A 115,343-nucleotide genomic window follows, 5' to 3' on the forward strand; every position below is an offset into this window, starting at 1 on the left:
AGATTTTGTTGAATTTAATGGGATTAAAATTCCAGCTAAAACAAATAATAAAAATAAGTTTAGGTGCTTCATGGATGACGGTAAAATGCTGTATTTTTTAGTAATGGGTAGAATTAAATCCGCCCTTATATCTTTATTGACCCACAATACAGGTTTTACGCAATTCTTATATTTTTTTATTAAACTGCAATCGCCACACCCAAACCCCCGCTCCCACCAACCCAAATAACGCCGGAACCACAGGAACCCAAATCGCCACCAAAAACAACCCCCAACACACCGCGTATAAGACAGTGGCCGTGGTTGCGAAGGTAATCAGGATTCTGGTGCGATGGCGGGTCAACAGAGCCGAAACCCCCCCTAACAGCGTCCAAAACCCAATCCAGAGTGCATCTGTCCATTTTGACCCCACTTGTAACAACGGACGATTATCTAAAACCGCAGATAGAAGATGACTAACCATTTGTGCCTGAATGATTAATCCTCGCACTTCTTGATCTGGGCTGTAGGGGGTACGATGACCTTCATCTTGAACGCTGATGCTATTAACACCGACTAAAACTAATTTATCTTTAATTAAATTGGGATCAACTTCGCCATTAAGAATTTGTGTAAACGTTACTTCTGGGGCAATGGGTTCTGATAATCTATAGTTTAGCATAATTTGATATCCTTTTCCATCCGATTTTGGATAAAATCCGATATCAGATTTCATCGGTTTTAAAATCAGATTACCCAATTTAATTTGATCTTGTGGCAAGGTTTGGGGTTGAATTCCTTGTTGTTTTAAATAATGAAAAGCGAGTTTAATGGCTAAAGAAAGTTGGGTTTTACATCCCTGGGAATTATTGATAAATAAAAGTTGACGGCGTAAAATGTGATCAGAATCGCGCATCACATCATTAAATCCAACTTGCAAAAGGGGAGCATCGGGCGGAGCAGCAAGACCGGAATCATTTTTATACGGTTTTTTACAAATTAAAAATAGATTATTTTGGGTTCTAAATTGATTAATTAAGTTTTGATATCCCGGTTCAACGGGTAGATCTCGATAAAGATTTAATCCAATGGTTCGGGGTTGGTATTGGGCAAGTTTTTGTAAAAATTCCGTGAGAATTTGATCGGTAACAGTCCCGTTTTTGAATGCTTTAATTTCTGCTTCTGTGATGGCGACTAACAATAAACGATTATCCTGTTTTTCCATAGGGCGCGATCGCATCATACTATCATAGGCTTTTAATTCCCAAAATTGTAAGCCTCCTCCCTGACGAATTAAACAGACTAAAAGAGTAATAGTTAAACTGATTAATCCGATTTTCTTAATTTTAGTTAACTCAAAACTTGGTAAACGATGTAGATTTTTACGACGTTTTAAATCTTGCCAACTGACAGAAACAATAGCCGGATTTTGACAAATAACAGGCAACCAACTACCACAGGGAAAGCGATTTTCTAAGATGTATAACCGTTCTCTTGCTTGTCGCACTGCTAAATATAAAGATTGACCTTGAGAAAATGCCTGTAAAAAATGTTTTAAAAAAGTTTGCGCTACAATATCCGGTACAGGTTCGCGCATAACAATAGTTTGAGGAATATTTAATTGGGCGAGTTCCGTAGCTAAACCTAAACCATCACAGGAATTAAAAATAGCAATTTGTAACCCGTTTTCAATCGCTTTTTTAAACGCAGGTAATAGCATTTTAATAGAGACTTTATCTTGATGATTGATTTTAAAAGTTCCCGATCTTTCCTGGTCTTGACTGTCACTATGTCCGGCAAAAAACAGAATATCCCAACCTTTACTATCCCATAAAGCCTGATCCAGTTGTTGTGCATTAGGTTCAATTAAAAAAATTGTTTCTGTCTGGGGTAAAGCGGTTAAAATCTTTTGATCTTCTGCAATATTAATTCCCGTTTTATTCCCTAAAATCGCTAAAATTCTAATTTTTGAACCTGGGACAGATACGGAGGTTTTGCGAGTGTATTGGGGCTGACTGAGAGCTAATTCAGCGCGAGGATAATCGTGGAAAAAATGCCATAATTGCCAGGGTAAATGTCGGACTTGGAAATCCGAGGTTTCTAAAATAATTTGAATTTCATCAGTGGGTTGTAACGCTGAACGTAACTGTTGATCAATGGTGCGAAATTCAGCAAAATTAAGCCATTGATTAAACTGATAAATATATTGGTTACAGATTTCCTGAAGTTCGACTTCAGAAACATGGGTAATATCTTCTTGTTCTAATTCAATTCGAGATGGAATGCCTAAAGTGTGATAGAGTTCTTGATAAATAAACCGCCAACGTTGATAAAATCTGATCAATTCTGGTGCCGCCGGTAAACAACCCGTTATTTTAATCGGACGGGGATTTTCTAAATCCGATAGTCGGGCAGTTACTAAAGGAAATCCGGCCGTTAATGACCCTTTTCCCAAATCAATGATTACAATTTTTTCTGTCATGTTTTATTAAGTATAGATGCGCCATGTAGAGACGTTGCATGCAACGTCTCTACATGGGAATATGTAGCAAAAATTAAGGGATTTCATATTAAAAAATAAATGTTTCTGTAACAGATGCTTCAGCCAAACAGACGGTAATCCTAAATTGTTCTTCTGGCATTCCTCGAAATCGAGGCAGTTGTATATAATTATCCTGTAAACGGGATTGAACTTCCGATAAAATTTCACCTGTTTCTGATAATAAAATAAGTTGCACATTAGGAGGTAAATAACGGTCTTGGGGGACAGGATATAGCCGCACCCTAACGGCAATTTGTCCTTCTATTTCTGGGGTTAATGCTACCCATAATACAACAGATTGACTCCCTAATTGCATTTTTAAATCAATTAATTTTGCCCCCTGAATAAAGTCTTCATCACCGCGAGATGAACTTCTTAATCCTAAAGCGGGTTGTTGAGAAACCGACTGCCAAAGTCCTGTCCATTCATCTATTAACCACAAACTTAATCGCACAGGAGTTTTAAATTCTGTGCCTTGAGGTGAATTTAAGTGAACTAATAATTCTTCGATGGGTTGTAACTGCTCCAGGGGTAATATTTCCTGATTAATAGTTGGGATAAAGCCTAAAATTTCTGCGGTTTTCAAAGTATCAAAAATCCGCACCACCACATATCCAATACGGTCAATTTGTACTTCTGGGGGAATGCTCACCATTTGTTGTCCTTCGCGCACTGGACGACATTCTAAACGTCCGACCCCTGTTATCTGCAAATCTGCTACATTTGCACAGAGTTGGATAATAGGATTCCAACTATCACTGGTCTGTAATTCCGTGGCAATTTGCATCCATTCTAAATAACAATTAACTCCCCAAACGGCTAAGGTATTGAGATAAACCTGTTCTCGCTTGCCTCCTTTTTGATGTCGTAAGGCAAATTGTGTGGCAATATCCCTGGCTTCTTGGGATATAATAATCGGTAAACTGTAATCTTCTAAATTAAAACGTTGATTAATCATTTTTCCCCTTTTTCTAACTTCTAATCCTTCATCTTTTTTGAGAAGTGTTAACTATTCAAGATATCCCTGTGACCGAGCAAAATTACGCAAAAATTTACGACAATTTCGTTCATAAAAGCTACTTAGGGTACTGACGGCAACTCCCAACTCATGAGCCAGTTTTTCCCAGTTAGTTTCGGGCGGGAGGCGACTTAAAATTAATAATTGACAGGTGATGTCTGGACGCCCGCGAACGTGAGTATTGCGCAACTCTCCTGTCACATCAGTTTGCACCCAGTGACGAACTTCTTCTAACATCGGCGGAATATCGGGAGGTGCTTCCAATGTATCGATCAAATTAATATTTTCACACAGGGGAATATCGATAGAAATATAACGATATTGCCGTTGTTTCTGTTTTCGATAACAGTCTTTTAACCGTCCTTTTAGATAAACATTTAGCCAGGTGATTATACTCGCTCGGGCTGGGTCATACTGCGCCGCCGTCGTCGCTTCACAAAGATTTAGATATAAAAAAGTCATGGTATGTTGCCATGCGTCTTCGTAGTCAAGGGTGGACTCGTGCCACAATTTACCGGATTTTTGGATGAGGCGAATAATCTGGGTAAAACCCTTGCGACGTTCTACACTTGTGGGAGAATGTTTGCAAGTTTCAGTAGTTAATTGACGCAGTTGTTCATCAAGTCCAGTCATTTCGATTTTAGTTTAGATTTAGGATTAACTTTGTTTTGATGAAATAGTAGGGGAGTCCCAATATAAGTTAAAATTCTATCAAATAAAGTGGATATTTTTTGATTATAAAGGTTATGGGACTAAAGACTTGCTCTTGGGGAATGGGTGCGGTTACATTATTGCTGCAATTACAATGGGGTTTGATTATGCCTTTAGCATTCGCTCAGTCCCATGCTGAATTAGATCAGATGTATAATAGGGCATACGAACAGATTGATCAAGGAAATTTTACCCAAGCTATTGTTATATTAGAGAAATTATTGGCGATCGCAAAACAACAAAACAATCAATTTTTAGAAGCTGCAACTCTCAATGATTTAGCCCTAGTTTATCGGAATCAAGGTGATAATAATTTAGCATTAGAAACCTCTACAAAAGCCCTCAAAATTCATCAACAATTAAACGATGAGGCGGGTATTAGTGTAGCTTTAAATAATCAAGCCACTGCTTATCTAAGTTTAAGTCAATATCCCCAAGCTATTCAAGGATTTGAACAGGCTTTAAAATTAGTTCAGAAACTGGGCGAAAAGTCGGGCGAAGTTAATATTTTATCTAATTTAGGGGCGATTTATCAAGCTTTAGGACAACATCGAAACTCATTATCCTACTTTCAACAAGCCTTAATAGTAATTAAAACCCTAGATGATACCCGGACGGAAGGAATTATTCTTAATAATATCGCTACAGCCTATATTTCTTTAGGGGAATATGAACAAGCTAAACTTGCCTTTGAGCAATCTTTAAAATTAGCCAAAACAGAAAAGGATGCTCAAGGAATTGGTCAATCTATAATTAATTTAGGGGCAGTTTATGAACGGCTTAAAGACTATAATCAAGCATTAAAATTATATCAAGAAGGATTACTGATAATAGAAAAAGTCGGAGATTTAGAAGCAGTTGGTCAAGCGTTGAATAATATCGGTTATATTTATCGAATTCAGAATCAATATCCCCAAGCTTTCGAGTTTTATAAAAAAGCCTTAGAAGTTCGCCGAAAAATCCCAGATAAACGGGGAGAAGCGGTAACATTAATTAATTTAGGTGTAGCTGAGTTTGAAGTGGGAAAATTGAATGAAGCCACTCAAACCCTCTATTCTGCCCTGGCAATTATTGAGTCTTTGCGTCCCGGGTTAAGTGATGGGAATAAAGTCTCTTTCCTTGAAACTTTTTCAAAAAGTTATGGGGTTTTACAACAGGTTTTAATTGAGCAAAAACAAATTGAGAAAGCCTTAGAAGTTGCCGAACGCGGCAGAGCTAGAGCGTTTGTTGAGTTGGTAGCTAAAAATAATGTATCACCGGAAAAATTAACTGCAATTTCTGTTAAACCTCCTAATTTTTCAGATATTCAAAAAGTTGCTCAAATACAAAATGCCACGTTAGTTGAATATTCGGTTATTGTTGATCAATTTAAGCAAAATTCCACCTTATTAATTTGGGTGATTAAACCCGATGGTAGCGTGCAGTTTCGGTCTGTTGATTTAACAAGTTTAAATACAGATAACCTCGTGCCTATGTTAAGTCGCGAAGAACTCCCACCGTTGCCTCCCCTAAATGAGCTCATTCGGGGAACTCGTATTAGCCTAGATTCAGGGACTTCAGGGCTAATAGCAAATGATGTGACTAATAAACAACTCAATAAATTGTATCAGCTTTTAATCGCTCCGATTGCGGATTTATTACCGGAAAATCCCCAGGATCGGATTATTTTTATTCCCCATCAAGACTTATTATTAGTGCCTTTTGCGGCTTTAGTGGATGAACAGGGAAACTATTTAATTCAAAATCATACTATTTTAACTGCTCCATCAATTCAACTATTACAATTAACCGCAGAGCAACAAAAACAACAGCCCAGAAATGGGGAAAAAACCGCGTTAGTGGTGGGCAATCCTAATATGCCGAAAGTAGCTTTATTACCTGGAGAAGAACCTCGATTTTTACAACCCCTTCCGGCTAGTGAAAAAGAAGCGATCGCCATTGCTAAACTACTTGAAACCGAACCGTTGTTAGGGGAAAATGCCACGGAATCTAACGTGATTCAACAAATAGAAAAAGCCCGTTATATTCATCTGGCAACTCACGGAATTTTGAGTGACTTAACCGAGTCTGGAATTCCCGGGGCGATCGCCTTTTCCCCCTCAGTATCCGATGATGGGTTACTCACCTCTGAAGAAATTCTCCGATTAAATTTAACGGCTGATTTAGTTGTTTTAAGTGCTTGTAATACGGGAGCAGGAACGATTACCAGCGATGGGATTTTAGGGTTATCTCGTTCTTTAATCGCTGCTGGAGTTCCCCGTTTAATTGTCTCTTTCTGGAAAGTTGACGATACTCCCACCTTTGAATTGATGCAAACATTTTATCAGCAACTCCAACAAACCAATGATCAAGCCCAAGCCTTGCGCCAAGCAATGTTAATTACGATGAAAAACTATCCCCAACCCAAACATTGGGCAGGTTTTATGATCATCGGTCAAGCTGATTGACAGTCTTGATTTCCCTCAAAAACCCTAATTTTATAGCATGGATTAAAACTATAGCAATCCGCGTCTAGGTTGTCACATTTTATCGTAGGGGTTGGGTCTCCCAACCCAGGTTCCAAGAGGGTTGGGAGACCCAACCCCTACAGGTTTTGAACACAAATCCTACACGGGTTGCTATATAATAAAGCAATACGCATTAGCGTTTGATTATCCCTTATTCTTGAGCTTGATTGTACTCGATGCTGAATTTTTACTTTGATCCAGAAACCAATACTCACAAATCCTTTGAGTTACCTGGCGCTCGTCCCCACTATAACCCTGACCGTCCGGGTCAAGTAGAACATATTTTTCTGGACTTAGTTCTCGATATTCCTAATCAAAGTTTTCAAGGAACTTGTACCATACATTTGAATCCGATTAAAAATGGCATAGAAACCTTAACTTTAGATGCCGTTAACTTAGAAATAAAAGACATAAAAATAGAGCAAAATCAGCAGGAATTTGACTATGATGGGGAACAACTACAGATTTATCTACAGCAACCTACAACCGTCAATCAATTAATTAAAATTGTCATTAATTATTCCGTTACCAATCCCCAACGCGGACTTTATTTTATTAGTCCCAATAAAGATTATCCCGATAAACCGATTCAAGTTTGGACACAGGGAGAGGATGAAGATTCTCGCTTTTGGTTCCCTTGCTTTGACTACCCCGGACAACTAGCAACCTCAGAAATTCGGGTACAAGTTCCTAAACAATATTTAGCCATTTCTAATGGGGAATTAATTAATACCGAAACCAAAGGCAAAACTAAAATTTATCATTGGTCACAAAAACAAGTGCATCCCACTTATTTAATGACCTTAGCGGTGGGAGATTTTGCCGAAATTAAAGACGAATGGAATGGCATACCCGTCCTATATTATGTTGAGAAAAATCGCCAAGAAGATGCTCTAAGAAGTATGGGAAAAACTCCAAAAATGATTGGATTTTTCTCTGAATATTTTGGCTATTCCTACCCCTATCCTAAATATGCTCAAGTTTGTGTAGATGATTTCATTTTTGGCGGGATGGAAAATACCTCTACAACCCTATTAACCGATCGCTGTTTATTAGATGAACGAGCCACCCTAGATAATCGTAACACAGAAAGTTTAGTTGCCCATGAATTAGCCCATCAATGGTTCGGGGATTTAGTCGTCATTAAACATTGGTCACACGCTTGGATTAAAGAAGGCATGGCGACCTATACTGAGGTATTATGGACGGAACAGGAATATGGCAAAGACGACGCAGCTTATTATCGTTTAAATCAAGCCAGAAACTATTTTTCCGAGGATAGTTCTCGCTATCGTCGCCCCATTGTTACCCATATTTATCGAGAAGCCATTGAACTTTACGATCGCCATTTATATGAAAAAGGCGCTTGTGTTTATCATTTAATTAGAACAGAATTAGGAGATGAACTTTTTAAAAAAGCGATTCAAACTTTTGTTCAAGATAATGCCCATCAAACCGTAGAAACCGTTGATTTATTACGCGCACTGGAAAAATCAACCGGAGCTAATTTACTTCCCCTATTTGATCAATATGTATTCCGAGGCGGACATCCTGATTATAAAGTCTCCTATAGTTGGGATAATCATAATAAATTAGCCAAAATTACGATTAAACAAAACCAAGCCACCGATAGCGATAAACTCAGCGAGACTAACCTGTTTGATTTGAAAATTCCCATTGGTTTTGGCTATAAACCCGAGAAAAAATCCCCCGACACCGAGGTCAAACTCAAAACTTTTACGGTGCAGGTTCATGAAAAGGAACAAACCTTCTATTTTCCCTTAGAAGAAAAACCCGCTTTTATTAGTTTTGATGTGAATAATAATATCCTCAAAACCGTAACTTTGGATTATGCGGTGGCGGAATTAAAAGCCCAATTACACCATGATCCTGATCCAATTTCTCGAATTTATGCTGCTAAAGCCTTAGCTAAAAAAGGCGGATTAGAAGCCGTTAAAGCCCTATCCAACGCTTTAAAAAATGATGGCTTTTGGGGAGTACGGGTAGAAGTTGCTAAACAATTAGTGCGGGTGAAATTAGATCAAGTTTTCCCGGGATTAGTTGAAGGATTAAATGACAGTGATGCCCGGGTCAGACGGGCGGTGATTCATAGTTTAGCTAAACTGAAAACCACCGAAAGTTATCAAGTCTTAAAACCCCTTTTAGAAAAAGGAGATCCGAGTTATTTAGTGGAAGCCTCAACCGCCGCCGCCCTGGGAGAAATTGCCGCAACCCATCTGGAGGATAAACATTTAGTTGAACAAACAGTTAAACTGTTAAAATCTATTCTGAAAGAACGGGAAGGCTGGAATGAGGTGGTGCGTTCCGGGGCAATTTCAGGACTGAGTAAACTCAAAACCTCAGAAGATGCCTTAAACCTGATTTTAAAATATACCGCCCCCGGTATTCCCCAGGCATTGCGGTTAACTTCAATTCGGGCTTTAGGGAGTATTTCCACGGGTCAAACCCCCACTAATATCGAACGCATTGTCCAACGGTTGGAAGAACTATCGAATGAGGCTTTTTTCCTGACTCAAGTGGCGGTGGTTGCCTCCCTAGAACAGATGGAAACCCCGAAAGCCATGGATGTGTTGCAATCTTTAGCCGACCAAACCCTAGATGGACGGGTTCGCCGTCGGGCGGAAGAAGCCATTCAAACGGTTCAAGGAAAAATCGGTTCAGAACCGGCGTTGAAAAAACTGCGGGAGGAACTCGACAAAATCAAAAAGGAAAATCAAGACCTTCGCAGTCGTCTGGAAACCTTAGAGGCAAAAAGTAAATCCAGCAAGTCATAAAACCGGATACCAGGCGCGAGACATTTCTCGATCTTGAAGGGTAAAAACCTTGTATAGAACTTATCTCCCCCGTATTGAATAATAATTCAACCTAACGACGTCAAAAACTTAACGTGATTTAACGTTTGATTGAGTCCCAAACGGGGAGATTTAAGTTAACTTACAAGTAAAGAACAATCAAACAGGTTAGATAGTTGTACTCGACCCCCTACTTGATCAATTCTCCGTCGGTGAATGAACGATGATCAGATTTCTTTTTTGACAAACCGTGCAATTTTTGTCAAAAAGGCTACAATCGAAAAGGTCTTGGCGTCATCCAATGATCACCTTTGAATATTTGCCTTCACTATGCTAGGACTGAAGTGGGTTGCAATCACTCACTCGGTAACTCAGTGGGTAAATATTTAAACCTGGATTCAGTTGTCACTGGTTCAGGGGTCTATGAATAGACATCTTTATTCTGTAATTAATTTTTACTAATTGAGGAGCATGAGGAACGCGGCATGACCCACAGTAACAACGGACTCGCAACCACAACAATTTCGTCGCCCAAGATAGAAACATTACCGTTAAACCTTGCCAGCAAAATCCCTCCGGACTTAGATGATATGGAACCGGATGAAGAAGATTTAATCGATGAAGAAGAAATCTTAGGGGATGTGATTGGGGAGGAAGATGACGAGAGCAAGGCTCCTAAAGGGGCGAAATCTCGGCGTCGAACTCAGACCAAGAAAAAACACTATACGGAAGATTCGATTCGTCTCTATCTGCAAGAAATCGGTCGGATTCGATTATTGCGCGCGGATGAAGAAATTGAACTCGCTCGTAAAATTGCCGACTTACTCGAACTAGAGCGAATTCGAGAGAAACTGATGGAACATTACGACCGCGAACCCAATGAGCAGGAATGGGCGAGTGCCGTTGAAATGAGGTTGCCAGAATTCCGCCGCCGTCTATATATTGGCCGCCGGGCAAAAGATAAGATGGTACAGTCTAATTTACGACTGGTGGTTTCGATTGCCAAAAAATACATGAATCGGGGTCTTTCTTTCCAAGACTTGATTCAAGAAGGCAGTTTAGGATTAATTCGCGCCGCCGAGAAATTTGATCACGAAAAAGGTTACAAATTTTCCACCTATGCGACCTGGTGGATTCGTCAAGCGATTACCCGGGCAATTGCCGATCAATCTCGGACAATTAGACTACCAGTTCACCTGTATGAAACCATTTCTCGGATTAAAAAAACTACCAAGTTACTGTCCCAAGAAATGGGCCGCAAACCCACGGAAGAAGAAATCGCGACTCGCATGGAAATGACCATCGAGAAGTTACGGTTTATTGCTAAATCGGCTCAACTTCCGATTTCTTTAGAAACACCGATTGGGAAAGAGGAGGATTCTCGTTTAGGAGATTTTATTGAATCCGATGGCGAAACTCCTGAAGATCAAGTGTCTAAGAATCTATTACGAGAAGACTTAGAAAATGTATTAGACACTCTTAGTCCCAGAGAACGAGATGTACTGCGTCTGCGTTATGGGCTAGATGATGGTCGGATGAAGACATTAGAAGAAATTGGTCAGATTTTTAATGTCACCCGGGAACGTATTCGTCAAATAGAGGCGAAAGCGTTAAGAAAGTTACGTCATCCTAACCGCAATAGCATTTTGAAAGAGTATATCCGTTAATTGCGGTTATTTCTGTTCGGGTTGAAACAATTTGATCCTGAGAAATAAATTTTTTGATTATCCTCTTTTGAGGATAGCTCGGGCTGCAATTTATCAACCCTTTTATTGAAAGATTAGGGTTAAAGATTAACCTGCCGAAACAGACTTTTAAAAAATCTAAAGTTTCGGCAGATTTTTGTTATTTGTATAAGATAAGCACTTTTTTCTTAATCAGCGATATAGCAGTCGCCATAACGCTTAGGACATGGATTACCGCTTTCGCGGTAATGACAGCCGATAAGTAGTCCTAATAGCTAGGCGCGGTTGCTATACAATCAAATCAAAGCAAGTTTAATAACTTATGAATGCCATTTATAAACTGCCCTTAATTTTAGAACCTCAACCCGAAGGAGGTTATACAATTACTTGTCCTCTTTTGCCCAATTTAATTACTGAAGCTGATACTTTAGAAGAAGTTATTCCTAATGTATCCGATGCTTTACAAGCTTTAATTGAAGCCTATCAAGATTTAAACCAACCCTTACCTGCTGTTTTAATGCCGATCTAATTTAGAGGTAATCACCTCAATCGGACGCAATACTTTATCATTGACTCGAAATCCTTGGCGAACAACTTTTGTAATGGTTTGAGGTGAAAGATCCGGTTTAATTTCTCGATCAACAACTTTACATACTTCAAAATCGGGCTGATCTCCCTCTAATTCAATCGGTGTTACTTGTCGTTTTCCGAGAATATTTAATAGTTTTTTCTGAATACTTCCGACTGATTTAGGTAAACGTTGAATAAACTGGGGACTAGGATCGGGATTATTAGCCATATATTCCATTAAAAAGTCTAAAGCATCGACTACTTCTAATAATTCTAAAAATAATTCTTCATTAGCAGATTGATTTTGAGAGTCTTGTTCGCGTAAAGTTTGTTTTAGTGAAACTTCTTGTCTGAGGAGAGTCCCGATTTTATTAACGATGCGATCGAGGATTTCACTACTTAATTTAATTTGACTCATTTGATTATTGTCGGTTGGGTGATTCATAGTTATTCTATCCTAATTATTAATTGAAAAATTTTCAGTCCCCCCAGAAATCCGGTTTCTGGCGGTTTATATTTTAAAATAAAGTCGCTCCTAGCTTTTGATCGACTTTTGAAATTTGATTAATTTGCTGAATTATTGTGTCTAAATTATCAAATTCTGATAAAAACTCAACTTGAAGTTCTGGATTTTCTAACTCAGACAAGTCAGTGCGTTTAAATCTTTGAATCGGGGGTAAAATCGGGCGAAGATAATCGGCTAAAATTCGTTCTTCCTGATTCATTAAGGTTTTTCTAGCCTTAGCAATGATATCAGGAGAATAGCTGCGTTTTTTCATTGCTAAAGTAAACGCTTTGGTAATTTCAGCATTGGAAGCACCCGGAGATACTTCTAATACATCATAGGGATTCGGATTAGATAATTGATTATCCATGATTAAACTTTCCTAATAATAAATAATTCCTAACTGAGAGAAAATCGGTTTAAATGCAGGTTCATTGGGACAAAGTTGATAAGCAAATCGTGCCAGTTGCATAATTAGCTCGTGGGGTAATTGGCGACTTTCTGCACCCTTCATTAAAGCGATAATGAAATGTTCAGCCAGATAGCGACGAACAGGGTCATATTGACAAGATTTTGCCCGTCTAACAGCATCTTCATATCGATTTTTTTTCATCAACTTATGAATTTCATTTAATTCTTGACCGATCTGATAAATTTCTTTAATGTCTGATTCTTGGGGAAGTAGTTCATAGGCCCATCGGCTAAAATTATATAAATCTTCAAAACTTAAATTATGTTGATTAAATCCCTCAGCAAAAACTTCTAAGCAGATTTTACCAATTTGGAATTTAAGCTCGTTATTGTTTGAGTTTTTAGCCCGACTAACAGCCTGTTCAAATTTACCATTTTTCCAAAGTTGATCGATTTCTTCTGCTACTGTTGTATATTCTATTCTATTGATTAAATCAATAATAATGGGATGATGAGCATCAATTTTTTGGAGTTCTTTGAGTTGTTGTAATGCTTGAGTAGAATTAATGGTTTTATTGACTAAGTTTTGACGAATTTTTTCCGTTTTATGTTCAATTAAATAACTCCGAGATTCTGGGCTGTTTAAAAGTTCATACCAAAATTCAGCAAAACTCAACTGTTCATCTATATTTGATATAATGTTCCTTTGGTTTTTACATAATCTGTCAATTTCATTAAACCATTCAGAATTAGCTGGAAATTCATATTTAACTGATTTTAACACAGAAACAGCCTGTTTCCAACGGTTTTGTTGGAGATAATAATAGCCTTCTGAATAGGATAAAAACCCCTGAGCAAAACGTTCTGCTTCTGTTTTAGGAGATACCCCAGAGGGTTTAATTTTGATAGCTCGTTCTAAATCTCCTTCAAAAGCTGCCGCCACCGCCATTCCAAAAGAACTATAAAGAGCTACCAAAATTTTAACTTCTAAAACCGATGAATTTGTAATGGTTGGAAGTTGCAATGTTTTTAAAGAACGTTGATGATGTTCATAACATTCTGGTAAAATTAAAAGATGATTAATTTTAGCACTAAAGTTAGGAAACTTTTTAATTAATTGTAAAGCTAGGGTATCTCGACGGAAGCGATCGCGCAACTGTAAATACTCTTGAGGATGATCATCTTTAAGGGTATCAATAGAAGTTGATAGTAAAGACTGTAAACGGGTAGAAACCTCTGAATAATTGACGGATTTACCTTGTAACCAAGAAAGATTTTTTGGGTTTAGGGATGGGTCAAGATTAAAGTTTGCTAAAGCTGTTGCACCTGCTATTAACCAATCTCCGCGTTTATTAGGATAGATTTGAGCTTGATAGTAACAAGCAATAACCCAATTATGCAAGGATTTAATATCGCAATTTTGAATCCATTGACTTTCTGTATTTTCAGCAATTTTTAACCAATCTTTTTCTTGCCAAATTTCTGACTCTAAACGAGGTTGTATGTGATCTTCTAGGTTGGATTTCACAATAGAATCAACACCAAACTTTTTGATAAAATTACTGCTACTAGACAAAGCTAATTTCAGTTTATTATTATTAACATATTCTTCAATTTCTCTAATTGCTAACAAACGTTGACGTTGAGTAATATTTTGAATAATTAGACGTTGCTTTTTAACGTTATGATCAGTCAAAGATTGCCATTCCCGATCAGCTTGTGGCAAATTGTTCTGCTTAAAATAGGCAAAACCTCGCAAGTAATTTGCCTGTTGTCCCGGTACTTTTTCTAAATAATGGATCACCTGATTCCAGTTCTCTGTTTTGACTGATAAAAGGCTTAACCGCATCCGAGCTTCTGTTAACTCCGGTAATAGCATTAAAGCTTCTTGGTAGTGAGTATCTGCTTTTTTAAAATCTCCCGATTTCTCAGCTAATAGTCCTTGATTAAATAATTTTTTACTGTGAATAACCCGACTTAATTGTATGACTAACTCTTGTCCATCTGAACGATTAAATTGAGCTTGAGCCGGGTCTAATACAGCCAAAGCGTCCTTAAATTGACCTGCTTTTGCCATCGATCTAACTTTTTTTAAGGTTACTTCATATTGTTCTTCTTGTTTAACTTGAACAGAACTATTTTGAATTGCTGTTTGTAACTCATCAGTCACAAATAATTCCTGGGCTTGTGCAAAATAAGCTAAGGCTTGCTTAAACTGTTTCCGTTTAGCTTGCTCTTGACCTGTGGCAAAAAAACTTTGAAATTGATGGCGACATTTAATTTCTTTTTGACAACGCTCAATGGATTTAATTAACTTCGGATCATCAATCAGATTTGTACATTTTTGATACAGTTGTACAACCTGTGATAAGACCGTAATATCCATGGGATTCTTTTGATCAGAATCTTCAAGTTTTCTTGCAGAAGCTAAGGTTTTTTGAACCATTTTAACTTGACTATGCCATGTTTTAACCTGGGGTTTAAATTTTTCTAGTAAATCTCCCATCGCCATATATCTAAATCTTTGTTCAAAAAAAGCTGGCGATGATGGCCATTGAGCGATGACTTTTTTCCCAATTTGAACGGCTTTTAGGAGTTGCTTCCGTTGCGCTAATGTTCGGGCTTGTTGAATATCTTTTTTAGATTGGGCTGCTTTTAGAAAAACATCAAAAACACCCACTCTAAAAATAATTAGGCTTAAATAATTAATCCCATTTAAAATTGATTTCATGGACAATTTTCCTCTAAATTAGGAACAAAAAACACTTCTCCAATTTCAATCGAGCTTTCTCTGCCTTTCAGGGTGGGGTTAACTGCAACAATTTTTGAAAATAACTGACTGCGGCCATAAAATTGAGCAGCAATTCTATTCAGAGAATCTCCCCGTTTAACAGTGTAATAAAAACCCCCACAGGATGATTGAGATCGAGTAGATTTTGGAGTAGATTTGATAGCAGGGGGCTTTAATTCGGGTAAAAGGGTAGTAGTTGCTGTTGAGACTGGAGGAGATGGTTGAGTAGCAAATAGAGAGGTTCCCATTGCTCCTAAACCGAACCCTAAAATCAGAATTAAAATTGCTAAAATCACCAATTTTATTGAGATATTGGGTTGAGTAGTTAACAAATTTTCTGCGGGAATTACTATTGATTTTTCGTCACCTACAGGAAGTTCTTGTAGTTGGCGAATTAGAGATAAATCCGTTTCGCAATTAGGGCAAATATTGTCTTCTATTTCCGGGCGATCGCAAACTGGACAAATTAATTTAATCATTAGCGTGTTAATCCTGTAGCAATAGTTCCGGCGGGTAAATCCTGATCTAAATATTTCATAATATCAGGACGAAGTTCATCAAAAATACGATTAATTTCATATTCATTCCCCTGTTTTAATGCTCCAATTAGTTGGGAAAATTTACCTTCCATGACTCTAGCATGACTAGGATTAATCCGATAAGCTTGTGCAATTCCTTCACGAGTTAGACAGATTAATTTAACTGGATCTGGCAGGTTTTCATACTCTCGTCTTGCATCTTCTGCTAGTTTTTGCAGGGCTGATTTATTATTGTGTTCTAGGGCTTGATTTAAGTCTTGAACTAAGGTTTGTAATCGCTGTTTTTGGGCGGGATGAATTAAGGAATCACAAACCTCTAGGACAAACTCAAACATAGTTTGATAGAATTGAGCAGTATCTCGTTCTTCTGAGGCAAAATTCTCTAATTCTTTGAGTTTATTCTGAGCAGCTTCTAAGCGATCTGATTGAATCTTATCATTCTGATAAATTTGATTCGCTGATTTAATTACCTCTCCAGCAATTTCATTGGCATTTTGCACACCCGTTTCTGTTAAATTAGCAGCCGCATTCAGTTCTTTAATTCGTTGTTCAACCTGTCGAGAGATTTCTTCATTTATTCCTCCCCGAGAGAAAGAACAACTCACTTTAACCTCTGGTTTATTTTTGAGTGCAGCCATCATTTGTAAGGAGTTATTTTGTTCATCTAATTCGACCGTTACTAACACTTCTGTTCCCCGTGGATAGGGTTGATCTAAGGCTAACCACATATCGCCAATGCGTTCATCTCGGTCAGTGTTATCTAAATCTTTTCTCACCAAATCAGGACTAAAAAATTTAAAATGAATTAAGCGTTGTCCGTCTGCTTCTGTTTTGAAGTTATGGAATTTTTTAACGGGAAGAATCTCTCCTTGCGGAATAATTATAAATCGAGGATCATTGACTAATTCAATACAATAATCACGGGAAACTGTTGTAACTTTTTCGGTTAATCCGGCTGCTACAATTGCCGCCCCTTCTGCAACTGCATACATGGGATTAGGATGTACTAAAACTTGATTGATTGGGAAAGCTTCTCGAATTTTTTGTTGTACTATAGGAACCTGTGAGGAACCTCCGACTAACAAAATTACATCAATTTGATCTAATGGATAATCAGAATATTTGATCACATCATAGCAAATTTTAACTGAACGCTCAATTAAAGGTGTAATTAATTGTTCAAATTTTTGACGAGTAATGGTAACTTGAATGGGAACCGCCATTCCTAATTCATCTAATAAAGGTGTGGAAGTAATAATCTCGGCTGAAGGCTGACTACTGAGTTGAATTTTTGCTTTTTCCGCTTCAATTTTAAGTTCTCCTAATAAACGAACCCGTTGATAATGGGGCATTTTGGCAATTAATTGATCAAGATTATTTAAACCTTCTTGACGGGCAACTTCTTGCTTAACAAATTCAATAATTGAGTGATCAAAATCATCCCCTCCTAACCATAAATCCCCTGCTTTAGCGGATTCAATAAATTGATTTCCCACCGCCGTCACAATTGAACAATCTAAAGTTCCACCCCCAAAGTCATAAACTAAAAGGGTTTTAACCTCATCAGAATTAGCACTATAACTATAGGAAATAGCAGCAGCAGTAGGTTCAGGAAGCAGTTCTCGCAAACTTAATCCGGCTTTCCCAGAGGCGATTTGAGTGGCATATCTTTGTTTATCATTAAAATAGGCAGGAATAGTAACAACGGCTTGATTAATGATACTTTTCTGTCCGGTTTTAGCTTGGTGAGTTTGAGCATTTTGGACTAATTTTTTGAGAATTTCTGCCGCAATATCTTCAGGTTGATATTCTTTTCCCCCTAACCAAACGGAAAGACTATTATCTGTTCCTTGAGTGGATTTAGTAATTTTATAACCAAAGCGAGATAATTGTTCTTGAATAACGGGATCATTAAACCCTCGTCCGATGAGACGTTTAATCGAAATGATCACGTTTTCGGGATCGTTTTGCAATTGATTATAGGCACTATTTCCAACTTTAATTTTACCTTGATCTAAGGCGACGACTGAACGGGTTAATTTTCGATCAGGTGGGGTGTTATCCTCTGCCGTTACGACATCAGTATGGGCTAATTTAAAAGCTGCTACTGAGTTAGTTGTACCGAGATCAATTCCAACGATGTTACCCATGATATTTGTCCTAATTTAATCTAAGATTGATGATTTGTTTGAGTGTAGAAACCGGGTTTCTTAGGGTTATGTTTAATTCATGTTTTACCCCCTACTTAACTCTGGAATTTTTTGGATCAGATACGCATTACTTCGCAATAGTTTGCGAGCGAGTGCTTGTTTTTGGATAAAGTTGGGTGATAAATTTTGAGATGAACCTCCTAAACCTAAACGGTAGACGACTTCTTTCGCTGCAATGGAGCGATAATCAAACCCCATTGAGTCGGCAAAAATGGCGCGGGAAGTATCGCTTTCATTAAGTTTTAAGGCTTGTTTCCAATAGCTTAAGCAAGCATTAATTTGCAGGGCGGCGGTTAGGGCTGTTGCTAATTTTAAGTTAGCCCAATAATGATCGGGATTTAAACTCAAGGCTTGCATATAACATTGACAACTAATCATTAAGGATTCTCGGGCGTGAGCCATAATTCTTTTAGCACTTTCTTGGGCTTGTTCTGCACCTCCATTTTTAGCAGAAATTCCCAGTTGTTCAAAGAAATGTCGATCATATTGTCCAGCAAAAATGCCATCTCCCCAAAAGGAATTATAACTGTGATCATAAGCTTCTCCAGCTTGAAATAACTTTTCAGAATTTAATTCTGCCTGGGCTTGTTCATAAATTGCAAAACCTTGAGGATTAAGTTGTTTCATTTTATTTAAAATGTGGGAATCAATTTCTATATCTGGTTTATTTTTAACGTGATTTTGTCTTTCAAAATTTTGTTTGTATATTTCTAATGCTGGAATAATATCTTCTGATATTTGATCAGAAGAATAATGTTCAGGTTCATTAATAACTGGAAGCCCAGGTAAATCAGTATTTAAAATAGAATCTTCCTCAAAGTCGCTTAAGCTCAAATCTTCTTCTTGAGTTTCGAGGTTTTCTTCCGTTAAACTTTTGATTTTGATGGGGGAGTTACTCTCAATATCAAAAAAGGAAAGTGTTTGATTCTCAGAATCATTTTTTAGGCTATCAATTGCTCTAAAAGCTGGGATAACTCTTTTTAATCCCGAACTCCATAAGGAATAAAAATATAGATAAAAAACGAGGTTAATTGACAAAATTAAGGATAGAAAAATATTTCCTCTAGCAAAAAATACTAAGATTGGTTGAATATTAACTAAGGCAACAAAAACAGTAAGAATAATATTGTATAAGATAGCAGCAATTCCCAAAAATACAGCGATTTTTGATTGTTTTTTAATCCAGTTACCTAATAAGAAAAAAGGTATTATTAAAAATAAAAATATCCCCGGAATTATAAACCATGAATTATTGATCAATTCCCGTGAATTCAAATCAGGACGTGAGTAAGCCCAAATCATATCAAGATAACTACCAAAACTAATCAAACAAATCAACAGGAAAATATAAGGAATCCCGTATAACAATAAGTGAATTTTTCCAATCAAGAATAGGGTTTGGTAAGCTTTGGGTAAAACAATATTGGGATCGGTTGGTGATCCGGGTATGGGTTTCCCATCTAATAAAATTTGTAAATATTGAAATCCTAATATTCTAATTAATTTAATATGCAGTTCTGAAGTTTCATTTACAGCAAAATATTTGCCTTTTCTTAATTCCTTCCGTTTAGGAATAGTAGCGATTTCTTGACCATCAAAATAAATAATGGTGTTTTTCCAATGTTTATTCCAAGAAACAACTAATCTAGGTTCTAAAGCATAGGTCTGGCTTTTCATGGTTAATTAACAGGTATAAAAACCTGGGTAATGAGTCAAAATTTTGTAGCAATGAATGGGGATATTAGAAAAAAATCTTGATCCGCTCAAAGCTTTTAATTTGGGGTGTTTTAAGAGCTACTAATAATACAAATATCAGCGCTGCTCTGATGAAATTGGGGTGATCAAAAAAATAGATACTCAAAAATTAAAATGAATTAGGGCGATCGCATCCATCATTTCTTGAGTTATATCTTAGGAGTTTATCCCTCACATAATGTTTTGTAAATCAGTAAAATTACCGAACTTTCATCTTTTTTAATATTTCGGCTCAATTTACCCCCTCGTTAGTCGAGCTATTTCGCTAAAATAAGCTCTCTAAAACTCAGGGGTGATGCTGCTACCAGTCCGAATCTGATTCGTTTCCCTCCCACATCTCCCGTTCTGAATCTCTTTCTAATTCCCGATCTAAGGAGTTTTGTTCTCGGTAATCATCGTAACTATCCTGAACATCTCGGTCGGAGTCATATTCGTGGTCGTTGTTGTCGTAACCGTCTTCACCTGGGCCAAAATTATCGTAACGCATGGTCACCAATCCCTCATGATCGTTTCTCCTGACCTATTGCCACCTGCGAACAAAATTACGCAAATTTTCAAAAATTTTTTAGAGTAGTAGGGGCGAGTTCAGTCGAGTTGCTGTTAATTAGGAAAGATATTGTTGAACCCGCCCTTATAAACTTCTTTTACTCATCAATGACTTTTCCCCGCATGGTCTTCAAATGTGAGTGCTTCGTTTTACTATCCAAACGCTTTCTCTGCGAACTCCGAGTCGGTTTACTCGGTTTGCGGGGTTTGGGAAGCGAAATCGCACTTTTAATTAAGTCTTGAAGTCGTTGTAAAGCGTCTTCTCGATTCTGTTCTTGGCTGCGATGTTTCTGGGCTTTGATAATAATTACCCCTTCTTGACTAATACGCTGATCATTTAATGTTAATAGTCGCTTTTTATACTGTTCAGGTAATGAAGAAGCGGAGATATCAAAACGTAGATGAATTGCAGTTGCTACCTTGTTAACATTTTGTCCCCCGGCTCCCTGAGAGCGAATTGCACTCATTTCAATCTCATGCTCTGGAAGGCTGAAAGTGTTAGAAATTTTTAACATAATTGATTAATAATTTTAGGAAAAAATAGCAAAATTAAACCCGGGAAGGAAGAATAGCTAAGTCTGTTTTTGGGTCAAATAAATGAATTTTTTCCGGTGTGAGGGCTAACCAAATTTTTTCACCCTGTACAAATTTCGTTTCGGCGGGAATTCTGACTTGTAAGGAGAAAGAAAGATTATTGTCTCCGAATAGATGTACCCATAATAATGTTTCATGTCCTAACGCTTCCATCCGATCAACAATGACGGGCAAATTTTTAGTCGCTGGACAACTAACAATTAAGTGTTCTGGTCTAATTCCTAAGATTAATTTTTCTTCCTTCTGGCGAGGTAAAACCGTTTGCCAAATATCGGGTAAAGTTAAACGGAATTGAGCATGGGTAATTAATAAAGGAGCGATAAATTGAATCGGAATAAAATTCATGGGGGGAGAGCCAATAAACTCTGCTACAAAGCGATTATTAGGACGATTATAAAGTTCTAAAGGAGGAGCAACTTGTTGAATTCTACCTTGATTCATCACCGCAATTCTTGACCCCATGGTCATGGCTTCAACTTGATCATGGGTGACATAAATTGTTGTTGTGCCTAATTTTTTTTGTAATTCTACAATTTGGGCGCGGGTTTCGGTTCTTAATTTTGCATCTAAATTAGATAGGGGTTCATCCATTAAGAAAACCTGGGGATTTCTAGCCATGGCTCGACCTAATGCGACACGCTGTTTTTGCCCGCCTGATAATTGTTTGGGATATCGATCTAATAAGGATTCAATTTGTAATAATTGGGCAACGGTTAACACTCTTTCGGATACGGCTTTTTCTCGTTCTGAAAGATAGCGAAAGTTAGAAGGAAGCGATCGCGTTATTCTCACAATAGCATCTTCTAACCATAACGGAGCAAAGATTTGATAGTCTCCAAGGGTCAAGGATAATTGTTGATTAGAACCTAAATTAGAGTCTTTTCTGGGAATAATTAAAGGCTGTTTAGGTTCTGTTTGCCGATAGGAACGACGCAACCCAAAGGCTAAGTTATCATAAACTTTTAAATGGGGATATAGGGCATAATTTTGAAACACCATGGCAATATCTCGCGCCTTGGGGGGTAATTCATTAACTAATTTATCCCCAATATAAATATTACCGCCCGTAATGGTTTCTAAGCCCGCAATTAATCGCAATAGGGTACTTTTCCCACAACCGGAAGGCCCGACTAATACCATGAATTCCCCATCCAATATATTCAGATGTACCCGTTTTAAAATCGCCTGACGGGTGAGGGTTGACTCTAAGAGTTCCGATGAGTTTTTTTCCTCGGAGGCGGTTTGACGACGGGTGGGAAAACTTTTATAAATATTATCTAAAATAACTTCTGCCATTTTAATTTTACCTAATTTTCTGTAGGGGCGGGTTTTCTCAGATATTGATAACAAACCATTAACTGAACTAAACCCGCCCTCTTTCTTCTTCTTATCTCGGTGTTGGTGCGTGCGATCCACTCACCCTAGGATTTGATCGAGATGATTTTTTCATCGGGTTTGAGTTTGAAAACGCGATCGCCTGCACTATCTTTTGTGGATAGATGAATTTGATCCGTGGGAACATGAATAATCCGATTATCACTGGTTAACAGATGGATTTGTTGGCGGGGTTTAGCCGGGGCAATTCCTACTAATATATCATTAGGAGATTTAAACTGGATCATGGAAATTCCGATTCCACCTCGGTTACTTCCCCGCACTAATTCCATCGCAATTCGTTTAATATAACCCTGTTCTGTGACTAATAATAAACTGCCTTTAGGTGATAGGGTAACACATCCAATTAAATGTTCTTTTTGTCTTAACCGAGTTGCTTGGGAACCCTGGGCGACTTTACCCATAGGAGGTAGTTGTTCATCATTGAGATCAAATCGTAAGAGTCGCCCCCCGGATGTGGCTAAGACTACTTTTTCATCGAGTTTAGCTAGGGTAGCAAAACATAATTCATCGTCATCTTTTAGTTTAACAATGGTACTGCCTCGGTTGGTTAATTCTGCTAATTCTATTAAGGGTAAACGCTTAATTTTCCCTTGTTGAGTTAGGGTAATTAGATCGGTTTTATCGGGAAAAGCTGATAATAGAAATTGAGCAATCATTAAGTCTTGGGGATTAATTGATGTATCTTTATAGGCGGAAGGTGATAATAAGGTAATAATGGGTTTTCCCTTGGAACGATTGTTACCCACAGGAATATCCGCTACACTCAAGGGATAGGCTTTTCCAGTTTTCAACACCATCACTAGATTTTGACTGGTTTGAGTATTGTGGGTTTGGGTGATAAAATCATCGGTTTCCTCAATATTAATAGTAGTCTTATTTTCAGTTTGATTCCGTTTGGAATCTGCGGTTTTGGGAGAGACTCGCCGAATATAACCGCGATGGGTAATTTCAATTACGGTTTCTTCATCCACCGGGGGTAAGGGTTGTAATACATCGGGAGGGGATGTGAGTTCTAAGATCTTTTCTTTGGATTTTTTAGCGGTTTTATCGTCAGATGTAATAGTAGTCTGACCCTGGGGATAAATAATTCGAGTCCGTCGTTCATCGCCATATTTTCGTTTAAGCGATCGCAATTCTTTTTTTAAGAATTTTAACAGTTCAGGACGTTCATCCAGTAACCGTCTTAACTGTTCAATATGAGTTGTTAATTGGGTAAATTCTTCCTGCAACTTTTGCCTTTCTAACCCAGTTAACCTACGCATAGGCATGGCTAAAATAGCATCGGATTGAATATCACTAAACCCTAATTGATTTTCTAAGGTTATTTTTGCTGTGGAACCATCGGGGGCATTTCTGAGAATTTCAATCAGACTATCTAAATTTTCTAAAGCCAGTAATAACCCTTCCACTAAATGACAGCGCCGTTCGGCGGCTTCTAATTCATGGCGATATTGACGGGTTAAAGTATGTTCCCTAAAGGTGAGAAATTCTTGGAGAATTTGTTTTAAACTTAATTGTCTAGGTTGTCCATTGACAATGGCTAAAAAAATCGCCCCAAACTTAGTCATCAATTCCGTTTGCTGATAGAGATGATGTAACACCACTTCGGGAGAAAATTCCCGTTTTAATTCAATCACGACTCGAATTCCTTCGCGATCGCTTTCATCCCGAATATCAGAAATTCCCTCTAATTTTCCCGCATTTACTAACCCGGCAATTTTTTCAATCCAAGCCGCTTTATTCACCTGAAATGGCAATTCTGTGACAATAATTGCGTTTTTAGTCCGACGTTTTTGGGCGGTGGGAACTTCTTCCATTTTCGCCACCCCTCGCACCACAATACTGCCTTTTCCGTGATGATAAGCTTCAGCAATTCCTTCGGTACTAATAATTTCTCCCCCCGTGGGAAAATCCGGCCCGGGAATCAATTCGATTAATTTTTGATCGGATAATTCAGGATTATCAATTAAGGCAATTAGTCCATCCACCACCTCCCCTAAATTATGGGGAGGAATATTCGTCGCCATCCCGACAGCAATTCCCGAAGATCCATTTAATAATAAAAACGGCAGTTGGGCGGGTAAAACCGTGGGTTCCTGTTGAGAATTATCAAAATTACTAATAAAATTAACTGTAGCTTCCCCGACTTGGGAGAGTAACCCTTCATGACCAACCGCAGCTAAACGGGTTTCGGTGTAACGCATTGCCGCCGGGGGGTCATTATCCACAGACCCGAAGTTACCATGACCTGCTAATAATGGATAACGACTGGAAAACTCCTGAACCAATCTGACTAAAGCATCATAAACCGATTGATCGCCGTGGGGGTGATATTTACCCAGAACATCCCCAACTACCCGAGCACATTTGCGGTAGGGACGGTCGGGAGTCAGCCCCAATTCGTGCATCGCATATAAAATCCGACGATGTACAGGTTTGAGCCCGTCGCGAACATCGGGTAAAGCTCGACCAACAATCACACTCATGGCATATTCGAGGTACGATTGTTGCATCTCGGTATGAAGCGATGTTGTGATCACTTGCCCAGAAAAGAGGTTTAACTGTTTAGCCATGAGTTTAGTTGAGTCTACAGCGATAGGGTTCTGATCTTAGATTATGGCGTGATCGGTTGTTTCGATCACGGCTATCTAACAAAGCTCAGGGGATGTGGTTACTTTTTTGAGGATAACCAATTGCGTTCAATTTGACGAGTCAATCAAGTTGTGTATAGACGTGATCTGCTACCTTAAATAGTTGGAACATAAAGTTTGGGGAAGTAGCGCTCGACAACATCAGTAGGAAATCCCAAGCGGACAGCACCCTTGGGAGTATCTGAAACTAGAAGACCCGCCTCAACTAATTTCTTTAGCACCGTTCTAGCTTGTCGCTCTTTGTAACCTGTGATTGTAGCAGCCTGACCACGCTCAAAAGAACCAGAATAGAGTGCTTCCTTAAGTAAAGGAAAAGAACGTTCAAGTAACCGTCCGGCTCGAATTTCCTCCTCCACATAGAGTTCAATGCGATTTAAGAGTTGGGAGGGTTCTAGTAGTGAACGCATGAATGTCACTTGGTCGATACAAGTCTCTAAAAAGAACTTACAAAACTTCTGCAAACCAGCCTCTGTCAAATTTCCACGACCGTCTAAATCGTTCCATCGTCGCTTGTCGGCTGCCATCAATAAATCTCGATATAAATTAGCATTTCTGGCTAAACCACGAGAGACAGACCACAAACTACTGCCCACCCCAATTTGCCTTAAAAAAGCATGAGAAAACAGCCGTGTCACGCGACCATTGCCATCAAAGAAAGGATGAATCCAAAGCAGCCGATGATGAGAAGCAGCCACAGCAATGACTTGCTGAATTAAAGATAAACGTTTGGGATTATAGGCTTCTTCAAAACGCCCTAAAAAACGTGGAATTGCTGGAGCGCTAATCGGAACGTGAGCACCGACACTCACATCCCCAGTCCGTAATTCTCCCGGTTTGACTTCAACCCGTTTCTTGCCTTGGGGGTCTTCAACGTAGAGTAAGTCAGAAGAAAGTCGTTGACAAAACTCACGATGAATCCAGATTAGGTAATCAGTTGTTACTACTGCACAATCTTTTTCTTCCCCTTTATCAATCATCCGTTGAACTTCGATATGAGCTTTAGCTTCTAGTTGTAGAGAGCGTTTTTTCGGCTCCTGGGAAAAGTCATTTGCTAAAGCTCGGTCTATATCTCTAGGATGTGTATTGTGCCCCTCAATCAGATTACTGTAATAGCAATTCATGGAACGGACAAGCTCTCCCATACTTAAGGCGACACTGGGAGTCACCTGTGCGTTAAGAGCCCTGCTTAAAGCAATCAACTCAGTTGCTAAATCGTCCAACAACTGATTACCTACTGCTGGGAGCATTGGTTCCATCAAATCAACAGATTCGATAAATTCGGTGGGACTAGACATTTTGCCGTTCTCTGAAACCCTGTGTATTGATTATAAGCTCTAGCTTTCAAGTTTCATATATACAGATTTTTGCCGATGTTTTTGCCGATAATTTCAAGGAGAGATCAATTTCCGCAGCGTTTCTTAGACAAAGGTTTCTGGCATTTACTGTCGGGCTATTCCTGTCAACCCGTTGAATGGGCGTGGTATGATAACCTTTCGGTACTGGAGAGTGAAAAATAGAAATATTAGGTGGTTCCATTTGAACAGTATATCGGTTGGGAGACTTAAATGAAGACCGTTCTGATTGTAGAAGACGATCAGGTTAATGCTCGTGTTTTTTCAAAAATATTGACAAAACGGGGTGGATTAGCCGTTAAACACACGGAAAACGTGGAAGAAGTGATGGATATTGCTCGCACTGGGGAGGCTGACTTGATTTTGATGGATGTTTCCCTAGCGCGCAGTGTCTATCAAGGGAAACCAGTTGATGGAATTAAAATTACCCAACTCCTCAAAGCTGATCCCACAACCGCGAAACTGCCGATTATTTTAGTGACGGCCCATGCCATGGCTGGAGATCGGGAGGATTTTCTAGCCCAAAGTGGGGCCGATGATTACATCTCTAAACCCGTTATTGATCATCAAAAGTTCGTGGATAAGATTAAATCCTTGCTATCACCCGAGGAGTAGGCCGTAATAGGGGAACTGGAATCAATCTTTTTTTCCAGTACCTACTGCTGCTTTGTACTCCTAAGAGGTAGGGATGATCCTAATCTTGAGACTAGGGACTTGGAGAGGGAGGTTGGGTATCTTTAACTTGAACTAGCACTTTTTGGATTTGAGGATTAGCTAGAAATTTTTGGGTATCTTTGATTAAGCGATCGCCCCAAAGATTTTCTTTCAGATAATCAGAGTCGGCATAACGGCCATCAAGACGTAAAGCCGTTTCTCCTAAAGATAGGGCCTCTTGAGCTTCTCCTTTAGTGTACAGAGCAACGGCTAAGGCTAATAGGGGTTCGGCGGCTTTGGGATCAATCTTAATCGCCTGTCTCCATTTGCTGATCGCCGTATCGATTTCTCCCTGTTCATACTTGACTAAGCCCACATTATTAATGGCTGGCCAAAGACTACTTTCTTGGGAAAAGGCTTTCTCGTATTGTATAACTGCCTGCTCTAACCGCCCCAACTTATAATAGGCATTGCCCAAATCAAATAACGCCCCCGGAACCTTCGGGTCAAGTTTCAAAGCAGCTTCTAGGGATTGAACGGATTTTTGATAGTCCCCTTTTTTGAAGTAGGCTTCCCCCAAAATAAACTGAATCCCAGGGTCTTGGGGTTCTAAGTTTTTGGCTTTTTGTAAAAATTCAATCCCTTTATCGAGTTCATCTAATTGCAGATATAAACTGCCTAATAGGGCCCAAGCTTGATAACTGTCCGGTGCCAGTTGAGTCGCAAGTTCTGCCCGGGGTAAAGCTAATTGATATTGTTGAAATCGGGTTAACTGAGCTGCTTCTTCGAGCAACCCTAATCCAGTTTGTTTAAGTTGTTCTGAGTCTAGGGCGGGGGTATAGGGAATCAGGGCTTGTCCCATGGCTGATTTGGCGACATTCCACAAACTCAGAGTAAGGATTACGGACAGAATCAGGGTTCGATTTCGCACAGTAAGAGGTAACCTAAATTTTTTAATATTTTGCGAGTTCTATTGATCATACACGAACTTGGATCAATGGGTTAAATAAAGGGTAATAAAATCTCAAATTCCGTACCGATTCCCGGCTGCGATCGCAATTTTAATTGTCCCCCATGTTTGGCGGTAACAATATGATAACTCAGGGATAAACTGGTTTCTTTTTCCGTGCGTTTGAGATTAGAAAATGAATCTAGGATTTTTTGTTGTTCTTGGGGAGACAATCCCGGGCCATTATCGGCAATGGAAATTGAAACCCAACGTTCGGGAGGGCTGAGATTCTCAACCGCAGATGAATCTAAACCAATCATCATTGTTGTAATCACAATTTGCGGAGTCTTGCCCGACTCTAAACTTGGGGAAAGGCTATATTCATCGACCCAATCTTGTCTCACCAATTGATTGAGCAAGGCATCAAAACCATGAATCAAAATATTGATAAATACTTGACTCAACTGTCCGACATAACAAGTGACTGGAGGTAAATGACCGTAATTTTTTACCACGTTAATTTCTCGGTTAATCCGGCTTTTCATTAACAGTAAAATACTATCTAAATGACTGTGTAAATCTGCGGGTTTGGGATGGATTTCATCAATGTGACAAAAGTTTTGTAAACTGGTTGCTAATTTACTTAATCGTTCCGTACCACTTTTGATGCTTGATAGAATCCGAGGGAAATCTTGGCGGAGAAAATCAAATTCAATTTCTTCCTTCAGGTTCTCAAGGGCTGGCAATTTCTGGGGATAATGGGATTCATAGGCATCTAAAAGTTCAATCAAACTATCACTATAGGTGATTAAATAGGTTAAATTGCCCCAAATAAATCCCACCGGATCTAAAATTTCATGGGCAACGCCATCAACTAATCTTCCTAAACTTGCCATTTTTTCACTTTGTAACAGTTGAACTTGAGTTCTCTCATAGCGAACTTGAGTTTCAATTCCTCGAATTTGCCAATAGGCAAGATTTAATTCATGGCTGTTTAAAAGACGATAGGAAACCATCCAAGGATAATCCTTAGAAGCCGGCCAATTTCCTTGTACCACAATCGGATCTATATATCCAGGGGCAGTTCGCTTCAAGGACTGTTGAGTTGCTGTGAGAATTGTGGTTTGTGCAGGTAATACTAATACCGGAGTTCTAACATAACTATAAAGCACATCTAGGGATTGATCTAAAAATAATTCTAACCCCTGGGGACGTAAAAAAAATTCTAGGAGATCTCGCCGAGAAATTATTCCTAAAAATTCAGAAGTGGAGTTTTCTTTTTGGTCTACAATAATTACTCCGGGGAGTAAGGGATGTCTTTCAAACTGTTGCACAAGAGTTCGCACGCCGGAACTCAAAACCACTTGAAAATCGTATAGGGGTAAATCTTCTAGGGTGGAGTCTAAACTTAAATCTCCTCCGGTTTGACTTTCCCATAAATATGGTACAGATAGGCTCGCCAAGGTACTTTCTCGCAGGATTAATTACACAATATCTTATAGCCTAGACTAACATTAAGTTGGAAAAAATCCCTCAAAAATTAGTTAATTTTAATTACCAGTGAGGGTTATCTTGCAATAACGCTTGAGCCGCATCCGCATCTAAAGGACGGGCAAAGAAATAACCCTGTCCTTCTTCGCAGCCCAAATTTTTCAGCAGGGACAACTGTTCTGCGGTTTCTACCCCTTCGGCGGTCACAGTCATATTTAGATGATGGCCGAGGGTAATAATGGCTTGAATAATGTCTAAATTTTGACGGGTTTCACTAATTCGTTGAATAAAAGATCGATCAATTTTTAAATTATGTAAGGGAAATCGATGTAAATAACTTAGGGAGGAATACCCCGTGCCAAAATCATCAATACTTAACTGAATATCTCGGTCTCTGAGTTGTTGTAAAAGTTCGGCGGCGGATTCGGGATGTTCCATGATGGCACTTTCGGTAATTTCCAATTTTAAATAACTGCTATTTAATTGAGTTTGTAAAATGATTTTATCAATATTTTGAATTAAATTCAGTTGAGAAAACTGTTTTACGGATAAATTAACACTCATTTTAATCTTGTTTTTAAATAAACCCCGATCTTGCCAAATTTTTAACTGCTGACAGGCTTCTTTTAAAACCCATAAACCGATGGGAACAATTAACCCGGTTTCTTCGGCTGCGGGAATAAAATCCCCGGGGGATATTAGACCTTTTTTCCCATGATGCCACCTTAATAATGCTTCAAATCCGTTAATTCTCCCCGTTGCTAAGGAGATAATTGGTTGATAATATAAGATAAATTCTTGACGGTGTAATGCCAATCTTAAATCTGTTTCTAATTCTAAGCGTTGTTGGGCATGACGGTGCATTTGGGTATCAAAAACTTGATACCGAGCCTTTCCTTTGGCTTTGGCTTGATACATGGCAATATCGGCATCTCTTAAAAGATGTTCCGGTTCTTGATAGGTTTTATTCCCAATAACAATCCCAATACTGGCATTAATAAATAATTCCTGTTCTTCAAATTGAAACGGCCAACTCATAGAGGTTTGGATTTTTTGAGCCAAACGACTGGCATCGTCAATATCCTGAATATTTTCTAATAAGATAGTAAACTCATCGCCCCCAAACCGTGCTAACATATCCGTAGAGGATAAATGGGTTTTCAGGCGGCGAGCGATCGCAATTAATAGCCGATCTCCAGCAAAATGTCCCAGGGAATCATTGACTACTTTAAACCGATCACAATCCAAAAATAAAACTCCAAATTGATAATTGGGTTCCCGTTGGGTGCGTTGTAATGCCTGGATCAGTCGATTCATAAATAAAACCCGATTCGGTAAATTGGTGAGGGCATCATGGGATGCCAGATGTAGTAATCTGGTTTGGGTTTTCTGATGTTCTGCAATTTCCTTTTCTAGCTTGTGATTTAAGCCTTTTAATTGGGCATTGACAATTTCTAATTCTATCGTCCGAGATTGGACTCGCTGTTCTAATTTCTCATTCAATTGTCGAATTTCAGCCTTAGCCAATTGTAAGGCTATTTGATTCTCAATCCGCGCTACTACTTCTTCAAATTGAAAAGGTTTAGTAATATAATCTACCCCGCCCACTTGAAAGGCTTTGACTTTATCAATCACTTCATTCAAAGCACTTAAAAAAATTACTGGTATATCACGAGTTTGTTCATTCGCCTTCAAGGATTGACAAACGGTATAACCGTCCATATCGGGCATTTTAATATCTAATAAAATCAAATCAGGTGGCAGAGTTTGTACGGCCATAATTGCCATTTGTCCATTCATTACCCCCCGAACTTTATATCCCATTTGGATCAAAGTATTCGATAACAGACGTAGATTTTCTAGGGTGTCATCTACAATTAAAATATCGGCTTTAAAAGATCGATTAAAAGAATGATTCATTGCTGGGTCGCTTTATGAGCTAAATCCATTATCTGATCAAAAGAAAAATTATTCACTAATAGGATGAGAGATTCTGCGACCGGACTGTGGGATACGGGAATTTGTTGCACCAGTTGTAAAATTTGTTCGCCATCGGCGGCAGCCGCACTGTAGCGCAATGCGACTAACCATTCAGAAGACATCATAGTTAACGCATCCGGGCTAATGATGGAGCTTGGCGGGGGTGCTAAGGGTTCTAAAGTGGGAAGATCGGGTGTGTATAAATATCGTACCCCTAAATAGTGGGCAATTTTTTCTAATAGGGCATCTTCTCGGAAGGGTTTTTTGACAAAATCATCACATCCCACTGATAAAACTATAGCTCGTTCTTCCTCAAAAACACTAGCGGTTAAAGCAATAATCACCGTCGCTTGACCTTTTAATTGGGATTTGATTTGTTTTGTGGCTTCGTAACCATCCATAACCGGCATCCGCATATCCATCAAGACTAAATGGGGTTGCCATTCATTCCATACTTTTAATGCTTCTTGACCATTTTCCGCCTCAGCCACCTCAAACCCCAAAGGAGATAATAGTTTAACTAATAATTGGCGATTGGTAAATCGGTCATCTACCACTAAAATTCGGAATTGGGGTTGATTTTCGGCTAAACCAATAATTCGTTTTTGAGTCTGAAGTTCTTGAATATCCTCGACTTCAGCCGGATTAACTTGAAGATAGAATTTAAAAATTGTTCCTTGATTTAGGATACTATTGACTTGAATATCGCCACCCATTAACTGGATAAATTTTTGACTAATGGCTAATCCTAACCCGGTTCCCTGTTGCGATTGACGTCCTGTTTCCGTTTGGCTAAATGCCTCAAAAACTTGATGGATCTCATCGGAGGCAATGCCGTAGCCAGTATCTTCGATCTCAAATTCAAGGGTTAGTTTGGGTTCGATATCCTCAAATTTATGATCGGCTTGAGGCTGCTTTTTTACTCTTAATATTACTTGTCCTGTACTAGTAAATTTAATTCCATTTGATAATAAATTTATGAGAATTTGGCGAAATTTACTTTCATCGGTTTTAATATATTGAGGCAAGTCTGGATCTAATTCAAAAATTAGCTGTATTCCTTTAGATTGTGCTTTTAATTCAAACATTTGTTCTAAGGTTGTAAAACAGGAATGGAGATTAAAACAACTCAGATTTATCTGGGTTTTTCCCGATTCAATTTTGGTTAAATCTAAAATTTCATTAATTAATTTGAGTAAATGTTCTCCAGAACGATTGACAATTTCCAGGTTTTCTGAAAGTTGAGCATCGCCGTTATACTGACGGAGCATTAATTGGGTAAACCCTAAAATCGCGTGTAAAGGAGTTCTTAATTCATGACTCATATTCGCTAAAAATAGGCTTTTAGCACGATTAGCTAATTCTGCCGATTCCTTAGCTTGTTTCAATTCTAGGGTTCGTTCTTCGACTCGAACTTCTAGGGTATCAAAGGATTGTTTCAGTTCAGATACCATTTGATTAAAAGATTGAGATAAAACCTCTAATTCATCAATACTATAAACTTCAGTTTTGGGTAGAATTTCTTCTAATTTTCCTTGGGCAATTTTTTGAGAATCTTGATTTAATTTTATAATCGGTTTCATAATCCATCGGGCGGTTAAAATTCCCAAGATTACGGATAAACCCAAGGCTAAAAAGCAAAGAATAATTGTTCTTTTTTGATTGTTTTGGATCTTTTGCGTAAAGTCTGATTCGGGAACAACCACCACAATTAACCAATCTAAACCTCTGGGGTCGGAATAGGGAACAATTTGGATCAGTTGTCTTTGATTATTATAAATAAAGTCGAGTTGTTGTTTGCTATTAATATTATTAAATTTTTCAAAATGTTCCAATAAAAAAATAGCTGTATTTTGTAATACTTTGTCGGAACTTTCAATCGCTTTAATTCTTTGAGTTTTACCCTGTTTATCTACTAAAAATGATCTATTTAAACTAGAACTAGCTACAATTAAACCGGAACGTTCAATAATAAAGGTTTGCCCTGATTTACCGACTTCTATACTTTTTAAAAAGTCACTGACTTGGTTTAGAAATAAGTGACTCGCTAATACTCCTAACACTTTTCCCTGATTATCCTTAACAACAACACTAGCAGGTAATACCATTTCAGGATAGGCATGATAAGTGAAAATTGGACTCCAAATGGATTGATCTGTTTGCAATGCTGCTTTGTACCAAGGTCGCTCTCGAATCACAAAATTTGGTGTTTCTTGGACTAATTTTTGAGGGTTTCCTTGAGTATCTAATTCATAAAATTGAATACTTCCCTGGGTAGATGGATCAGCTTTCATCATCAGTAAACCCGAATGATCAAATCTTCCTACTCCGATAAATTCATTTTTTTCACTCCCAAATAAAATAAAACTGATGGTTTTAAACGATTGTACTTGTAACCAAAAATGATTTTTTAAGTTTTGCATATTATCAATATCAATATAACCGGATTTAATCGCATCTAAGTTGAGTTGATTAATTAAATGGGGAACTTCTAAAAATTGATGTAATCTTTGTTCAATTCGGTTAGAAATTTCATTTCTGAGTTGATAAGCAACATCTCCAACGGAGGCTTTACTGCTACGAAAAGACAACCAGCCAATTAGTCCAACAGTGCCAAATAGTTGTAAAATAAAAGGAACAATTAGAACCCATCGTAGGGGAAATTTAATTAATAAGGGCTTCATAGGATAAGTGATTAATAAATTAAAATTTTTGATGAATTGCGATCGCAGTCAGATTGAATCAATAATATTTTAACCCATTGACAAGGGGGGAGTAGACAGTTTCTCAAACTGTCCATGATGACTGAGGGGTTTTGTGGCTCAAAACTACAATAGAATCAACAATAATGCCCCAAGGAAGTCACGATTATGAGCAATAAACAAATGTTGGCACAAAAAGATACATCCGCTTGGATTCTTCAAGTTTGGCTATCTTTTATTCTGGCTGTATCCACAACCGCCGTCGGGATTGCTTACCTTCCTGTTGATATTTGGGTGAAAGGATTTATGGGCATGGGTTTAACCTTTTCGGTGGGGTCTTCCTTTACTTTAGCTAAAACAGTTCGAGATAATTATGAAGCGGACAAATTATTATCTAAAGTTGATCAAGCTAAGTTAGAAAAATTATTAGCTGAATATAATCCGATGAAGTGATTTAGGCTGTTAATTAACCCTGATCATATAATAGATTAAAAGTCGTCAGGCGCGGCTTTTGACCCATTTTTGTAGGGGCGGGTTCGCCTTAATCCCAATGCACCCAACCCCAACCTTGATAAACCCGCCCCATCCACTATTCAAACTCCTTTTTTTGACTTATAGGTTTTAAATAAAGGGTTAAGAAAAAATTTAGAGTGATTTGATTCTTTTCTTTTTTCTACTAACCCTCGACGTTGTAAAGATTGTATTCCATTGATAATTTCATCCCAGGACAATTTTAACCTTAATATCATAGGTTCAATCTCTACTTCCTCTGATTGATTTGCCATTTCAATTATAATTTGTTTTTCCACTACAGATAACCGTTGCCAATGGCTTTGAAAAAGGGGTTCTAAATCTCCTAAAAATACAGTTTTACCATTTAAAAATTTAGAAACAGAACCATTAAAAAGGTTGTTTATTGTATTAGCAATTAGTTTTAACGCTACAGGATGACCTTGATACAGTTCAATTAACTCTAACCATTGTTCCTCATCCAGTAATTCTTTTTCTTGCAAAATTGCTTTTCCGCCCTCTCCTAACCCTTGGAGATGCAAAGTCCTAATACAAGAATTTCTTCCCTCTAAGGTGTCAATTTCTCTAGGTTTTTCCCAACTCAAAAGTATTAAACAACTGGGATGGCATGAAGTCGCAATTTGTTTAAAAAATAAGCCATAATCTTCATAATCAGGTAAATATTGACCTGCTAATTGTCCTGAACACAAAATAGATTGCAAATCATCGAAAACAAGTAAACAACGATAAGAACGAAAATAATCGAAAACAGTAGGTAAAGGAGAATCTTCAGTTTGAGATAAACATTGAATTAAATTTGTTTTCAATTCTGACAATAGGGGTTTGTGGCTTAAACTCCGCCAAATAATAATATCAAATTCCTGTTGAATTTCTTTAATGAGTTGAACTGCGATCGCACTTTTTCCAATTTCACTCAGTCCGTATATTGTAATGAGTCGCATCTGTTCTTCTAATATCCATTGTTTTAGGGTGGAGAGCTCAGAAGTGCGATCGTAAAAACTTAAAATTTCAGGTGCTTCTGTCAAATCAGAATATTTTTTAGGTTGATTTAGATTGGAATTATTGTTATTAGGCGGGTGCGATCTATCTTTGTGTAAATCTGGGTTTTGATGTTGTGTTATTTCTGAAGATTGTGAATTTTTACCATTCAAATTAACGCTATTATTGACAATATTTACACAATTATTAGTGATATTACTATAAGAACCTAATGTTTCAAAAAGAGAACGAAAATTTGACTGTTTTATATCTTCCTCTAGGATATCAGATAGAACTTTCCATAATTTCCAAGCTTGTTTTTTAACATGATCATGACTACAGTTATAATTCTCTGCGATTTCTCCGTATTTTTGACGTTGCCAAGTTCCTTCTAGGATCGCTTTTTGCAGAGAATCGAGATGTTTTCCCGTTTTAGCGAATACCTGTTCATCAGTCCACTGCAAGACTTCTTGAATATTCATAAGTGTAGGTGAGGTTGTCGTTTTGTCTGAATTTTTCCCACTTTATCCTACTTTTTGGAATTATGGTAACTTTTTCCCACTTTATCCCACGATTTGAGAACCGGAAATATTTCAAAAGTTCCCACAATATACCACTATTTGCGCTTGTGTCAACCACCAATAGAATGATATTTTATTGAGAACAATGTAATCATTAAATTTTATAATTCAACACCAAAACTTCGTAAATTTCAGATTATCTAGTTTTTCATTAGGAGAGTGCTCATGGCATTTGGATCTAATTCAGTTCGTTTTCAAACAAAATTTTTAATTGGCTGGGCAATTTTAGGATTCATTTTAGGAATGGGTCTGTTAATCGATGAAATGATTTCACCTTCGGGAAGTTTTAATGGAATTGGAGAGGTTTTAGGCTATGTTATTGCTATTATCCCAGGTATGGTCATTGTTGGTGGTTTCTGTTTATTAATTGACGGTCTTTTTCTTCATCAAGGTGCATTTTCACAAGTAACTCATCCCGAATGGTTTTGGTATGTTTACCCATTTTTGTTTATCTGGTCACTTACCCTATCTTTTTTATTGGGTTTCTTAGGTATCAAAAGTTCTAGTTCTGGAATACCATCTCCTTCAATTTACCCAGAAGATGTTAAAAAAGAAGTAGATAATATGACCCTTGATGACTTTTTTAGAAAGTTTGATGAAGCGATAAAACAAGGAGAAAAACAAGGAAAAATAAATCCTGAACAGCAAAAAATTATTCGTAAACTCCGAAAACTTGATCGCTCAAAATATAATCAACGTTTACAAGAAATTTGTAATGATAATGAGTTAGATGAGATTTATGAATTATTGATACAATTATTAAAGTTACTGGGACGGAGGGGGTAAGCTAATGGGACAAGAAAAGAGATATTTTGAAATTACAATTGATAAAGATTCTTTGCTCTCAAAACATCTTAATCTTCAGCCAGGAGATTATTTTGGAGAATTTGATTTCAATAACGAAAAGCTACTACTAAAAAAACAAAGAAATACTGAGAATCGTAAAATCTATGAGATGACTGTAACTTATGAACAATTATTAATAATATTAACACTTGCTGCAAGAGTTCAGGGAGATAAGTTTACTCTTGAAGACTTAGCAGATATAACGAAGATTATTAGAAAATCTTCTTCAATAAAGAAATCGAATAATTCAGATATAGCACATCACATTATACCTTTGGAAGTCTGTAGAAAAAGTAAATTGATCTTAAAAGCTCGACCTGTTTTTGATGAAAATGGCCCTATGAATCTTTTGCCCCTAGACCTTGATTTTCATAAAGGAGCTCATCCAAAATACTCAAAACTGGTAGAGGATATTCTTGATGAAAGATGGTCTGATTTAGTAGAGTGTGGACAAGAAAATGATCGTAATGCGATTATGGAGGTTATAGAAGAAGTGATCCAATACTTAACTGACATGATAGAGGAAATGAGGGCGAGAGGGGTTGGTAAAATCAATAATATTTAACAAAATAACGGTTGAATAATATGTAATATCAATCATTTTTATATCTGCTTCTAAGTTAGGTGTTGGGCGGGTTTAGTAATATTGGGGTGAAGTGACAAAGCTCTGGGAGAACCCGCCCCTACAATTTTTTGAAAACAGGTTATAGCAGTATTAAGCTAATAATAATCGTCCTTATTAAACAAAAGATTAAAATAGGCAAAAGAAGAATATTCTCCTTTTGCCCAATACCAACTAAATGAATATAAAAAAAGGCAGTTCTAGCCCGCCAGAAATCGGGTTTCTTCCGTCATCTTTTGATGATTCAGCAAAGGTTAAGTCAGAAACCTGATTTCTGAGCACATGATCCGACTTGTTTATAAACGCCGCAAAAACGCCATAGATTCAACATGGGACGTTTGCGGGAAAAAATCCGCAGGTTGTACCCGCACTAATTCATAAACTCCGGTTTCACATAAAATCTTCAGATCTCTGGCTAGGGTGGCGGGTCTACAACTAATATAAATCAAGTGTTGCGGTTGCAGTGACCGTAAGGTTTCTAAGACCGTGCGATCGCAGCCTTTTCGGGGAGGATCAAGCAAAACAACATCCGGTTTATATCCTAACTGGGGTAACAACTTTTGCACCGTTCCTAATTTAAACTCTACCTGATCAAGCTGATTAAAAATCGCATTTTTTCGAGCCTGGTCTATGGCGGTTTCTTGGACTTCTAAACCCATGACTTGGGGAAGATCGGAGGGCTGAATTGAACCTCTTTGTTTTTTCAATAAATAGGAAGCTAGGGGTAAAGTAAAGGTTCCAATCCCACAATAGGCATCAACAATGCGTTCAGTTCCTTGTAAATTAAGTTCCTGGAGCATGATTTCTAATAACCCTTCCGCCACTTCCGTATTCACTTGAAAAAACGTATCGGGCCCCAGAAAAAAGGTTAACCCCCCAAATTCTTCTTTTAAATAGGGGCGACCCGCTAAACAGCGTGTTTCCTGACCAAAAATCACATTAGTTTGATCGGGATTCAAATTTAAACAAACCCCTTGTAACCCCGGATATTGTTCTAACCAAGTTTCCGCCTGTTCCGTCAGTCCGGGTAAACTGGCTTGGGTGGCAATTAAGGTTAATAACATTTCCCCGGTACGCCGTCCAATTCTGAGGGAGAGATGGCGAAGTTTGCCCCGATGTTGGGCTTCTTCATAAATTGACCATCCCCGGTTTTGAATATCCTGTTTCACATTAGCCAGTAAAGGATTTAGCCGTTGATCCTGTACCGGACATTGATTTAAGTTAACCAAACGATGGCTATGTTTCTGGAAGTAACCCGCCTGGACTTGACCCGTTGCTGACCGTCCTAGGGGATAGGTAACTTTATTGCGATAACCTAATTCCGACGCTCCTGCTAACACCTGATCGACCGGAGGATCGATAAATCCTCCAATTTTTTCTAAGGTTTTAACGACTAAATTTCGCTTACTTTGCAGTTGCAGCGCATAATCAATATGTTGCCACTGACATCCGCCACATTTATCCGCCACAATACATCGAGGGGAAATGCGATCGGTTGATGGGCTTAACAGTCGGTCTAACTTGCCTTCTGCATATTGGGTTTTCACCCGCACTAACCGCACCCGCACCCGATCGCCAGGAACTGTATCAGGAACAAATATAACCCGCTCTTGGTAACGACCGACGCCACTACCTTCATCGGTCAAATCTGTGATTTCGACTTCAACTTGTTGCCCTTGCTGCCACATTATTAATCAGTTATCAGTAATCAGTTATCAGTAATCAATGGGTTGATCAAGATTTTAGTTTATTTAAAAAAAATCTCCCCGGAACCTGTCTCTACAGAGTAAACAGTAAACAGTGAAAGAAATAAAGTATAGATCTATTTTACTGTAAATAACTGCAAACTACCTCTTAACTGATAACTGATGACTGATGACTGATAACTGATTAACCGTTGAGGGGTGAAAATTAAGAATTGTTAAGGGTATTCAGACTAAACCGGGGCAGATAACTCTTGACTCTGCCCGATCTCCACGACTTTGCACAGGTGTTTCCACCCCACTTTGATGAGGATGGATGAAAGTTTACAAAGGTTATGACTTCCCCTGATCCCCTCAAGTCGCTAAACTACTTAATGGTATCTTGAAAAACTTTAATAGCTCTGAGGTTTTAGATGACAGTAGTTAGCCAAGTTATTCTCAAAGCTGACGATGAACTCCGTTATCCTAGTGTTGGTGAACTCAAAAACATCAATGACTTTTTAAAAACGGGTGAACAGCGCGTGCGAATTGCTTCGACCCTTGCGGATAATGAAAAGAAGATTGTAGAGCGTGCTAGTAACCAACTGTGGAAAAAACGCCCTGATTTTATTGCCCCCGGTGGTAATGCGTCCGGCTCACGGGAACGGGCCCTATGCCTTCGGGACTATGGCTGGTATCTGCGGTTGATTACCTATGGAGTTCTTTCGGGTGATAAAGATCCCATTGAAGACATTGGTTTAATCGGTGTCAAAGATATGTATAACTCTTTGGGTGTTCCGATGCCTGGGATGGTGGAAGCGGTTCGTTGTCTCAAGGAAGCGTCTCTGGCGTTACTCGATGACGAAGATGCGAAGGAAGCAGCCCCCTACTTTGACTTTATCATTCAAGCCATGTCCTAATTTTCAGCCTGGTTTTCAGGTGTCTGTGAAGATGCACTTAGTGTCCGTCTTCACAGATTTTTTGTATGTAGCAGGGAATTAGGAATTAGGAATTAGGAAAAGAACGGCGATAATGGCGTAGGGTTTGAATTAATCTGCCTCCTCGTTTGAGAGCGATATCGGCTAGTTCCACAATCCATTGATTCGGTATAGCTTGGGGTTGCACCGCCACAATATAATTAAGGGCTTCTGCTTCTTTTCCGATTCCTAAACCATAGGCATATAGGGTAAATGCGATCGCCGTTGATCGACTAATTCCTGCTTGACAATGAATTAATAAATCTCCTTGATGGGCACGAACAGATTTCATAAAATGAAGGGCTTTTAAAATATGTTGCAGACTGGGTAAAACATATTCAGGATCATGGCAGGGGGTATCAATATCATCAAATTCTAATCGTAATCGATTCGGAACTTGATCGAACCCTTCAGGCAGTTCACTACCCGGACTACCGATAGAAATTAAATGGTGAATATTTGCTCCTCGAAATTTCTGTAAAATATATTCACTAGCTTCCGCCCTAGATCCAATCCAGAGTTTAGGTAAATTAGCATGGGGAGAAGTAATATCAGAATCCAATAATATTTTTAATAGGGTTGTTGGTGAGGGAGAATCTAATTTTTGCAAAGCCGTTTCTGCCCAGGAACGCACATAAATATCCGTATCATTCAAGGCGGTTTTTAGACCCCCAATGGCTAAAGGAGTATTCATAGATTGAATCGTTTCAACCACTTTTGCCCGCACAAACGGATCGGGATCATGAATTTTATTGAGCAACTTATTAACAATAAAATCCCCTCCAATTCGACCTAAAACTTCAACAACCCGGATTCTAACATCTGAATTACCATGATTAAGAGCTTGTAAAAGTACCTTAATGGCAAAGGAATCGCCAATGGTTTCTAAGCCATAAACTGCATTAGTATAAACATAAAATTCTCGATCATCAAGGGAATTTTTTAACCCAATAATTGCTGCTGCTCCCCCTAAATTCCCTAATGCAGTTGCAGCCCGACCTCGGACATAATGCTCTGGATCGGAAACTAAAATTTCTCTTAATTTTGTTGTGGCTAAACGATTTTTGATTTTTCCTAAAGCGGCGGCGGCTCGCCAACGAACTTGACTATCTTCATGGTGCAAAGCCATAATTAATCCACGAATTGCCCGATCGCTGCCAATTTGCCCTAACGCCCAAATTGCCCAAAGACGGACTTTTTGTTGGGGATCTTTTAAGGCTTTTAATAGGGAAGATTCAGCAGCTTCACCGATTTGAGAGATCGCCCAAGCCGACCAAGCATTCACCAATTGATTGTTATGATGTAATCCTTTAAGCAACCAAGAAAGTAATAGGGGTGAACGGGTTTGTCCCAACAGACGAATTTTTAAAGCCAGGGGAATATTTAACTGGAGTACCCGAGAAAAAGCCTTAATTTGAAATTCAGGTTTAACATTTTTTGTTAATAAAATTCCTTGAATAATATTCAATTTTAAACCTAAACTCACCAATCGCAGAACTAATTCTTCCGACTCAACCTCCCCCAATACCTCTGCGAGAAAATCAAAGGTCAATTCCCCCCGCAAATAGTCTTGTTTGAGTTGTTCATCACTCAACTGATGCAGTTGTTTTTTGAATATCTCAATATCTGAATAATTAATCATTGAATTGGGACAGACAGGGGAGCACCGGGAGCAGGGGGCATCTCAACGTAGTAAGTCCTTTAGGACTCTCTGAGAGGGATTACCGGGAGGCAAACTCTTGCTATTACCCATTCCCTAATTGCCTATTCCCTTATTCAGTTCTTATTTTATATTGATTTGGAGACTAATAATAGGATTAGTTTCACCCAAAACCTGCTAAAGTTGGAACCTGTAGCCCCGGTATGGCATAAGTCTATTATGGCGATTATTTCTTCAAAAAAGCAGTCCCCTGAACCCGAACCGTCTGATGAGTTTTCTGGGTTAGCGACTCCCATGGCTAAAAAATCCAGAAAATCCAAGAGTAGTGAGCCAACGGATGAATTGGATTATTTGTTAGCAGCCGAGGCGATACCCGAGGAAGAAATTAATCGTCAACAGGATGAGAAAATCCGACCCCATCGTTTAGAAGATTATGTGGGACAAAAGGATTTAAAAGAGGTTTTATCGATTGCGATCGCCGCGGCAAAATCCCGTCAGGAACCTTTAGATCATTTATTATTATATGGCCCGCCGGGATTGGGAAAAACCACCATGTCCTTAATTTTAGCCTCGGAAATGGGGGTGACTTGTAAAATTACCACGGCTCCCGCGTTAGAAAAACCTCGGGATATTGCCGGATTATTAGTTAGTTTAAAACCCGGGGAAGTCTTATTTATTGATGAAATTCATCGGTTATCTAAAGTGGCGGAGGAAATTTTATATCCGGCGATGGAGGATTGTCGATTAGATATTACTATTGGTCAGGGAAGATCGGCAAAAACTCGGAGTATTCCCCTGAAACCTTTTACGATTGTTGGTGCTACAACTCGGGTGGGTTCCCTCACGGCTCCCCTGCGCGATCGCTTCGGCATTATTCAACGGTTACGCTTTTATGAAGTGGACGAATTAAGTTTAATTGTTCAACGGAGTGCCAAGTTATTAAATACTCCGATCACCCCAGAAGGGGCGATAGAAATTGCTCAACGGGCTAGGGGAACACCTAGAATTGCTAATCGTTTATTGCGTCGAGTTCGAGATTATGTACAGGTGAAAAGTACGGGTGAAATTGATGCAGAAGTGGCGAATATTGCTTTGGAATTATTTAATGTTGATCCCCTGGGATTAGATTGGACAGACCGAAATATGTTAACGGCTATTATTGAAAAATTTCAAGGGGGGCCAGTGGGATTAGAAACCATGGCGGCAATTACGGGGGAAGATACCCAAACTATTGAAGAAGTTTATGAACCCTATTTAATGCAAATTGGGTTTATTCAACGGACAAATCGGGGTCGTGTAGCGACGCCTGCGGCTTGGAAACATTTAGGATTAGATCATCCTCAAAATAGTTAAATTAGCTATACTAATAATTGCAATAATCATCGGTGAATTATGCCAGGGACGATTTTTCTCTTAGCTGACGAAACTCAGCAAGAAACTTTAGTCAGCTTTGTGACTCAACACGCGAATATTCTGTCCCATTATCATCTAGCGGCTTTAGACAGTATCGCAACGGCTTTAACTCAACAGACCTGGTTAAAGGTTGAAACGGTTTTGCCTTTACGACAGGGGGGAGATATTGTCATCGCGTCTAAAATCACCGCCAGAGAAGAAATTGTAGCTGTTATTTATTTAGTAGAATCCACCCAAACCCACCTTTATGAATTCCCGCTTTTAAATTTATTAAGAGTTTGCAATATCTATAATATTCCGATCGCGACTAATACTGGAACCGCCGAAGCTATTATTGTGCAACTGCGACGAACTCGTTCGGCTCATTTGATTTTTAATCCTGTTGCTGGGGTAGGAAATGCCAATCAAGATTTATTATTAATTCGACAATTATTAGAACCTTATTTTCACTTAAAAGTTTGCTTAACAACCGCAGAAACTGATCCGACTCAATTAGCACAAGATGCGATCGAAGAAAAGGTGAATTTAGTCATCGCATCGGGGGGAGATGGCACGGTTTCTGCCGTAGCTGGAGCCGTGATAAATACTAATATTCCCTTGGGAATTATTCCTCGAGGAACTGCCAATGCTTTTTCGGTGGCTTTGGGAATTCCGACTAATATTCAAGGGGCTTGTGAAGTAATTATTGCGGGATTAGTTCGTACCGTTGATATGGCTTATTGTAATAGTTTACCGATGATTTTATTAGCGGGAATTGGGTTTGAAGCGGAAACAGTTAATAAGGCGGATCGAGATGCGAAAAAACGCTGGGGGCCCTTAGCTTATATCATGGCAGGATGGCAACAATTAAAGGAACAAAAAGACTTTGAAACGACAATTGAAATTAATGGCGAAATTAATCAAGTTGAAGCCGCCGCGATTACTATTGCTAATGTCGCCCCTGCTACTTCGGTTTTAGCTCAAGGTTTGGGACAAATTGTTCCTGATGATGGATTATTAGAGGTTTTAATCTATACTTCTCCGGTGAATAAAATGCAGGCGGTGGCGGGAATGATGGGTTTATTGGGGGCGGGTTTACTGAAGGTAGAAATTCAACGGGATAATATGATCGGATTTAGAACTCAACGGATTAGAATTTCTACAAATCCCCCCCAAAAAGTGGTTGTAGATGGGGAAATTATTGGGACAACACCGATAGAAGTGGAATGTGTTCCCAGGGGATTAATAATTATAACTCCGGCTTTTTCATCTTTACCAACGGTTGAAAGTATAGAAGCTGTTGATAGGATTGAAGCTGATAAAATAGGGAATAGCTTAACTGGTTGATGACATTGTTTTTAGAAAAGGCGATCGCCTAATTTCCCCTACATTTACCGAACTTAATCTAACCATTAATCAAATTTTCCTAAGTGAAATTTAACGTAGTAAGCCCTTTAGGGCTTTCTTTGAGGCGTAAACGCCCCACCACAAAGTAGTTAGCCCTAAAAGATATTGAGCCCTGAAGGGCTCACTACGAAGTTAGTTAATACTTAGTCTTTTGTCCATTCCGTGTGGAAAAATTCACCCCTGGGTTTATCGGTGCGTTCATAGGTATGGGCTCCAAAATAATCCCGTTGGGCTTGGGTTAAATTCAAGGGTAAAGTCGCCCGTCGGTAACTATCAAAATAGTCTAAGGACGCACTAAAAGCCGGAACCGGAATCCCAAATTGATTGGCAATAACTAACACTTCCCGCCAGGCTTGTTGACGATCTAAAATCGTCTGTTTAAATTCCGGTGCTAATAACAAATTCGGTAAATCAGGATTCTCGCTAAAAGCGGCTTTAATTTTATTCAAAAATCCCGCCCGAATAATACAGCCTCCTTTCCAAATTCGCGCCATTTCCCCCAGATCCAAATTGTACCCGTACTCCTTAGAAGCGGCACCTAATAAAGCCATCCCTTGAGCATAGGAACAAATTTTAGAACAGTACAACGCATCCCGAATTTTATTCACTAACTCAGAAATATCTCCCTGATATTCACTCGTCGGCCAAGGCAATTCTACGGAAGCGGCTACCCGTTGATCTTTATAGGAAGAAATAATCCGACTATTCACCGCCGCGATAATTGTAGGAATCGAAACACCCAACTCTAAAGCACTCATTACCGTCCAGCGTCCGGTACCTTTTTGTCCGGCGGAATCAACAATTAAATCAACTAAAGGAGAACCGGTTTCCGGGTCAATCTTTTTGAAAATATCCGCCGTAATTTCAATTAAAAAAGAATTGAGTTCGTCGGTGGTATTCCATTGGGCAAAGACTTCATGCAGTTGCGCCGCATTCAACCGGGCGACATTTTTTAGCAGGTCGTAGGCTTCGGCAATTAACTGCATATCCCCATATTCAATGCCGTTATGCACCATCTTAACGTAGTGACCCGCCCCCCCTGGCCCAATAAACGTTACACAGGGGCCGTCATCCACCTGGGCGGCAATTTTGGTTAAAATCGGCTCTAATTCTTTATAGGAGGCTTCTGTCCCCCCTGGCATTAGGCTAGGCCCCCAGAGGGCGCCTTCTTCCCCCCCACTCACACCCATGCCCACAAACCCTAAACCCGTGGCTTCTAATTCCTTGGTGCGGCGTTCGGTGTCTTCATAGAGGGAGTTGCCCCCGTCGATAATCATGTCATCTTGATCCAGCAGGGGTTTAAGCTGATCAATCACGGCATCAACGGGTTTCCCGGCTTTGACCATCACCAGAATCCGGCGGGGACGTTCTAAAGATTGGACAAATTCTTCTAGGGTATAGGCGGCTTTGACGTTTTTTCCCTGGGCCCGTTGCTGCATAAACTCATCGGTTTTAGCCCCGGTGCGGTTATAAACTGCGATCGGAAACCCATTACGCTCAACGTTGAGCGCCAGGTTTTCACCCATGACGGCTAGACCAATTACACCAAATTTTTGTAGGGTCATAGATTTCTATTGAATGTAATATTGTGGGTTACTGAATGCAGTAATCTTATTAGATTAGCGTTGATTTTACTGGGTGTATAATTTAAGTCAGATTTTTTTAAAGATTTGCCGGATCAAGAATTTAGTGCAGTTTGATTAAAACCGATGGAAGAATTACAGTATCTCGCCACTTGGGTTAAGGAACAACACGCCCAAGAATATATCCTGACTTGGTTATTAACTCAACCGGGCCTCTGGTGGTCGAATGGGGAAGTTTACCAAGCGGTTTTACAAAAATCGGGTAAACGGTTGAAGGAATTTGTCAAGAAAAGCAAACAAGGGGATCTGTTTCAAGGGATTGCCGATAAAATTGTCAGTGATGAAAGTTGGGATCAAATTGCTGAAAGTTTAGCTCGGTTAATGGGTATTTATCAAGAAGAATTGGTTAAGTTACAGGATCAAGGACGGTTACAATCAACTACTCGTTTATCGGTTCAACGTCCTTCTTCCCCTGCGAAATCCTGGTCTAATATCGATGTTCAACAGCCTCTACCTGACCCGAATACCGATGCTCTAACTGGACTCTAAACTATTAATTATTGTGGGGATAGCGATCGCTTTTTTTGTTATAATTAAAATCTAATAAAACATAATAGGAGATTATTTTTATGTCTTTGATGACCATAAAAGATTTAGAGCAAGTCCAAAAAAATCTCTCCGAAGGCGGTTTAGATTATCAGTTAGAATTGATTAACGGGAAGATTGAGATTATGGGGCCATCGGATATTGTCTCTAGTGAAGTTGGAGCCGAATTAATTAGACTATTGGGAAATTGGGTTAAACCTCGTCGTTTAGGTCGTGTCTTTGACTCTGCTGGGGGTTTTATTCTCCCGAATACCAACCTAAAAGCCCCTGATGTTTCTTTTGTTCGCGCATCCCGTCTTAGAAAAAGTGTGCGTTATTTTGCTGAATTAGTGCCTGATTTAGTCGTAGAAATTAAATCCCAGAGCGATCGCATCAATCCGTTAAAAAAGAAAATTAATCAGTTTTTAGAATTAGGGGCGCAAGTTGGGATTCTGATTGATCCTGATGAGTTAACAGTTACGGTTTATCGCTCTACAGAGGAACCCATTGTACTCGGAAATGGAGATATTTTAACCCTGCCAGAACTATTTGCAGGTTGGGAATTATCGATTAATGAATTATGGCCTCCAGTTTTTACCGATGATGAATTCTGAAAGCACTTTTCTATGGGAGTTCGTGTTTTAAGATACAGTTTCGGGGGAATCAGACCATTGATAATTTCATCAGGTGGCTATCAGGTTAAGAACTTTAGTGGGATGATCGCTGTTATGGATTGTAATACCTATGAAACCTCGAATTATTGTTTGTAGTTTAGGTCGCACGGGATATCAGATTTTTAGACTCCTGAAACAACAAGGTGCTATTGTTGTGGGCATCAGCGATAAACCCATCCCCCAAGAAGGGTCTGATGTGGTGGTGGGGAATTTACGCTCCGCTTCGACTTTATTAGCCGCCGGGGTAAAAACAGCCAACGCTTTGATTTTAGCCGGAAATGATGAAGCGACAAATTTAGCAATTTTAATGCAAGCCCGAATTTTAAATCCTCAGATTCGGATTATTAATCGTTTATTTAATACTAATTTAGGAACGCGCCTAAATCAAACTTTACCGGAACACAGTACCATGAGTGTTTCGGCTTTGGCTGCTCCTGTGTTTGCCTTTGCGGCTTTGGGAAATCAAGCGATCGGACAACTCGAATTATTTAATCAAATTTGGCCGATTCATGAAGAATTAATCGATGAAGATCATCCCTGGTTAGGACATAGTTTGAGGGATTTATGGGCAGATTCGGGTCGAATGTTAATTTATTATTTGCCGTTTAAAGATAAAATTGATTTAGTTTCTGGGGTGATGGCGGATCAAAAGTTACAGGTAGGCGATCGCTTAATTATAGCGATCAAACCCAAAACCCATCAAATTCAAAAGGATCTGAAATATCGCTTTCTTAAATTCAAACGGGGGCTACAAAAGTTTAAACAATATGCTAAATCAGCTTTAATTGTCAGTTCAATTTTATTTCTAACAATATTAGGAGCAGCTTTAACCTATGTTGTTGTCGATCCTAGTTATTCTTTTGTAGATTCCCTCTATTTTTCCGTGGGGATGATTACCGGAGCTGGAGGGAATGAACAAGTTGTTGAACATTCCCCCGATAGTATTAAAATATTTACGGTGGTGATGATGTTAATTGGCACCGGAGTTGTGGGAATTAGTTATGCCCTATTAAATGATTTTATCTTAGGAACTCGTTTGAAAGATTATCTGGATGCGACCCGAGTTCCCGAACGCAATCACTATGTTATTTGTGGATTAGGAGAATTAGGATTAAATATTGCCCAACATTTATATCAACGGGGTTATGAAGTTGTTGTGATTGAACGTGATCCTAATAGCCGTTTTCTCAGTACCGCCAAGGGGTTAAAAATTCCCATTTTTGAAGGAGATGCGAGTTTAGCTAATACCCTAAAAAGCGTCAACATTGAAGCCGCCGAAGCCCTATTAGCCGTTACCAATGATGATACGGGAAATTTAGAAATTGTTTTAAGTGCTAGGGGATTAGCACCCCGCTTAAGGGTGATCACTCGCACCCATGACTCCCATTTTGCCTTGATGGTACAACAGATTTTTGATTTTGAAGCGGTCTTAAATACAACGGAAATTGCGGCTCCAGCCTTTGCAGCAGCGGCACTGGGAGGACGGATTTTAGGAAGTGGAATTACGGCCGACAGTTTGTGGGTGGCTTTAGGAACCCTGATTACCCACAATCACCCCTTTTGTGGGAAGCGAGTCCAAGAAGTTGCCAGAAAAGCTGATTTTGTTCCCTTATATATTGAAACCGCCTATCAAACAATTCACAGTTGGGAACTGCTGAATTTTCTCCTACAACCTGGGGATATTTTATATTTGACTATGCCAGCCCATCATATTGAGCAACTGTGGCACACTCTCCCCCCAGAACGATTTCCCTGGGAGGATCATCACGCATTCAGTCGAGAGTCGAGCCTAGGGCCAGGAAAGAATTAATGTGTCGGGAAACAGGGACAGCAAACCGTTAGTCGTGAAGGATGTAAAATACGAACGTCCCCGTTCGTACTACATGACGGACAAACACCGACTAACTGCTCACTGCAAATGTCCGTTTTTCCCTTTAGGGTTCACTATTTTGAAATTGTTGTCTACGGTTGCGAAGGCGACGGCGTTCTTTATGGCGAGCTACCTCTTTACGCTTGCGTTTTTGTCCGGGGGTTTCAAAGTGACGATTTTTTTTCAGATCGGCAAAAATGCCAGCTTGTGAAACTTTTCGTTTAAAGCGACGCAAAGCAGACTCTAATTGCTCAGTTTCACCGAGAACGACTTGGCTCATTCCATATTCTCCCAGTTAAAATTATAGATTGGTTTAACAAGCTACCCTGATTTAGCGGATAGAAACGGGACAAGGTGGGTCTTCACATTTACAGACCCCTGTCCGCTCCCCGAAGTATTGATCAAGGCTTGAGACAGACCCCAATGACAACAATGGGGAAAATCCGCATAAATCGAAGCATGGTAGAAAAAATTTTCCTATACGGCATAGTGCTTGCCATCTACTCCCCATGCAGAGCAGTTCTTACTATAACACAAATTCCGACCTTATCTCACTCCATGCTGGGGTGATCCTTGGCAATGGACTGAGATAAGGTGTGTGAATGCTTTTTTTCGAGATTAACACGGTCTATCGACGGGGGTAACCACCACCACCACCACCGCCACCCCAGCCGCCACCACCACCCCGGGGAGATTTGCTGCGTTCTTCTTGGGGACGAGCTTTATTGACCTTGAGGGTGCGCTCCATCCATTCAGCCCCATCTAACTCTTGAATCGCTTTGGCTTCTTGATCTTCGGTTTCCATTTCTACAAAACCGAAACCTCGTTTGCGTTGGGTTTCACGGTCAATTGGAAGCTGAACTTTTTTAATAGTTCCATACTCACCAAAGACTTCTTTAAGATCATCTTCAGTGACGCTGTAAGATAAATTACCAACGTAAATAGTCATTACTTACCTCTTAAAATCGAGTGGTGTGCAGATATTGGAATTCGGAGGTAAGCGAGTAGGACTTACACTAAACAGAAAAATTTTTCCTGATTCGGGCATTACAGGGCTACCGATACCTAATCCATTTGTGATTATAACATAATTTTCAATCATTACCAGTGCGACTGAAATAATCTTGCTGGCTTAACAGAATTGTTAATTAATTGTTAATTTTAATTGGGGAGGAATCAACTCAACTTCAAAAACTTGAGCAAAGGTTTCAGCAACTTGGGAACGGACTTGTTCCCAAGTAATCCCCGGAATAAATTGAGCCAAACTGCCAACGGGTCGATGGGCAATCCCACAGGGAACAATTGCTTCAAAACCCTGCAAGTCAGGGCAGACATTCAGGGAAAAACCGTGCATAGTAATCCAACGACTGACTTTGATGCCTACAGCCGCCACTTTGGTTTGATTAATCCAAACTCCTGTTAACCCAGGAATCCTTTGGGCGGGGAGTCCATAGCTCTCCAAGACTTGAATTAACACCTGTTCTAGCTGCCTTAAATACCAATGTAAATCGGGGGTGTGGCGTCGTAGATTCAAAATCGGATAGCCGACAAGCTGCCCTGGGCAATGGTAGGTAACTTCCCCTCCCCGTTCTACCCGATGCAGTTCAAAGGCACAATCGTCGGGATCGAACTTCAGAAATTGTAAATCAGCCCCTTGTCCCAGGGTATAGACGGGGGGATGTTCCAACAGGATTAACACATCATCGAGATCGGGGTTAAGCTTGCGGTCTTGAACCAAGGATTGCTGCCAATTCCAGGCCGTTGTATAGGGAACCGATCCAAGGTAATAAATTTGACAGGGGACAGCCACAATAACCTTAAAAAAAAGAAGTTAACAGGAGATAGAGTAACAGATTTGATGCTAATATAATAAGTAGGAATACTTAATTCAACTTCAAGGAGAGCAGAAAAAACGTACAAGAGATCAGAAAAAAAATCAAGCGGTTTTCGACGAAACTTAACCCCAGAAAAGTCAAGAATTGTCACAGGATCAAAAAAAATTGCAATGGGTGAAGTTTGGTATCAGGTTAGTGTTAAGGTGAGAATATGCCCACATTATGAGCGGGAGGGAGCTTTATGAAGCTTGTTATCCAGGGTAAAAATTTGGAAGTTACGACTGCAATTCACGAATATGTACATCAGAAGATCACAAAAGCTGTCAGTCATTTTGAACAATTGACAACGGAAGTGGATGTACATTTATCGGTTGCTCGGAACCCTCGGATAAATCCAAAACAAACCGCAGAAGTGACAATTTATGCCAACGGAACTGTGATTCGCGCTCAAGAAAGTAGTGAAAATCTTTACGCCAGCATTGATCTAGTCGCCGACAAAATTGCTCGCCAACTGCGGAAGTACAAAGAAAAACGTCAGGATAAGAGTCAAAATCTACCTAAAACTGGTGAAGTCGTTATTGATCATCCGGTGGTTGAAGATTTGATCGGGGATCGTTCTCCTGAACTACCCCCAGAGGTGATTCGCACCAAATATTTTGCGATGCCTCTAATCACCGTTGATGAGGCTTTAGAACAGCTTCAATTTATTGATCATGATTTCTATATGTTCCGCAATGCCGAAACAGAAGAAATTAATGTGATCTACAAGCGTTCTAATCATCGTGGTTACGGCGTGATTCAACCTCGCCACGGAGATGCAGAAAGTAACGGTAAATCTGCCCAGGCGAATACTGAGACTTTGAGTTCATCCAAAGCTGCTCAAGTTTAGGGGTGTCGAGGGTTTGGCGGTGTGTCAAACCCCGATTACAACTGTACGGACTAATAATTGAAGATGGGTTTTTGTTGAACGAGTATTCTATTCTAGGACGCTTTGGCTCAAAGGAAGACCATCAAAAAAACCGTGCCATATTAGGATGGAACGTTTAAAGCTCCACCCCAGGAATGGCGGTGGATTTTTTTAATTAATGCGTCCCTGGGATGCCGTTGATTGCCCAAAGGACAGAATATGTTGAACCGTGCTGACAATACCCCGGCTTCCAAGATTTTAATTGTTGATGATCTTCCAGAAAATCTGGAACTGCTCTATCATGTTTTGACGGATGCCGGGTATGACGTCGATAGAGCTTTAGATGGAGAATCAGCCTTAGAACAAATCAATCATCATCCTCCAGAGGTAATTTTACTCGACGTCATGATGCCGGGTTTGAATGGTTATGAATTGTGCCAACAATTAAAGGCTTGCCCTCAAACCCGGGACATTCCTGTAATTTTTATTAGTGCTTTAGCTGAAATTAATAATAAAGTCAAGGGTTTTGAAGTGGGAGGGGTAGACTATATTACCAAACCTTTTGAAATTGAAGATGTTATAGTTCGGGTGAAAAATCAGTTAACCATTGTTGAACAACAAAAACAGTTACAAGAACAAAAAGCTCAATTAGAAAAAGAAATTCAAGAGCGACGACGAGTTGAAACAGCCCTGCAACAAAGTATTAAACGAGAAAAAACCAGCGCCCGTGTGATTCAACGAATGCGCCAAACCCTCAACTTGAATAAGATATTTAAATCTACAACCGTAGAATTAAGGAAGGTCTTACATTGCGATCGGGTGGTGATTTATCAGTTTAATCCTGACTGGAGTGGAAAAGTCGTTGCTGAGTCAGTAGAAACGGGTTGGATACCTTTAATTAAAGCTCAATATCATGATCCGGTGATGACTCAAACGGCGATTTTAAATTCCGATTGTGTCTTTGAATCCTTAACAGAAACTTCTGAAATTCTTGTAGAAGATACTTATTTGCAAGAAACCCAAGGGGGTGTTTACCGCCGGGGGGTCATTTATCGATGTGTTGAAAATATTTATCAAGCTCAATTTAGTCCTTGTTATATTAATTTTTTGGAGCGATTTCAAGTTAAATCTTATTTAACCGTTGCTATTTTTTGTGCCAATCAACTGTGGGGTCTGTTAGGAGCCTATCAAAGTTCGGATTTTCGCAAATGGCATCACATAGAAATTTCAATGGTAGTCCAAATTGCCAGCCAATTAGGGGTTGCTGTTCAGCAAGCCCAACTTTTTACAAAAATTCAAGAGCAAACAGAAGAATTAAAAATTGCCAAAAAGGCAGCCGATTCAGCCAATGCTGCTAAGAGTGAATTCTTGGCTAATATGAGTCATGAATTGCGGACTCCTTTGAATGCGATTTTAGGCTTTGCTCAAATTATGAAAAAAGATGATTCTCTATTATTAGAACAGCGAAAGCACATTGAAATTATTAATCGCAGTGGAGAACATTTACTGGATTTAATTAATGATGTTTTAGAACTTTCTAAAATCGAAGCAGGGAAGACAACTTTAAATGAAACTCGATTTGATTTGTTAATATTGCTAGATAATATTAAGGATATGTTACGCTTGAAAGCCGAAAGTAAAGGCTTGATATTTAAGTTTTATATCTCTAATACTGTTCCTCAATATATTATCGGCGACGAAAGAAAGCTACGTCAAATTTTGGCAAATTTGTTAGGAAATGCGATTAAATTTACGACAACAGGTCGAGTTCAATTGCGAGTGAGTGCCGGATTTAAACCCCTATCAGAAGATGAGCTAAGTACCCAGAATACTAACCGATTTTTACCCTTGAACTTGAGTGCTAGATCAGAAGCAATAAAAGAGGAGCGAAAAATCAATATTCAATTTGAAATTGAAGATACGGGAGCCGGCATTTCGCCTGAAGAACTGCCTTTATTATTTGAGGCTTTTACCCAAACAGAAGTGGGTCGTAAATCAGGTCAGGGAACAGGCTTAGGACTGCCCATTAGTCGTCATTTTATCCAATTAATGGGAGGAGATATTCAGGTAAAATCGATTCCAGAAAAAGGTTCAACCTTTACCTTTGAAATTCAAGCAAGAATAGATAGGGAAACCAGCTTCTCTCCTGATCAAAATCAGCAACAAATTGTCCATCTAGCTCCCGATCAAAATTCAGTTCGGATTTTAATTGTAGATGATGATGCGGATAATTGCTCATTATTAGTTAAAATGTTAAATAGAATTGGTTTTGAGGTACAAGAAGCCAGGGATGGTCAAGAGGCATTAGACCTTTGGCAAAGTTGGCGGCCGGATTTAATTTGTTTAGATATGCAATTACCGATTCTGGATGGCTTTGCTGTGGCTCGTCAAATTCGGAGTCAAGAACAGCAACATTCTATTCCGATTTTAGCCATTACTGCCTCGGTATTTGAGCAAGATCGACAATCTATTGCAGTTTCTGGATGTAATGATTGGATTAGTAAGCCCTTTAAAGAAGAAGTTCTGTTAGAAAAAATTAAAGAACATCTAGGGGTAGAATATATCTATCAAGAACCCGATTTTAGTTATACATTCCCCAAAATTACGACATCTCTGGTCAGTTCGGCATTAAAAACTCAACTGGCAATGTTGCCTGATTCATTCATTCAACAATTACATCATGCAGCTACTCAATGTAGTGATGATTTAGTTTTACAATTAATTGATCAAATTCCAGAAGAATTTATGGATTTGAGCCAAGTAATTCAAGAATGGGTATTAAATTTTAGATTTGATCTAATTATTGATCTAACTTATCAGATTCAATCCTCCAAGCAATGAATAACGATCAAAACCCCCTAAATCCCTGTGATATATTAGTTATTGATGATTACCCCGATAATCTAAGGGTTTTAACTGCGATTTTAGCCGAACAAGGATATCGAGTGAGAAAAGCAATTAATGGTCAACTCGCACTGGCTACTATTGAAGCTCAAGTTCCTGATTTAATCTTATTAGATATTCAACTTCCTGATATTAATGGTTATGATCTCTGTCGTCAGATTAAAGCTAACCCCCGCACCTATGCTGTTCCAATTTTAATGATTAGTATTCATGATCAGGCTGAAGATATTGTTAGGGCCTTTGCAGAGGGGGCAGTGGATTATATCAAAAAACCATTCCAGCCAGAAGAAGTTATTATTAGAGTTAAAACTCAACTGATGATTAGAAATCTTTATAATCAATTGGAACACCAAAATCACACCTTGTTTGAAAAAAATCACCAGCTTCAATCAGAAGTTGAGCAACGGATTCAAACGGAAGAATTTTTAAAAGCAGCTAATTTAAAATTAGAAAAATTAGCGTTTATTGATAGTCTCACAGAGTTAGGAAACCGTCGTTATTTTGATGAACAGTTGCCTCGAATTTGGCGACAGATGGCTAGAAATAAACAGTTAATTTCTTTGGTTATTTGTGATTTAGATTATTTTAAAATCTATAATGATACCTATGGTCATCCAGCCGGTGATCTTTGTCTTAAACAAGTGGCTGACGCGATTAAGCGGGCACTCAAACGTCCGGGGGATGCGGTTTTTCGTTATGGTGGAGAGGAATTTGTGATTATTCTCCCTGAAACTTCCTTAGAAGGTGCAATCCAAGTAACTAAAAATATACAGCTTGAAGTGGAACAACTTCATCACCTACATAGTAATTTTTCCATCTATCAAAAAACCACGTTAAGCTTTGGAATTTCCTCTCAATATCCTGAGCCAAATACATCACCTACACCTTTAATTATTCAAGCAGATCAAGCCCTTTATGAAGCCAAAATACAAGGGCGTAATACCTATGCTATTTATGCTTATACCAATCCTTTTTAAATTATTTTAATATCGACTAAAGAACATTAATAAAGCAATAACAAGATAATATTGATCAATTAATTGGTATCGAGTTATAATGGAGTTCTGTTTGATGGTATTTTAATTATGATTGTTAATCCTTCTGATTATAAAATTTCTCATGAAGATTATCTTGAAGGCGAAAAAATTAGCCCAATTCGCCATGAATATATTCGGGGAGAAGTCTATGCAATGGTTGGGGGAAGTGATGCTCATGATACGATTTCTGGGAATTTGATTGCTTTATTTAAAAATCACTTACGCGGCCAAGGATGTCGTGTTTATACGGGAAATATGAAAGTTCATATTCAAACCGCCGATACTTATTATTATCCTGATGTTATGGTAACTTGCGACTTCCGCGACCGAAACAATGGTTATTTTAAACAATATCCTAGTTTAATTATTGAGGTATTATCTCCCTCAACCGAAGCATTTAATCGGGGAGATAAATTTGCCGATTATCGACAGATTGAAACCTTACAAGAATATGTGTTAATTAGTCAAAATAAAATTAATATAGAATGTTTTAGACAAAATCAAGAGGGGCGTTGGGTATTGTTTACCTATCAACAAAATCAACAGATACAATTAGAAAGTATTAATTTTAGTTGTCAGGTATCAGAAATTTATGAAGATGTTTTAGACTTCAATCACCCGTAAGATGTAGCCATAACGCACACCCCCATCAATTCATTGAAAATGATAATATTTTCCTTGAATAGCCCCCTACAATAAGTATAATTACGCCCAAATTGTTCCGATATTTCTAAAGATTTGATTAATTTCTACCCAATTAACAAAAATTGTGATACCATCTTCTATTAATAAGCTAGGGGTGCCTGCTAGGTTCAGGCTGAGAAAAAACACCCTTGGAACCTGAGTCCGGCTAGTACCGGCGGAGGGAAGCTATTAATACGAGGAAAATCAAAATGCGGACAGAATGGGTCGCCAAACGGCGTGGACAGGGCAACGTTTCCCAAATGCACTACGCCCGCCAAGGCGTGATTACCGAAGAAATGAACTATGTGGCTCAACGGGAAAATTTACCGGTTGAGTTGATTCGGGAAGAAGTGGCACGGGGACGGATGATTATTCCTGCTAATATTAATCATACCAATTTAGAACCGATGGCAATTGGTATTGCTTCTAAATGTAAGGTTAATGCTAATATTGGGGCTTCCCCTAATTCTTCTAACTTAGAAGAAGAAGTGGCTAAACTCAATTTAGCGGTGAAATATGGCGCTGATACGGTGATGGATTTATCCACCGGAGGCGGGAATTTAGATACCATTCGTACCGCTATTATTAACGCTTCTCCTGTTCCTATTGGCACTGTTCCCATTTATCAAGCTTTGGAAAGTGTTCACGGCAAAATCGAAAGTCTTACCCCCGACGATTTTCTGCATATTATTGAAAAACACGCCCAACAGGGTGTGGATTATATGACGATTCATGCGGGTTTATTAATTGAATATCTGCCCTTGGTTAGAAGTCGAATTACCGGAATTGTGTCTCGGGGGGGCGGAATTATTGCCCGTTGGATGCTCCATCATCACAAACAAAATCCCCTCTATACTCACTTTGATGATATCATTGAAATCTTCAAAAAATACGACGTTTCCTTTAGTTTAGGGGACTCTTTACGCCCGGGTTGTACCCATGATGCGTCTGATGATGCTCAACTGGCCGAACTCAAAACCCTGGGACAATTAACCCGTCGCGCCTGGGAACATGATGTTCAGGTGATGGTAGAAGGCCCTGGTCACGTTCCCATGGATCAAATTGAGTTTAATGTTAAAAAACAGATGGAGGATTGTTCTGAAGCACCCTTCTATGTTTTGGGGCCGTTAGTAACAGATATTGCCCCAGGTTATGATCATATCACCTCAGCCATTGGGGCGGCGATCGCGGGTTGGCATGGAACTGCCATGTTATGTTATGTGACACCAAAAGAACACCTGGGTTTACCGAATGCCGAAGACGTCAGAAATGGGTTAATTGCCTATAAAATTGCCGCCCATGCCGCCGATATTGCCCGTCATCGGATTGGCGCCCGTGACCGTGATGATGAGTTATCCAAAGCTCGTTATAACTTTGACTGGAATCGTCAATTTGAGTTATCCTTAGACCCAGAACGGGCGAAGGAATATCACGACGAAACCCTTCCGGCAGATATCTACAAAACGGCGGAATTCTGTTCGATGTGTGGGCCGAAATTCTGTCCGATGCAAACTAAAATGGATGCCGATGCCTTAACAGAATTAGAAAAATTCTTGGCGAAGGAAAAAGAAGTTGTCACTCAAAGTTAATTAGCTATAAGCCGGGTTTTATATAAACCCGGTTTATTGGTTTAGAATATTAAGTTTTAAGATGCGCTGAAGCGCAACAACGGAATATGAGTTATCAAAGAATTTTAGTTGCGGTTGACCAATCGGCACAAAGTCAAATCGTGTTTGAAAAGGCGTTAGAATTAGCGCAGAAATCGTCGGGACAGTTGATGATTTTTAATCGTTTAACTCTCCATGAACCGGAAAGTTATAGTTACAGTAGTGTGCAGGTAGATAAAATTGTTCACCATTATCAATTTATTCAAGACAAGTTAGAACAGGATTTAGAACGAGTTCGCCTATGGTTAACGGGGTTAGAAAACCTAGCCATTGAAGCTGGAATTAAGGCCGAATGGGATTGGAAAGAAGGGAATGCCGGGCGTTTAATTTGTCAGGTGGCAAAGGATTGGGATGCTGATATTATTGTGATGGGAAGACGGGGAAGAACGGCAATTGCAGAGACAATTTTAGGCAGTGTCAGTTATCATGTTGTTCATCATGCACCCTGTTCGGTGTTGATTGTTCAGGGGAAATAAAATTACGAATATTTAGAATTGCTATAGTTCTTGCCTATCCCTATTTTATCCCCAATTAATCCCTTGATAAATTTCACTTAACGGGATTTGAAAATTGATAGAAGCTAAGGATAAAATATCATTAGGAGAATGGTACTCTGTTAGTAACCATTTGTTTTCAGGCGTTTTAGTAAACTGTTCAATATAGGTTTTATATTGGTCAATTAAAATATATTCCTTAAACTCAGGAATTGACCGATAATAATCAAATTTGTCTCCTTGGTCATAGTTTTTTGTACTTCGGGATAGAACTTCAACAATAGACATCTCCGAAAATCCTCAAATGCCCTCTATCGCTACTTTTTGAGTCTCTAGCACTCCTGTGCCGGTTTCTCCTAAAGTAACGGATTCATAGGCTTTTTCAGTTACATTAATAATAATTAATGAATTTTATTTCTGATATTCAATCATTTTTCAAAAGTATTCTGGGCAATTCTTAGATGATAATACAATCGCTCCTATTCGCCATCTTATTAGTCCACATACTGTCAAGATTACTGCTTCATAATTTTGGCTCTTTAACCGAAATCTTTCTGAAGCAACTCGATAAATTTTTATCAGTCTTATTAAATGTTCGACTACAATCCTTTGTTTGGCTTTTAACCGATTTTCTTCTCGATTTTCAAGGGATATTTCTTGATTCCTCGGTTTCTTATGTGGTGTATTAATTGCTGTTTCCCCTACATAAGCTTTATCCCCCCTGTATTTTTGATGATTCCCCAATTCCTCCCTTCTTTCTCTCCACAATTTCAGATCGCTTGTTGCTCCGGTATAACCCACAGCTACATCCACTATTTCTTTCCCGCTCGGCATGACAATGACTTGATTTTTAAAGGTATGTGTTTTTTTCTTTCCTGAGTAATATTTTTTCTGCTCTTCATTGTCTGTTGGTCTTTGCATGGGCTGTTCATAGCTATCTACTACTAACTCATATTCCAGCAGAATTTTTTCTACCCACTCCCAATCACTCTCGTTTTTTTTTACTTGCTCAAGTAAACTGGCTGGCAGTAATTCTCTCAATATTTTTATCCCGTTATGGAAAATATCATTCGCTGTTGATTCACTCACTTCAAACTGTAACCCTAACATTTGAAATGTGGGCATCTGATGCAGATAAATTAGAGTTAGTAAGATTTGTTCCTCCACAGATAATTTCTGGTGACGACCCCCACCTGCTTTAATCAACCTGATCTTAGCTTTTTCTCGTTCTTGTCGTTTTTCTTGTTCTAATAACTCCGCGGCTTGAATTAGTTCTATCAACTGTTCATATTCCATCCCTAATAGCCTTTTTGTTTGCTGGGGATTCTTGTCCAGATAGCCTCTTAATTTAGTCATCTCTCCTTGGGGTAAAATCAAATTTTACCATCTTGCTATCCCTCCCCATTTTTATTTCGGAGATGTCTAATTATTAAAGGATTAATTACGGTATCAGTTCGGTTTTCTTGAAGAATTGGTTCTCCTGAAATCACCATCACATCAGGATAAGTATAAATCCGATAATGGGGTATCCACAGACGAACATCACTAATAAATATTTTATAACTTTGGTTTCTGAGAGCAAATTTTAAATACGCATAAAAATTACCCGCAATATCGTTATGATTGGGTGTACCACCTGTCATAGAAACAATTTTCCCATCGATATACTCGTTTTTGCTGTCGGCTTTTTCTTCTAATTCCAGATATTCTTCTGGGGTGTAATGGCGTTGTTGAATTTCAGTTAACATGATTTTTTCCTATAAAGATTGTGCTTAAGCACAACAACGTTTAACTTGACGACGTAATAATAAAGAATTGGTGACCACAGTAACGGAACTTAATGCCATTAAAGCACCCGCACTGGAAGGACTTAATAATATGCCAAATTCAGGGAATAAAAACCCAGCCGCGAGGGGAATTGCTAATAGATTATAACCGAATGCCCAGAATAGATTTTGACGAATTTTATTAAAGGTGGCGCGACTTAATTGGATAGAATTAACAATATCCATTAAGGAATTTCGCATTAACACAATATCTGCGGTTTCATTCGCCACATCCGTCCCGGTTTGTAACCCAATTCCAATATCAGCTTGTGCTAAGGCGGGTGCATCGTTAATTCCATCTCCCACCATGGCTACAACTTGATTTTGTTGTTGTAAAGTTTGAATGAGATTAACTTTGCCTTGGGGTCGAACTTCGGCAAAAATATCCTCTGAGTTTAAGTTTAACTCAAGGGCGATCGCATTGGCAACGGATTGGCGATCGCCCGTTAATAAAATTACCCGTAACCCCATTTTCTGTAACTGTTTAACTGTTGCTTGAGCATCATCTTTTAAGGGGTCACTCATAGCTATTAACCCAACCACTTCACCCTCAATGGCAACATAAACTAGGGTTTTTCCTAAAAATTCCGGTAAGGTTTCAGGAGAGTTAATTGTGTGTTCTATTAACCCCGCTAAATTTCCGACAAATATAGTTTGATTCTCTATCATAGCCGAAACCCCTAAACCCGGTTCGGTTTGAAAATTTGATCCGATTAATAACGATAAATTCTGCTCTTTCGCTTCCTTTAAAATGGCTTGAGAAATCGGATGATTTGAACCCTGTTCTACCGTTGCCGCCAGTTGTACTATTTGTTGTGGTGATAACTCAGAAATAGTAATACAATCTGTGACCCTGGGAGAACCTGTAGTTAAGGTTCCCGTCTTATCAAAAACAACGGTATTCAGTTGATGTACCCGTTCTAAAATATCCCCACCTTTGATTAATAATCCCCTTTCTGCCCCCATGCCCGAACCGACTAAAATAGCCGTAGGTGTGGCTAATCCCAAGGCACAGGGACAGGCAATTACTAACACTGCAATCGCTAATTTTAAACTTAATAATAAAGGAGCATTTGTGGCTATTTCTATTCCGGCTAAGGGAATCACATCCGGCCAAATTCGAGTTCCTAACCCATACCAAAATAAAAAGGTTAAACTCGCTAAACCCATGACAAAATAGGTAAAATATCCCGCGACAATATCCGCTAATTTCTGAATTGGGGCTTTGCGAGTTTGGGCCATTTCAACTAATTGTACAATTTGGGCTAAAATAGTATCAGAACCCGTGCGGGTTGCTTCGATTAAAATTACCCCCGTTTGATTAATTGTACCCGCCGAAATATCATCCCCAATTTGTTTTAAAATCGGCATCGATTCCCCCGTTAACATTGATTCATCAACGGTGGTTGTTCCGAACCGAATTTCGCCATCCACGGGTATTTTTTCCCCAGGTAAAACTTGTAACCATTCCCCCTGTTTAACTTGTTCGGCGGGAATTTCTACACTATTTAAAATCCCCTCATATTGAGATTTAGGCGCAACTAAACGGGCCGTAGTCGGTTGTAAGGCAATTAAAGATTGAAAGGCAGTGGCGGCCCGTTGTCTTGCGTACTGTTCTAGGGTTTTTCCTAATAAAATAAACCCCAATAACATGACCGGTTCATCAAAGAAACATTCCCAACCCAATTGGGGAAATAAGAGGGCAACAAAACTGGTTAAATAGGCCGTAACCGTGCCCAGTCCCACCAAAGTATTCATATTGGGGGAATGGTTTAATAAACTACGTCCGCCATCAATAATAATAGAACGGGCGGGAAATAATAAGGCAATAGTAGCGAGTCCCCAATGAAACCAAATATTACTTAATAGATGAATATGGGGAAAGCCAAAATGATGTAAATGTCCAATACTGGATAATAATAACAACAGACCACAGGTAACAATGCGTTGAATTTGTTTTCCCATGTCCTGGCGATGTCGGTCTTGGAGCGCCTTTAATTTGTCCGTAGCCGAGGACGTTAAATTACGGAGTTGGCTGGGAAACCCGCTATTAGTTAAAATTTCAGCCAGATTTTCCGGGTTAATTTGGTTCGCCACACATTCAACCCTTGCCACTTCCGTCGCCAAATTCACAGAAACAGAAATAACCCCCGACTGTTGGAGCAGTTGACGTTCCACCGCTTTCACACAGCCCGCACATTGCATCCCTGATACATCTAAAATAATCATTTCGGTTGGGGGTGGGGTTAAGGTTTCCTCAGTCAGAGGTTTGGGAGCAAGCTGCATAAAGGTTTAGATTATTGGTACTTATAAAAGAAAAATACAGTTATTTGTGATAATCCCCCGATTAGATCCCCCTAAATCCCCCTTAAAAAGGGGGACTTTGAATCTGATTCTCTCCTAAAAATTAGATCTGCCTAAGTTCCTTTGAAAAGGTAGACTTTGAATCTAATTCTCTCCTAAAAAGCAGAGTTATGGGATCTAATTCCCCCCTTAAAAAGGGGGGTTAGGGGGGATCGACGAGATATAGCCTACTTTTAGCCTCAAGTTGAAACTAATGGGGTAGAACCATTGTCTACTAATCGCTTCCATATTGAGGGTAGATCAAATTCTCTTAACAATCAATTGTGGGGGCTGACAAAAAAAGCTCATCAACAGTCCTCCCCAGATTATAAAGGTTTCTGAGGATTTTATTAAGACTGGGATTGTAAATTTAGGATAAACTTAACATATAATTGTCCTACTGCTGCAAATATTAATAACTTTTGTTAAGTTGTGACTCTTTTTGACTCCATTCGTCAAAATTGATGTACGGACTTTTTGAGTCAAACCTTAATCAACAAAGGGATCATCAGTTGTCAGTTGTCGCTGAACGGTCAACCGTCGGTGTATTTCCTCGCCATTCCCCTAGCATTATGGAAACCTTAGAATTCATCATCTATCCAGATGGCCGTGTGCAGGAGAAAGTTACTGGGATTGTTGGGTCTTCCTGTGCGGAAGTAACCGCCGCCCTCGAAGCCGAATTAGGTATCGTGCTGACTCAGGAGGCCACTTCTGAATATTACGCCCGTAGCCAACAACAGTCCGAGACCGCGACAACCCAAGTCGGTTCGAGCCATTGGTAAATTCTGTTTTTGAGTTCACTGAAAATCTCGTTAAAAATAGCTAACTATGTCACACTTTAGCCAAATCAAGACCCAAATTCGGAATCTGACCTCATTAGAAACTGCTTTAAGTGATCTGGGCATTGACTGGAAAGCTGGCCCCAAAGAGGTTCGCGGTTATCAAGGTCAAACCCGTCCTGCTCAAGTCGTCATTGAACAAGACAACGGTTATGACTTAGGTTTTACCTGGAATGGCCAAGAATATGAGTTTGTTGCGGATTTACAATTTTGGCAACAAGCAGTTCCCGTTGATCGGTTTTTGAGCAAAATCACTCAACGCTATGCTTACCACACCGTTGTTAATGAAACCACCAAACAAGGGTTTCAGGTTGCCCAACAACAAAATCATCAAGATGGTTCCATCCGCTTAGTTTTACAACGCTGGAGTGCTTAATGTCTGATGGGTCTGTATCGCTAAGTGATCCCGTATCCGAGCGTTCTGGGTTAGAACCGGAACTGGGCGGATTTTTGCGAAATGCACCGGAACGTTCGGGGTTTGAGCCGGAACTCGGCGGTGCATTGCGACAAAAAGGGGTTTATGTGGATGAACTCACCTGTATTGGGTGTAAACACTGTTCCCATGTCGCTCGGAATACTTTTTTTATTCAAGAAGATTATGGTCGAGCGCGGGTATTTAGACAGGATGGCGATACATCCGTGTTAATACAGGAAGCAATTGATACTTGTCCGGTCAATTGTATTAATTGGGTGGATTACACTGAACTAAAACGTTTGGAAGCAGAACGTCAAGACCAGGTAATTCCTGTGGTTGGTTTCCCTGTGGAAGCGGGTTTGGCTAACCGGAAACGTCAGAAACAAAAACGGAAACAAGAGAATTCTTTAACCGAATAACTGATTTCTGGCGGGCTAAAACTGCCTTTTTTTATATTCATTTAATTGGGATTAGGCAAAAGGAGAATATTCTTCTTTTGCCTATTTTAATCTTTGGTTTAATTAACAGGACTTACGCAGTTACGCTATATAGTTATAGCAAGAGGCAATAGGGAATGGGCAATGGGCAATAGGTAAATACTTACTATAAGTAGCTTTTAGCTTTCAAGAATGTCCTAATAGATGTGGCAACTGCTATACGATCTCGCGGTAGGCGGTTTAATATGGGTACATACCATTTAATTAAATCATAGGTTTTCTGGATAATCGGTAATTCACTCATTGTTAATATAGGTTAAGCGGCTACAGAAATTGCCTTAACGGTTAGAGACGGTTCGGGAATGGGTTGACCATCTTCCCGCAGGGTGTCAATATACAGTTCAATCGCTTCTTTAATATTATTTTCGGTTTCTTCTAAGGTTTTTCCTGTAGAAATACAACCGGGTAAGTCGGGAACATAAGCAGAATAGTTACTCCCAGCCCATTCAAAAATTGCAACATATTCTTTCATGGTTTCTCCTCTTCTGATGCAGCAAAGGTTAAGTCAGAAACCCGATTTCTCGGAATATTTTTTTAAGCATTTAACACCTGTTCTGCTGTTAAGGATAATTCTGAAAAAGTGGGTGATATAATCCGATCAGTTCCTCTAAATAGAGTTTTTTGATACTGACCTTTTTCGTCTAAAGAGTAAACAAAGATAGTCGGAATTTTAGGATTTCCTAAGTAAGCCCTGGAAGCGATCGCTAAATAGTCTACAATCCAATATTCAGAAATTCCTAACCGTTGATATTCTTCTAATTTATCTACATAGTCATCTTCCCAATTCGTTGATGTCACTTCTACTGCTAACTGAATTGGCACTTCTAAGGCATTATAATCAGAACGATTAGAACGCCAAATTGTTCGGTTAATCACACTAACATCAGGATTTCTACCCTGTTCTAAGCCGTCTTTTGTTACCGTTTTGATGACCGCAGTATTAGTTACAACTAAATTAAGATTAAGTTTTCTAATTTCATCATTAAAACAGAATAAAAGCAAATTGGCTACATCATTATGGTTTCTTGTTGCTCTCACTTCTACAATTTCTCCATTCACAAATTCATAGATTCCTGTTTCTGGACATTGTTCTAAAAAGTTGTCAAATGTTAGTTTTTGTGCTTGTGCTGTTGTCATAGTTTAATTTCCTAGTAAGTCGGGAACATAAGCAGAATAGTTACTCCCAGCCCATTCAAAAATGATAATATATTCTTTCAAAGTGTGATATAATCTGATCTAAGAATTATAGATTAGGCAACTTTTCGGTTTTTACACCTACCAAGCTACCTAACTTTGTTTGATTTTTGGATAAAGTCACCCCTATCACCGGAACAGGTCTGGACTCTCCCTAAATTTGCCCGACAAATTCCCATCTGCCAGTTCTGACCTAGGAGAGCGCACGCAGGCGGGAGGGAAACAACACGAAATCCGTAGTTGCTGTTCCGACTGTCCGGCTCGTTCCTGTTACGATTGGCACTGCGGCAATTCCTGGGATTGTTGTTCCACGAACCTCCGCGTATCACCCGGAAGTGCCTGTCCCGTCTTCACCTTCTCGATAATTCGAGAGAAGCAAATATCTGTTGACGGAGTTGCCAAGTATCGCCCTGTTGAAGATGAGCAACCCAACTCTGGATTGACTGCGACACTTTTTCGCCCCCAATTTTACCCTGATCATATTCTACCTGCATTCGTCGCAATCGGCGTCTGGCTCGACGTAAATTTTCTTTACGGACTCGAATTCTATCGGGTAAGATGCGAAATCCAAGAAAATTGGCTCCGATTTTTGTTTCAAATAATTGGCTTTTAATCGGATGAATTTTGAGTCTCAATGTGTCTAAATATTCCTCAACTGCTATTCTTGCATCCGCTAGGAATTGGGAATTATCTGAAAATAAAGCAAAATCATCGACATAGCGGATATATTGGGTGACTTTGAGTTTTTCTTTGACAAAATGGTCAAACCCATTCAGATAAATATTAGCAAAAAATTGGCTAGTTAAATTTCCAATGGGAAGACCTCGCCGTCGTTGTAAGGGATCTAATAAACTATCCCCTGGAAAATATTCTACCATAGGTTCTTGTTCATTACTATTATCAATAATTTTATCAATTAACCACAGGGTATCGGAACATTTGATCTTTTTGCGAATTAAGGATTTTAAAATAGTATGGTCAATACTGGGAAAATATTTGCGGATATCACATTGGAGAACATAGGGACTAGACCGGGCAAATTTTGTAAATCGACGCAGGGCGCGGTGGGTTCCAAAACCGACGCGATTTGCGTATGAATCAGCAATATAGGTACGTTCAAAAAGGGGTAGAATAATATTACATAGGGCATGATGTACTACCCTATCTCTATAGGGGGCGGCGGAAATCATTCGAGATTTGGGTTCTTTAATTTCAAAGGTTCGATAATGACCTGGACAGTAGGTTTTAGACTCTAATTCTGTTTTTAACTTAAAAAGTTCTGGCTCTAAATTATAGTTAAAGGCTAAAACATTTTCTCGAAAACGCTTGCCTTTTTGGGCTTGACGTGCTGCTGCGAATAAATTGCTAAAATCAATAATTTCTGACCAGAGATTTCCGTAGCGTTTCATAGTTTTGGGGGTTTATTGCGTTGTTGTTTTATCCATGCTCCTAATTCCGTGCCGATTTCGTTAATTAATTTTCCGATATATTCATAGCGTTCAGTTTTAATTAACTCGAAATCTAATAATAGTCTGGTTTGATGGCGCAGAATGTCTAGTTTGCCATTCAATAATTCTAATTGATTGAGTTTATCTGTGGCATAACGGGCTAAAATTAATCCTTCGAGAAGGTCATAGAGTCCGGTAATGATTCTATCTCCTAAGGTAAATTTATGATCTCGCGGTAGGCGGTTTAATATGGGTACATACCATTTGATTAAATCATAGGTTTTCTGAATAATCGGTAATTCACTCATACTCATAAACTTTCTCTGTTTCTCAATCAAATATAAGATTTTAAGGGTTTTTACTAAATCTTGACCTGATAAATCTCTCGGTAATTTCATGAAGCAATCACCTCCTCCTGAACAATATGCAGTCGGATGATTTTAGGACGTAATGCTGGCTCAGGAAAATGACAGTGAACCGCATCTTTAATTTCTTTCTTTAAGCTTTCTAAATCATCGGCTTGGGTAATAATTGATTCCCCTAATGCCTGGGCAATATAACCTTGCTCAATATCATGTTCTACTAAGAAAATGATTTCCGTCATCGTTTAAATAACCTCTAAGTGCTATAATTTTTATTGGTAATCTTTGAGATAATATTTTTAGGAATATGACTGAGTTACTAGAACGTGCGATCGCTAAATTGAAAATTTTATCCCCCACTGAACAAGATGCGATCGCTACTCTAATTTTACAGGAACTCGAAGCGGAAATGCGCTGGGATAGTGCATTTACTCAATCACCCGATGCTCTTGCTAAACTAGCAGCTAATGCAATGGCTGAATACCATTCTGGACAAACCCAAGATTTAGATCCAGAAACACTGTGAAGTCACGAACAACTTTCTCTTTTCGTAAAGCATTTGCCACTCTGCCAAAGCAAGTCCAAAACCAGGCTCGTGAAGCCTATCGACAATTCAAACGAGATCCCAATTATCCAAGCCTTCGTTTCAAAAAGGTACATCCAGAATTACCTATTTATTCGGCTAGAATTAACAAGGATTATCGAGCCGTTGGACAGTTAGAAGGAGATATCATTATTTGGTTTTGGATTGGTTCGCACACAGATTATGAGAGATTACTGTCTCAATTGTAATTTCTCCAATTGCTGATAGGGGCTCAGAAATCGGGTTTCTTCAACCAGATTTCTGTTATGCAGCAAAGATTAAGGTAGAAACCCGGTTTCTCGATACAACTGTGGGGGCTCAGAAACCGGGTTTCTTCAACGAGATTTCTATAATTTAGCAAAGGTTATTGCAGAAACCCGATTTCTAACAAAACCCGTCCCCTGAAAAAAAAAATTTTTAAACGCGCTGACGCGCGAAAAGGGAAGAAGGGAAAAGAAGAAAGAAGGGTAAAGGGCTAAAGGGCTAAAGGACAAAGGGCTAGAGAGTCCACGCAGGCGGGAGGGAAACAACACGAAATCCGAAGATGCTGCCCCGACTGTCCGGCTCGTTCCTGAAACGAATGGCACTGCGGCAATACCAGGGATTGATGTACCACGAACCACCGCGTATCACCCGGTATTGAGTATTTCCGCCCGACTCCCAAACACTGCCATCATCTGGCGCGCCAGTATAATTTTCATGCCAAGGGTCGGCGCACCATTCCCAAACGTTGCCGTGCATATCGTATAGTCCAAAGGCATTTGGAGTGAAACTACCGACATCGGTGGTTTGTTGACGATAGGTTCCTTTTGGCCCATTGCCGTAAGTATTATTTGCGTCATAATTAGCTAAATCGGCTGTAATGGTTTCGCCAAAATGGAAAGGACTCCCAGTTTTAGCACGACAGGCGTATTCCCATTCCGCCTCACTGGGTAAACGATAGGTTTTGCCTGTTTTTTGGGAAAGTCGCTGACAAAATTCTTGTGCTTCGTGCCAAGTTACACTATCAACGGGTCGGTTTGCGCCTTTAAAACTAGAAGGATTATTTCCCATAATAGCTTCCCATTGAGCTTGGGTAATGGGATATTTTGCCATAGAAAATGCAGCAATATTAACTTCATGTATGGGTTTTTCGCTGTTATTTTCTGGTGAACCCATCATAAAAGTTCCCCCAGGAATGGATACCATTTCTAAACTGATATTATTGCCTAAATCTTGTTTAAAAAATTCAGCCCGACGACGTTCTCGTTTGGTTTCCTTTCCTTCGGCGTTAACGGTAATCACATCAAATTCAAATTCCTTTTGCTGACGGCGTTTTTCTGCTTCTTCCTGACGTTTTTTTTCTTCCTCCTGACGGCGTTTTGTTTCTACTTCTGTTTGTTGCTGACGGCGTTTTTCATCCCAAACTCCTTGAGCAACATCCCGATTATGGGCGACATCGGGTAAATTAGGATTCAGGGCGAGACAGGAATTGTAATCGGCGATCGCTTTTTCATATTCTCCTAATTTATAATAAGCATTACCCCGATTATTGTAAGCTCCGACATAATTAGGATTGAGTCGCAAGGTTTGGTTATAATCTTCAATGGCGGCGGAATATTCCCCTAATTTATTATAGGCTAATCCGCGATTATAATTAGCATCGGGAGAATTAGGTTCGAGTAACAAAACTTGGGTAAAATCATCAATGGCGGTCGGATATTCTCCCCGTTGACAATGGTTTTGTCCCCGTTGATAACAGGCTTGAACAATATTAACCCGGTGAGTTTCTCCCAAGGATTCTAACAAATTATTGATTTTTTCAATATAGTCTAAATCCTTAGCCGTTACCACAGAATTAACTCTATCCCATAATTCAGATTCTCCAGAAACCCGGTTTCTCAAAGAAACCGGGTTTCTGAGTCTCAACCAAGATTCTACAGAATTAATTAATTGATTTTTAGCCCAAGATTTATTGGGTAAATTGACTAAACCCTGGGCTAATTCTAGGATTAATTCAGGGAGACGGTGAGAACTTTCTGTTTCTAGGATTTTGTAGATTTGTTCATAGCCAGAAATGACCATCCCTATGACTGAATCTGCAACTTCTCCCTCTGGGATATTCTGAGTTAAATCTGGGAGGAGTTGGGGTAATAAAGGCGTGAAATCATGGAGAAATAAATGATGAGTGTCAGCTATCCAACCTGCGACTAGACAATGACAGGTAATTAAAAACTGGTACAAATCTTCAAAATGCTTGCTATTAATTTTATAGTGAATTTCTAACTCGTCATCCTCTATTCCCTCCTCTCGTAAACTTTGTTCTTCTTCCCAAATTTTGAGATTAATTTCATTATCCCCGCCCCGTTTTTCAATGTCAGCTTGGGTTTTTCCTAATGCAATCAGTTTATCTTTGGTATTCTTCCAGGTTAAGGCGCGAGTTTTAGCGGAATTATACAAAATATCGCGATAGGACAAACGAGCAATAATGGTTTGATAGGAATAATTAGGTTGTCCTATTGTCCAATAGGCGACTCGGAAATTGAGATAATCTCCATCAAATTCCGACTCTAATATTAATGTCGGTTCTGATTTTAGCATCCCGAATAAGGCTTTAATACTGGCTTCACTATGAAAGCGTTTACTTTCCCAAGCGCCTGCTAAAAATTCGATAGGTCTTCCCTGTTGAGAATACTGATCAAAAAAATCACGCATTTTTTGATTGATAGTTAATTCAATATCAGGGAAATTTTGCGGCGTAGTGGCAAACTTTTCAAACTGAACTTTAGGGGGGGCAATAAAAACTCGTAGGGGAATTATACTATGATTGTAGGATTCTAAAATTTGCGCTGGGGGTAACGTTAACGGCCAATTAGCAAAAATTTTCTGAACTTCTGCTTGGTTATGAGCAGCTTTTATCGCCGTTTCTCGTTGATATTCAGCTACCATTAATTGAGTTTCTCGGCCATAGGTTGTTAATTCTTTTTGGAGGGTTTGTTCCTGTTCAAAACGCCATCGTTGAAACTCGATATTACTTTTATGAATCGCTAAATTAACGCTTTGGATATATTCTTGTAATTCCTTTTGCCGTTGATGATTAAGTTCACCTTGTTGGGCTTGAAATTGTCGATTTTCTTGATTTTGGATATATTGTAATTTAATTTGTTCTAATTGAATCTCCTGTCGTTTTTCCTCCATAACAGCACTGTTTGTAACTTGTACACATTGTAATTTATACTGTGCTAATTGAATTTGTTGCCGTTTTTCTTCTATTGCTTGTGTATTTATTACTTGGGTATCAACGACGTATTTGTGAGGGAGAAATACAGCTTCAAGTCCTCTCTTGAATTTACCCCAAAGTCCCATTTTTGCATCTCCTGGTAATAAGCGTGTCATCAGTTAATCTCCTGTCAATTAATTGTCTGATTATTCTTTGACGAAATTGGTTGATTTATCCGAAAATTTTAGGTGTATTTAGGTAGGGGGTTGGGCGAGGAAACCTCGCCCCTACGTCTCCTAATTGATATCCACCCGTAGGGGCGGGGTCTTCCCGCCCCAATTGAATTCCACCAATTTATAATCTCAAATCAACCTGGGCTACAGGTATTAAAAACTAACACCGTCGCCGCCCAAATAGGTGTTTTTCCTTCAGCAAAAACCGCCCCATCTAAAGTATAGGCATGACCTTTGTTATCAACCCAGCCAATACATTTTTCATGGGCATCATAGACCTTCATATCAGCACCTAAATACCCGATATAATGGTGGCCATTGTTATAAAATTTTTGCCCATCAATATGTCCAGCTTGTCCTCCACTATCCCAATAAACATCCCCATCTGCATAAATATGGACACTATTGGAATCTCCCTTTTCTACAGGATCGGAACTGTGCATTGCGGAAAAGGTAGACATTTGTTGCGAGTGATCTCCCATGGCTCCCAAATGGTGATCGGTTTGATATCCTGTGGAATAGTCCGTCTGTTCGGGTAGTTGATAGGGATTAAATTGTTCTAAGTCCGTCCCATGGGGATGTAATTCGGGGGTGTGAGGGTCAAGGTCGGATATAAAAGATGAGTGTAAACCTTGATAATATTCCCCATTTTCACCGAAGTTAGAGACATCAAAATGAGGATGATGGGGGTCGTAACCCTGGAAATCAGGGACAGACATAATATGGTGGGTCTGTTCGGGAATAGGGGGTTGATGGGGGTCGATTTCTAGGGATTGGATCAGATGATCAAAGATAGAATCTAAACTATATTGTGAGTCATTGTCGGGGGGATTATTCATAGTTATTAGTCCAGTTCGTTGACACTCTACTGCCTAAAAGCAAGTGGATTCTTGGTGAGCGCGAGTCTACTTAACATTATACGATCACTCTTTTAATACTAGAGATGGTTTTCTCCCCAAGGGTTTTGCTTGATTGCAATTGAAACTGTGTGACCAGCACCCGGCTCCTTTGTTTATTTTTTTTGATCAAAATTTGTTAACCGGAGATCGGATTAATAATATAATTGATCCGATTCCACTGCGGTGAAATTAAAATTTCCTACCCCTGGTATTTTTTCCCAATAATGAAGTTTAGTGAACTAGTAGAAAAACTTAACGCTGGAATTACCGCCCATAGTTTGATCCATGATCCGACCCTTAATCCTGATATTCAAGGAGTGGCGGCGGTAGATACAGCAACTTCTGGAACCCTCAGTTATATTGAGGGGTTAAAATTTGCGTCTTTTGTGTCGGTTTCTGCGGCGAGTGCGTTGATTTTGCCCTTAGATGAATCGTTACAAAATCAAGCCACCGCCGGGGGGAAAGCGTGGATTTCCGTAGCAAATCCTAGGGCTTTTTTCGCCCAGGCGATCGCTTTATTTTATCAACCCTATCAACCCCAACCCCAAATTCATCCGACGGCGGTGATTGATCCGAGCGCCAAAATTGGATCGGAAGTTTATATCGGCCCCCATGTGGTAATTCAAGCCGGAGTAAGTATCGGAAATCGGGTGTGTTTACATCCGAATGTGGTGATTTATCCGGGGGTAAAAATTGGCGATCGCAGCATTTTACACGCCAATTGTACAATTCATGAACGGGCCCAAATTGGTTGTGATTGTGTGATTCATAGTGGGGCTGTGATTGGTGCGGAAGGCTTTGGTTTTGTACCGACGGATGGGGGTTGGCTAAAAATGGAACAATCGGGAATTACGGTTTTAGAAGATAGGGTAGAGGTGGGATGTAATAGTACAATTGATCGTCCGGCGGTGGGCGAAACCCGCATCGGAAAAGCCACAAAATTAGACAATTTAGTTCATATTGGTCACGGTTGTACTGTGGGTCAAAATTGTGCCTTTGCGGGTCATGTCGGATTAGCTGGGGGTGTTACCGTTGGCAATGGGGTGTTATTAGCGGGTCAAGTCGGCATTGCTAATCAAGTCAAAATTGGGGACGGGGTGATCGTTACGGCTCAATCTGGGGTTCATAATAATATTTCACCCGGAGAGGTGGTTTCTGGTTCTCCGGCGATCGCCAATAAATTGTATTTAAAAACGGCTGCTGTTTATAGACGATTACCCGAACTCTACCGATCTTTAAAGGCATTAGAAAAAATTATTAAGGGGGAGTAGGGGAGTAGGGGAGGCAGGGGAGGCAGGGGAGGCAGGGGAGGCAGGGGAGGCAGGGGGAGTACCAGGCAGTGCGTTGGCGTCACGTCCTCGCTCGCTGAATATCACCCAAAACCCATAATCCATAACCCATTCGTAATTCGTAATTCGTAATTCCCCATTCGTAATTCCCCATTCGTAATTCGTAATTACCCATTACCCGGTAATCACGGATCTATTGATCTGCTTTGACGGCGGATATTTTTTAATGAGATGGGGCGAGAAGCCTAGAGCATTTTTACCCGGACAGAAGACTTTCTCAAAAAATGGCTTAGGTCTGACTCTAAAGCAATCAAAGAGGAGGGCCATATAAATTTCAAGACAAAAACAACAGATGGGTTCAAGTACCACCGAATAAGTCAATCTTGCCCGATTCAATGATAACGGGATTTTTAAGTCCTGCTTTTTTTCCCCTAGGGGAAGATGGTGATTCGGTGTAGGGAAAGATTTGTAACTGAGAAAAAAAATATTTGTCAAATTGATGTATTTAAGTATATATTATTTCTTATAACTCCAAAAAGTTTAATTGGATAAAAATTACCCCATAGAGAAGTAAGGAGATTAAGAAGAACATGAATAAACCTGCACCAACACCCTTAACCGGAAAGGCTCTGCTTCAAAAAGTAAAAGAACTGTCTCATATGCCCCGGCGTGAAACAGCAAAGCTGTGCGGTTATTACAGCACGACAAAGGACAACCAAGTGCGTGTCAATCTCACAGATTTTTATGACGCAGTGCTGAAAGCACGGGGTATTCCCCTCAGTCCCGATGGTACAAAAGATGGTCGAGGTCGGGAAGCAACTTATCTGGTAAGCGTTCACAAAAACGGTCAAATTGTGATTGGCTCAACCTATACCAAAGAAATGGGACTTAAACCGGGGGATGAGTTTGATATCAAGCTCGGATACAAGCATATTCACCTGATTCAAGTCGAAAATGGTAAAGATGCTGGCGGTGACGAAGAAGAGTAAATTTTTTCCCCTGAGCCATTAAAATGACGTTTTCATGGCTGGTAAATGCACCAACCCCGATTAAAATTCTGGTTTTTTTTGGGGTGTGGATGGGTTTATGGATGCCAATTGCTGTTATCAGTGCGATCGCTCTCAATTGGCGTCCACCTCAACCCTTAAATGAAACCCAAAAGTTGGCGTTGCTGGCGCCCCTTTATGGAATTGCCCCGATAGTTTTGTGGAAAATTAGCCAAATTCAGGGTCAATCCTTCTGGGATTATGGTTTAAGTTGGCGATCGCAGTTTTTTCAATCGACTGCCATTGGTTTTGGTCTAGCTGTTATCAGCTTGATCCTCTTGTTTGGATTTCAATTTGTTCTGGGTTGGAGTGATTGGCGACCCCAAGACTCGAAACAAACCGATGAACAGTCATCGACCTTAAATCCCGATCTGCTCCCTAGAAACAGGTGGATTGAGTTAGGGAAAAAAGTATCTATTTTACTGCCGATTTTGCTGATTGCTCTCTGGGTTAGCAGTACGGAGGAGTTAATATTTCGAGGATTTTTACAAAAACAATTACAGCAAGATTATTCTTGGTTTGTGGCGGCTACCCTCGCCAGCCTGATTTTTGCCTTCAGCCATTTACTTTGGGAAGTCCGCAACACCTTACCCCAATTACCCGGACTGGCGTTAATGGGAATGGTTTTGAGCCTAGCTTGTTTGTGTGATCGAGGTTCTTTAGGTTTAGCCATCGGACTACACGCGGGTTGGATTTGGGGAATTACGAGTATGGATACCCTCGGGACTGTTACCGCATCTGAGCAGGTTCCAGAATGGGTGACAGGGTTAGGAGGTAAACCCTTAGCGGGTTTGTTAGGAATTGTGATGTTGCTGTTTGTGGCTGGCCTATTGGGAATTGTTTACCGTCTAATTTGAGTATCTGTATTCCTCTGGCTTTGTATGACATTGGAGAATCATGACAACTACAAAAGCCTCCCCCTCAGAATTTAACCCGGTTTATGGCCCTGTATCTTCATGGAGATATGGGAAATCCTTGGGAATTGATCCCATAGGTGAAATTTCTACCTGTTCTTTTAACTGTGTTTATTGTCAACTGGGAGAAATTGAACTGAAAACCCACCAACGCCAAATTTATGTACCGACGGATCGAATTTTACAAGCATTAACAGAATTTTCCCCCTGGGATGTGGATGTAATTACTTTAAGTGGGAGTGGAGAACCAACTTTGGCGGCGAATTTAGGGGAAATTCTGATCACAATTAAAACCCTAACTCAGCGCCCAACTTTAGTTTTAACTAATGGTACAACTTTATGTGATCCGCAAGTTCGACAACAATTAGCTTTAGCCGATCGCGTCTCTATAAAACTCGATGGAATTTCTACTGCCCAACTGCAAAGAGTAAATCGACCCGTAATGGAAATTAATCTCAGCCAGTTACTCAATGACATTCAAGAATTTAGTCGAATTTTCCCTGGAGAATTGGGACTACAAACCATGCTTTTATCTCCTTGGTCATTATCAGAGCGCCAAGAATATCTCCGTTGGGTAAAAGCGATCGCACCGACAGAAATTCAACTGAATACTCCCACCCGTCCCAAACCGTTAAAACATGAATTAGCTGGACGGGGAAATCATGCCCCACTAGAAAAGCTACCTTATCAGACCATAAAATTAAAATCCGTTAGTCCGTCTGTTTTACAAAATTTTGCCCAAGAAATTCAAGATCAGACAGGTATTCCCGTCCGTTATCCTCCGGTATAGTAAACAGTTATCAAGTATCCGCATTATCAGTTATCGGTGTAAGAGTGAATGGATTCCCTATTCCCTATTTTAATATAAAACAACCAGTTAAATATGATAGGATAAAATCAGTTATATCTGGAGAATATTTATGTCAAAAACAGCAACAGAAAAACCTTCGACTGTTCCGATAACGGGTAAAGCCTTGTTACAGAAAGTTAAGGCCTTGGGGAACTTACCACGACGGGAAACGGCGAGATTGTGCGGGTATTCTACCCAAACAAAAGATAACCAAACCCGCGCCAATATGACAGAGTTTTACGATGCTTTATTGGCGGCTAAGGGTATTGCTTTAGATCCTGGCGCGAGCAAAGATGGACGGGGCAGAGAAGCCAGTTATCGAGCTTGCGTTCATAAAAATGGTTCTCTGGTAATTGGTGCGAATTATACCGAATCCATGGGATTAGAAGCGGGAGATCAGTTTGAAATTCGCTTAGGTTCAAAACATATTCATCTGATTCAAGTGGGCGAGAAATCTGAAGAAGATATCATTGATAAAGACTAATTTCTTGAATCTGATTTAATGGGTTAAGGTTGGCTGGTTTAATTTTAAGAACCCGCATCCACAAGCTACTGTATTTTCAAGTTTAGAAGCTAACCTTCCCGATAAAAATTTTAAATCAGACTGTTCAAAATTATTGGAACATCAGCTGGATTTGTTGATAAGTTCCTAAACAAAATTAATTGCATATTCTTGACCTAAATTATCAAAGTTCATTAAATTTTACATTCACTAAAGGTTTTAATTCTTGCGATCGCACCCGATCCATCTTCTGATCATAATTAGGGATCAACTGATAAGCAGGTATCAGTCCAAACTTAGCAGATAAAATAAAAATATCTAAATAATCAGTTGTTTGTTCCTGTAAAAACTTTCGTACAACTCGAAAAGCCACGCCATTGTAACGTTCAATTGCTGGTAGAAATTCTGGTTGTGAATATAAAGGCGGTTCAATCTTTTTCCATTGTTCATTTGTCCAGAGATGTAGTTTTTCTCTTTTATTAATAAATGTCACTAACACCCCTGTATCTAGTAATATGTTTCTTTTCATTTTTTACCCATACCTTTTAAATATTCTTTATTTGTCCCTAAATCACCAGGGCCAAAGTCTACACATCCCGCCCACTCTTTCGCTGCTTCATAAGCAGAAATTGGTTGTTTTTCCTCTACCTGTTCCTCCTGCTTTTGCGCTTTATATCGCAAAAATTCAATAAATTCTAAAACTGCTTCCTGTTGTTGTACTGTTAGAGTTTCGATGTTCTCTAAAATTACATCTTTTTTATTGATAGCTAAAATCATAGTTAAATCTTCTTGAAATTAAAACTTTTAACCTATCCTAGCATAGATCCAGAAACCGAGTCTCTTAAGGGACGAGAGGAAAAAACTTGACGATCGCAAAAATATTGTGTATCATAATAAATATGTAAGGGGCATTACTGGTTTCGACAGGGCAAGGAAAGCTACCAAGTGATGCAGGCCGAGAGTGAGTCAACTCTCGTAAATCAAGACTCAAACAAAAACGTAACTGCGAACAACATCGTTCCTTTTGCTCGTAAATCAGCCGCTGTTGCTGCCTAAACACCTCTAGTAGGTTCGAGCGTCTACTGTTTGACTCCGTTAAAGACAATAGACAAACCCCCAACGGATGCTCTAACTTAGTTTCTTTGGTTGAAAAGTTAGCTAAGATTTAACCATTGCATCCCACCCTTCGGGATAATGAGGGGTTCCCGCCTTGAGGATTAGAAAGGCTAAGTCTGTGAATGAGCGAGGAGTAAATACTTGTTCTGGACATGGGTTCGATTCCCATATGCTCCATTCCCCTATACTCTTAAAACCACTTAGGAAAATTCCTAGGTGGTTTTTGGTTTTGGCTAGAAACTGACGGGGTAGTTTGTTGGTAGTAACTCGCGATTTCCGAGCTATGGGAAAGGAAATGACGCACCAAAATTTCCTTTTCGGGTGTGGGGGAATGGGAATTAATCCAGTCGGGTAATTTTGTGAGAGTGACAGAGATTATACAGGCAGTGATCACCAAAAGACAATATTGGAGGATGGGTCGATTCGAGAGTCCCTTCTTAAGGTTGAAAGACAGCATAGGAATTGAAAACTAAATAAAAATCTCCCTATCAGTTCAGACTGTGGGAGATAAATTCAGGGTGCATCTACTTAATAATTGAACTATAACACATAAAATGATGGGTGTCACCCCCTATTGCTAAAACCCCTGATTTTTTTGATCATTTAGGCTGACAACGGCATCCTGCAAGGGTTTGGGAGATTAAAGCCTGCTGACGCTGTTGGATTAAGGTGGCTAAATTGGGACGTCCGGTTAGGGCCAAACGCCAATCAGCCCAAATTTCATAGACTGCGTTGATGATTGGCCCGATTAATGGCCAGCGAGTGGGGGCATAAATCCAACCGAGTCCGAGAACTTGGTAAACTCGATAAAACACCTCTACATTTTGCAGAATTGTCCCATCGGGAAGTAAGGCGTGAATTCGTCCCATGGCGGCTTCAAAGGAGATATTGCCATGATCTTCGGGGTTATAATTTAGATCGCTAATATCAACAAAAGCAATTAATTCCCGTCCCGCGTCCTGTTTTTGTAAAAAATTCACCTCTCGCAGACATAGGGGACATTCACCATCATAAAGCAGTTTAATTTTCCAGGGGGTTGACGTTATGGGGGATGGGTTAACCGTTGGTAAGATTTGATTCATAAAAAATAATTACAATTTTTGAGTATAAGATAATAATGGCATAATTCCTGTAGGGGCGGGTTCGCAAAGATCTATAAGACTCGTCCCAGATTTAACTAAACCCGCCCCTGAATATTATAATTAATCCTGTCGGGGCGGGTTCGCAAAGATCGATAAGACTCGCCCCAGATTTAACTAAACCCGCCCCTGAATATTATAATTAATCCTGTCGGGGCGGGTTCGCAAAGATCTATAAGACTTGTCCCAGATTTAACTAAACCCGCCCCTGAATATTATAATTAATCCTGTAGGCGCGGATTCGCAAAGATCGATAAGACTCGCCCCAGATTTAACTAAACCCGCCCCTCTAAACTTGGCCGTGAATATGATAATTAATCTCCAGCTTTAGGAAGGGTAAAGGTGAAAGCAGTTTGACCCAATTGAGGGGGATCTAAGGTTAGATCTCCTTGATGGGCGCGGGCGATTTCCCTTGCTAAACTTAATCCTAATCCGATTCCCTCTATTTGGCGAGTTCGAGCCGGATCGCCGCGATAAAAGCGATCAAATAAACGATCTCGATCTTTAATATGAATATCTTTAGAGGCATTACTAACATTAATTATCACCTTCTTTCCCCGTTGATAGCTTTTGATTTTGATCCAACCTTCAGGCAGATTATATTTAATAGCATTACTAATTAAATTTTGGATAACCTGGGTTAATAAATCCTGGTCTCCTAAGACAATTAATTCGGGATCAATTTCAGTTTTAATGGTTAAATCTGGGTCTAATAATTCTATATCTTCCATCATGTCTAATAACACGGGATATAAATTAACCTTGGTTTGATATATCCGCATTTGTCCAGCATCTGCTAAGGATAATAATAATAGTTTTCGGGTGGTTCCTCCTAAACGTCTAACTTCATCGAGGAGATGACTTAAGGCTTGCTGTGTGGATGATTCTGTTTCGGCTTTTTGTAACATTTGTTCTAATTCTCCTTGAAGAATTGCTAAGGGAGTTTTGAGTTCATGGGCGGCGTCGCCACTGAAGCGAGATGCTTGTTTGAAGCTGCGTTCTAAGCGTTCTAACATTTGATTAAAGACTTTAATTAATTCGACAAATTCCATATCCGTTGTGCTGATGGGAACACGCTGATCTAGTCCTTGGACTGTGACTTGTTGGATACTTTTTGTTAATTCTTGAATCGGACGTAATGCACTACCCGATAAAGCCCACGATCCTCCAGCAATCAGTAATAATAAAATAGGAATTGATACTAAAAAACCATTGCGAACCGAGGTCATTTCCTGATCAATAATACTCAAATTAACAGCGATCGCCACTTTTTGATGGGGAAAGGTGACTAAACCCACACGCCACAACCCATTAGGAGAGCGTCGGGTGATGATTTTGAGTTCAGGAGGGGGAGGAGGTAAACGGTTGCGGGGAGGACGAGGAATATCCAAATGATCAAGAAAATCTGACTGATGGGGAATATCTAAATCACGCGGAAAATTCGACTGATGGGGAATATCTAAATCATGGGGAAAGTCCCTCTGATGGGGAATCTCCAAATCATGGCGAGGAGGTAAGGAGAATGGGAGAAAATCAGAAACCTGGAGATTGAGGTCTGACCAATTGGTTGACTGATATCGGGTATAACCCTCTCTATCAAGTACCCAAATTCTGATTGGGTTATCCTTAAAATCACGGGTTAATTGAGTTTCATAAACTTGTAATGAGGGTTGCTCTTGTAGGTGGTCGGTTTCTAATAATTTATTTTTGAGTTCTGCGTCTAAACGGCCGGAATAAGCATTATAAATCATCCACCAAAATACTAAACTAAAAGCGATTAAAGAAGCTCCGGTCAGGGTTGCTGATAATAGAGCAATACGGACTCGAAAAGAGTGACGTTTCATGATTGTGACTCCGGTTTACGAAAGCGATAACCAACACCGCGCACACTTTCAATACAATCATTTCCACCAATACCATCAATCTTTTTTCTAATCCGTTGAATACAGACATCTACAACATTTGTATTTGGGTTGAAATCATACCCCCAAATGTGTTCTAATATTTGGGTGCGGGTTAATACTCGTCCGGGCGATCGCATCAAATATTCTAACAAGTTAAATTCCCGGGTTGTGAGTTCAACAATTTGTTGATTACAGGTAACTTCTCGGCTAATTCTATCTAATTTTAGCGGCCCATAAGCAATAATATTTTGGCGTTCACCGATATTCCGACGGACGACAGCATGGATGCGAGCGATTAATTCTTCGACAAAAAAAGGTTTAGAAATATAGTCATCTGCACCTAAATTAAGTCCTTCGAGTCGGTCTTCTAATTCATTACGGGCGGTGAGTAAAATCACGGGAATATTGCGTCCAGCTTTGCGGAGACTTTTGAGAATAGCTAATCCGTCTTTTCCGGGAATCATAATATCGAGAACAATCACATCATAGTCGTTGTTCATCGCTTGTACATACCCATCATCGCCGTTATCGCAATAGTTGACCACAAATCCTTGTTCTTTCAGACCCATTTGTACAAAGTTGGCGATTTTGGGTTGATCTTCAATCAACAGAACATTCATAATTTTAATGAGAATTTGATGAGAGTTTACTTAATAATAGTTCGATTAATGGTTCTATAATATTACAAATTTGTAATCTAGGGGAGCGGAAAACGGTAATTATAGTTTGGCTTAATAGAAATATCAAGAATTAGGGAATTAAGCCATGCAACTACTTGAATTTAATCCGGTTTCCTTTGCGGCTTTCTTGGGATTTTTAGCCGTGGGGGCTTATATTCTAACGTTACTTCCGACAACTTTAAAAATTGTTTTTCCAGCGACAACAAAAAGCGGGATTCCTAAATGGTTATTAAAATATCGGCGTTGGATTGGTCTTTTATCCTTTTGTTTGGCTGTCGGTCATGCTTATATTTATTTTAAACAAAGAAATTTTGATTTGTTGGATATTAAAACCTATTGGTTCTATTTTCAAGGTGTTTCAACGTTGACCATTTTTACCTTATTGGCGATTACTTCTAATAATTGGAGTATGAAAAAACTCAAGAAGAATTGGAAGAAATTACAACAGTTAACCTATTTAGCAATGTTTTTATTGACTTGGCATATTTGGGCAATTATGGCTCATCATTGGACATATTTAACTCCAATTGGAATAGTAGCAATGTTAATTATTATTATTTTATTTCTCCATCGTCAATGGATTGTTCAGCATCAAACGAAAAAACGGGCTGCTCAGTAATTATCATCAGCAGGATTTCTTTAGTCTATAATATTAATGGAGTCAGATTCTATGTTCTTTAAACAAATTAACTGGAAAATTTCAACCGTTTTATGGGTTGCAACCGTAATGATTACAGGTGTTTATTTGAGTCCAAAGTTATCGGCATCCAACTCAACATCATCCCATCTAAAATCTGGTTTGTCGTTGACCTCTATGCAAACCTTAAGAGATGATTCAGGATGGATTTATGCGATCGCAATTACTCCTAATGGTAAAACCTTGGTGAGTGGCGGTTATGGCGGTTTAATGAAAATTTGGGATACCAAAACAGGTCAATTACAAAAAACCTTAAATGCTCACGTTGATGCGATTGAATCTTTAGCCATTAGTCCCGATGGAAATTTAGTTATTAGTGCGAGTTGGGATAATGAAATCAAACTCTGGAATCTGAAAACAGGTCAACTAATTAATACCCTTAAAGGTCATACCGATGATATTAAAACAATTGCTATTAGTCCCGATGGAAAATTACTGGCATCTGGGGGGATAGATAAAACAATTTGTCTGTGGAATTTGTCTAATGGTAAACTGATTAAAACTCTAAAAAATCAAGATTGGGTTAAATCTCTTGCTTTTAGTCTCGATAGTCATACTTTAGCAGCAGGAAGCGAAAATGGCAATATTACAATTTGGTCTTTAATGGATGAGGGAAACTATATTTTAATGCAGCATTCTGGGGCGGTTCAATCCTTAGCTTTTAGTCCCGATAGTCAGATGTTAGCCAGTGGAAGTGCTGACCATACTGTGAAATTATGGCAGTTTAAAACCGGGAAAGTTTTAAAAACATTAAATCATCATTCCGCCGCCGTTTTGTCTGTTGTTTTTAATCCTAAAGGGGATATCTTAGCGAGTGGGAGTTATGATAAAACGATTAATTTATGGAATCCGAATACGGGAGAATTGTTACACACTTTATCGGAACATAAAAATCCGGTTTGGTCATTGGTATTTAATCCTAAAGGTACGGTTTTAGCAAGTGCAAGCGGAGATGAAACTATTAAATTTTGGTCAATTAAGACCACGGAAAATCCAATTTACGCCGCTTCCCAAGCTCAAATTAAAAAACCACCTGTAATAATCACAAAATCCGAATTAATTCAACACTTAAATCAACAACTTTATGCTATAATTGATCAACGTTGGCAATCGAATTTAAAGATTAGTAATTCATTAATTTATCGAGTAACTTTAAACGAACAAGGAAAAATTATCAAGTATCAACCCTTTAACTCAGCCGCAGTTGCGGAGATGCAAAAAACCGCCCCTATTTTCCAAGCGGATACTCAATCTCAATCTCAATATGTGGCTCAATTTCAAGTGGTGTTATCTGCCGATGGAATACTTGAAGTTAGTCCTTGGGATGGGTGGAGATAGTGTCTAAATCCATAACTTTTCGGTTTTCTTTTGTTGGATGTTCCCTGAATGCAGTAAACTATGAAAATGAACCAATAATCAAAAATCAAGTAGTATTGAAAGGAAAGCCGTGTTAGATATCAAATTAATTCGGGAAAATTCAGCCGCCGTGCAAGCACGCCTAAATTTACGAGGCGAGTATGATTTGCAACCTATTTTAACCTTAGAGGAACAACGCCGCCAACTCGAACAAGAGCGAGTAGTATTACAAACCCGGAGTAACGATATTGGTAAATTAGTGGGGGAGAAAATTAAGTCAGGATGTGACCCCAAAGGAGAAGAAGTTAAGGCATTAAGAGAAGAAGGTCAACAACTGAAAATTAAGTTGAGTGAATTGGAACCAAAAGAGAAAGAAATTGATGCTCAAATCACTCAGTTATTATTACCTATTCCCAATTTACCCAGTGAATCAACTCCTTTGGGAAAAGATGAACGGGAGAATGTAGAAATTAGACGCTGGGGGGATGAATATATTCCTAAAAACCCTAATATTTTGCATCATGCGGATATTGGAGAAAAACTAAATATATTGGAATTTAAACAGGCGGTTAAAGTTGCTCAAGCGCGATTTGTAGCCTTAAAAGGTGTGGGTGCTGCTTTAGAAAGGGCGTTAATTCAGTTTATGTTAGACCGCCATACAAATAACGGTTATTTGGAAGTTATTCCCCCCTTATTAGTTAATAGTACATCCTTAACAGCAACGGGACAATTACCGAAATTTGCGGAGGAAAGTTTCAAATGTGATGCGGATGATTTATGGTTAATTCCAACTTCTGAAGTTTCGGTGATGAATTTGTATCGAGATGAGATTTTAGAAGCGGAACAATTACCGATTTATCACTGTTCCTATACCCCTTGTTTTCGTCGAGAAGCGGGAAGTTATGGCCGGGATACCCGAGGGTTAATTCGGTTACATCAATTTAATAAAGTGGAAATGGTGAAACTGGTTCATCCTGATACTTCAGAAGCAGAACATGAGAAATTAGTTCAGGATGCCGAAGGGGTTTTACAGGCATTAAAATTACCCTATCGGGTGATAGAATTGTGTACGGGGGATTTGGGATTTTCGGCGGCAAAATGTTATGATATTGAGGTGTGGTTGCCTTCAGCCGGAACCTATCGAGAGATTTCTAGCTGTTCCAATGTTAGGGATTTTCAAGCTAGACGCGCCAATATTCGCTTTAAGGAAGCGGGCAAGAAAGGTACACAATATATTCATGCTTTAAATGGTTCTGGGTTAGCCGTGGGTCGAACCATGGCCGCAATTTTAGAAAATTATCAACAACCCGATGAAACTATCCGTATTCCTGAAGTTTTACAACCCTATTTAAGACGGGAAATCCTCTAATTCGTAGTGAGCCCGACCGGGCTCTCTATCTTTAACCCTTTCAGGGGTTAAGCTGATAAGTATTTAAACCACATTTTAAAACTAGAGTGGAACTAAGGAGCCCAAAAATGCCTGACAATAATAAATTTAATCAATCGTTAATGTTGCTTCGACAAAGTTCTAATAATAAAAAATATATTTTAGGAGGTAGTCTTTTTTTTGGATTTATATTTTTATTTTTATTTATAATAATCCAAAGTCATAGGGTTATTATCAATCCCGGTGAACGAGGATTAATTGTTAATGAAGGTAAATTAGACGATAATATTTTAGATGCAGGAGTTCACTGGATTTCACCTTTTAACACTACGGTTAAAATCTTTAGTTTAAGAATCCATAAAACCGACCTTGAATCAACAGCACGCACAAAAGAATTACAACGAATCAAGACAAATATTGTCGTTAATTGGGCAATTGAACCCTCTAAATTAAAAGAAATTTATTTACAAATTGGTAATGAGGGCGATATGGTCGATAAAGTGATTACACCTGCGGTTGACGAAATTATTAAAGCATCAATTCCTGTAAGAACTTTAGAACAAAATCTTACTGAACGTGAACAGCTTAAAGAAGAAGTGAAGATTAAAGTTAAAAAACGTTTGAGTCGCTATGGAATTATAATTGATGATATTGCTTTTGTTAATTTAACGGCATCTGATGAATTTAATAAAGCAACAGAAGAAAGACAAATAGCTCAACAGCAAGCAATTACAGCCCAAATCATTGCGGAGAAAGAACTTCAAGAAGCAGATTTTAAAGCACTTAAAGCCAAAAAAGAAGCTGAAGAAATGATTAATAAAGCTAAGGGTGAAGCTGAGGCACAAAAATTGTTACAACAGACTTTAACTCAAGAATTATTACAAAAACAAGCCATTGAAAAATGGAATGGACAATATCCAACTGTTATGGGGAATAATGGGACTTTACCCATATTAAATATTGCTCCTCCTGTAGTTGAACCCTCTAAATAAATCGTTAGAATTCAGTTATTAACGATTAGCTTAAAGGGTTAGGTTACTATCACTAACCCCTAAAGGGGTAACTACGAGTTGGGTAGATAGGGTTGTAAGGCATCTTTAGTAACAGCAATATTACAAGCTAAAGCAATATGTTCTTTTTCAATAATCCCAACCACTTGACGCGGATGTTCCCGGGTAACAACGGGTAACTGGGGCAAATCTCTGGCGGCCATCCGTTCTAAGGCGACCTGAACGGGTTCATGGCTGAACTCGAAGAAACCCCCGAAGCGATTATCCTGAAACTAGAAGTTCCAGGGGTAAATCCAGAGGATTTAGATGTCCAAGTCAGTCTTGATGGGGTGGCAATTACGGGAGAACGCAAATCAACCAACCATACGGAAGAAAAAGGCGTTAGTCGTAGTGAATTCCGTTATGGAAAATTCCGCCGGATAATTCCCCTTCCGACTCGGATTCAAAATACCCAAGTTCAGGCTGACTATAAGGACGGAATTCTGAGCCTAACCTTACCGAAAGCAGAAGAAGAAAAAAACAAAGTCGTTAAAATAACCTTGGGTTAGGGATTAGCAATTAAACCGACCTTTTATTCGGGAAGGTTAAATAAAAATATTGTTAATCCAGGTCGAAATTTCTCTAAAATTCGACTATAATAGAAAAGAGGAAAGCGGATTTATGACAATATTTCCGCTTTTCTTCTTATGAATTTTTTGTTAAAATTGAGGATAGTTGCTTTGAGTATTAACGAATCAGAATCTCAGCCTAATGCTGAAAATGAGATCATTGAAAATAAAGCTATGGAGAAAATACAGCCAAAAACTATTACCATTAATTCCGTAATTCGTTATCTTTTGGTTGCAGTCTTGAGTGTGGGTTTAACCTTAATAAGTATTCAGATTTTCCCACATTTTTTGATCACTTCTGCCCAAGCCGAACCCATCCCAACCCAAACTCAACCTCCAACAGTTACCGCCATTTCTAACCCAAATTCTTTGGGAAATTTTGTCTCAGTGGCGGTGAATCGAGTCGGGCCTGCCGTAGTGAGAATTGATACAGAACGTACGGTTTCTGCTAATATTCCTGATCCTTTTTTTGATGATCCTTTTTTCCGCCGTTTCTTTGGGGAAGGAATGCCCCAATCTCCCCAAGAATATCAACAACGGGGACAAGGTTCGGGATTTATTGTTGATAGTAGTGGGATTATTTTAACCAATTCCCATGTGATTAAAGGAGTCGATAAAGTTACCGTTACCCTCAAAGATGGTCGTCAATTTCAAGGAGAAGTTCGTGGTAGCGATGACCCTTCAGATTTAGCCGTTATTAAAATTAATGGTAATAATTTACCCGTTGCTCCGTTAGGGAATTCTAGCGAAGTTGAAGTAGGAGATTGGGCGATCGCTTTAGGAAATCCGTTAGGATTAGATAATACTGTGACTCTGGGAATTGTCAGTACCTTAAATCGTCCTAGTTCTCAGGTGGGAATTCCTGATAAACGATTAGATTTTATTCAAACCGATGCCGCCATTAATCCCGGGAATTCTGGGGGGCCCTTATTAAATGATAGAGGAGAAGTCATTGGGATTAATACTGCGATTCGGGCCGATGGTCAAGGGATTGGTTTTGCTATTCCGATTGATGCGGCTAAAGCCATTGAAGGTGCTTTAGTTCGAGGGGAAAAAATTGCCCATCCCTATATCGGGATTCGTATGGCAACCTTAACGGCGGATATGGCAAAACAACTGAATAATGACCCTAATTCCTTAATGTTAATTCCTGAATTTAATGGGGTATTAGTGGTACAAATTATGCCGAATAGTCCGGCGGCTAATGCGGGTTTACGCCGGGGTGATGTGATTACAGAAATTGATGGACAAGCTATTATTAGCGCCGACCAATTGCAGCGTTTGGTGGAAAAAAGCAAAATTGGTCAACCCCTGAAAATTACTCTCCATCGCGGACAAAAAACCGAACAAATTTCTGTCCGTCCAGGTCAACTAGATGAAGCGGCCTTGCGTTAATGATTGTGGCTTTTCTCTAACAAAAAAAATGCACTCTTTCTGAATAAAGTTGAAGGAAGGGTGCATTTGTCAGGAGAAAAATTTTAAATATTTTTTTGAGGAGCAAACTCGGTGTTCCTATTATAATCAATTTATGGAATATTGAGCAACAAGATATCTCATCGGACAGATGTAAAAGCAAAGATTGAGATTGGTACCAGAGATAGAGCAAAAAACGTATAATAATGATGTAAAATTAGCATAAGATAATTTGATATTAATTAGATTTAGTGTTAGGATCGGAAAGAGTAGTGAAATCGTTCATCTCTTGGTAGTCTTTGATTCTCGCATACCAAAATAACTACTAAAAGACGGAAGTAGGGAGTTCTCCCGAAGGAACGCGCCTGTCTTCACTGCGAGTTGAAACAGGAGGCGAAAAACCATGACTTTAAGTAAAGAAACTGTGCGCGAAACTTCTTCAGAGGATATTCCAACCAGTGAAAGTTTCGATTTTGATTTGTGGGCGACAAAAGTGAAACGTCAGCTTGTAGCGGCATTAAATCACCAAGTAGCTCCCGAACTTTCTCAGAACGATGCTCAAACAACCCCATCCGAATTATAAGGAAATCGGGTTCGAGGAAAACGGTTAATCTCAATTTATTGAGTTTTATACTATTTTCTATTCGATAATATTATTTGTAGGGGTGGCTTATCAGTCACCCTTACCTGTTTTGAAACTGGCTATGTTCCTGTTCCCTATTCCCTATTCCCTGTTCCCTACTATATCAAGTTAAAAATTCTTGTACTGTTTCCCAATATTGATTCCCTCCAACCTGTCTAACATTATTATGACCCGCACCCGCAACAATTAAAAGCTGCTTCGGTTCTGTGGCGGCGTTAAATAGGTCTTCACTCATGGTTTTGGGAATTAACTCATCTTCGGTTCCATGGGTTAATAATATTGGCATTTCTAAGGCAGAAATTTTAGCTAAGGAGTCAAATTTTTGGGTTAAAATTAAATCAATGGGAAACATCCAATATCTCTTTTTATAATCAATCATTTCTCGAATATTAGTAAAGGAACTTTCAATAATTAATCCAGCAATTTCAGGATGTTTGCAGGCTAAATCAATTGCGATCGCTCCGCCCAAAGAATGACCAAAAACATAAATATTATGGGGATTAATTTGGCGTTCATTGACTAAATAATTCCAGGCAGCTTCTACATCTTCATAAACTGTTTTTTCCGAAGGAAAGCGGTCGGTACTGCGCCCATATCCCCGATATTCCACTAATAAAACCGATAAACCCATTTGGTGAAATTGTTCCGCATATCCCACATTTGCCCCGATAGTATTGCGGTTTCCATGTAAATCAATAATCACTTTTTGATTAGGATTAGTTTCTGAAGGAATCCACCAACAATGTATCATTTCTATTTTTCCTGAAGGAGTGGGAATTGTTAACTCAATATCTTGATAAAATAAACCCACATCATCCGGGGTGATGGAAATTAAATGAGAGGGGAAAAAAATAAATCGGGTTTGTTGAAAAAACATAAATAGACAAGCAGTTAAATAAGCGATCGCACCCACCACTAAAAGAGTTAGTCCTCCTTGAAACAGAATTATTAAAATTGAATGTAACATCATTTTAACCCCTCCCATTCTGAATAGAATCACCTTTTTTAATCTTTTTTATCTCTTAAATAAGTTAAGTTAAAAAGAGAAAAAAGGGTCTTTGCACACAACCCTATTCTTTTCGGTGGAGATCAACCCATTTCCGCTTAATTTCGCAAGAATTTTGAACAACCCATTTCCACTCTAACGAGAGATGCTTTCTTCCCTTTTTTTAAGGGAGGTTAGGGGGGATCAATTATTAATAACCTAATGGCGAAACAGTGCAACAATAAAAAGTTAAGTTGATCACCACAATTAATCGCCGTAATGGGTTTTTGTTCTAATTATAAAGACCACTTTATCGGTTTCTAAAATTTCATAAACAATTCGATCTTTACGGTTGAGACGATAAGAATATAATCCCTCTAGCTGACCTTTAAGCGATTTTCCAAGATAAGGATTTTTAGAGATAATATCTTGCAAAATTTGCTTTAACTTTGCTTTTTGCTGGGAGGTCAGTTGAGCAATATCTTTCTGAGCAGATTTAGAAAATAAGATTTGATAATCTGCCATAGTTTTAATCCAGAAGTTGATCCATTGTGAAAACTTCCCCCTGATGATATTCTTGACGAGAGGCTTCAATATCAGCAATTAAAGTTTTATCTTGAAGTAGTTCGGCGGTTTCTATCCAGCTTTCTAATTCTTCTTGACTGATGAGAATGAAACTTTTATTTTCCTGAACAATAACAACTCCTCCCGGTTCCGTACTGGCTTTTTCTAAAACTTCACTGAAGTTGTTTTTAGCATATTCTCCTGTCACATGATACATGGTTTAACCTCTTTGTTAAGTTCATAAATAACGGAAAGCGATATTTAACAATATTATGACATACTTCAATTCTGTTGCATAAAACCCGCTTCTTCCAAAACAATGCTTAATGTTCCCATTATTTCGCATTCTTCAAAAAAAGCTTCTAATGCTTCTTGAACAGATTGTTTTGCTTCTTCCAGGGTTTCACCAAAACTAGAAACATCTAAATCAGGACAAACGGCTACATAAAAATTACCTTCTTGAAATATTTCTAGCCGAACTTCAATGTTTTTTAGCATAGTTTTCTGAATCACCTGCTATTATATTAAGTCAATAGGTTTAGTTTAACACTATTAATTACCCAACAGCAAAATAGTTCCACAATGATCCACCAATAATGAAGCGAATTTGTTGCTATCATAGGAGATAAGCTGTTGAGCATTTAAACTGTATATTTTAGAGGCTGAAACCCCTTACTGGCTTGGATCGTCTCGAAAATTTAGATAATTAACAGCTTATTGAGAATCTCCAAAAGATGAATGATGAGCTTACAACTTGAAAAGATTACCACTAAATTCAGATCTATTTGATGCTTATGGTTGAGTCGATAAGAATATAATCTCTATTTTAAAAACAGGTAGGGTTTGTCTGATCACAACAACGAAATATTGCTTAGTGGTATTGTTGATAATATCCCAATACCTCGTAGGGGCGAGGCGCGCCTCGCCCCTACAGGGTTATGAGAGATGCCCAAAATCATGATATGATTTTAATAATATTTAGGAGGTATTGAATCAAAAATTATGTCTTTTTTGAGAAAAGGATTAATCTTTTTCCTGACTTATTTAGTCTGTTTTACCGTTACGATTACCTCTCATTTTCACCTTTCTCCCGTTTCTGCAACGGAAACCCTGATCGTTGCTCAAGTTCCGACGGTTAACTTGAGTCAACTGCCACCGGAAGCCCGAAATACTTTAAAATTAATTGATCAGGGCGGCCCTTTTCCCTACCCGGAAAAAGATGGATCAACTTTCTTTAATCAAGAAAAATTATTACCCTATAAACCAAAGGGTTATTATCGAGAATATACCATACCCACTCCCGGGATAGGACATCGGGGGGCAAGGCGTTTTGTCGTCGGGAGTCAGGGGGAAATTTATTACACCAGCGACCATTATCAAAGTTTTTTTAGGGTTTTAAGACAATGAATCAAATATTAGATCTGATCCAGGGCAAAAGTCAGCCCAATATTTATCAGTTTCCCTTAGATATTTCGCCCGAGGACTTATCTCAACTGTGTCAAGAATATGACTGTCAGTTATTTTATTTTGACGGAACTTCAATTAACAATAAAGCTGATTTTCTGAACACCGCTAGCATTGTAGTCAATTTACCGGAATATTTTGGCTATAATTGGGATGCTTGGCAAGATTGTATTACGGATCTGAGTTGGTGTGATGCTTCATCCTATTTGCTTGTTTATGATCAATGGCAAAATTTCGCCCAGGATCATCCGAATGATTGGCAAATATTAAACGATATTTTTTCAGAAGCGATCGCCTATTGGATTAAGAGAAATAAGCAATTTTATGTATTATTAATCAGTCCTTAATTACCCTCGTTGCCAGACTCCACCTAGCAATGCTATTTTGCAGGTTCCGCCTGCTGTTTACATTCCCAGGGGAAATAGGGAAGACATAATGATTGGGTTTATGTTATCGTTTATAATTAGTAGATACATTAGTTTACTCAGGAGAGTTGATATGATTGTTGTTGATATAGACAATATTAGAGATACAATTAAGGAGTTAACAATTTCCCTGCAATCATACCCTGATGATTTTCTGGGATTTTATCAGAGGATTAACAACAGTATTTCTGCTGAAATCAAGACAATTAAACAGTTACATGGGATTGATTTAATTATTGTTGATGCCTATTTTTCATGTTTTTAACTATAATGATATTAAACCGGACTTAATACAGGAATTTAAACAGGGAATTATTGTCTATGAGTGCGAAGAAAATTTATCAAGAAAAGTTTCTCTATCCTGAGTTTCAATCTGATGATACTTATAAAGCACCTCAAGAGCAAATTACCATAACTCAGGCTAGATTATTAATTCAAGATGTTGATAGAATTGTTAATCAAATTATAAATCTAATTTAACACTGTAAATCCAGTCACCCTTTTAGACGTACAATAGAAGAAATGAACCTAAACACAATTGAGGGGAAATAATTGTCAGAACTTCCTGACATTTCCCCTCAATTCTTATGCTGTATCTTAATTGGAGACATTCAACAGTGGTTGCACAATACCCTGACACCTACGAAGCCAAAACCCTAGAAATTGCTAAACAATTACTGGTGGCGACCCAAGAAAAAAAACGCTCATTGTTCGGACAGTTACAAGACCAAATGCGCTTAGATGATAAGCTCCTTGACTGGACAATGGCAAACCCAGGTTTACGGGTACAATTATTTCATTTTATTGACTGTTTACCCGCGTTACGGAGTAAATCCGAAATAGCGGCACACTTGCAAGAATATTTGACAACGGAAGCAGTCGAACTTCCCGATATGTTAAAAAAATTACTCAACTTTGCCAACCCCGACTCCGTACCCGGACAACTGGCGGCGACCACCGTAGCCCCGGCGGTGGAAACCTTAGCCCAAAAATATATTGCCGGGGAAAATATCCCCAAGGTAATTAAAACTTTAGAACAGTTACGCAAAGATAAAATGGCGTTTACTGTTGATTTATTAGGGGAAGCAGTCATTACGGAAACTGAGGCACAATCCTATCTCAATAATTATTTAGAATTGATGGAAAAACTCAGTGAGGCTGCTAAAAAATGGCAAAATATTCCCCAAATTGATCAAGCCGATGGTGACCCCATTCCTAAAGTGCAAGTTTCGGTTAAATTAACCGCTTTTTATTCCCAATTTGATCCTTTAGATGCGAAAGGCAGCGAAGAAAAAGTCGGTGAACGTATCCGTATTTTATTACGGCGGGCGCAGGAATTGGGGGCGGCTGTTCATTTTGATATGGAACAATACGCCTATAAAGATTTAACCTTCAGCATTTTAAAAAATCTGTTGATGGAATCAGAATTTCGCAGCCGTACCGATATTGGGATGACGGTGCAAGCCTATTTACGAGAATCCCAAAAGGATTTAGAAGGGATTATAGAATGGGTGAAATTACGGGGATATCCGGTGAGTGTGCGACTGGTGAAAGGGGCTTATTGGGATCAAGAAACGATTAAATCGATGCAGAATGACTGGCCCCAACCCGTTTATAATGATAAGGCGGCGACGGATGCTAATTTTGAACGGTTGACGAAATTGATGTTAGAAAATCATCAATATATTTATTCAGCTATTGGTAGCCATAATGTCCGTTCTCAAGCTAGAGCGATCGCCATTGCAGAAACCTTAAATGTGCCTAGTCGTGCCTTTGAAATGCAGGTTTTATATGGCATGGGAGATCAACTCGCTAAGGCATTAGTTCAGAAAGGATATCGGGTGAGAATGTATTGTCCTTATGGGGATTTACTACCTGGAATGTCCTATTTAATTCGGCGGTTATTAGAAAATACGGCTAATAGTTCTTTTGTGCGCCAAAGTTCAGAAAATCGCCCAGTTGAGGAGTTATTATCTCCCCCGAAAGATAACCCGAATAGCAATATTTTTGAGACTTGGAAACCCGTATTTCCTAATTCAGCCGATACGAACTTTTCTAATGCTGCTTTACGCGATAAAGGGGTGCGGGCTTTAGAAATTGTCCATAACCAATTGGGACAAACCTATAACCCCTTAATTAATGGTCAATATGTCAATACCGCCCAAATGGTAGACTCGTTAAACCCCTCCAACCCCTCGGAAATTGTTGGGAAAGTCGGGTTAATTACTGTTGACCAAGCGGAAACCGCTATTCAAGCCGCTAAAGCCGCATTCCCCGCCTGGCGGCATACCCCCGTGCGAGAACGGGCAGGTGTGCTACGCAAAGCCGCCGACCTGTTTGAACAACGGCGGGCGGAGTTCAGTGCTTGGATGGTCTATGAAGTGGGTAAACCCCTGCACCAGTGCGATGCTGAGGTATCGGAGGCGATTGATTTTTGTCGCTATTATGCCGATGAAATGGAACGGTTAGATCAGGGCTACCAGTATGATACTGCTGGCGAAACTAACCGTTATAACTATCAACCCCGCGGGATTTCTCTGATTATTTCCCCCTGGAATTTCCCCCTGGCGATTCCCGTGGGCATGACGGTAGCATCTTTGGTAACGGGTAACTGCACGTTACTCAAGCCTGCGGAAGTGTCATCGGTGATCGGTGCTAAAATTACGGAAGTATTGGTGGATGCAGGTGTGCCACCGGGTGTGTTCCAATTTGTGCCAGGGAAAGGCTCAACGGTGGGTTCCTACATGGTACAACACCCGGAGGTTCACATGATTACCTTCACGGGTTCCCAGGAAGTCGGGTGCCGCATTTATGCTGAGGCGGCACTGCTGAAACCCGGACAGAAACACCTGAAGCGGGTGGTTGCCGAAATGGGGGGCAAAAACGCCATTATTGTCGATGAGAGTGCCGACCTTGACCAAGCGGTGGCGGGGGTAGTCTATTCTGCCTTTGGGTATACGGGGCAAAAATGTTCCGCCTGTTCCCGGGTGGTGGTGTTGGAACCCGTTTATCAGGCGTTTGTTAACCGTTTAACGGAGGCGGTACGGTCTTTAAATGTGGGAGATGCGGCGTTATTAAGTACGCAAGTGGGGCCAGTGATTGATGCCAATGCTCAACAGAAGATTAAGGAGTATATTGAGATTGGTAAACAAGAAGCAGAATTAGCGATCCAAGTGACTGCACCGGAAACCGGTTATTTTGTCGGGCCAACGGTATTTATTAATGTTTTACCGACGGCAAAAATCGCCCAAGAGGAAATTTTTGGGCCTGTTTTATCCGTGATGAAAGCACAAAACTTTGAGGAGGCTTTAGATATTGCCAATGGGACTAATTTTGCTTTAACCGGGGGTTTATATTCCCGAACTCCCTCCCATATTAGCAAGGCTAAAGCGGAATTTGAAGTGGGAAATTTGTATATTAACCGAGGCATTACGGGGGCAATTGTTTCCCGTCAACCCTTCGGTGGGTTCAAACTTTCTGGCGTTGGTTCTAAGGCGGGGGGCCCGGATTATTTATTACAATTCTTAGAACCCCGTCACATTACTGAAAATATTCAACGTCAAGGTTTTGCCCCCATTGAAGGGATGGAATAACCCCACCCTAACCCTCCCCTTACTAAGGGGAGGGAAGAAGATAAGGCGATCGCTTTTTTTTAAAGGAGCGATCGCGCTATAATCATAAAAAAAGGAGGAAACCCTAATGAGACAAGTGATCATTTATCCGGGTGAAGATGGCTATTGGGTAGTTGAATGTCCGAGTTTACCTGGCTGTATTAGTCAAGGAAAAACTAAAGAAGAAGCATTAACAAATATTAAAGAAGCGATTGAGCTTTATATTGAAGTGTGTCAAGAAAAAGGGCAACTTCTGCCAGAAGATCCCTTTGAAATTATGGTAGTAGCGGTATGAGTAAATTACCGATCATTTCTGGTCGAGAATGTGTGAGAGCATTGGAAAAAGCAGGTTTTTATATTAGACATCTCCGAAATAAAAATGGGGAGGGATAGCAAGATGGTAAAATTTGATTTTACCCCAAGGAAAGATGACTAAATTAAGAGGCTATCTGGACAAGAATCCCCAGCAAACAAAAAGGCTATTAGGGATGGAATATGAACAGTTGATAGAACTAATTCAAGCCGCGGAGTTATTAGAACAAGAAAAACGACAAGAACTCGATAAAGGAACCTTGCGATTTATTATTAGAGCTTCAGGTTTAACAGTGGATGAATTTATTAGCTTGTTATAGATTAAATATCAATTAGCGATCGCTCTTTTTTAAAGGGCGATCGCGCTATAATTAAAATAAGATTATTGAGGAATTGAAAGAATATGAACCATAAACTCATCGATTCTTTAGTTCAAATCATTTCTTCATTAACACCAGAAGAAAGACAAAACCTAGAAAAACGATTAGCCAGTCAAAAACCCCCAATTCAAAAGTCTTTTATTTCCATTAAAGATGATCCTTGCGTGGGAATGTGGAAAGATCGAGAAGATTTACAGAATTATAGTGAACCTAATACTCAAGAATGGCTTCATGCAGTTGCTAACAATCCCGCCTTTGACTTTCTAAAAAACCCTGAAGAAGATATTTACACCATTACTGATGGAAAGCCGTTTTATGACTAAAGGTAAAGTTGTATTAGTGCCTTTTCCATTTGATGATTTATCTGCAACAAAAGTCCGTCCTGCGGTTTGTCTTACCAATCCAATTGGGCAGTATAATCATATTATTTTAGCGTTGATTACCAGTACAATTCCGACTAATATAACAGAATCAGATGTTTTACTAAATACAGATCACCCTGATTTTAAAGCCTCTGGGTTACACAAACCTTCAACGATCAAGTTAGATTTTTTAGTCACAGTTCGATCATCTATTATCTTGCGTGAACTCGGTCAATTATCCGAAGATACACAGGAACAAATTACCCTAAGACTGTATAAGTTACTGTCTGAATAATACAGAATATATCTTGTAGATGCTTGTTGTTGCGCTTCAGCGCACTAACAATAACTTTTTTTAAAAGGGCGATCGCAATTCATAATTCAACTCTGCTTAAATACAAATGAGAATTGTCAGCCTTGCCGCACTAAAGTGCTACTACAAGCATTGATCGCTAAATCCCATAACACAACTCCCTTAACCTACTCACGGACTGCGGAAGTCCTTGTTTTAGAAGCGTGTCCAGATATTCATCAGGTGTTTTAGGTGGATTTTTGAGTCTCATTCGTTGTATTTCGGCTGCTGTACAGATTATTGCTGGGTTCAAGTCGAGTAACTGTAGAATAAACTCATCGGGGTGCTGCGCTTCAACATCATATTGTTGAAGTGCTTGACTGGGAAAATCATCAAGATTAAAAGTGACAATTACATCAGCATTACAACGAATGGCAGCAGCAAGAACATGGCGATCATCTGGATCAGGAAGTTGTAATGCTGGTATCAGGTCTTCGTATCCTGTAACCAGGCAATCTCTAACATGAGAATTCATCAGAGTTTTAGTCCTGGTAAGCTGTTCAAGTGTCAGATCAGGACGATTTTTGAGAACATTTCTGATCCATTCATCGTGAATAGCATCTGTCCAAAGTGCCTTAAATAAGTCAGTAATGGCAAGTTCCATTAAAAAATCACGAAGCGGTGCTGGATATAAAACACAAGCATCGTAGACAACGGAAAAATTAGCCACTACATGACTCCTTCGTATCCCATATTCAGTTCTTGAGCTTGAGTAGTAAGCTCATCAAGCGTTTCCCTTCGTGCTGCATCAACTCGATTTTTGTAGTCCATTAAATCTTGGTAACGCACCCTTCGCCGCGTCCCCACTTTACGAAAAGGGATTTCTCCAGACTCCAGCATTTGCACTAAATAGGGACGGGAAACATTCAAAATGTCAGCCGCTTCTTGGGTCGTGAGTTCTGCGTGAATTGGAATCAGCGTTACAGCATTTCCCTTCGCCATCTGTGCCAAAATCTCACGCAGTAGACGAAAAGCTTCAGCAGGTATAACAACAACTTCATCTTGGCTGTCATCTTGCACCAGCTTGATGGTACGGGTGCATCCATCTTGGTTCTTGATGTACCGTGCCAAAGACAGGCTACTGGCTTGTGCAAGAGTAGCTTCTTCTTCCGTAGGTAGAACAGACCGCAAGTTGGGAGTCTCTGTAAGTGTCATTGATTCAGCCTCTGACTATCTAATATAAAGGTTTGCGTTTACTACAAAAGTGTCTCCAACTTCTACAAACGAGAGGTCGGATAGAATTGGCTATAACCTATGTTAGCAATTTTGCGAAATAAACGCAATAAACAAAATGAGCGAAATTAGTCTGGCTTTTGCTCTCGCCCCCATCCGCTTGCCACCAAATAGTTAAAATTACAGTTTTTCAAGAGGTTGCTTAGTTTGTAGTTGCGATGGGTGCGTGACTCTAAGCGATCGCTATTTTAAAAACAGCGATCGCTCTACTTTATGATTCTGTTTCTTTCAAACTGATCGAAATTTGAAACCCTAAAGCATTTAAAACTTCAACAATTGATGAGAATTAATATTCATAAAATTGTTTCGGTGTAAATATCAGTATGAATAGTTAAAATTGTTGAATACAAGCGTCAATCTGAGCGGAATTGCTTTCTTGTAACTATCCAATTCAATGTTCCGTGATATGATGGGCAAAAAATCCTAATTAAAACTGACCCCAAACAAAACAAACATTAATGGTTGACCCGCAGTTCCAATTAACAGACTTTCCATGATAGCTATATGAAGCGTAAATGGCTGTATCAGTTTCTCTCTCCCAATCGGCGGATTGTTCCCTACTTAGTTCTGTTGGGGACTTTGATCCTGACGGCGATCGCCACCTATTATGTAGAATCAACAACCCGTAGCCAGGGTCAGTTGCAATTTAATGCTTCCATCCAACAGACGGAAAACCTGATTCGAGATCGGGTCAAAACCTATATTGCCTTACTCCGTGCCGGAAGTGGGTTATTTGCCAGCCATGATACCGTGAATCGAGAGATATTCCGCGCCTATATGGAACAATTAAAACTGCGGGGGGAATATCCAGGGATTCAAGGGATTGGGTTTACAATTCGGGTTCGACCCTCCGAAAAAGCTCAATTAATTGCCCGGATGAAAGCTGAGGGTATTCCTAACTTTGCGATCAATCCTGATTACCCTCGACCAGAATACCATGCCATCATCTACCTCGAACCCCTAGATCGACGCAATCAAGCCGCCATTGGTTTTGATATGTTTACCGAACCCACGCGTCGCCGCGCCATGGAACACGCCCGGGATGGAGGAGCTCCGGTAGCATCGGGGAAGGTTAAACTCCGACAAGAAATTAATGCCCAAAAACAAGCGGGTTTTCTGATCTATTTCCCCATTTATCGAGGTAATTCTACTCCCCCAACGGTCACAGAACGAAGGGAGAAATTGCTGGGATTTATCTATAGCCCCTTTCGGATCGGTGACTTGATGCAAGGGCTATTTGGGAATCATCCAGATGCTTTCATCGATTTTGAAATTTATGACGGTTTAGCGATTACTCCCTCCTCTCTCCTATACAATTCTAATTCTAGTCATTTATTGGGGTTTAAGCCCCAATTTGAGCGGCGAAAAATGCTCTCCATTGCGGGACAAACTTGGACGATTATCTATACTTCCCGTCCTGAACTTGATTTTAATTCCCAACGTCTGATGGCTCCCTATATTGCCTTAGTAGGAAGTTTTGTTGGTGTTATCTTATTTGGATTAATGCGATCGCAAATTAAAGCTCGATATATTGCGGAAAAAACTGCAACGGAACTCAAGAAATCAGAAAAAGCCCTGCGAGATAGTGAAGCCAGATTTCAGGCGTTTATGGACTATAACCCAGCCTTAGCTTGGATTTGCGATCAGCAAGGTAAGATGTTATATTTTAGTAAAAGTTATACTCAAACCTTTAAGGTTTTCCCAGAATCTTTAGAAACCAGTATATTTGATATATTTCCCCCAGATTTAGCCTCCAAATTCCTGAATTATATTTCGATTGTAGCTTCACAAAACCTGGTTTTAGAAGTCATTGAATCTTTGCCTCGACGAGATGGAAAAATCGGGGAATTTCTCATCTATCAATTTCCGATTTGGGTAGCCGTCGGAGAACCTTTAGTCGGGGGTGTAGCCATTGACCGCACAGAAAGTCATCGAGCCGAAACCCTATTACGTCGCTCGGAAGTTCAATATCGGACAATGGTTGAACAATCTCCCCTGAGTATTTCAATCCTATCATTAGATGGTTCAGTTCAGCGAGTGAATCGAGCCTGGGAGGAGCTATGGGGAATTAAAGCAGAAACGATTAAAGACTACAATCTTTTAGCCGATCAACAACTGATTGAAAAGGGGATAATTCCCTATATTCAAAAGGGTTTAGCCGGGGAAGCCTTGGCTATTCCTCCGATTTTATATGATCCCCATCAAAGCTTCCCAGGATTGTCGAGTTATGGGTATGCTCAACGCTGGGTTGAGGCTTATATTTATCCAGTGCGGGATGAAATGGGTCAAATTCGCGAAGTCGTATTTATCTATGAAGATATCACAGAACGCAAACACGCAGAGGAAGAATTACAAGAGAGTGAATCTCGGTTTAGAACCCTAATTGAAACCACCTTTGATGGCATTATTATTCATGAAAATGGCATTATTCTCGATGCTAACCAAGGGGCTTCTATTATGTTTGATTACCCTTTAGGAGAAATGATGGGAACTTCTTTGCTGGATTTTGTCACCCCCGAGAGTCAGGATTTAATTACACAAAATATCAGAAACAACTTAGAAGCTCCATTGGAAGCAATGGGATTAAGAAAAGATGGTACAATCTTTGATGTAGAAATGATCGGTCGTTCTCAAATTTATAGAGGACGTCAAGTTCAAGTGACAGCCCTGCGGGATATTACTAATCGTAAACAATTAGAATCTCAACTGCGTACCCGGGCAGAGGAGTTAATGGAAGCCAACCGCCTCAAAGATGAATTTTTAGCTACCCTTTCCCATGAATTACGGACTCCTCTGAATGCTATTTTGGGATGGACACAACTGTTGATATCACGAGATTTAGATCAAGAGACATTTAGTCGGGCGACAGAAACAATTAATCGTAATACCCGGGCTCTAGCACAACTGATTGAGGATTTATTAGATGTTTCTCGAATTATTAATGGGAAACTCAATTTTAGCCCTAACCCGACTGCTTTAATTCCGATCATTGAAGCAGCAATTGAAACGGTACGCTCGGTGGCACAGGCAAAAAATATTACGATTGATATTTCCTTTGAGTCTGATATCGGGATGATTATGGCCGATGGTAACCGTTTACAACAAGTGATGTGGAACCTATTAACCAATGCGATAAAATTTAGCTCAGAAGGGGGACAAATTCAGGTTAGAATTTATAAGTCTCAGGATCAAAATTCCTGGGTAACTGATAGTAGCAATTATGCAGAAATTCAAGTTAGTGATACCGGACAAGGGATTAGCAAAGAATTTTTACCCTTTGTCTTTGAAAGATTTCGTCAAGCCGATGGTTCAATTACCAGGAAACAGGGCGGATTAGGACTAGGATTAACCATTGTTCGCCATTTAGTTGAACTGCATGGAGGAAACGTTACCGTCGATAGTCCAGGGTTGGGGAAGGGAACACTATTTACCATAAAATTACCCCTAATGACACCAGAAATGTTAGAAGATTATCAGCATCTTCAAGGGGGTCTCGGTGACAATGATTTGATATTTGAAAGTTGTTTGAAACTCAAAGGAATTAAAATTTTAGTGGTTGATGATCAAGTGGATGCGCGGGATTTAGTCGCTCATATTTTAGAAAGTTGTGGGTCAGAGGTGGTGACCGTTGGCAGTGCAGAAGAAGCCATTAATATCTTCAAAGCCAATAGTGCCATATCTCCCTTTCATATTTTAATCAGTGATATTGGACTATCGGGGGGAGATGGTTATTCATTATTACGTCAAATTCGTTTATTACCCCCAGAAGCAGGAGGGCAAATTCCCGCTTTAGCACTAACCGCCTATGCCAAAGATGAAGACCGTCAAGCTGCATTCTCCGCCGGGTTTTATGCCCATTTAGCTAAACCCGTCGAACCCCATGAATTACTGTTTACTATTGCTAATTTAATTGGAATTATTGGATAATAGGATAAATCAGTCATCAGTCATCAGTCATAAGTCATAAGTTGTAGGGGCGGGTTCTTTTAGATCTTTGTTAATTACCGTGCATCTCGATAAACCCGCCCGTACCCGAAATCAGTTAAAACAAGGGAATTGGTAATGTATATAATCAGGAGATTTTAAGCTAATGTTAACTTTAGAAACGCTATTTGATGAAGAATTTTATCTGGCTCAATATCCTGATGTGGCTCCAGCGATTGAGAGGCGAGAATTTCGGAACGCTTTTGATCATTTTGTCGAGGAGGGGCAATTTTTGGGTTATGAACCTAATCCTTTATTTGATAGTCAATATTATCAGCAAGGAGATCCTGAACTCTTGACTCAAATAAAGGAAGGATTTATTACGCCTGCGGAACATTTTATTGATTTTGGTCAATTTCAACCCCGTTCTCCTAATCCCTTATTTGATCCAATTTATTATTTACAACGATATCCCGATGTAAAAGCGGGTTTTCTTCAAGCCGAAATTAATCCGTTTGAACATTTTTTTCTCTATGGACAATATGAGGGACGCAATCCCAGTATTGCTTTTGATACTAACTTTTATCAAACTCGATATCCCGATGTCTTATCTGACATTCAATCCGGGCCGTATAATACATTTTTTGAACATTTTTGGCGGCAAGGATTAAAAGAATCAAGATTAGGGATTGCTCCCGCTTTTAAGGACGACCTGACCCAAGCCATTAATATAGATATATTATTGGGACAAAAAACCATTGTAGGCTTGATTGATGCTGCCAACCCCGTTGATATTTATGAGTTTATTATTCCTAATTTTAATAGTAAAGTTAGTATAGTCATGAATCAAATGAAAGCCAATTTAGACTTAGACTTGATTTATGATCTGAATAACAATCAAGCGGTTCAAAGTAATGAAATTGTTGCTAGTTCCGCTAATTTAGGCCTCACCCCAGAATCAATTAAATTAGATAAATTACCCAGTGGAACCTACTTTTTGCGAGTTTCTCCCATGGACGGAAGCACCCATTATCTTTTAAATTTATCAGCTACTCCCATTTAAGTTGATTGTTGCCATCGTTGTTGCGCTTCAGCGCTCTTAGAAGGGGCTAAAGCCCAACAACGTCGGATTAATAAGTCCAATTTTGCTTAGTCTGCAAACTATAGGTTCCATCCTTCACATTCACCCGCTCAGGAATCAGATCAAGATCCCGAAACAAATTAGCCTGATGCTGTAGGGCATCAAGGGATTGTTCATCAATCGGGATAATTGCCCGTTCAGCACTGCGTTTCTGTAGAGTTTCTAGGATAAATGGGTCAATTTCGTGCTGATCTAGCAATCGTTGAGCCGCTTCTAATTCCTGTTTTTTAGCCCAGGCTCCCGCCTCGTTTACCTCCTCTAAAATCACTTTTAGTAGGTCAGGATAGTCTCGGACTAGTTCTGGAACCGCATAGTAATAGGTGGGAACCTCCAAAGAAGCCCTATCCCCAAAGATGCTTTCTAGGTCAGCAATAGAACGCCCTGGGTAGGAACTTCGGGCTTGAGTCGGTGTATAGGGAACCCAAACCACCCAAGCATCCACTTCACCCTGTCGGAATAGAGATAATGCCTGGGGCTGGGTCAGATAAATCGGGTCAATATCGCTAAAATCGAGTCCGACCTTCCGCAATGCTTTGATCAATATATAGTGGGCGCTGGAGCCTTTATCAAAAACGATCTTCTTACCCTTGAGGTCAGCCAGGGTCTGAATTGGTGAATCCTCCGGGACTAGAATGGCTTGACCCTTGGGAGCGGTATATTTTTCCTTCGCCACCCGCACAAAAACATGATCCGCCGCCTGGGAGAAAATACTGGCCGTACCACCCCCCCCGCAAAAATCAATTGTCCCGTTACTCAGGGCCTCAATCAGAGCCGATGCTGATAAAAAGCTTGTCCAGCTTACAATCAGCCCAAAGGGTCGCAAACGTTCTTCTAGTAGGGCTTGACTGCGAAGAACTTCAAAATTAGTCATCCCCTCTGGATACCCGATTTTGAGTTGTTTGAGTCGTCGCGCTTGTTCGGCTAGGGGTGTGTTACCCGAGTGAGCCGAGCGGTCAGAAAACCAACGATCCAAAACAATACAAAAAACGATCCCCCCGACAAACAATCCCACCGTTTCTAATAACCGAATGGTTGAGTTTTTCGGCGGGTTAGCTTGATTGACCGGGCTGACCTGACTGATTAGAGGGGAGAGTACATGGCTAGATTCAGGAGTTGCCACCCCATCACTATTAAAGGCTAGACTCAAAACCAGACTGGAGGCAAGACCGATGCCAAACTGCACCGCAAACTTGGATGTAACCAATCTACGAGGAATTGATCTGAATGGTTTTAGAATATTTTGGCTTTTATGTTTAGACAGAATATCCCGTAAATAGCTAATCATAATCACTCCTTTCATAAATATAAATAATGGACATTGTTAGATGAATTGGAAATAGGAGAATGTAGCCAGGGTGTTAGACTTTTTCACGCTATTTATATATTATTAGGACTTGTGCAATTATTCTATAGTTTCAGTGATCAGACAGGTTTTGAGTGAGGAATAGTGATGGATTGGTTAATTGAAACAATTAAGATTGGGATAGCTGTTGCCATAGCAACAACCTTTGACGATAATATTTATCTGACGGGCTTCTTTAGTGAGGTTAATCGGACGTTTCGTCCTCAACATATTGTGGTGGGTGAACTGATCGGGTTCACTATACTGTTGAGTGTCAGTTTGATTGGTTTTTTTGTGGGGCTGGTGATTGATTCAACTTGGATCGGTTTATTGGGGATTCTGCCGATAATGATTGGTCTGAATAATTTGATCAACTTGAATAAGGATGATTCCGCCGAGGATAAGTCGGCTAACCTAAAAATAAACTCTAAATATCGAGGATTTGATTCTCGAAAGCGATCGCTGTGGGACGTGATTCGCGATCGCCAAACCTATAGTGTTTCCGCCGTTACTATTTCCAATGGTGGTAATAATCTGGGGATCTATATTCCCCTATTTGCGAGTAGCAGTATCCAAAATCTAGCAGTGATTATCCCGATTTTATATTTAGTGGTTTGCTGTTGGCTATTTCTCTCCTATAATCTGACTCGTCAACCGGGTATTGCCATCGTCCTTAGTCGTTATGCCGGAAAAATCTTTCCCTTTGTTCTAATGTGGCTGGGTTTTAGAATTCTGATAGATAGCCAGTCCTATCGTCTTTTTTTGCCCAATATATAGCAATCTTATTCAATTGATGTTAGAAACTTCTTTTTACCCAATCCTGAGTTCCACTTCCCCCCTAACCCAAGTAAGGTTGGGGGGGGAATCAGTCCGTCAAATCATTAGACCACACGTCGGCCGGTCAGGAGGTTGTAGATAATAGCAATCAGCGCCAAAACCAAAAGAATATGGATTAAGCCCCCTCCAACATTAACTGAGAATCCTAATAACCAGAGGATGAGTAGTACACCAACGGCACTCCAGATGATATTAGACATAGTTTCTCCTTCTATTCAGATAAAATTTAATGACGTTATTTAGTCGGTGATTCTGGTTTAAATAGATCACGAACATCAGCTTCTACACCTTTGATGGCTTCACGGTCTTGCTTTGCTGCGGTGCTGGTTTTTCCACCCGGGTTGTAGTCAGGGTTTTTAATACTATCAAGAATCCCTTGTTGGGTATTCGCATCAAATTGCTGATCGTTTTGAACAACATCGGTTTTCAGATCATCTGTCATGTTAGCGATCGCTTCTTGGGCTTTATCCTTAACATTATTGATCATCTCTTTCGCTTGATCCATGATAGCAACTTGAGTCTGCGGTGAGTTCATGCCTTGGGTTGATGAAGTTGCAGCCCAACTTGCTCCCGATGCCAAACTAAAGACAAGGGCAGTGGAGATGAAAACAACCATGCCAATAGAGAACAGAAATTTACGAACTTTGCTAAACAAAATCATGTTAATATCCAAAATATTTTTGATGGTTCGCAACTAACTGAGTTTTTTATTCGTTGGTAGATCTACCAAAAAATATTTATTTTAAACTGGGGCAGATGATCAAGACTCTCTGGTAAAAGTCGGTCAACGGAAATTTCACACTATTTTAGGTGTTTGGTTTTTATCGTTTTCACCATAAGTTGAAACCGATCTTACGGGTCAAAAATAGTAAAATTTCAGGTTCAAACAGTCTTTTAGTCCAGTTTGGCTTTGACTTCATCTTTCACATCTTCAATGGTGTGAATCACCTTTGCCTCAGCTTGTTTTTCCTTGCCTTCTGCCTGATCTTTAGGATCTCCCGTCACGTTACCTACGGCTTCTTGAACCTTACCCGCGATATTTTTAGCGGTGGCTTTTTCTCTATTTTTTAAGCTCATATCGGCTCCTAGTTACGGGTTTTAAATTTGATATTTATTAATTCGAGCAGACTTAACAACTCTATTAACAAATTTCATACTTTTATTGTAGTTGCCTTTTTATAAATTGATTCCGTTTTTATCAATTCATACGAAAGATATACCATTAGGAATAGAATTTCATCCCTTCCCAGATGGAACCCAAATTCCAAGGTCTCAAGGCAGCCGATATTATTTATAACAGTGCAACAGGAGGATTATTTTACAATCAAAATGGCACAGTCGCAGATTTTCTTATCAGAGGTCAATTCCTAACCTTAACCAATAAACCTGCCTTAACAGCTAGTCAATTTCTCATTCAAGCCTAAATCTAACTCTTTTGTGTAACGTTTAGTAACAAGAACTGGTAAGAATCAAGATCAGACTAGATAATAATACCTAGAAGCTCAGAAAAATAGTTGGGCATAACCTAAGTAGGTAGGCAGGAAGAAACGAAAGTATGTAAAGATAAATAAAGAGGAAGAAGAAATCTACCGAGGTCATGAAAATATGGGTGCTCGTTTAAGGGTATTTCTAACTCGTGAGCAAGACAAAACCCTGTTCAACCTGAGAACAGCAGATATACCACAGAAAGTTAAAGACCGAGCCGAAGTGATTCGCTTAAACTCACAAGGTTGGTACGTCGAAAAAATAGCAACTTATTTCAATTGGACGGCACAGACTGTCAGAGAAGTGTTGCACAAATGGGAAAAGTTGGGGCTAGAAGGGTTATGGGAAAAACCAGGTCGCGGGGGGAAAGCCAAGTGGAAAGAAGAGGACTTAGTATTTTTAGAAGAATGTCTCAGAAGAGAACCCCGGACATACAACTCTGAGCAATTAGCCCAAAAATTAGAACAAGAACGGTCGATTAAATTGAGTCCCGATAGATTAAGACGGGTGCTCAAAAAAAGGGGGTGAATTGGAAGCGAGCCAGAAAGAGCCACAAAGGAAAACAAGATCCGATAGTCCGTGCTCAGAAACAGGCAGATTTAGAGATGTTGGAATTATCGGCTGCGGCTGGAGAAATTGACTTAAAGTATTTAGATGAATCGGGTTTTTGTCTGTGGAGTGAACCGGGTTACACCTATTATTTTAGAGGGGAACAAAAACGTTTAGAACAAACACATCGTCGGGGTCGAAGATTAAGTATTATTGGGTTTTTGCAACAGCAAATCAGTTTTGTTTACGGCTTGGTGATTGGAGGTGTGAATCGCAAGTGTTATATCCAAATGATGGAACAAGAAGCAACAGAGGCTGAAAAAGCCGGACGGATGAGAGTTATTGTCCAAGATAATAGCCCGATACATCAATGCCATGAGGTGAAAAAACTCTGGCCAAAATGGGAAAGTATGGGTTTGTATATTTTCTGTTTACCTAAATATTGTTCCGAAATGAATCCGATTGAATTAGAGTGGCAACATCTCAAAAAAGATGAACTATCAGGACAAACATTTGAGGATGAATTAGACCTAGCTTATGCGGTAATTAATGGTATTCAAGCTAGGGCAGAAAGAGGAAACTACACCACACAACGGATGAAATTTCACTCGGAGCAACAACCAAGTTAACTTTTCGTTACATACTTGTTGATTTTCTCGCCCACCTACTTAGTGCTAATAATACCCTCAATGGGGGTACCGGAGCCGACCAACTCAAAGGCGGTACAGGTGACGATACTTATATTGTGGATGATACCGAAGATGTCGTTACCGAATTAGTCGATCAAGGAACAGATTTAGTAGAATCTTCTGTAACTTATACCTTACCTGATAACGTGGAAAAACTGACATTAACCGGGACAACCGCTATTAAGGGTACGGGTAATAATTTGGCTAATACTATTAACGGTAATAGTGCTAATAATACCCTCAAGGGGGGTAAAGGAAACGATCTTTTAATTGGTAATGAGGGAGATGACCAACTTAACGGCGGTGTAGGTGACGATACCCTTACAGGTGGACTTGGTGCGGATAAATTTATCTACAATACCAATGGTGCTTTTGCAACTTCTGTGGTAGGTGTGGATACAATCACCGACTTTACTAGCTCACAAACCGATCAAATTGTGTTAGATAAAACCACATTTACCCGTATTAGCAGTATGGCGGGAACTGGGTTTTCTGTTGCTAATGAATTTGCCCAAGTCACCACCGATGCCTTAGCTGCTACCAGTGCAGCCTATATTGTTTATAATACCGCTACTGGCGGATTATTCTACAATCGAAATGGCACAGCCGCAGGTTTTGGTAATGGAGGTCAATTCCTAACCTTAACCAATAAACCTGTATTAACAGCCAGTCAATTTCTAATTCAAGCGTAAATCTAACGGTGTTGTTGTGTTTAATGCCTAATCAAAATCGGGTTAAACACAACAACATTATCCTAACTTTATAAACGTCTCAACTGTACTTTTAAACCATCCCGGGGACGGGGAGTGGGAATGGTAATTAATTCTAAAGATTGATTGGGTAATAGTTGCCAATCATAATTTCTGACTAACAATGCCGCAAATAATTTGATCTCTAATTTAGCAAATTCTTTGCCAATACATTCGCGCATTCCGCCACCAAAGGGAACCCAACTAAAGGGTTTAGGTTTATCTTCATTGCGGGCTTCACTAAAGCGATCAGGATCGAATTCTTGCGGTTGAAAATAAACCGTTTCATCCTGATGGGTTTTGGCAATTTGATATAAAATAGACCAGCCTTTGGGGATAAAATAACCGTTATATTCACAATCTTGAATCACTTCTCGAAACCCGCCACCAACCGGAGGCACAAACCGTAATACTTCTTTCATCACCTGTTCTAAATAGGTCATGGATTTTAAATCTTCAAAGGTGATGGGTTGAGTCGGATCAAATTGTTGTTGTTCGGCTCTAATTTTTGCGATAATATCAGGACGCTGACCGACCTGTAAACAGAAGGAGGCGATCGCGGAGGTTAAGGTTTCATGTCCGGCAAATAATAAGGCTAAAATTTGATCCTTTAGTTCTTCAATACCGAGTTGATTTCCGTCTTCATCCTGGGCTTGTAATAATAATCCCAAGGCATCTTCCCCAGACTGGGGTTGTTGCTGACGTTGACGAATTAGGGTTTCTATTTCTGCTAATAATAATTCCCGAGATCGACAACCGCGATTAAATTTTGTTCCGGGCAAACGTAGAGGAATTGTAAATAGTCCATTCGACCAATCTTCAAATAGTTCTTCTAAATGGGTATCGGTAGCTTGCTGTTTTCCGATTAATAATTTACAAGCAATATCAAAGGTATATTTTCGTAATTCAGGATACCAAGTTAAGGTTGACTTCTGTTCCCATTTATGCAAATAACGATGGGTAAAATCTTCCATAGTCGTAGTATATCCAGCTAAAGCTCTGGGTTGAAAGGCTTGGGATAAAATTTTACGGCGAGACTTATGAATATCTCCCAATTGCATTGATAATGATCCCTGTCCTAATAATATTCGGGTACTTGGAGGCCAAGTAGCAATAAAATATTTATTCTCATTAGCAAATAAAAACCGATTAGCTTCTGCCCCCATCATAATTACAGTAGGGCGACCAAAAAGATGGGTTTTAAAGATTGCTCCATATTGTTTTTGTCGCTTGTCAGCAAAATTAGGATCTCGCAAAAAACTAATGGTTTCACCAATAACAGGAAAACCAAACTTACCCGGGGGGAAAGGGAGAGATGTTATAGATTGAGTTGATGTCATAGTGAGGGTAATTGCTTAACTTGAACAAAAATGATAGGATTGAGTCATGATCAAAATGCTAACACTATTTCCCCAAAAGATCATGAATTACGGCCCCTCTCCCCAAACCCGTTATCCCATCCCCGAACAAACTCGATTAGTGTATCTGAAAACTATTATTAAAAATCCGAATATTATTGTCGGGGATTATACTTATTATGATGATTTCGAGAACCCAGAAAACTTTGAAAAGAATGTTTTATACCATTTTGACTTTATCGGAGATCAATTAATTATTGGTAAATTTTGTGCGATCGCTTCCGATGTTAAATTTATCATGAATGGCGGGAATCATCGCACGGATTGGTTGACTAATTATCCTTTTCCGGTGTTTGGCAACGGTTGGGAATCTGCCATGCCCGATGCTTGGCCGTTTAAAGGAAATACGGTAATTGGCAATGATGTTTGGATCGGATATGGGGCGACAATTATGCCGGGTATTAATATTGGAGATGGGGCAATTATTGGCGCTCAATCGGTTGTGACTCGGGATGTTCTTCCCTATACGATTGTGGGGGGAAATCCGGCGAAAGAAATTCGCAAACGGTTTGAAGATTCTATAATTAAAGAGTTATTAAATATCCGATGGTGGGATTGGGATATTCAGAAGATTACTCGTCATCTTAACGCGATTTGTGGGGCGGATATTGAGGCGTTGCGTCAGGCTTTAGACTCGGAATCAATAGAATCAGAGGTTCTGGAATCATAAATCTTGATTTTGCCAATAGCCAGAAACCCTGTTTCTTGAGATTAGTCTTAATTAAGGAATAACTTGATCTGGATCACACAGAGAAATAATTCGATTCACAAAAGCTTTTAACTCTGGACAAGTTTGAATCGCAATCATTAGATCATTTTTTTCTAAAATTGCTTTACCATCAATGATTTTATCATAGTCTCTGCCACGTTTTCCTGATCTAAAAATATCTATAATATGATAGGAAGGTGGCTTATTGTGATTAACTGTTTCAGGAGAACCACTCGGCGCAGAACGATTATGTTTTGCCTTTTCTTGGATAGTTTTCCAATAGGGAAGAAGCCATGCTTCAAAATCATGTAATGCTGTATGGGGGTAAAAATTGGGGTTATTTCCCACCCAATTGTTCATTTTATTTTTAGCATCAGTCGCATCTTTAAAATCATTTGTTCCTGTATAAACATCTGTCAGTGCAATAACAGCATCATAGCCATCATTATCTAAAAGATTTTTAACAGTACGCTTGAGTTTACCTTCCTTGGGAATGCGACCACCCTGCGGAATAAATTTAAGCCTGGGCATTCCTTCCCCTAAACGTTTTTTCAAAAATTCATGAAGTATTTCTCTAAATGCCCTTTCAGTAGCCCCTTCAACTAAAATCGCAATTTTCATGGACGACCCCCCATAATATTCATTGCCCACAATTGATCAAGGCTATAATCTTCTAACCATTTATCTAAATTACAAGTATCAGCCCAAGTCATTTTTGCTTCTCCTTCTTCAATATCACAAATTAAAACTTCGTGGGGTTCAAGAAATCCAATCAGTCGATCTGAGTGGGTTGCAACGATCAGTTGTGTGTGTTTTGACGCTTCTCGCATTAGATAAACTAAATGTCTTAAAAGTTCAGGATGTAAGCTAACTTCTGGTTCATCTAGCAAGGTAATTGTGGTTAAATTTTGACTTTGAAGTAAAGTAACTAACCAGAGAAAACGTAATGTTCCTTCTGATAATTCATGGACATAAATTGGGTGAGCAAAATTGCGGTCTATCCAAGTCATAGAAAGAGTTCCGGCGGCAACGGCAGGAAAGTTTAATCGCTTAAAATCTGGAAAAGCAGCAGATAGAATATTTTCAACCCATTCAAAGCGATCGAGATCGCTTTCTCGAAGGTCATAAAGACAGGAAATCAAGTCTTCACCTCTTGCCCCTGGTAACTTGGCAGGGCGCATGGTTTGTGGTAGACGAATGGGGCTTTTTTCAGAAACATCGAGTGCCCCATAATAGGTACAGGAAGCAAGGCTTTTTCTCAATTTCTCTGGTTCACGATACATTTTAGGAACTTGAGAAAGGGATGTTTCAAGCGGGTTATGATCCCAATTGGGGCTCACAAGTCCAATCCCTTCCTGAGAGTATTTAATATCTAATCCATGTGATTCAATATATTTGAAGGGTTCCGGTCTATCGGGATTTCTCCGTTGCGTTAAATTTTCGTCTTTGACTTCATAAGATAACCCTTTGGGCGACAAGGTGAAACTGTATTTTAAAGGGTTTTCATCTGGAACTTGCATTGAAATTTTAATTTCAAGTTCCTGTGCTTTACCTCGGGTTAAAATTTGATTCAAGCCACCTTTGAGTTGTAATATGTTATGTAAATTTCCACTAGCTGAAGCAGCGATTACGGACATAACATCTAAAAAAGATGTTTTCCCAGAGCCGTTTGCACCAATCATAACGGTGAGATTTCTCATCTCAAGTTCAGTATTTTGAAGACGGCGAAATCCTTTTATTGATATAGTTTCTAATCTATTCATACGGTTATATTATTTATAATTCTGTTTCCTATTACCTATAGTAACATTGGTGGGCAAAGCCCACCCTACGAGTTTAGATCAATTTACCCAATATTAGGTGATAACCGTGGGTTGTTGACGTCCGGTTATTGTTTTGATTTGGGCAATTTCATCGGCAATAGTAATTAATTCTCCTAACGCTTCTTGGGGATCTAAATTGTGTTTAGTGGAGTCGGGTTCATAACTTTCTAAATACACCCGCAAGGTTGCCCCTTTCGTTCCAGTTCCTGATAACCGAAAGACAATTCGAGAACCATCGGTAAACCCAATCCGAATCCCTTGATTATTACTAACACTATTATCTACCGGATCGGTATAGCTAAAATTATCACTATATTCGACTTGATAGGAACCGTATTGTTTACCTTTTAGGTTCGGTAAAATTGCCTGTAATTGATCAACTAATTGATTAGCTTTTTCTGTTTCCACTTCTTCATAATCATGGCGAGAATAATAATTGCGTCCGTAGGTTTGCCAATGATTCCGAACAATATCTTCCACCGATTCTTGACGGACGGCTAAAATATTTAACCAGAATAACACCGCCCACAAACCATCTTTTTCCCGAACATGATTTGATCCGGTGCCAAAACTTTCTTCCCCGCAGAGGGTGGCTTTTCCCGCATCTAATAAATTGCCGAAAAATTTCCATCCTGTGGGGGTTTCATAACAGTCTATGCCTAATTTTGCCGCCACGCGATCGGGCGCTTGGGAAGTGGGCATGGAACGGGCGACTCCGGCTAAACCGTCTTTATATCCGGGGACTAAATGGGCATTAGCGGTGATGATGGCTAAACTATCACTGGGGGTGACAAAAAAATTCTTGCCTAAAATCATATTGCGATCGCCATCCCCATCGGACGCCGCCCCAAAGTCGGGCGCATTTTCCCCGAACATAATTTCGACTAAATCATGGGCATAGACTAAATTAGGATCGGGATGACCCCCACCAAAATCCTCTAAGGGAATGCCATTAACCACGGTTCCGGGTGCGGCCCCTAAGCGGTTTTCAAAAATGGCGCGGGCATAGGGGCCAGTCACCGCGTGCATGGAGTCCACACACATCCGAAACTTACCCGAAGTTAACAATTTTTGAATTAAGTCAAAATCGAATAAGGATTCCATCAATGACCTGTAGGGTTGGACGGAATCAATCACCTCAACGGCCATGGTTCCCAGTTTAAAACTTCCGGGTTTGTCCAAATTAATATCCGCTGCATCCATGATTTTGTAGTGATCAATCACCAGGGTGCGAGCATAAATGGCTTCGGTGATTTTTTCGGCTGCTGGCCCGCCATTACTACCGTTAAACTTAATCCCAAAATCTCCGTCTGGCCCTCCGGGGTTAT

Annotated in this window: 109 protein-coding genes, 1 other RNA gene, 3 pseudogenes and 2 riboswitches (2 of these 115 cut by a window edge); of the genes and pseudogenes, 54 read left to right on the forward strand and 59 right to left on the reverse strand. The window is 39.5% G+C overall.

Annotated elements, in window-relative coordinates:
• From PL11201_RS22555 to PL11201_RS22570, 4 genes are all read right to left on the reverse strand, one after another.
• Positions 1-72: the 5' portion of a DUF928 domain-containing protein gene (locus PL11201_RS22555; RefSeq protein ID WP_079681106.1), read on the reverse strand. The gene continues 669 nt to the left of window position 1, outside the view; only the first 72 of its 741 coding nucleotides appear in the window; it begins with the start codon at positions 70-72; its stop codon lies beyond the left edge, outside the window.
• 94 nt (positions 73-166) lie between these two features.
• A complete protein-coding gene (locus PL11201_RS22560) occupies positions 167-2,461 on the reverse strand; it encodes a CHASE2 domain-containing protein (protein ID WP_079681107.1) in 2,295 nt (764 codons plus the stop codon).
• 88 nt (positions 2,462-2,549) lie between these two features.
• Complete coding sequence (locus PL11201_RS22565; RefSeq protein ID WP_079681108.1) at positions 2,550-3,479, reverse strand: DUF1822 family protein; 930 nt, start codon at positions 3,477-3,479, stop codon at positions 2,550-2,552.
• A 51-nt stretch (positions 3,480-3,530) separates the two neighbouring features.
• Complete coding sequence (locus tag PL11201_RS22570; protein WP_079681109.1) at positions 3,531-4,172, reverse strand: hypothetical protein; 642 nt, start codon at positions 4,170-4,172, stop codon at positions 3,531-3,533.
• A 113-nt stretch (positions 4,173-4,285) separates the two neighbouring features.
• Between PL11201_RS22570 and PL11201_RS22575 the strand changes: the two genes are divergently transcribed.
• From PL11201_RS22575 to PL11201_RS22590, 4 genes are all read left to right on the forward strand, one after another.
• Positions 4,286-6,697: a CHAT domain-containing protein gene (locus PL11201_RS22575; RefSeq protein WP_234996816.1), complete on the forward strand. Its 2,412-nt coding sequence runs from the start codon at positions 4,286-4,288 to the stop codon at positions 6,695-6,697.
• 236 nt (positions 6,698-6,933) lie between these two features.
• Positions 6,934-9,552, forward strand: a complete 2,619-nt coding sequence (locus tag PL11201_RS22580; RefSeq protein ID WP_079681110.1) for a M1 family metallopeptidase — start codon at positions 6,934-6,936, stop codon at positions 9,550-9,552.
• Positions 9,553-10,055: 503 nt separating this feature from the next.
• The gene (gene rpoD / locus PL11201_RS22585; protein ID WP_079681111.1) at positions 10,056-11,237 is read left to right on the forward strand and encodes an RNA polymerase sigma factor RpoD; all 1,182 of its coding nucleotides are present in this window, start codon (positions 10,056-10,058) and stop codon (positions 11,235-11,237) included.
• A gap of 340 nt (positions 11,238-11,577) precedes the next feature.
• Positions 11,578-11,784 (forward strand): type II toxin-antitoxin system HicB family antitoxin, encoded by a 207-nt coding sequence (locus PL11201_RS22590; RefSeq protein ID WP_079681112.1) that lies wholly within the window; start codon positions 11,578-11,580, stop codon positions 11,782-11,784.
• Here the strand turns inward: PL11201_RS22590 and PL11201_RS22595 are convergent.
• The 11 genes from PL11201_RS22595 to PL11201_RS22645 form a co-directional block, all read right to left on the reverse strand.
• Entirely contained in the window at positions 11,770-12,270 is a 501-nt protein-coding gene (locus PL11201_RS22595; RefSeq protein WP_234996817.1) for a nucleotide exchange factor GrpE, read from the reverse strand. The two genes, PL11201_RS22590 and PL11201_RS22595, sit on opposite strands and share 15 nt — an antisense overlap.
• A 73-nt stretch (positions 12,271-12,343) precedes the next feature.
• The gene (locus tag PL11201_RS22600; protein WP_079681113.1) at positions 12,344-12,700 is read right to left on the reverse strand and encodes a J domain-containing protein; all 357 of its coding nucleotides are present in this window, start codon (positions 12,698-12,700) and stop codon (positions 12,344-12,346) included.
• A 12-nt stretch (positions 12,701-12,712) separates the two neighbouring features.
• Positions 12,713-15,472 (reverse strand): tetratricopeptide repeat protein, encoded by a 2,760-nt coding sequence (locus PL11201_RS22605; RefSeq protein ID WP_079681114.1) that lies wholly within the window; start codon positions 15,470-15,472, stop codon positions 12,713-12,715.
• A complete protein-coding gene (locus PL11201_RS22610; protein ID WP_079681115.1) occupies positions 15,469-16,011 on the reverse strand; it encodes a LysM peptidoglycan-binding domain-containing protein in 543 nt (180 codons plus the stop codon). Before PL11201_RS22610 ends, PL11201_RS22605 begins: the two co-directional genes overlap by 4 nt.
• Positions 16,011-18,221 carry an Hsp70 family protein gene (locus tag PL11201_RS22615; protein WP_079681116.1) on the reverse strand — a complete coding sequence of 737 codons (2,211 nt, stop codon included), beginning with the start codon at positions 18,219-18,221 and terminating at the stop codon, positions 16,011-16,013. The genes PL11201_RS22610 and PL11201_RS22615 overlap by 1 nt, the downstream gene beginning before the upstream one ends.
• Before the next feature lie 84 nt (positions 18,222-18,305).
• Positions 18,306-19,958 carry an APC family permease gene (locus tag PL11201_RS22620; RefSeq protein WP_079681117.1) on the reverse strand — a complete coding sequence of 551 codons (1,653 nt, stop codon included), beginning with the start codon at positions 19,956-19,958 and terminating at the stop codon, positions 18,306-18,308.
• A 379-nt stretch (positions 19,959-20,337) separates the two neighbouring features.
• Positions 20,338-20,523, reverse strand: a complete 186-nt coding sequence (locus tag PL11201_RS22625) for a hypothetical protein (protein WP_079681118.1) — start codon at positions 20,521-20,523, stop codon at positions 20,338-20,340.
• 157 nt (positions 20,524-20,680) lie between these two features.
• Positions 20,681-21,097, reverse strand: a complete 417-nt coding sequence (gene arfB, locus PL11201_RS22630; protein WP_079681119.1) for an alternative ribosome rescue aminoacyl-tRNA hydrolase ArfB — start codon at positions 21,095-21,097, stop codon at positions 20,681-20,683.
• A gap of 34 nt (positions 21,098-21,131) precedes the next feature.
• Entirely contained in the window at positions 21,132-22,472 is a 1,341-nt protein-coding gene (locus tag PL11201_RS22635; protein WP_079681120.1) for an ABC transporter ATP-binding protein, read from the reverse strand.
• 125 nt (positions 22,473-22,597) lie between these two features.
• On the reverse strand, positions 22,598-25,147 hold the full coding sequence (gyrA, locus tag PL11201_RS22640) for a DNA topoisomerase (ATP-hydrolyzing) subunit A (protein ID WP_079681121.1): 2,550 nt from the start codon (positions 25,145-25,147) through the stop codon (positions 22,598-22,600).
• 173 nt (positions 25,148-25,320) lie between these two features.
• Entirely contained in the window at positions 25,321-26,520 is a 1,200-nt protein-coding gene (locus tag PL11201_RS22645; protein ID WP_200816850.1) for a Fic family protein, read from the reverse strand.
• A gap of 270 nt (positions 26,521-26,790) precedes the next feature.
• Between PL11201_RS22645 and PL11201_RS22650 the strand changes: the two genes are divergently transcribed.
• A complete protein-coding gene (locus tag PL11201_RS22650; protein WP_079681122.1) occupies positions 26,791-27,192 on the forward strand; it encodes a response regulator in 402 nt (133 codons plus the stop codon).
• A gap of 91 nt (positions 27,193-27,283) precedes the next feature.
• Here the strand turns inward: PL11201_RS22650 and PL11201_RS22655 are convergent, their stop codons facing one another.
• The 4 genes from PL11201_RS22655 to PL11201_RS22670 form a co-directional block, all read right to left on the reverse strand.
• On the reverse strand, positions 27,284-28,162 hold the full coding sequence (locus PL11201_RS22655) for a tetratricopeptide repeat protein (protein WP_234996818.1): 879 nt from the start codon (positions 28,160-28,162) through the stop codon (positions 27,284-27,286).
• Positions 28,163-28,233: 71 nt separating this feature from the next.
• The gene (locus PL11201_RS22660) at positions 28,234-29,643 is read right to left on the reverse strand and encodes a sensor histidine kinase (RefSeq protein WP_200816851.1); all 1,410 of its coding nucleotides are present in this window, start codon (positions 29,641-29,643) and stop codon (positions 28,234-28,236) included.
• A 91-nt stretch (positions 29,644-29,734) separates the two neighbouring features.
• Entirely contained in the window at positions 29,735-31,591 is a 1,857-nt protein-coding gene (locus PL11201_RS22665; RefSeq protein WP_079681125.1) for a two-component system response regulator, read from the reverse strand.
• Positions 31,588-34,335: a hybrid sensor histidine kinase/response regulator gene (locus PL11201_RS22670; protein WP_079681126.1), complete on the reverse strand. Its 2,748-nt coding sequence runs from the start codon at positions 34,333-34,335 to the stop codon at positions 31,588-31,590. The genes PL11201_RS22665 and PL11201_RS22670 overlap by 4 nt, the downstream gene beginning before the upstream one ends.
• A 186-nt stretch (positions 34,336-34,521) precedes the next feature.
• Between PL11201_RS22670 and PL11201_RS22675 the strand changes: the two genes are divergently transcribed.
• Entirely contained in the window at positions 34,522-34,806 is a 285-nt protein-coding gene (locus tag PL11201_RS22675) for a YiaA/YiaB family inner membrane protein (RefSeq protein ID WP_042155498.1), read from the forward strand.
• A 140-nt stretch (positions 34,807-34,946) separates the two neighbouring features.
• Here the strand turns inward: PL11201_RS22675 and PL11201_RS22680 are convergent, their stop codons facing one another.
• Positions 34,947-36,344 (reverse strand): NB-ARC domain-containing protein, encoded by a 1,398-nt coding sequence (locus PL11201_RS22680; RefSeq protein ID WP_079681127.1) that lies wholly within the window; start codon positions 36,342-36,344, stop codon positions 34,947-34,949.
• A gap of 264 nt (positions 36,345-36,608) precedes the next feature.
• Between PL11201_RS22680 and PL11201_RS22685 the strand changes: the two genes are divergently transcribed.
• Together PL11201_RS22685 and PL11201_RS22690 are read left to right on the forward strand one after the other, a co-directional pair.
• Positions 36,609-37,229, forward strand: a complete 621-nt coding sequence (locus tag PL11201_RS22685) for a hypothetical protein (RefSeq protein WP_079681128.1) — start codon at positions 36,609-36,611, stop codon at positions 37,227-37,229.
• A 4-nt stretch (positions 37,230-37,233) separates the two neighbouring features.
• Positions 37,234-37,854 (forward strand): AHH domain-containing protein, encoded by a 621-nt coding sequence (locus PL11201_RS22690; RefSeq protein WP_079681129.1) that lies wholly within the window; start codon positions 37,234-37,236, stop codon positions 37,852-37,854.
• Positions 37,855-38,207: 353 nt separating this feature from the next.
• Here the strand turns inward: PL11201_RS22690 and rlmD are convergent, their stop codons facing one another.
• Positions 38,208-39,599 (reverse strand): 23S rRNA (uracil(1939)-C(5))-methyltransferase RlmD, encoded by a 1,392-nt coding sequence (gene rlmD, locus PL11201_RS22695; RefSeq protein ID WP_079681130.1) that lies wholly within the window; start codon positions 39,597-39,599, stop codon positions 38,208-38,210.
• Between the two features lie 428 nt (positions 39,600-40,027).
• Between rlmD and PL11201_RS22700 the strand changes: the two genes are divergently transcribed.
• The gene (locus PL11201_RS22700) at positions 40,028-40,513 is read left to right on the forward strand and encodes an allophycocyanin subunit alpha-B (RefSeq protein WP_079681132.1); all 486 of its coding nucleotides are present in this window, start codon (positions 40,028-40,030) and stop codon (positions 40,511-40,513) included.
• Positions 40,514-40,598: 85 nt separating this feature from the next.
• Here the strand turns inward: PL11201_RS22700 and PL11201_RS22705 are convergent, their stop codons facing one another.
• Positions 40,599-42,212, reverse strand: a complete 1,614-nt coding sequence (locus PL11201_RS22705; RefSeq protein WP_079681133.1) for a HEAT repeat domain-containing protein — start codon at positions 42,210-42,212, stop codon at positions 40,599-40,601.
• Between the two features lie 237 nt (positions 42,213-42,449).
• On the opposite strand from PL11201_RS22705, the gene ruvB reads away from it, so the two are divergent.
• Positions 42,450-43,583, forward strand: a complete 1,134-nt coding sequence (ruvB, locus tag PL11201_RS22710; protein WP_079681134.1) for a Holliday junction branch migration DNA helicase RuvB — start codon at positions 42,450-42,452, stop codon at positions 43,581-43,583.
• A gap of 39 nt (positions 43,584-43,622) precedes the next feature.
• Positions 43,623-44,969 (forward strand): YegS/Rv2252/BmrU family lipid kinase, encoded by a 1,347-nt coding sequence (locus PL11201_RS22715; RefSeq protein WP_079681135.1) that lies wholly within the window; start codon positions 43,623-43,625, stop codon positions 44,967-44,969.
• Between the two features lie 203 nt (positions 44,970-45,172).
• Here PL11201_RS22715 and gnd read toward each other — a convergent pair whose 3' ends face one another.
• Complete coding sequence (gene gnd, locus PL11201_RS22720; RefSeq protein WP_079681136.1) at positions 45,173-46,594, reverse strand: decarboxylating NADP(+)-dependent phosphogluconate dehydrogenase; 1,422 nt, start codon at positions 46,592-46,594, stop codon at positions 45,173-45,175.
• 144 nt (positions 46,595-46,738) lie between these two features.
• On the opposite strand from gnd, the gene PL11201_RS22725 reads away from it, so the two are divergent.
• From PL11201_RS22725 to PL11201_RS22735, 3 genes are all read left to right on the forward strand, one after another.
• Positions 46,739-47,161 carry a hypothetical protein gene (locus PL11201_RS22725; RefSeq protein ID WP_079681137.1) on the forward strand — a complete coding sequence of 141 codons (423 nt, stop codon included), beginning with the start codon at positions 46,739-46,741 and terminating at the stop codon, positions 47,159-47,161.
• Positions 47,162-47,241: 80 nt separating this feature from the next.
• Entirely contained in the window at positions 47,242-47,811 is a 570-nt protein-coding gene (locus tag PL11201_RS22730; protein ID WP_079681138.1) for a Uma2 family endonuclease, read from the forward strand.
• A gap of 130 nt (positions 47,812-47,941) precedes the next feature.
• Positions 47,942-49,681 (forward strand): potassium channel family protein, encoded by a 1,740-nt coding sequence (locus PL11201_RS22735; protein WP_079681139.1) that lies wholly within the window; start codon positions 47,942-47,944, stop codon positions 49,679-49,681.
• Positions 49,682-49,805: 124 nt separating this feature from the next.
• Here PL11201_RS22735 and rpsU read toward each other — a convergent pair whose 3' ends face one another.
• From rpsU to lipB, 3 genes are all read right to left on the reverse strand, one after another.
• Positions 49,806-50,021 (reverse strand): 30S ribosomal protein S21, encoded by a 216-nt coding sequence (gene rpsU / locus PL11201_RS22740; protein WP_026788585.1) that lies wholly within the window; start codon positions 50,019-50,021, stop codon positions 49,806-49,808.
• 348 nt (positions 50,022-50,369) lie between these two features.
• Complete coding sequence (locus tag PL11201_RS22745; RefSeq protein ID WP_079681140.1) at positions 50,370-50,690, reverse strand: RNA recognition motif domain-containing protein; 321 nt, start codon at positions 50,688-50,690, stop codon at positions 50,370-50,372.
• A 195-nt stretch (positions 50,691-50,885) separates the two neighbouring features.
• Complete coding sequence (gene lipB / locus PL11201_RS22750) at positions 50,886-51,551, reverse strand: lipoyl(octanoyl) transferase LipB (RefSeq protein WP_234996819.1); 666 nt, start codon at positions 51,549-51,551, stop codon at positions 50,886-50,888.
• Positions 51,552-51,817: 266 nt separating this feature from the next.
• Between lipB and hpf the strand changes: the two genes are divergently transcribed.
• The 6 genes from hpf (at position 51,818) to PL11201_RS22780 (ending at position 59,251) form a co-directional block, all read left to right on the forward strand.
• Entirely contained in the window at positions 51,818-52,465 is a 648-nt protein-coding gene (gene hpf, locus PL11201_RS22755; RefSeq protein ID WP_079681143.1) for a ribosome hibernation-promoting factor, HPF/YfiA family, read from the forward strand.
• A 237-nt stretch (positions 52,466-52,702) separates the two neighbouring features.
• The gene (locus PL11201_RS22760; protein WP_079681144.1) at positions 52,703-55,324 is read left to right on the forward strand and encodes a response regulator; all 2,622 of its coding nucleotides are present in this window, start codon (positions 52,703-52,705) and stop codon (positions 55,322-55,324) included.
• Entirely contained in the window at positions 55,321-56,364 is a 1,044-nt protein-coding gene (locus PL11201_RS22765; protein WP_079681145.1) for a GGDEF domain-containing response regulator, read from the forward strand. The genes PL11201_RS22760 and PL11201_RS22765 overlap by 4 nt, the downstream gene beginning before the upstream one ends.
• Positions 56,365-56,472: 108 nt before the next feature.
• A complete protein-coding gene (locus PL11201_RS22770; protein ID WP_079681147.1) occupies positions 56,473-57,048 on the forward strand; it encodes a Uma2 family endonuclease in 576 nt (191 codons plus the stop codon).
• 161 nt (positions 57,049-57,209) lie between these two features.
• Positions 57,210-57,309, forward strand: a riboswitch (TPP riboswitch).
• A gap of 8 nt (positions 57,310-57,317) precedes the next feature.
• Positions 57,318-58,697, forward strand: coding sequence for a phosphomethylpyrimidine synthase (gene thiC, locus PL11201_RS22775; protein ID WP_079681148.1), 1,380 nt, complete (start codon positions 57,318-57,320; stop codon positions 58,695-58,697).
• Between the two features lie 86 nt (positions 58,698-58,783).
• On the forward strand, positions 58,784-59,251 hold the full coding sequence (locus PL11201_RS22780; protein ID WP_079681150.1) for a universal stress protein: 468 nt from the start codon (positions 58,784-58,786) through the stop codon (positions 59,249-59,251).
• A 45-nt stretch (positions 59,252-59,296) separates the two neighbouring features.
• Here PL11201_RS22780 and PL11201_RS22785 read toward each other — a convergent pair whose 3' ends face one another.
• From PL11201_RS22785 to PL11201_RS22800, 4 genes are all read right to left on the reverse strand, one after another.
• Positions 59,297-59,557: a Uma2 family endonuclease gene (locus PL11201_RS22785; protein ID WP_079681151.1), complete on the reverse strand. Its 261-nt coding sequence runs from the start codon at positions 59,555-59,557 to the stop codon at positions 59,297-59,299.
• A gap of 147 nt (positions 59,558-59,704) precedes the next feature.
• Positions 59,705-60,625 (reverse strand): transposase family protein, encoded by a 921-nt coding sequence (locus PL11201_RS22790; protein WP_079676644.1) that lies wholly within the window; start codon positions 60,623-60,625, stop codon positions 59,705-59,707.
• Positions 60,626-60,660: 35 nt separating this feature from the next.
• Complete coding sequence (locus tag PL11201_RS22795; RefSeq protein ID WP_079681152.1) at positions 60,661-61,017, reverse strand: Uma2 family endonuclease; 357 nt, start codon at positions 61,015-61,017, stop codon at positions 60,661-60,663.
• A gap of 24 nt (positions 61,018-61,041) precedes the next feature.
• The gene (locus PL11201_RS22800) at positions 61,042-63,381 is read right to left on the reverse strand and encodes a heavy metal translocating P-type ATPase (RefSeq protein ID WP_079681154.1); all 2,340 of its coding nucleotides are present in this window, start codon (positions 63,379-63,381) and stop codon (positions 61,042-61,044) included.
• A 629-nt stretch (positions 63,382-64,010) separates the two neighbouring features.
• On the opposite strand from PL11201_RS22800, the gene PL11201_RS22805 reads away from it, so the two are divergent.
• From PL11201_RS22805 to PL11201_RS22815, 3 genes are read left to right on the forward strand one after another with little or no spacing between them, the layout of a single operon-like run.
• Positions 64,011-64,220, forward strand: a complete 210-nt coding sequence (locus tag PL11201_RS22805; RefSeq protein ID WP_079681155.1) for a DUF2997 domain-containing protein — start codon at positions 64,011-64,013, stop codon at positions 64,218-64,220.
• Positions 64,221-64,266: 46 nt separating this feature from the next.
• Entirely contained in the window at positions 64,267-64,653 is a 387-nt protein-coding gene (locus tag PL11201_RS22810) for a DUF1257 domain-containing protein (protein ID WP_079681157.1), read from the forward strand.
• Complete coding sequence (locus PL11201_RS22815; protein ID WP_079681158.1) at positions 64,653-65,111, forward strand: ferredoxin; 459 nt, start codon at positions 64,653-64,655, stop codon at positions 65,109-65,111. The genes PL11201_RS22810 and PL11201_RS22815 overlap by 1 nt, the downstream gene beginning before the upstream one ends.
• 184 nt (positions 65,112-65,295) lie before the next feature.
• Here PL11201_RS22815 and PL11201_RS27215 read toward each other — a convergent pair whose 3' ends face one another.
• The 7 genes and pseudogenes from PL11201_RS27215 to PL11201_RS22840 all read right to left on the reverse strand — a co-directional run bounded on the left by PL11201_RS27215 (position 65,296) and on the right by PL11201_RS22840 (position 68,435).
• A complete protein-coding gene (locus PL11201_RS27215; protein ID WP_234996820.1) occupies positions 65,296-65,433 on the reverse strand; it encodes a four helix bundle protein in 138 nt (45 codons plus the stop codon).
• 12 nt (positions 65,434-65,445) lie between these two features.
• On the reverse strand, positions 65,446-65,661 hold the full coding sequence (locus tag PL11201_RS22820) for a type II toxin-antitoxin system HicB family antitoxin (protein WP_079681159.1): 216 nt from the start codon (positions 65,659-65,661) through the stop codon (positions 65,446-65,448).
• Between the two features lie 62 nt (positions 65,662-65,723).
• Complete coding sequence (locus PL11201_RS22825) at positions 65,724-66,326, reverse strand: Uma2 family endonuclease (RefSeq protein ID WP_079681160.1); 603 nt, start codon at positions 66,324-66,326, stop codon at positions 65,724-65,726.
• 146 nt (positions 66,327-66,472) lie between these two features.
• A pseudogene (locus PL11201_RS26280) lies at positions 66,473-66,715 on the reverse strand (formylglycine-generating enzyme family protein); the annotation flags it as partial.
• Positions 66,716-66,733: 18 nt separating this feature from the next.
• Positions 66,734-67,792: an RNA-directed DNA polymerase gene (locus PL11201_RS22830; RefSeq protein ID WP_079681161.1), complete on the reverse strand. Its 1,059-nt coding sequence runs from the start codon at positions 67,790-67,792 to the stop codon at positions 66,734-66,736.
• The gene (avd, locus tag PL11201_RS22835; protein ID WP_234996821.1) at positions 67,789-68,229 is read right to left on the reverse strand and encodes a diversity-generating retroelement protein Avd; all 441 of its coding nucleotides are present in this window, start codon (positions 68,227-68,229) and stop codon (positions 67,789-67,791) included. The genes PL11201_RS22830 and avd overlap by 4 nt, the downstream gene beginning before the upstream one ends.
• Positions 68,226-68,435: a 2-oxoisovalerate dehydrogenase E1 subunit beta gene (locus tag PL11201_RS22840; RefSeq protein WP_079681162.1), complete on the reverse strand. Its 210-nt coding sequence runs from the start codon at positions 68,433-68,435 to the stop codon at positions 68,226-68,228. The genes avd and PL11201_RS22840 overlap by 4 nt, the downstream gene beginning before the upstream one ends.
• A gap of 65 nt (positions 68,436-68,500) precedes the next feature.
• Here PL11201_RS22840 and PL11201_RS22845 point away from each other — a divergent pair, with 65 nt between their 5' ends.
• On the forward strand, positions 68,501-68,719 hold the full coding sequence (locus tag PL11201_RS22845) for a hypothetical protein (protein ID WP_079681164.1): 219 nt from the start codon (positions 68,501-68,503) through the stop codon (positions 68,717-68,719).
• Positions 68,720-69,274: 555 nt separating this feature from the next.
• Here the strand turns inward: PL11201_RS22845 and PL11201_RS27575 are convergent.
• Together PL11201_RS27575 and PL11201_RS22860 are read right to left on the reverse strand one after the other, a co-directional pair.
• Positions 69,275-72,151, reverse strand: coding sequence for an SUMF1/EgtB/PvdO family nonheme iron enzyme (locus tag PL11201_RS27575; protein WP_159451571.1), 2,877 nt, complete (start codon positions 72,149-72,151; stop codon positions 69,275-69,277).
• A gap of 191 nt (positions 72,152-72,342) precedes the next feature.
• Positions 72,343-73,047: a hypothetical protein gene (locus tag PL11201_RS22860; RefSeq protein WP_079681167.1), complete on the reverse strand. Its 705-nt coding sequence runs from the start codon at positions 73,045-73,047 to the stop codon at positions 72,343-72,345.
• Positions 73,048-73,331: 284 nt separating this feature from the next.
• Here PL11201_RS22860 and lpxD point away from each other — a divergent pair, with 284 nt between their 5' ends.
• The 5 genes from lpxD to PL11201_RS22885 all read left to right on the forward strand — a co-directional run bounded on the left by lpxD (position 73,332) and on the right by PL11201_RS22885 (position 77,690).
• Positions 73,332-74,378 (forward strand): UDP-3-O-(3-hydroxymyristoyl)glucosamine N-acyltransferase, encoded by a 1,047-nt coding sequence (lpxD, locus tag PL11201_RS22865; RefSeq protein WP_079681169.1) that lies wholly within the window; start codon positions 73,332-73,334, stop codon positions 74,376-74,378.
• A gap of 608 nt (positions 74,379-74,986) precedes the next feature.
• Positions 74,987-75,385, forward strand: coding sequence for an AbrB family transcriptional regulator (locus tag PL11201_RS22870; protein WP_079681170.1), 399 nt, complete (start codon positions 74,987-74,989; stop codon positions 75,383-75,385).
• Positions 75,386-75,408: 23 nt separating this feature from the next.
• The gene (locus PL11201_RS22875; protein ID WP_079681171.1) at positions 75,409-76,299 is read left to right on the forward strand and encodes a CPBP family intramembrane glutamic endopeptidase; all 891 of its coding nucleotides are present in this window, start codon (positions 75,409-75,411) and stop codon (positions 76,297-76,299) included.
• 40 nt (positions 76,300-76,339) lie between these two features.
• Positions 76,340-77,146 carry a radical SAM protein gene (locus PL11201_RS22880; protein ID WP_079681172.1) on the forward strand — a complete coding sequence of 269 codons (807 nt, stop codon included), beginning with the start codon at positions 76,340-76,342 and terminating at the stop codon, positions 77,144-77,146.
• A gap of 130 nt (positions 77,147-77,276) precedes the next feature.
• A complete protein-coding gene (locus tag PL11201_RS22885) occupies positions 77,277-77,690 on the forward strand; it encodes an AbrB family transcriptional regulator (protein WP_079681173.1) in 414 nt (137 codons plus the stop codon).
• 202 nt (positions 77,691-77,892) lie between these two features.
• Here the strand turns inward: PL11201_RS22885 and PL11201_RS22890 are convergent, their stop codons facing one another.
• Both PL11201_RS22890 and PL11201_RS22895 read right to left on the reverse strand, forming a co-directional pair.
• Positions 77,893-78,237, reverse strand: a complete 345-nt coding sequence (locus tag PL11201_RS22890; protein ID WP_079681174.1) for a DUF6884 domain-containing protein — start codon at positions 78,235-78,237, stop codon at positions 77,893-77,895.
• On the reverse strand, positions 78,234-78,485 hold the full coding sequence (locus tag PL11201_RS22895) for a hypothetical protein (RefSeq protein WP_026794448.1): 252 nt from the start codon (positions 78,483-78,485) through the stop codon (positions 78,234-78,236). Before PL11201_RS22895 ends, PL11201_RS22890 begins: the two co-directional genes overlap by 4 nt.
• Positions 78,486-78,613: 128 nt before the next feature.
• On the opposite strand from PL11201_RS22895, the gene ssrA reads away from it, so the two are divergent.
• Positions 78,614-79,004, forward strand: a transfer-messenger RNA (tmRNA) gene (gene ssrA / locus PL11201_RS22900).
• Between the two features lie 419 nt (positions 79,005-79,423).
• On the opposite strand, the gene PL11201_RS22905 is transcribed toward ssrA, so the two are convergent.
• From PL11201_RS22905 to PL11201_RS22915, 3 genes are all read right to left on the reverse strand, one after another.
• Positions 79,424-79,906 carry a thiol-disulfide oxidoreductase DCC family protein gene (locus tag PL11201_RS22905; protein ID WP_079681175.1) on the reverse strand — a complete coding sequence of 161 codons (483 nt, stop codon included), beginning with the start codon at positions 79,904-79,906 and terminating at the stop codon, positions 79,424-79,426.
• Between the two features lie 371 nt (positions 79,907-80,277).
• Complete coding sequence (locus PL11201_RS22910) at positions 80,278-81,807, reverse strand: sensor histidine kinase (protein ID WP_079681176.1); 1,530 nt, start codon at positions 81,805-81,807, stop codon at positions 80,278-80,280.
• Entirely contained in the window at positions 81,804-82,487 is a 684-nt protein-coding gene (locus PL11201_RS22915; RefSeq protein WP_079681177.1) for a response regulator transcription factor, read from the reverse strand. Before PL11201_RS22915 ends, PL11201_RS22910 begins: the two co-directional genes overlap by 4 nt.
• Positions 82,488-82,632: 145 nt before the next feature.
• Between PL11201_RS22915 and PL11201_RS22920 the strand changes: the two genes are divergently transcribed.
• The 4 genes from PL11201_RS22920 (at position 82,633) to PL11201_RS22935 (ending at position 86,979) form a co-directional block, all read left to right on the forward strand.
• Positions 82,633-83,166 (forward strand): ferric reductase-like transmembrane domain-containing protein, encoded by a 534-nt coding sequence (locus PL11201_RS22920; RefSeq protein WP_079681178.1) that lies wholly within the window; start codon positions 82,633-82,635, stop codon positions 83,164-83,166.
• Positions 83,167-83,217: 51 nt separating this feature from the next.
• Positions 83,218-84,582, forward strand: coding sequence for a WD40 repeat domain-containing protein (locus tag PL11201_RS22925; protein WP_159451572.1), 1,365 nt, complete (start codon positions 83,218-83,220; stop codon positions 84,580-84,582).
• 109 nt (positions 84,583-84,691) lie between these two features.
• A complete protein-coding gene (serS, locus tag PL11201_RS22930) occupies positions 84,692-85,969 on the forward strand; it encodes a serine--tRNA ligase (RefSeq protein WP_079681179.1) in 1,278 nt (425 codons plus the stop codon).
• A gap of 107 nt (positions 85,970-86,076) precedes the next feature.
• Complete coding sequence (locus PL11201_RS22935; protein ID WP_079681180.1) at positions 86,077-86,979, forward strand: prohibitin family protein; 903 nt, start codon at positions 86,077-86,079, stop codon at positions 86,977-86,979.
• Positions 86,980-87,050: 71 nt separating this feature from the next.
• Here PL11201_RS22935 and PL11201_RS26570 read toward each other — a convergent pair whose 3' ends face one another.
• Positions 87,051-87,200, reverse strand: a complete 150-nt coding sequence (locus PL11201_RS26570; protein WP_159451573.1) for a CBS domain-containing protein — start codon at positions 87,198-87,200, stop codon at positions 87,051-87,053.
• A gap of 30 nt (positions 87,201-87,230) precedes the next feature.
• Here PL11201_RS26570 and PL11201_RS22940 point away from each other — a divergent pair.
• From PL11201_RS22940 to PL11201_RS22950, 3 genes and pseudogenes are all read left to right on the forward strand, one after another.
• Positions 87,231-87,545: pseudogene (locus PL11201_RS22940) on the forward strand (Hsp20/alpha crystallin family protein); the annotation flags it as partial.
• 234 nt (positions 87,546-87,779) lie between these two features.
• The gene (locus tag PL11201_RS22945) at positions 87,780-89,000 is read left to right on the forward strand and encodes an HhoA/HhoB/HtrA family serine endopeptidase (protein WP_079681597.1); all 1,221 of its coding nucleotides are present in this window, start codon (positions 87,780-87,782) and stop codon (positions 88,998-89,000) included.
• Positions 89,001-89,295: 295 nt separating this feature from the next.
• Positions 89,296-89,384: riboswitch (Glutamine riboswitch) on the forward strand.
• A 37-nt stretch (positions 89,385-89,421) separates the two neighbouring features.
• Complete coding sequence (locus tag PL11201_RS22950; protein WP_079681182.1) at positions 89,422-89,601, forward strand: hypothetical protein; 180 nt, start codon at positions 89,422-89,424, stop codon at positions 89,599-89,601.
• A 163-nt stretch (positions 89,602-89,764) separates the two neighbouring features.
• On the opposite strand, the gene PL11201_RS22955 is transcribed toward PL11201_RS22950, so the two are convergent.
• From PL11201_RS22955 to PL11201_RS22970, 4 genes are all read right to left on the reverse strand, one after another.
• Positions 89,765-90,631 (reverse strand): alpha/beta hydrolase, encoded by an 867-nt coding sequence (locus PL11201_RS22955; RefSeq protein WP_339394374.1) that lies wholly within the window; start codon positions 90,629-90,631, stop codon positions 89,765-89,767.
• 282 nt (positions 90,632-90,913) lie between these two features.
• Positions 90,914-91,171, reverse strand: a complete 258-nt coding sequence (locus PL11201_RS22960; RefSeq protein WP_079681183.1) for a type II toxin-antitoxin system mRNA interferase toxin, RelE/StbE family — start codon at positions 91,169-91,171, stop codon at positions 90,914-90,916.
• Positions 91,172-91,175: 4 nt separating this feature from the next.
• Positions 91,176-91,427 (reverse strand): type II toxin-antitoxin system Phd/YefM family antitoxin, encoded by a 252-nt coding sequence (locus PL11201_RS22965; RefSeq protein ID WP_079681184.1) that lies wholly within the window; start codon positions 91,425-91,427, stop codon positions 91,176-91,178.
• Positions 91,428-91,492: 65 nt separating this feature from the next.
• Positions 91,493-91,708 carry a type II toxin-antitoxin system HicB family antitoxin gene (locus PL11201_RS22970; protein WP_079681185.1) on the reverse strand — a complete coding sequence of 72 codons (216 nt, stop codon included), beginning with the start codon at positions 91,706-91,708 and terminating at the stop codon, positions 91,493-91,495.
• 504 nt (positions 91,709-92,212) lie between these two features.
• Here PL11201_RS22970 and PL11201_RS22975 point away from each other — a divergent pair.
• The 9 genes from PL11201_RS22975 to PL11201_RS23010 all read left to right on the forward strand — a co-directional run bounded on the left by PL11201_RS22975 (position 92,213) and on the right by PL11201_RS23010 (position 98,059).
• Positions 92,213-92,617 (forward strand): guanyl-specific ribonuclease, encoded by a 405-nt coding sequence (locus PL11201_RS22975; RefSeq protein ID WP_079681186.1) that lies wholly within the window; start codon positions 92,213-92,215, stop codon positions 92,615-92,617.
• Entirely contained in the window at positions 92,614-93,021 is a 408-nt protein-coding gene (locus tag PL11201_RS22980; protein WP_079681187.1) for a barstar family protein, read from the forward strand. Before PL11201_RS22975 ends, PL11201_RS22980 begins: the two co-directional genes overlap by 4 nt.
• Before the next feature lie 151 nt (positions 93,022-93,172).
• Positions 93,173-93,364: a hypothetical protein gene (locus tag PL11201_RS22985; RefSeq protein WP_079681188.1), complete on the forward strand. Its 192-nt coding sequence runs from the start codon at positions 93,173-93,175 to the stop codon at positions 93,362-93,364.
• Between the two features lie 56 nt (positions 93,365-93,420).
• A complete protein-coding gene (locus PL11201_RS26575; protein ID WP_159451574.1) occupies positions 93,421-93,579 on the forward strand; it encodes a hypothetical protein in 159 nt (52 codons plus the stop codon).
• A gap of 137 nt (positions 93,580-93,716) precedes the next feature.
• Entirely contained in the window at positions 93,717-96,692 is a 2,976-nt protein-coding gene (pruA, locus tag PL11201_RS22990; protein WP_079681189.1) for an L-glutamate gamma-semialdehyde dehydrogenase, read from the forward strand.
• A 106-nt stretch (positions 96,693-96,798) separates the two neighbouring features.
• On the forward strand, positions 96,799-97,005 hold the full coding sequence (locus tag PL11201_RS22995; RefSeq protein ID WP_079681190.1) for a type II toxin-antitoxin system HicB family antitoxin: 207 nt from the start codon (positions 96,799-96,801) through the stop codon (positions 97,003-97,005).
• 133 nt (positions 97,006-97,138) lie between these two features.
• Positions 97,139-97,342 carry a type II toxin-antitoxin system HicA family toxin gene (locus PL11201_RS23000; protein WP_079681191.1) on the forward strand — a complete coding sequence of 68 codons (204 nt, stop codon included), beginning with the start codon at positions 97,139-97,141 and terminating at the stop codon, positions 97,340-97,342.
• A gap of 83 nt (positions 97,343-97,425) precedes the next feature.
• The gene (locus PL11201_RS27230) at positions 97,426-97,725 is read left to right on the forward strand and encodes a hypothetical protein (RefSeq protein WP_144017871.1); all 300 of its coding nucleotides are present in this window, start codon (positions 97,426-97,428) and stop codon (positions 97,723-97,725) included.
• Positions 97,718-98,059: a type II toxin-antitoxin system PemK/MazF family toxin gene (locus PL11201_RS23010; RefSeq protein WP_079681192.1), complete on the forward strand. Its 342-nt coding sequence runs from the start codon at positions 97,718-97,720 to the stop codon at positions 98,057-98,059. Before PL11201_RS27230 ends, PL11201_RS23010 begins: the two co-directional genes overlap by 8 nt.
• Positions 98,060-98,216: 157 nt before the next feature.
• On the opposite strand, the gene PL11201_RS23015 is transcribed toward PL11201_RS23010, so the two are convergent.
• Entirely contained in the window at positions 98,217-98,786 is a 570-nt protein-coding gene (locus PL11201_RS23015; protein WP_079681193.1) for a PIN domain-containing protein, read from the reverse strand.
• A complete protein-coding gene (locus PL11201_RS23020) occupies positions 98,786-99,271 on the reverse strand; it encodes a helix-turn-helix domain-containing protein (RefSeq protein ID WP_079681194.1) in 486 nt (161 codons plus the stop codon). Before PL11201_RS23020 ends, PL11201_RS23015 begins: the two co-directional genes overlap by 1 nt.
• Positions 99,272-99,853: 582 nt before the next feature.
• Between PL11201_RS23020 and PL11201_RS23025 the strand changes: the two genes are divergently transcribed.
• Together PL11201_RS23025 and PL11201_RS23030 are read left to right on the forward strand one after the other, a co-directional pair.
• Entirely contained in the window at positions 99,854-103,276 is a 3,423-nt protein-coding gene (locus PL11201_RS23025; protein ID WP_079681195.1) for a hybrid sensor histidine kinase/response regulator, read from the forward strand.
• 163 nt (positions 103,277-103,439) lie between these two features.
• Complete coding sequence (locus tag PL11201_RS23030; RefSeq protein WP_079681196.1) at positions 103,440-104,336, forward strand: PPC domain-containing protein; 897 nt, start codon at positions 103,440-103,442, stop codon at positions 104,334-104,336.
• A gap of 67 nt (positions 104,337-104,403) precedes the next feature.
• On the opposite strand, the gene PL11201_RS23035 is transcribed toward PL11201_RS23030, so the two are convergent.
• Positions 104,404-105,699: an aliphatic sulfonate ABC transporter substrate-binding protein gene (locus PL11201_RS23035; RefSeq protein ID WP_079681197.1), complete on the reverse strand. Its 1,296-nt coding sequence runs from the start codon at positions 105,697-105,699 to the stop codon at positions 104,404-104,406.
• Positions 105,700-105,864: 165 nt separating this feature from the next.
• On the opposite strand from PL11201_RS23035, the gene PL11201_RS23040 reads away from it, so the two are divergent.
• Complete coding sequence (locus PL11201_RS23040) at positions 105,865-106,533, forward strand: cadmium resistance transporter (protein WP_079681198.1); 669 nt, start codon at positions 105,865-105,867, stop codon at positions 106,531-106,533.
• A 104-nt stretch (positions 106,534-106,637) separates the two neighbouring features.
• Here PL11201_RS23040 and PL11201_RS26290 read toward each other — a convergent pair whose 3' ends face one another.
• From PL11201_RS26290 to PL11201_RS23050, 3 genes are all read right to left on the reverse strand, one after another.
• Positions 106,638-106,793, reverse strand: a complete 156-nt coding sequence (locus tag PL11201_RS26290) for a lmo0937 family membrane protein (protein WP_144017872.1) — start codon at positions 106,791-106,793, stop codon at positions 106,638-106,640.
• Between the two features lie 35 nt (positions 106,794-106,828).
• Positions 106,829-107,254 carry a hypothetical protein gene (locus PL11201_RS23045; RefSeq protein ID WP_079681199.1) on the reverse strand — a complete coding sequence of 142 codons (426 nt, stop codon included), beginning with the start codon at positions 107,252-107,254 and terminating at the stop codon, positions 106,829-106,831.
• A 233-nt stretch (positions 107,255-107,487) separates the two neighbouring features.
• On the reverse strand, positions 107,488-107,670 hold the full coding sequence (locus tag PL11201_RS23050) for a CsbD family protein (RefSeq protein WP_079679306.1): 183 nt from the start codon (positions 107,668-107,670) through the stop codon (positions 107,488-107,490).
• 173 nt (positions 107,671-107,843) lie between these two features.
• Between PL11201_RS23050 and PL11201_RS26580 the strand changes: the two genes are divergently transcribed.
• The 4 genes and pseudogenes from PL11201_RS26580 to PL11201_RS23060 all read left to right on the forward strand — a co-directional run bounded on the left by PL11201_RS26580 (position 107,844) and on the right by PL11201_RS23060 (position 110,008).
• Complete coding sequence (locus tag PL11201_RS26580) at positions 107,844-108,017, forward strand: hypothetical protein (RefSeq protein ID WP_159451540.1); 174 nt, start codon at positions 107,844-107,846, stop codon at positions 108,015-108,017.
• Between the two features lie 181 nt (positions 108,018-108,198).
• A protein-coding gene (locus PL11201_RS23055; RefSeq protein ID WP_144017631.1) for an IS630 family transposase occupies positions 108,199-109,256 on the forward strand; the annotation gives its coding sequence in 2 pieces (ribosomal slippage) (positions 108,199-108,591 and positions 108,594-109,256; 1,056 coding nt in all).
• 11 nt (positions 109,257-109,267) lie between these two features.
• Positions 109,268-109,372 (forward strand): annotated as a pseudogene (locus PL11201_RS27580) (hypothetical protein); the annotation flags it as partial.
• Positions 109,373-110,008 carry a calcium-binding protein gene (locus PL11201_RS23060; RefSeq protein ID WP_200816852.1) on the forward strand — a complete coding sequence of 212 codons (636 nt, stop codon included), beginning with the start codon at positions 109,373-109,375 and terminating at the stop codon, positions 110,006-110,008.
• A gap of 68 nt (positions 110,009-110,076) precedes the next feature.
• Here the strand turns inward: PL11201_RS23060 and PL11201_RS23065 are convergent, their stop codons facing one another.
• Positions 110,077-111,405 (reverse strand): cytochrome P450, encoded by a 1,329-nt coding sequence (locus PL11201_RS23065; protein WP_079681201.1) that lies wholly within the window; start codon positions 111,403-111,405, stop codon positions 110,077-110,079.
• Between the two features lie 82 nt (positions 111,406-111,487).
• On the opposite strand from PL11201_RS23065, the gene PL11201_RS23070 reads away from it, so the two are divergent.
• Positions 111,488-112,153: a CatB-related O-acetyltransferase gene (locus PL11201_RS23070; RefSeq protein ID WP_079681202.1), complete on the forward strand. Its 666-nt coding sequence runs from the start codon at positions 111,488-111,490 to the stop codon at positions 112,151-112,153.
• 51 nt (positions 112,154-112,204) lie between these two features.
• Here the strand turns inward: PL11201_RS23070 and PL11201_RS23075 are convergent, their stop codons facing one another.
• The 3 genes from PL11201_RS23075 to PL11201_RS23085 all read right to left on the reverse strand — a co-directional run.
• The gene (locus PL11201_RS23075) at positions 112,205-112,813 is read right to left on the reverse strand and encodes a DUF4276 family protein (RefSeq protein WP_079681203.1); all 609 of its coding nucleotides are present in this window, start codon (positions 112,811-112,813) and stop codon (positions 112,205-112,207) included.
• On the reverse strand, positions 112,810-113,955 hold the full coding sequence (locus PL11201_RS23080; protein ID WP_079681204.1) for an AAA family ATPase: 1,146 nt from the start codon (positions 113,953-113,955) through the stop codon (positions 112,810-112,812). The genes PL11201_RS23075 and PL11201_RS23080 overlap by 4 nt, the downstream gene beginning before the upstream one ends.
• A 93-nt stretch (positions 113,956-114,048) precedes the next feature.
• A protein-coding gene (locus PL11201_RS23085) for an alpha-D-glucose phosphate-specific phosphoglucomutase (RefSeq protein WP_079681205.1) crosses the window boundary here: on the reverse strand, positions 114,049-115,343 show its 3' portion. 340 nt of this gene lie beyond the right edge of the window; 1,295 of the gene's 1,635 nt are visible here — the last part of the coding sequence; its start codon lies off the right edge, out of view — the gene reads right to left on this strand; it ends in the stop codon at positions 114,049-114,051.

Source organism: Planktothrix sp. PCC 11201 (assembly GCF_900009135.1).
In the GTDB taxonomy this organism is placed as follows: Bacteria; Cyanobacteriota; Cyanobacteriia; order Cyanobacteriales; family Microcoleaceae; genus Planktothrix.

What these genes read in the sequence shown, in the direction of transcription:
- PL11201_RS22970 (WP_079681185.1), bottom strand. Translation starts at nt 91,708, where the DNA reads ATGCTAAAAAACATTGAAGTTCGGCTAGAAATATTTCAAGAAGGTAAT.
- rpoD (WP_079681111.1), top strand. Translation starts at nt 10,056, where the DNA reads ATGACCCACAGTAACAACGGACTCGCAACCACAACAATTTCGTCGCCC.
- PL11201_RS22715 (WP_079681135.1), top strand. Translation starts at nt 43,623, where the DNA reads ATGCCAGGGACGATTTTTCTCTTAGCTGACGAAACTCAGCAAGAAACT.
- PL11201_RS22625 (WP_079681118.1), bottom strand. Translation starts at nt 20,523, where the DNA reads ATGCGTTACGATAATTTTGGCCCAGGTGAAGACGGTTACGACAACAAC.
- PL11201_RS22575 (WP_234996816.1), top strand. Translation starts at nt 4,286, where the DNA reads ATGGGACTAAAGACTTGCTCTTGGGGAATGGGTGCGGTTACATTATTG.
- avd (WP_234996821.1), bottom strand. Translation starts at nt 68,229, where the DNA reads ATGAAATTACCGAGAGATTTATCAGGTCAAGATTTAGTAAAAACCCTT.
- PL11201_RS22875 (WP_079681171.1), top strand. Translation starts at nt 75,409, where the DNA reads ATGACGTTTTCATGGCTGGTAAATGCACCAACCCCGATTAAAATTCTG.
- PL11201_RS22885 (WP_079681173.1), top strand. Translation starts at nt 77,277, where the DNA reads ATGTCAAAAACAGCAACAGAAAAACCTTCGACTGTTCCGATAACGGGT.
- PL11201_RS22645 (WP_200816850.1), bottom strand. Translation starts at nt 26,520, where the DNA reads ATGTCTAGTCCCACCGAATTTATCGAATCTGTTGATTTGATGGAACCA.
- PL11201_RS22725 (WP_079681137.1), top strand. Translation starts at nt 46,739, where the DNA reads ATGGAAGAATTACAGTATCTCGCCACTTGGGTTAAGGAACAACACGCC.
- lpxD (WP_079681169.1), top strand. Translation starts at nt 73,332, where the DNA reads ATGAAGTTTAGTGAACTAGTAGAAAAACTTAACGCTGGAATTACCGCC.
- PL11201_RS27575 (WP_159451571.1), bottom strand. Translation starts at nt 72,151, where the DNA reads ATGACACGCTTATTACCAGGAGATGCAAAAATGGGACTTTGGGGTAAA.
- PL11201_RS22915 (WP_079681177.1), bottom strand. Translation starts at nt 82,487, where the DNA reads ATGAATGTTCTGTTGATTGAAGATCAACCCAAAATCGCCAACTTTGTA.
- gnd (WP_079681136.1), bottom strand. Translation starts at nt 46,594, where the DNA reads ATGACCCTACAAAAATTTGGTGTAATTGGTCTAGCCGTCATGGGTGAA.
- PL11201_RS22605 (WP_079681114.1), bottom strand. Translation starts at nt 15,472, where the DNA reads ATGAAATCAATTTTAAATGGGATTAATTATTTAAGCCTAATTATTTTT.
- PL11201_RS22840 (WP_079681162.1), bottom strand. Translation starts at nt 68,435, where the DNA reads ATGACGGAAATCATTTTCTTAGTAGAACATGATATTGAGCAAGGTTAT.
- PL11201_RS23040 (WP_079681198.1), top strand. Translation starts at nt 105,865, where the DNA reads ATGGATTGGTTAATTGAAACAATTAAGATTGGGATAGCTGTTGCCATA.
- PL11201_RS22700 (WP_079681132.1), top strand. Translation starts at nt 40,028, where the DNA reads ATGACAGTAGTTAGCCAAGTTATTCTCAAAGCTGACGATGAACTCCGT.
- PL11201_RS22620 (WP_079681117.1), bottom strand. Translation starts at nt 19,958, where the DNA reads ATGAAAAGCCAGACCTATGCTTTAGAACCTAGATTAGTTGTTTCTTGG.
- PL11201_RS22705 (WP_079681133.1), bottom strand. Translation starts at nt 42,212, where the DNA reads ATGATTAATTATTCAGATATTGAGATATTCAAAAAACAACTGCATCAG.
- PL11201_RS22805 (WP_079681155.1), top strand. Translation starts at nt 64,011, where the DNA reads ATGGAAACCTTAGAATTCATCATCTATCCAGATGGCCGTGTGCAGGAG.
- arfB (WP_079681119.1), bottom strand. Translation starts at nt 21,097, where the DNA reads ATGTTAAAAATTTCTAACACTTTCAGCCTTCCAGAGCATGAGATTGAA.
- PL11201_RS26580 (WP_159451540.1), top strand. Translation starts at nt 107,844, where the DNA reads ATGGAACCCAAATTCCAAGGTCTCAAGGCAGCCGATATTATTTATAAC.
- PL11201_RS22820 (WP_079681159.1), bottom strand. Translation starts at nt 65,661, where the DNA reads ATGAAAGAATATGTTGCAATTTTTGAATGGGCTGGGAGTAACTATTCT.
- PL11201_RS22780 (WP_079681150.1), top strand. Translation starts at nt 58,784, where the DNA reads ATGAGTTATCAAAGAATTTTAGTTGCGGTTGACCAATCGGCACAAAGT.
- PL11201_RS22935 (WP_079681180.1), top strand. Translation starts at nt 86,077, where the DNA reads ATGCCTGACAATAATAAATTTAATCAATCGTTAATGTTGCTTCGACAA.
- PL11201_RS22995 (WP_079681190.1), top strand. Translation starts at nt 96,799, where the DNA reads ATGAGACAAGTGATCATTTATCCGGGTGAAGATGGCTATTGGGTAGTT.
- PL11201_RS27215 (WP_234996820.1), bottom strand. Translation starts at nt 65,433, where the DNA reads ATGAGTGAATTACCGATTATCCAGAAAACCTATGATTTAATTAAATGG.
- PL11201_RS22965 (WP_079681184.1), bottom strand. Translation starts at nt 91,427, where the DNA reads ATGTATCATGTGACAGGAGAATATGCTAAAAACAACTTCAGTGAAGTT.
- PL11201_RS22765 (WP_079681145.1), top strand. Translation starts at nt 55,321, where the DNA reads ATGAATAACGATCAAAACCCCCTAAATCCCTGTGATATATTAGTTATT.
- PL11201_RS22600 (WP_079681113.1), bottom strand. Translation starts at nt 12,700, where the DNA reads ATGGATAATCAATTATCTAATCCGAATCCCTATGATGTATTAGAAGTA.
- PL11201_RS22910 (WP_079681176.1), bottom strand. Translation starts at nt 81,807, where the DNA reads ATGAAACGTCACTCTTTTCGAGTCCGTATTGCTCTATTATCAGCAACC.
- PL11201_RS22905 (WP_079681175.1), bottom strand. Translation starts at nt 79,906, where the DNA reads ATGAATCAAATCTTACCAACGGTTAACCCATCCCCCATAACGTCAACC.
- PL11201_RS22670 (WP_079681126.1), bottom strand. Translation starts at nt 34,335, where the DNA reads ATGAAGCCCTTATTAATTAAATTTCCCCTACGATGGGTTCTAATTGTT.
- PL11201_RS23020 (WP_079681194.1), bottom strand. Translation starts at nt 99,271, where the DNA reads ATGACACTTACAGAGACTCCCAACTTGCGGTCTGTTCTACCTACGGAA.
- PL11201_RS27230 (WP_144017871.1), top strand. Translation starts at nt 97,426, where the DNA reads ATGAACCATAAACTCATCGATTCTTTAGTTCAAATCATTTCTTCATTA.
- PL11201_RS22665 (WP_079681125.1), bottom strand. Translation starts at nt 31,591, where the DNA reads ATGAATCATTCTTTTAATCGATCTTTTAAAGCCGATATTTTAATTGTA.
- PL11201_RS23030 (WP_079681196.1), top strand. Translation starts at nt 103,440, where the DNA reads ATGTTAACTTTAGAAACGCTATTTGATGAAGAATTTTATCTGGCTCAA.
- PL11201_RS22815 (WP_079681158.1), top strand. Translation starts at nt 64,653, where the DNA reads ATGTCTGATGGGTCTGTATCGCTAAGTGATCCCGTATCCGAGCGTTCT.
- PL11201_RS22770 (WP_079681147.1), top strand. Translation starts at nt 56,473, where the DNA reads ATGATTGTTAATCCTTCTGATTATAAAATTTCTCATGAAGATTATCTT.
- PL11201_RS22610 (WP_079681115.1), bottom strand. Translation starts at nt 16,011, where the DNA reads ATGATTAAATTAATTTGTCCAGTTTGCGATCGCCCGGAAATAGAAGAC.
- PL11201_RS22690 (WP_079681129.1), top strand. Translation starts at nt 37,234, where the DNA reads ATGGGACAAGAAAAGAGATATTTTGAAATTACAATTGATAAAGATTCT.
- PL11201_RS22570 (WP_079681109.1), bottom strand. Translation starts at nt 4,172, where the DNA reads ATGACTGGACTTGATGAACAACTGCGTCAATTAACTACTGAAACTTGC.
- PL11201_RS26290 (WP_144017872.1), bottom strand. Translation starts at nt 106,793, where the DNA reads ATGTCTAATATCATCTGGAGTGCCGTTGGTGTACTACTCATCCTCTGG.
- PL11201_RS22925 (WP_159451572.1), top strand. Translation starts at nt 83,218, where the DNA reads ATGTTCTTTAAACAAATTAACTGGAAAATTTCAACCGTTTTATGGGTT.
- PL11201_RS22650 (WP_079681122.1), top strand. Translation starts at nt 26,791, where the DNA reads ATGAAGACCGTTCTGATTGTAGAAGACGATCAGGTTAATGCTCGTGTT.
- PL11201_RS22975 (WP_079681186.1), top strand. Translation starts at nt 92,213, where the DNA reads ATGTCTTTTTTGAGAAAAGGATTAATCTTTTTCCTGACTTATTTAGTC.
- PL11201_RS22945 (WP_079681597.1), top strand. Translation starts at nt 87,780, where the DNA reads ATGGAGAAAATACAGCCAAAAACTATTACCATTAATTCCGTAATTCGT.
- PL11201_RS22860 (WP_079681167.1), bottom strand. Translation starts at nt 73,047, where the DNA reads ATGAATAATCCCCCCGACAATGACTCACAATATAGTTTAGATTCTATC.
- PL11201_RS22825 (WP_079681160.1), bottom strand. Translation starts at nt 66,326, where the DNA reads ATGACAACAGCACAAGCACAAAAACTAACATTTGACAACTTTTTAGAA.
- PL11201_RS23050 (WP_079679306.1), bottom strand. Translation starts at nt 107,670, where the DNA reads ATGAGCTTAAAAAATAGAGAAAAAGCCACCGCTAAAAATATCGCGGGT.
- PL11201_RS22735 (WP_079681139.1), top strand. Translation starts at nt 47,942, where the DNA reads ATGAAACCTCGAATTATTGTTTGTAGTTTAGGTCGCACGGGATATCAG.
- PL11201_RS22870 (WP_079681170.1), top strand. Translation starts at nt 74,987, where the DNA reads ATGAATAAACCTGCACCAACACCCTTAACCGGAAAGGCTCTGCTTCAA.
- PL11201_RS22560 (WP_079681107.1), bottom strand. Translation starts at nt 2,461, where the DNA reads ATGACAGAAAAAATTGTAATCATTGATTTGGGAAAAGGGTCATTAACG.
- PL11201_RS22790 (WP_079676644.1), bottom strand. Translation starts at nt 60,625, where the DNA reads ATGACTAAATTAAGAGGCTATCTGGACAAGAATCCCCAGCAAACAAAA.
- thiC (WP_079681148.1), top strand. Translation starts at nt 57,318, where the DNA reads ATGCGGACAGAATGGGTCGCCAAACGGCGTGGACAGGGCAACGTTTCC.
- PL11201_RS22845 (WP_079681164.1), top strand. Translation starts at nt 68,501, where the DNA reads ATGACTGAGTTACTAGAACGTGCGATCGCTAAATTGAAAATTTTATCC.
- PL11201_RS22920 (WP_079681178.1), top strand. Translation starts at nt 82,633, where the DNA reads ATGCAACTACTTGAATTTAATCCGGTTTCCTTTGCGGCTTTCTTGGGA.
- PL11201_RS22615 (WP_079681116.1), bottom strand. Translation starts at nt 18,221, where the DNA reads ATGGGTAACATCGTTGGAATTGATCTCGGTACAACTAACTCAGTAGCA.
- PL11201_RS22830 (WP_079681161.1), bottom strand. Translation starts at nt 67,792, where the DNA reads ATGAAACGCTACGGAAATCTCTGGTCAGAAATTATTGATTTTAGCAAT.
- PL11201_RS22880 (WP_079681172.1), top strand. Translation starts at nt 76,340, where the DNA reads ATGACAACTACAAAAGCCTCCCCCTCAGAATTTAACCCGGTTTATGGC.
- PL11201_RS26575 (WP_159451574.1), top strand. Translation starts at nt 93,421, where the DNA reads ATGAGTGCGAAGAAAATTTATCAAGAAAAGTTTCTCTATCCTGAGTTT.
- PL11201_RS22760 (WP_079681144.1), top strand. Translation starts at nt 52,703, where the DNA reads ATGTTGAACCGTGCTGACAATACCCCGGCTTCCAAGATTTTAATTGTT.
- PL11201_RS22895 (WP_026794448.1), bottom strand. Translation starts at nt 78,485, where the DNA reads ATGATTTTAGCTATCAATAAAAAAGATGTAATTTTAGAGAACATCGAA.
- PL11201_RS22635 (WP_079681120.1), bottom strand. Translation starts at nt 22,472, where the DNA reads ATGGCAGAAGTTATTTTAGATAATATTTATAAAAGTTTTCCCACCCGT.
- PL11201_RS23070 (WP_079681202.1), top strand. Translation starts at nt 111,488, where the DNA reads ATGAATTACGGCCCCTCTCCCCAAACCCGTTATCCCATCCCCGAACAA.
- PL11201_RS22800 (WP_079681154.1), bottom strand. Translation starts at nt 63,381, where the DNA reads ATGCAGCTTGCTCCCAAACCTCTGACTGAGGAAACCTTAACCCCACCC.
- rlmD (WP_079681130.1), bottom strand. Translation starts at nt 39,599, where the DNA reads ATGTGGCAGCAAGGGCAACAAGTTGAAGTCGAAATCACAGATTTGACC.
- PL11201_RS23010 (WP_079681192.1), top strand. Translation starts at nt 97,718, where the DNA reads ATGACTAAAGGTAAAGTTGTATTAGTGCCTTTTCCATTTGATGATTTA.
- PL11201_RS22565 (WP_079681108.1), bottom strand. Translation starts at nt 3,479, where the DNA reads ATGATTAATCAACGTTTTAATTTAGAAGATTACAGTTTACCGATTATT.
- hpf (WP_079681143.1), top strand. Translation starts at nt 51,818, where the DNA reads ATGAAGCTTGTTATCCAGGGTAAAAATTTGGAAGTTACGACTGCAATT.
- PL11201_RS23035 (WP_079681197.1), bottom strand. Translation starts at nt 105,699, where the DNA reads ATGATTAGCTATTTACGGGATATTCTGTCTAAACATAAAAGCCAAAAT.
- PL11201_RS22675 (WP_042155498.1), top strand. Translation starts at nt 34,522, where the DNA reads ATGAGCAATAAACAAATGTTGGCACAAAAAGATACATCCGCTTGGATT.
- PL11201_RS22680 (WP_079681127.1), bottom strand. Translation starts at nt 36,344, where the DNA reads ATGAATATTCAAGAAGTCTTGCAGTGGACTGATGAACAGGTATTCGCT.
- PL11201_RS26570 (WP_159451573.1), bottom strand. Translation starts at nt 87,200, where the DNA reads ATGGCCGCCAGAGATTTGCCCCAGTTACCCGTTGTTACCCGGGAACAT.
- PL11201_RS22810 (WP_079681157.1), top strand. Translation starts at nt 64,267, where the DNA reads ATGTCACACTTTAGCCAAATCAAGACCCAAATTCGGAATCTGACCTCA.
- PL11201_RS22980 (WP_079681187.1), top strand. Translation starts at nt 92,614, where the DNA reads ATGAATCAAATATTAGATCTGATCCAGGGCAAAAGTCAGCCCAATATT.
- PL11201_RS22960 (WP_079681183.1), bottom strand. Translation starts at nt 91,171, where the DNA reads ATGGCAGATTATCAAATCTTATTTTCTAAATCTGCTCAGAAAGATATT.
- PL11201_RS23080 (WP_079681204.1), bottom strand. Translation starts at nt 113,955, where the DNA reads ATGAATAGATTAGAAACTATATCAATAAAAGGATTTCGCCGTCTTCAA.
- PL11201_RS22590 (WP_079681112.1), top strand. Translation starts at nt 11,578, where the DNA reads ATGAATGCCATTTATAAACTGCCCTTAATTTTAGAACCTCAACCCGAA.
- PL11201_RS22950 (WP_079681182.1), top strand. Translation starts at nt 89,422, where the DNA reads ATGACTTTAAGTAAAGAAACTGTGCGCGAAACTTCTTCAGAGGATATT.
- PL11201_RS22955 (WP_339394374.1), bottom strand. Translation starts at nt 90,631, where the DNA reads ATGATGTTACATTCAATTTTAATAATTCTGTTTCAAGGAGGACTAACT.
- PL11201_RS22890 (WP_079681174.1), bottom strand. Translation starts at nt 78,237, where the DNA reads ATGAAAAGAAACATATTACTAGATACAGGGGTGTTAGTGACATTTATT.
- PL11201_RS23075 (WP_079681203.1), bottom strand. Translation starts at nt 112,813, where the DNA reads ATGAAAATTGCGATTTTAGTTGAAGGGGCTACTGAAAGGGCATTTAGA.
- ruvB (WP_079681134.1), top strand. Translation starts at nt 42,450, where the DNA reads ATGGCGATTATTTCTTCAAAAAAGCAGTCCCCTGAACCCGAACCGTCT.
- PL11201_RS22745 (WP_079681140.1), bottom strand. Translation starts at nt 50,690, where the DNA reads ATGACTATTTACGTTGGTAATTTATCTTACAGCGTCACTGAAGATGAT.
- PL11201_RS22595 (WP_234996817.1), bottom strand. Translation starts at nt 12,270, where the DNA reads ATGAATCACCCAACCGACAATAATCAAATGAGTCAAATTAAATTAAGT.
- PL11201_RS22985 (WP_079681188.1), top strand. Translation starts at nt 93,173, where the DNA reads ATGATTGTTGTTGATATAGACAATATTAGAGATACAATTAAGGAGTTA.
- PL11201_RS22795 (WP_079681152.1), bottom strand. Translation starts at nt 61,017, where the DNA reads ATGTTAACTGAAATTCAACAACGCCATTACACCCCAGAAGAATATCTG.
- gyrA (WP_079681121.1), bottom strand. Translation starts at nt 25,147, where the DNA reads ATGGCTAAACAGTTAAACCTCTTTTCTGGGCAAGTGATCACAACATCG.
- PL11201_RS23000 (WP_079681191.1), top strand. Translation starts at nt 97,139, where the DNA reads ATGACTAAATTAAGAGGCTATCTGGACAAGAATCCCCAGCAAACAAAA.
- PL11201_RS23065 (WP_079681201.1), bottom strand. Translation starts at nt 111,405, where the DNA reads ATGACATCAACTCAATCTATAACATCTCTCCCTTTCCCCCCGGGTAAG.
- PL11201_RS23025 (WP_079681195.1), top strand. Translation starts at nt 99,854, where the DNA reads ATGAAGCGTAAATGGCTGTATCAGTTTCTCTCTCCCAATCGGCGGATT.
- PL11201_RS23045 (WP_079681199.1), bottom strand. Translation starts at nt 107,254, where the DNA reads ATGATTTTGTTTAGCAAAGTTCGTAAATTTCTGTTCTCTATTGGCATG.
- PL11201_RS22730 (WP_079681138.1), top strand. Translation starts at nt 47,242, where the DNA reads ATGTCTTTGATGACCATAAAAGATTTAGAGCAAGTCCAAAAAAATCTC.
- rpsU (WP_026788585.1), bottom strand. Translation starts at nt 50,021, where the DNA reads ATGAGCCAAGTCGTTCTCGGTGAAACTGAGCAATTAGAGTCTGCTTTG.
- PL11201_RS22580 (WP_079681110.1), top strand. Translation starts at nt 6,934, where the DNA reads ATGCTGAATTTTTACTTTGATCCAGAAACCAATACTCACAAATCCTTT.
- PL11201_RS22685 (WP_079681128.1), top strand. Translation starts at nt 36,609, where the DNA reads ATGGCATTTGGATCTAATTCAGTTCGTTTTCAAACAAAATTTTTAATT.
- PL11201_RS22785 (WP_079681151.1), bottom strand. Translation starts at nt 59,557, where the DNA reads ATGTCTATTGTTGAAGTTCTATCCCGAAGTACAAAAAACTATGACCAA.